The organism is Gordonia hydrophobica NBRC 16057, assembly GCF_001592365.1.
GTDB lineage: Bacteria > Actinomycetota > Actinomycetes > Mycobacteriales > Mycobacteriaceae > Gordonia > Gordonia hydrophobica.
Genome location: NZ_BCWU01000010.1, coordinates 57,672 through 157,897, shown reverse-complemented (window position 1 = coordinate 157,897; position 100,226 = coordinate 57,672). Strand labels below are relative to the sequence as shown.

General features: G+C 65.0%; 97 protein-coding genes and 2 pseudogenes (1 of these 99 only partly in view). 39 read left to right on the top strand and 60 right to left on the bottom strand.

The genetic code is table 11. The features are described 5' to 3' along the window. The 6 genes from GH2_RS16760 to GH2_RS16735 form a co-directional block, all read left to right on the top strand. Positions 1-908 (top strand): ResA-like WAxxUGC motif-containing protein (locus GH2_RS16760; protein ID WP_066170554.1); only part of this gene is annotated, 908 nt, incomplete at its 5' end. A gap of 205 nt (positions 909-1,113) precedes the next feature. After that, on the top strand, positions 1,114-2,184 hold the full coding sequence (locus GH2_RS16755) for a phosphotransferase family protein (RefSeq protein ID WP_084247577.1): 1,071 nt from the start codon (positions 1,114-1,116) through the stop codon (positions 2,182-2,184). A gap of 1 nt (position 2,185) precedes the next feature. After that, the gene (locus GH2_RS16750) at positions 2,186-2,947 is read left to right on the top strand and encodes an SDR family NAD(P)-dependent oxidoreductase (protein WP_066170552.1); all 762 of its coding nucleotides are present in this window, start codon (positions 2,186-2,188) and stop codon (positions 2,945-2,947) included. A 22-nt stretch (positions 2,948-2,969) separates the two neighbouring features. Beyond that, positions 2,970-4,289, top strand: a complete 1,320-nt coding sequence (locus GH2_RS16745; RefSeq protein ID WP_066170549.1) for an acyl-CoA dehydrogenase family protein — start codon at positions 2,970-2,972, stop codon at positions 4,287-4,289. 43 nt (positions 4,290-4,332) lie between these two features. Beyond that, the gene (locus tag GH2_RS16740; protein WP_066170621.1) at positions 4,333-4,944 is read left to right on the top strand and encodes a TetR/AcrR family transcriptional regulator; all 612 of its coding nucleotides are present in this window, start codon (positions 4,333-4,335) and stop codon (positions 4,942-4,944) included. 9 nt (positions 4,945-4,953) lie between these two features. Next, positions 4,954-5,922 carry an NADPH:quinone oxidoreductase family protein gene (locus GH2_RS16735; protein WP_066170546.1) on the top strand — a complete coding sequence of 323 codons (969 nt, stop codon included), beginning with the start codon at positions 4,954-4,956 and terminating at the stop codon, positions 5,920-5,922. Positions 5,923-5,930: 8 nt separating this feature from the next. Here GH2_RS16735 and GH2_RS16730 read toward each other — a convergent pair whose 3' ends face one another. Genes GH2_RS16730 through GH2_RS16710 form a run of 5 tightly spaced genes read right to left on the bottom strand, consistent with a single transcriptional unit; the run spans position 5,931 to position 10,261 of the window. Next, the gene (locus GH2_RS16730) at positions 5,931-6,746 is read right to left on the bottom strand and encodes an enoyl-CoA hydratase/isomerase family protein (protein WP_066170543.1); all 816 of its coding nucleotides are present in this window, start codon (positions 6,744-6,746) and stop codon (positions 5,931-5,933) included. Between the two features lie 7 nt (positions 6,747-6,753). Further along, positions 6,754-7,677: an SDR family NAD(P)-dependent oxidoreductase gene (locus GH2_RS16725; protein WP_066170540.1), complete on the bottom strand. Its 924-nt coding sequence runs from the start codon at positions 7,675-7,677 to the stop codon at positions 6,754-6,756. A 54-nt stretch (positions 7,678-7,731) separates the two neighbouring features. Then, entirely contained in the window at positions 7,732-8,172 is a 441-nt protein-coding gene (locus GH2_RS16720) for a Zn-ribbon domain-containing OB-fold protein (protein WP_157086127.1), read from the bottom strand. 2 nt (positions 8,173-8,174) lie between these two features. Next, the gene (locus GH2_RS16715; protein WP_066170618.1) at positions 8,175-8,981 is read right to left on the bottom strand and encodes an enoyl-CoA hydratase/isomerase family protein; all 807 of its coding nucleotides are present in this window, start codon (positions 8,979-8,981) and stop codon (positions 8,175-8,177) included. Between the two features lie 14 nt (positions 8,982-8,995). Next, positions 8,996-10,261 carry a cytochrome P450 gene (locus tag GH2_RS16710; protein WP_066170534.1) on the bottom strand — a complete coding sequence of 422 codons (1,266 nt, stop codon included), beginning with the start codon at positions 10,259-10,261 and terminating at the stop codon, positions 8,996-8,998. A gap of 148 nt (positions 10,262-10,409) precedes the next feature. Here GH2_RS16710 and GH2_RS16705 point away from each other — a divergent pair, with 148 nt between their 5' ends. Beyond that, positions 10,410-11,012 carry a cysteine hydrolase family protein gene (locus GH2_RS16705; protein WP_066170531.1) on the top strand — a complete coding sequence of 201 codons (603 nt, stop codon included), beginning with the start codon at positions 10,410-10,412 and terminating at the stop codon, positions 11,010-11,012. A gap of 15 nt (positions 11,013-11,027) precedes the next feature. Here the strand turns inward: GH2_RS16705 and GH2_RS16700 are convergent, their stop codons facing one another. Genes GH2_RS16700 through GH2_RS16690 form a run of 3 tightly spaced genes read right to left on the bottom strand, consistent with a single transcriptional unit; the run spans position 11,028 to position 13,275 of the window. After that, complete coding sequence (locus tag GH2_RS16700; protein ID WP_066170528.1) at positions 11,028-11,828, bottom strand: SDR family NAD(P)-dependent oxidoreductase; 801 nt, start codon at positions 11,826-11,828, stop codon at positions 11,028-11,030. Beyond that, the gene (locus tag GH2_RS16695; RefSeq protein ID WP_066170525.1) at positions 11,825-12,031 is read right to left on the bottom strand and encodes a hypothetical protein; all 207 of its coding nucleotides are present in this window, start codon (positions 12,029-12,031) and stop codon (positions 11,825-11,827) included. Before GH2_RS16695 ends, GH2_RS16700 begins: the two co-directional genes overlap by 4 nt. A gap of 11 nt (positions 12,032-12,042) precedes the next feature. Continuing rightward, positions 12,043-13,275, bottom strand: a complete 1,233-nt coding sequence (locus GH2_RS16690) for an amidohydrolase family protein (protein ID WP_066170522.1) — start codon at positions 13,273-13,275, stop codon at positions 12,043-12,045. A 215-nt stretch (positions 13,276-13,490) separates the two neighbouring features. Between GH2_RS16690 and GH2_RS16685 the strand changes: the two genes are divergently transcribed. Then, positions 13,491-14,282 carry an SDR family oxidoreductase gene (locus tag GH2_RS16685; protein ID WP_084247576.1) on the top strand — a complete coding sequence of 264 codons (792 nt, stop codon included), beginning with the start codon at positions 13,491-13,493 and terminating at the stop codon, positions 14,280-14,282. A gap of 111 nt (positions 14,283-14,393) precedes the next feature. Here the strand turns inward: GH2_RS16685 and GH2_RS16680 are convergent, their stop codons facing one another. The 5 genes from GH2_RS16680 to GH2_RS16660 form a co-directional block, all read right to left on the bottom strand. Next, positions 14,394-15,578, bottom strand: a complete 1,185-nt coding sequence (locus GH2_RS16680; protein WP_066170519.1) for a thiolase family protein — start codon at positions 15,576-15,578, stop codon at positions 14,394-14,396. Then, complete coding sequence (locus tag GH2_RS16675; protein ID WP_066170515.1) at positions 15,575-15,988, bottom strand: Zn-ribbon domain-containing OB-fold protein; 414 nt, start codon at positions 15,986-15,988, stop codon at positions 15,575-15,577. Before GH2_RS16675 ends, GH2_RS16680 begins: the two co-directional genes overlap by 4 nt. A 303-nt stretch (positions 15,989-16,291) precedes the next feature. After that, on the bottom strand, positions 16,292-17,455 hold the full coding sequence (locus GH2_RS16670) for an NDMA-dependent alcohol dehydrogenase (protein WP_066170512.1): 1,164 nt from the start codon (positions 17,453-17,455) through the stop codon (positions 16,292-16,294). 37 nt (positions 17,456-17,492) lie between these two features. Then, complete coding sequence (locus tag GH2_RS16665; protein ID WP_066170613.1) at positions 17,493-18,929, bottom strand: aldehyde dehydrogenase; 1,437 nt, start codon at positions 18,927-18,929, stop codon at positions 17,493-17,495. A 117-nt stretch (positions 18,930-19,046) separates the two neighbouring features. After that, a complete protein-coding gene (locus tag GH2_RS16660; protein ID WP_084247575.1) occupies positions 19,047-20,129 on the bottom strand; it encodes a TIGR03857 family LLM class F420-dependent oxidoreductase in 1,083 nt (360 codons plus the stop codon). A gap of 91 nt (positions 20,130-20,220) precedes the next feature. On the opposite strand from GH2_RS16660, the gene GH2_RS16655 reads away from it, so the two are divergent. The 5 genes from GH2_RS16655 (at position 20,221) to GH2_RS22140 (ending at position 24,237) form a co-directional block, all read left to right on the top strand. Continuing rightward, the gene (locus GH2_RS16655; protein ID WP_066170509.1) at positions 20,221-21,324 is read left to right on the top strand and encodes a phosphotransferase family protein; all 1,104 of its coding nucleotides are present in this window, start codon (positions 20,221-20,223) and stop codon (positions 21,322-21,324) included. Beyond that, positions 21,321-21,773 (top strand): FAS1-like dehydratase domain-containing protein, encoded by a 453-nt coding sequence (locus GH2_RS16650; RefSeq protein WP_084247574.1) that lies wholly within the window; start codon positions 21,321-21,323, stop codon positions 21,771-21,773. Before GH2_RS16655 ends, GH2_RS16650 begins: the two co-directional genes overlap by 4 nt. Continuing rightward, positions 21,770-22,201: a MaoC/PaaZ C-terminal domain-containing protein gene (locus GH2_RS16645; protein ID WP_066170506.1), complete on the top strand. Its 432-nt coding sequence runs from the start codon at positions 21,770-21,772 to the stop codon at positions 22,199-22,201. Before GH2_RS16650 ends, GH2_RS16645 begins: the two co-directional genes overlap by 4 nt. A 127-nt stretch (positions 22,202-22,328) precedes the next feature. Then, complete coding sequence (locus tag GH2_RS16640; RefSeq protein ID WP_174545360.1) at positions 22,329-23,606, top strand: TetR/AcrR family transcriptional regulator; 1,278 nt, start codon at positions 22,329-22,331, stop codon at positions 23,604-23,606. 46 nt (positions 23,607-23,652) lie between these two features. Next, complete coding sequence (locus GH2_RS22140; protein WP_066170502.1) at positions 23,653-24,237, top strand: TetR/AcrR family transcriptional regulator; 585 nt, start codon at positions 23,653-23,655, stop codon at positions 24,235-24,237. Between the two features lie 12 nt (positions 24,238-24,249). Here the strand turns inward: GH2_RS22140 and GH2_RS16630 are convergent, their stop codons facing one another. The 15 genes from GH2_RS16630 to GH2_RS16560 form a co-directional block, all read right to left on the bottom strand. Further along, on the bottom strand, positions 24,250-24,441 hold the full coding sequence (locus GH2_RS16630; RefSeq protein WP_066170500.1) for a ferredoxin: 192 nt from the start codon (positions 24,439-24,441) through the stop codon (positions 24,250-24,252). Then, a complete protein-coding gene (locus GH2_RS16625; protein ID WP_066170494.1) occupies positions 24,441-25,610 on the bottom strand; it encodes a cytochrome P450 in 1,170 nt (389 codons plus the stop codon). The genes GH2_RS16630 and GH2_RS16625 overlap by 1 nt, the downstream gene beginning before the upstream one ends. 110 nt (positions 25,611-25,720) lie before the next feature. After that, positions 25,721-26,635 carry an MlaD family protein gene (locus GH2_RS16620; RefSeq protein ID WP_169802473.1) on the bottom strand — a complete coding sequence of 305 codons (915 nt, stop codon included), beginning with the start codon at positions 26,633-26,635 and terminating at the stop codon, positions 25,721-25,723. Between the two features lie 29 nt (positions 26,636-26,664). Then, positions 26,665-27,645 carry an MlaD family protein gene (locus tag GH2_RS16615; RefSeq protein WP_169802472.1) on the bottom strand — a complete coding sequence of 327 codons (981 nt, stop codon included), beginning with the start codon at positions 27,643-27,645 and terminating at the stop codon, positions 26,665-26,667. A 38-nt stretch (positions 27,646-27,683) separates the two neighbouring features. After that, positions 27,684-28,760, bottom strand: coding sequence for an MlaD family protein (locus GH2_RS16610; protein ID WP_066170486.1), 1,077 nt, complete (start codon positions 28,758-28,760; stop codon positions 27,684-27,686). Between the two features lie 24 nt (positions 28,761-28,784). After that, the gene (locus GH2_RS16605; RefSeq protein WP_084247571.1) at positions 28,785-29,882 is read right to left on the bottom strand and encodes an MlaD family protein; all 1,098 of its coding nucleotides are present in this window, start codon (positions 29,880-29,882) and stop codon (positions 28,785-28,787) included. Next, positions 29,798-30,829 (bottom strand): MlaD family protein, encoded by a 1,032-nt coding sequence (locus GH2_RS16600; RefSeq protein WP_084247570.1) that lies wholly within the window; start codon positions 30,827-30,829, stop codon positions 29,798-29,800. The genes GH2_RS16605 and GH2_RS16600 overlap by 85 nt, the downstream gene beginning before the upstream one ends. After that, complete coding sequence (locus GH2_RS16595) at positions 30,826-31,842, bottom strand: MlaD family protein (protein WP_239589085.1); 1,017 nt, start codon at positions 31,840-31,842, stop codon at positions 30,826-30,828. The genes GH2_RS16600 and GH2_RS16595 overlap by 4 nt, the downstream gene beginning before the upstream one ends. 54 nt (positions 31,843-31,896) lie before the next feature. Then, a complete protein-coding gene (locus tag GH2_RS16590) occupies positions 31,897-32,781 on the bottom strand; it encodes an MlaE family ABC transporter permease (RefSeq protein ID WP_084247569.1) in 885 nt (294 codons plus the stop codon). A gap of 3 nt (positions 32,782-32,784) precedes the next feature. Beyond that, positions 32,785-33,663 (bottom strand): MlaE family ABC transporter permease, encoded by an 879-nt coding sequence (locus GH2_RS16585; protein ID WP_066170474.1) that lies wholly within the window; start codon positions 33,661-33,663, stop codon positions 32,785-32,787. 196 nt (positions 33,664-33,859) lie between these two features. Next, complete coding sequence (locus GH2_RS16580) at positions 33,860-34,579, bottom strand: hypothetical protein (protein WP_157086126.1); 720 nt, start codon at positions 34,577-34,579, stop codon at positions 33,860-33,862. 781 nt (positions 34,580-35,360) lie between these two features. Continuing rightward, on the bottom strand, positions 35,361-36,125 hold the full coding sequence (locus tag GH2_RS16575; RefSeq protein WP_084247568.1) for an ABC transporter ATP-binding protein: 765 nt from the start codon (positions 36,123-36,125) through the stop codon (positions 35,361-35,363). Then, on the bottom strand, positions 36,118-38,883 hold the full coding sequence (locus tag GH2_RS16570) for a branched-chain amino acid ABC transporter permease/ATP-binding protein (protein WP_066170469.1): 2,766 nt from the start codon (positions 38,881-38,883) through the stop codon (positions 36,118-36,120). Before GH2_RS16570 ends, GH2_RS16575 begins: the two co-directional genes overlap by 8 nt. 426 nt (positions 38,884-39,309) lie before the next feature. Next, positions 39,310-39,633, bottom strand: coding sequence for a nuclear transport factor 2 family protein (locus GH2_RS16565; RefSeq protein ID WP_239589073.1), 324 nt, complete (start codon positions 39,631-39,633; stop codon positions 39,310-39,312). Between the two features lie 4 nt (positions 39,634-39,637). Then, entirely contained in the window at positions 39,638-40,270 is a 633-nt protein-coding gene (locus GH2_RS16560) for a TetR/AcrR family transcriptional regulator (protein ID WP_244885417.1), read from the bottom strand. Between the two features lie 90 nt (positions 40,271-40,360). On the opposite strand from GH2_RS16560, the gene GH2_RS16555 reads away from it, so the two are divergent. Beyond that, the gene (locus GH2_RS16555) at positions 40,361-41,593 is read left to right on the top strand and encodes an FAD-dependent oxidoreductase (protein WP_066170464.1); all 1,233 of its coding nucleotides are present in this window, start codon (positions 40,361-40,363) and stop codon (positions 41,591-41,593) included. Positions 41,594-41,702: 109 nt separating this feature from the next. Here the strand turns inward: GH2_RS16555 and GH2_RS16550 are convergent, their stop codons facing one another. From GH2_RS16550 to GH2_RS16505, 10 genes are all read right to left on the bottom strand, one after another. Continuing rightward, complete coding sequence (locus GH2_RS16550) at positions 41,703-42,935, bottom strand: CaiB/BaiF CoA transferase family protein (protein ID WP_066170461.1); 1,233 nt, start codon at positions 42,933-42,935, stop codon at positions 41,703-41,705. A 298-nt stretch (positions 42,936-43,233) separates the two neighbouring features. Next, positions 43,234-44,145 (bottom strand): LLM class flavin-dependent oxidoreductase, encoded by a 912-nt coding sequence (locus GH2_RS16545; protein WP_066170458.1) that lies wholly within the window; start codon positions 44,143-44,145, stop codon positions 43,234-43,236. Next, positions 44,135-44,998, bottom strand: coding sequence for an acyl-CoA thioesterase (locus GH2_RS16540; RefSeq protein ID WP_084247567.1), 864 nt, complete (start codon positions 44,996-44,998; stop codon positions 44,135-44,137). Before GH2_RS16540 ends, GH2_RS16545 begins: the two co-directional genes overlap by 11 nt. Continuing rightward, a complete protein-coding gene (locus GH2_RS16535) occupies positions 44,995-45,561 on the bottom strand; it encodes a TetR/AcrR family transcriptional regulator (RefSeq protein ID WP_066170454.1) in 567 nt (188 codons plus the stop codon). Before GH2_RS16535 ends, GH2_RS16540 begins: the two co-directional genes overlap by 4 nt. Next, a complete protein-coding gene (locus GH2_RS16530; protein WP_066170601.1) occupies positions 45,558-46,322 on the bottom strand; it encodes an SDR family NAD(P)-dependent oxidoreductase in 765 nt (254 codons plus the stop codon). Before GH2_RS16530 ends, GH2_RS16535 begins: the two co-directional genes overlap by 4 nt. 111 nt (positions 46,323-46,433) lie before the next feature. Next, positions 46,434-47,294: an alpha/beta hydrolase gene (locus tag GH2_RS16525; RefSeq protein WP_244885415.1), complete on the bottom strand. Its 861-nt coding sequence runs from the start codon at positions 47,292-47,294 to the stop codon at positions 46,434-46,436. 39 nt (positions 47,295-47,333) lie between these two features. Next, on the bottom strand, positions 47,334-47,648 hold the full coding sequence (locus tag GH2_RS16520; RefSeq protein WP_066170449.1) for an acyl-CoA thioesterase: 315 nt from the start codon (positions 47,646-47,648) through the stop codon (positions 47,334-47,336). 219 nt (positions 47,649-47,867) lie between these two features. Continuing rightward, a complete protein-coding gene (locus GH2_RS16515; protein WP_066170447.1) occupies positions 47,868-48,701 on the bottom strand; it encodes an acyl-CoA thioesterase in 834 nt (277 codons plus the stop codon). A 345-nt stretch (positions 48,702-49,046) separates the two neighbouring features. Next, entirely contained in the window at positions 49,047-50,309 is a 1,263-nt protein-coding gene (locus tag GH2_RS16510; RefSeq protein WP_066170446.1) for an ABC transporter substrate-binding protein, read from the bottom strand. Between the two features lie 368 nt (positions 50,310-50,677). Then, positions 50,678-52,357, bottom strand: coding sequence for a 4Fe-4S binding protein (locus GH2_RS16505; protein WP_066170598.1), 1,680 nt, complete (start codon positions 52,355-52,357; stop codon positions 50,678-50,680). Between the two features lie 175 nt (positions 52,358-52,532). On the opposite strand from GH2_RS16505, the gene GH2_RS16500 reads away from it, so the two are divergent. Both GH2_RS16500 and GH2_RS16495 read left to right on the top strand, forming a co-directional pair. Continuing rightward, complete coding sequence (locus GH2_RS16500; RefSeq protein ID WP_174545359.1) at positions 52,533-53,393, top strand: 3-carboxyethylcatechol 2,3-dioxygenase; 861 nt, start codon at positions 52,533-52,535, stop codon at positions 53,391-53,393. Between the two features lie 48 nt (positions 53,394-53,441). After that, the gene (locus GH2_RS16495; protein ID WP_066170443.1) at positions 53,442-54,029 is read left to right on the top strand and encodes a nuclear transport factor 2 family protein; all 588 of its coding nucleotides are present in this window, start codon (positions 53,442-53,444) and stop codon (positions 54,027-54,029) included. A 70-nt stretch (positions 54,030-54,099) separates the two neighbouring features. On the opposite strand, the gene GH2_RS16490 is transcribed toward GH2_RS16495, so the two are convergent. The 4 genes from GH2_RS16490 to GH2_RS16475 are packed head-to-tail and all read right to left on the bottom strand — an operon-like array spanning position 54,100 to position 57,910. Beyond that, positions 54,100-54,942 carry a crotonase/enoyl-CoA hydratase family protein gene (locus GH2_RS16490; protein WP_174545358.1) on the bottom strand — a complete coding sequence of 281 codons (843 nt, stop codon included), beginning with the start codon at positions 54,940-54,942 and terminating at the stop codon, positions 54,100-54,102. Next, positions 54,939-56,048, bottom strand: coding sequence for a CaiB/BaiF CoA transferase family protein (locus tag GH2_RS16485; RefSeq protein WP_066170436.1), 1,110 nt, complete (start codon positions 56,046-56,048; stop codon positions 54,939-54,941). The genes GH2_RS16490 and GH2_RS16485 overlap by 4 nt, the downstream gene beginning before the upstream one ends. Then, positions 56,041-56,346 carry a hypothetical protein gene (locus GH2_RS16480; RefSeq protein ID WP_066170434.1) on the bottom strand — a complete coding sequence of 102 codons (306 nt, stop codon included), beginning with the start codon at positions 56,344-56,346 and terminating at the stop codon, positions 56,041-56,043. Before GH2_RS16480 ends, GH2_RS16485 begins: the two co-directional genes overlap by 8 nt. Positions 56,347-56,398: 52 nt before the next feature. Continuing rightward, positions 56,399-57,910, bottom strand: coding sequence for a class I adenylate-forming enzyme family protein (locus tag GH2_RS16475; RefSeq protein ID WP_066170430.1), 1,512 nt, complete (start codon positions 57,908-57,910; stop codon positions 56,399-56,401). 277 nt (positions 57,911-58,187) lie between these two features. On the opposite strand from GH2_RS16475, the gene GH2_RS16470 reads away from it, so the two are divergent. Next, on the top strand, positions 58,188-60,332 hold the full coding sequence (locus GH2_RS16470) for an acyl-CoA dehydrogenase family protein (RefSeq protein WP_066170427.1): 2,145 nt from the start codon (positions 58,188-58,190) through the stop codon (positions 60,330-60,332). Positions 60,333-60,597: 265 nt separating this feature from the next. On the opposite strand, the gene GH2_RS16465 is transcribed toward GH2_RS16470, so the two are convergent. Beyond that, positions 60,598-61,359 carry a GntR family transcriptional regulator gene (locus tag GH2_RS16465; protein ID WP_066170592.1) on the bottom strand — a complete coding sequence of 254 codons (762 nt, stop codon included), beginning with the start codon at positions 61,357-61,359 and terminating at the stop codon, positions 60,598-60,600. A gap of 105 nt (positions 61,360-61,464) precedes the next feature. Next, on the bottom strand, positions 61,465-62,616 hold the full coding sequence (locus GH2_RS16460; RefSeq protein WP_066170424.1) for an acyl-CoA dehydrogenase family protein: 1,152 nt from the start codon (positions 62,614-62,616) through the stop codon (positions 61,465-61,467). A 156-nt stretch (positions 62,617-62,772) separates the two neighbouring features. On the opposite strand from GH2_RS16460, the gene GH2_RS16455 reads away from it, so the two are divergent. After that, entirely contained in the window at positions 62,773-63,615 is an 843-nt protein-coding gene (locus GH2_RS16455) for an HpcH/HpaI aldolase/citrate lyase family protein (RefSeq protein ID WP_066170421.1), read from the top strand. Then, positions 63,608-64,600, top strand: coding sequence for a hotdog family protein (locus GH2_RS16450; protein WP_066170417.1), 993 nt, complete (start codon positions 63,608-63,610; stop codon positions 64,598-64,600). The genes GH2_RS16455 and GH2_RS16450 overlap by 8 nt, the downstream gene beginning before the upstream one ends. 47 nt (positions 64,601-64,647) lie before the next feature. Here the strand turns inward: GH2_RS16450 and GH2_RS16445 are convergent. Both GH2_RS16445 and GH2_RS21390 read right to left on the bottom strand, forming a co-directional pair. Further along, positions 64,648-65,911, bottom strand: a pseudogene (locus GH2_RS16445) (acetolactate synthase large subunit). Positions 65,912-65,929: 18 nt separating this feature from the next. After that, positions 65,930-66,284, bottom strand: a pseudogene (locus GH2_RS21390) (FAD-binding oxidoreductase); the annotation flags it as partial. Between the two features lie 156 nt (positions 66,285-66,440). Here GH2_RS21390 and GH2_RS16440 point away from each other — a divergent pair. Both GH2_RS16440 and GH2_RS21385 read left to right on the top strand, forming a co-directional pair. Next, positions 66,441-66,785 carry a hypothetical protein gene (locus GH2_RS16440; RefSeq protein ID WP_066170414.1) on the top strand — a complete coding sequence of 115 codons (345 nt, stop codon included), beginning with the start codon at positions 66,441-66,443 and terminating at the stop codon, positions 66,783-66,785. A 266-nt stretch (positions 66,786-67,051) separates the two neighbouring features. Next, positions 67,052-67,933, top strand: coding sequence for a helix-turn-helix domain-containing protein (locus tag GH2_RS21385; protein ID WP_157086125.1), 882 nt, complete (start codon positions 67,052-67,054; stop codon positions 67,931-67,933). Here the strand turns inward: GH2_RS21385 and GH2_RS16430 are convergent. Further along, positions 67,828-69,081, bottom strand: coding sequence for an IS256 family transposase (locus GH2_RS16430; protein ID WP_066170407.1), 1,254 nt, complete (start codon positions 69,079-69,081; stop codon positions 67,828-67,830). The genes GH2_RS21385 and GH2_RS16430 overlap by 106 nt on opposite strands. 270 nt (positions 69,082-69,351) lie before the next feature. On the opposite strand from GH2_RS16430, the gene GH2_RS16425 reads away from it, so the two are divergent. Next, positions 69,352-69,837, top strand: a complete 486-nt coding sequence (locus GH2_RS16425; protein WP_066170405.1) for a MarR family winged helix-turn-helix transcriptional regulator — start codon at positions 69,352-69,354, stop codon at positions 69,835-69,837. A gap of 263 nt (positions 69,838-70,100) precedes the next feature. Here GH2_RS16425 and GH2_RS16420 read toward each other — a convergent pair. Continuing rightward, a protein-coding gene (locus GH2_RS16420) for an IS3 family transposase (RefSeq protein WP_372434595.1) occupies positions 70,101-71,278 on the bottom strand; the annotation gives its coding sequence in 2 pieces (ribosomal slippage) (positions 70,101-71,009 and positions 71,012-71,278; 1,176 coding nt in all). A gap of 224 nt (positions 71,279-71,502) precedes the next feature. Continuing rightward, positions 71,503-71,856: an Rv2640c family ArsR-like transcriptional regulator gene (locus GH2_RS16410; RefSeq protein ID WP_066170397.1), complete on the bottom strand. Its 354-nt coding sequence runs from the start codon at positions 71,854-71,856 to the stop codon at positions 71,503-71,505. 98 nt (positions 71,857-71,954) lie between these two features. Here GH2_RS16410 and GH2_RS16405 point away from each other — a divergent pair, with 98 nt between their 5' ends. From GH2_RS16405 to GH2_RS16390, 4 genes are all read left to right on the top strand, one after another. After that, on the top strand, positions 71,955-72,428 hold the full coding sequence (locus GH2_RS16405; protein WP_066170393.1) for an ArsI/CadI family heavy metal resistance metalloenzyme: 474 nt from the start codon (positions 71,955-71,957) through the stop codon (positions 72,426-72,428). A gap of 92 nt (positions 72,429-72,520) precedes the next feature. Continuing rightward, entirely contained in the window at positions 72,521-72,883 is a 363-nt protein-coding gene (locus GH2_RS16400) for an ArsR/SmtB family transcription factor (RefSeq protein ID WP_066170390.1), read from the top strand. Next, a complete protein-coding gene (arsB, locus tag GH2_RS16395) occupies positions 72,880-73,971 on the top strand; it encodes an ACR3 family arsenite efflux transporter (RefSeq protein WP_066170388.1) in 1,092 nt (363 codons plus the stop codon). The genes GH2_RS16400 and arsB overlap by 4 nt, the downstream gene beginning before the upstream one ends. Then, on the top strand, positions 73,968-74,369 hold the full coding sequence (locus tag GH2_RS16390; RefSeq protein WP_066170385.1) for an arsenate-mycothiol transferase ArsC: 402 nt from the start codon (positions 73,968-73,970) through the stop codon (positions 74,367-74,369). The genes arsB and GH2_RS16390 overlap by 4 nt, the downstream gene beginning before the upstream one ends. 48 nt (positions 74,370-74,417) lie before the next feature. On the opposite strand, the gene GH2_RS16385 is transcribed toward GH2_RS16390, so the two are convergent. Beyond that, on the bottom strand, positions 74,418-74,714 hold the full coding sequence (locus GH2_RS16385) for an ArsR/SmtB family transcription factor (RefSeq protein WP_280513290.1): 297 nt from the start codon (positions 74,712-74,714) through the stop codon (positions 74,418-74,420). Positions 74,715-74,833: 119 nt separating this feature from the next. On the opposite strand from GH2_RS16385, the gene GH2_RS16380 reads away from it, so the two are divergent. Continuing rightward, complete coding sequence (locus tag GH2_RS16380; RefSeq protein WP_084247563.1) at positions 74,834-76,081, top strand: MFS transporter; 1,248 nt, start codon at positions 74,834-74,836, stop codon at positions 76,079-76,081. On the opposite strand, the gene GH2_RS16375 is transcribed toward GH2_RS16380, so the two are convergent. Further along, positions 76,059-76,415 carry a hypothetical protein gene (locus GH2_RS16375; protein WP_066170379.1) on the bottom strand — a complete coding sequence of 119 codons (357 nt, stop codon included), beginning with the start codon at positions 76,413-76,415 and terminating at the stop codon, positions 76,059-76,061. The two genes, GH2_RS16380 and GH2_RS16375, sit on opposite strands and share 23 nt — an antisense overlap. Positions 76,416-76,632: 217 nt before the next feature. On the opposite strand from GH2_RS16375, the gene GH2_RS16370 reads away from it, so the two are divergent. Further along, a complete protein-coding gene (locus GH2_RS16370; protein WP_066170374.1) occupies positions 76,633-77,106 on the top strand; it encodes an SRPBCC family protein in 474 nt (157 codons plus the stop codon). Positions 77,107-77,480: 374 nt separating this feature from the next. Here GH2_RS16370 and GH2_RS16365 read toward each other — a convergent pair whose 3' ends face one another. Both GH2_RS16365 and GH2_RS16360 read right to left on the bottom strand, forming a co-directional pair. Next, positions 77,481-78,254, bottom strand: coding sequence for a hypothetical protein (locus tag GH2_RS16365; protein WP_066170371.1), 774 nt, complete (start codon positions 78,252-78,254; stop codon positions 77,481-77,483). A gap of 79 nt (positions 78,255-78,333) precedes the next feature. Beyond that, positions 78,334-80,274, bottom strand: coding sequence for a heavy metal translocating P-type ATPase (locus tag GH2_RS16360; RefSeq protein WP_066170588.1), 1,941 nt, complete (start codon positions 80,272-80,274; stop codon positions 78,334-78,336). A gap of 95 nt (positions 80,275-80,369) precedes the next feature. On the opposite strand from GH2_RS16360, the gene GH2_RS16355 reads away from it, so the two are divergent. Together GH2_RS16355 and GH2_RS16350 are read left to right on the top strand one after the other, a co-directional pair. Further along, entirely contained in the window at positions 80,370-80,753 is a 384-nt protein-coding gene (locus tag GH2_RS16355) for an ArsR/SmtB family transcription factor (RefSeq protein ID WP_066170368.1), read from the top strand. Between the two features lie 66 nt (positions 80,754-80,819). Beyond that, a complete protein-coding gene (locus tag GH2_RS16350; protein WP_066170364.1) occupies positions 80,820-81,047 on the top strand; it encodes a dodecin in 228 nt (75 codons plus the stop codon). A gap of 13 nt (positions 81,048-81,060) precedes the next feature. On the opposite strand, the gene GH2_RS16345 is transcribed toward GH2_RS16350, so the two are convergent. From GH2_RS16345 to GH2_RS16335, 3 genes are read right to left on the bottom strand one after another with little or no spacing between them, the layout of a single operon-like run. Next, positions 81,061-82,083 (bottom strand): Atu2307/SP_0267 family LLM class monooxygenase, encoded by a 1,023-nt coding sequence (locus tag GH2_RS16345; protein WP_066170360.1) that lies wholly within the window; start codon positions 82,081-82,083, stop codon positions 81,061-81,063. Positions 82,084-82,132: 49 nt separating this feature from the next. Continuing rightward, entirely contained in the window at positions 82,133-82,951 is an 819-nt protein-coding gene (locus GH2_RS16340) for an ABC-2 family transporter permease (protein ID WP_066170358.1), read from the bottom strand. Further along, positions 82,948-83,892, bottom strand: coding sequence for an ABC transporter ATP-binding protein (locus tag GH2_RS16335; protein ID WP_066170354.1), 945 nt, complete (start codon positions 83,890-83,892; stop codon positions 82,948-82,950). Before GH2_RS16335 ends, GH2_RS16340 begins: the two co-directional genes overlap by 4 nt. A 191-nt stretch (positions 83,893-84,083) precedes the next feature. On the opposite strand from GH2_RS16335, the gene GH2_RS16330 reads away from it, so the two are divergent. The 4 genes from GH2_RS16330 to GH2_RS16315 all read left to right on the top strand — a co-directional run bounded on the left by GH2_RS16330 (position 84,084) and on the right by GH2_RS16315 (position 92,376). After that, a complete protein-coding gene (locus GH2_RS16330; RefSeq protein ID WP_066170352.1) occupies positions 84,084-84,548 on the top strand; it encodes a carboxymuconolactone decarboxylase family protein in 465 nt (154 codons plus the stop codon). A 73-nt stretch (positions 84,549-84,621) separates the two neighbouring features. Then, on the top strand, positions 84,622-87,882 hold the full coding sequence (locus GH2_RS16325; RefSeq protein WP_066170349.1) for an arabinosyltransferase domain-containing protein: 3,261 nt from the start codon (positions 84,622-84,624) through the stop codon (positions 87,880-87,882). After that, positions 87,875-91,243 (top strand): arabinosyltransferase domain-containing protein, encoded by a 3,369-nt coding sequence (locus GH2_RS16320; protein ID WP_066170347.1) that lies wholly within the window; start codon positions 87,875-87,877, stop codon positions 91,241-91,243. The genes GH2_RS16325 and GH2_RS16320 overlap by 8 nt, the downstream gene beginning before the upstream one ends. A gap of 56 nt (positions 91,244-91,299) precedes the next feature. Then, on the top strand, positions 91,300-92,376 hold the full coding sequence (locus GH2_RS16315; protein ID WP_066170586.1) for an NADH:flavin oxidoreductase: 1,077 nt from the start codon (positions 91,300-91,302) through the stop codon (positions 92,374-92,376). Here the strand turns inward: GH2_RS16315 and GH2_RS16310 are convergent. Continuing rightward, on the bottom strand, positions 92,337-94,445 hold the full coding sequence (locus GH2_RS16310) for a heavy metal translocating P-type ATPase (protein WP_239589076.1): 2,109 nt from the start codon (positions 94,443-94,445) through the stop codon (positions 92,337-92,339). The genes GH2_RS16315 and GH2_RS16310 overlap by 40 nt on opposite strands. A 96-nt stretch (positions 94,446-94,541) precedes the next feature. Here GH2_RS16310 and GH2_RS16305 point away from each other — a divergent pair, with 96 nt between their 5' ends. From GH2_RS16305 to GH2_RS16290, 4 genes are all read left to right on the top strand, one after another. Further along, the gene (locus GH2_RS16305; RefSeq protein WP_066170341.1) at positions 94,542-95,189 is read left to right on the top strand and encodes a DUF1345 domain-containing protein; all 648 of its coding nucleotides are present in this window, start codon (positions 94,542-94,544) and stop codon (positions 95,187-95,189) included. Next, a complete protein-coding gene (locus GH2_RS16300) occupies positions 95,140-95,424 on the top strand; it encodes a LysE family translocator (RefSeq protein WP_084247561.1) in 285 nt (94 codons plus the stop codon). The genes GH2_RS16305 and GH2_RS16300 overlap by 50 nt, the downstream gene beginning before the upstream one ends. 79 nt (positions 95,425-95,503) lie before the next feature. Further along, on the top strand, positions 95,504-96,010 hold the full coding sequence (locus tag GH2_RS16295; protein WP_066170336.1) for a hypothetical protein: 507 nt from the start codon (positions 95,504-95,506) through the stop codon (positions 96,008-96,010). A gap of 54 nt (positions 96,011-96,064) precedes the next feature. After that, positions 96,065-97,342 (top strand): flotillin family protein, encoded by a 1,278-nt coding sequence (locus tag GH2_RS16290; protein WP_066170333.1) that lies wholly within the window; start codon positions 96,065-96,067, stop codon positions 97,340-97,342. 75 nt (positions 97,343-97,417) lie between these two features. On the opposite strand, the gene GH2_RS16285 is transcribed toward GH2_RS16290, so the two are convergent. From GH2_RS16285 to GH2_RS16275, 3 genes are read right to left on the bottom strand one after another with little or no spacing between them, the layout of a single operon-like run. Continuing rightward, positions 97,418-97,747: a GNAT family N-acetyltransferase gene (locus GH2_RS16285; protein WP_066170330.1), complete on the bottom strand. Its 330-nt coding sequence runs from the start codon at positions 97,745-97,747 to the stop codon at positions 97,418-97,420. 19 nt (positions 97,748-97,766) lie between these two features. Further along, the gene (locus GH2_RS16280) at positions 97,767-98,747 is read right to left on the bottom strand and encodes a pirin family protein (protein ID WP_066170327.1); all 981 of its coding nucleotides are present in this window, start codon (positions 98,745-98,747) and stop codon (positions 97,767-97,769) included. A gap of 3 nt (positions 98,748-98,750) precedes the next feature. After that, complete coding sequence (locus tag GH2_RS16275) at positions 98,751-99,386, bottom strand: LON peptidase substrate-binding domain-containing protein (RefSeq protein ID WP_239589077.1); 636 nt, start codon at positions 99,384-99,386, stop codon at positions 98,751-98,753. Between the two features lie 201 nt (positions 99,387-99,587). Here GH2_RS16275 and sfnG point away from each other — a divergent pair, with 201 nt between their 5' ends. Continuing rightward, positions 99,588-100,226 carry the 5' portion of a dimethylsulfone monooxygenase SfnG gene (gene sfnG / locus GH2_RS16270; protein WP_066170323.1) on the top strand. Its footprint extends 534 nt past the window's final position, so 639 of the gene's 1,173 nt are visible here — the first part of the coding sequence; it begins with the start codon at positions 99,588-99,590; its stop codon lies beyond the right edge, outside the window.

Sequence of the window (100,226 nt, the reverse complement as noted above, 5' to 3'; positions counted from 1 at the left end):
AGATGCTCACCACCGCCCAAGCACCCGAGATAGAATTGCCGACGTTCGACGGCGGCACCTTCGCGTTGTCGAGTCTGCTGGGCACCCGGGTCATTCTCGTGGCCTGGGCGTCGTGGTGCGGGTGCGCGCATGATCTTCCGCTATGGCAGGAACTGCGCGAGCGCATTCGCCCGCTTGGCGTTGAGATCGTGACTGTCGCGATGGATACGGCGGGCCCGGAGGCCGGCCGACAGTTCGTCGAGAGGGCCGCCCCTCGACATCCGGCACTGATCGATGTGGCTCACATCCTCGGCGAACGACTCGGAGTGACCAATGTGCCCAGTGGTATCTGGATCGACGAAGACGGGATGATCGTGCGGCCTCCCGAAACCGCGTTTCCGGGACGTGCGGTGGTCTTCGAAGAACTACGACAGGCCGACCTCGAACGGGAAACCAACGAAACCGGCAACTCCCTGACGCTGACCCGTGAAGTACTCAAGAGCGACGAGGAGGGGTTGACGCCCGAGGTACTCGAACGCCTCGAGATGACCAGAGGAATCGCTGCCGCCGCGGAACCCGAGCTCTACCTCGAGATGGTGCTCGACTGGGCACACGCAGGACGATCCAGCAAGTACGTCCTATCGGCCGAAGACGTTGTCGAACGCTCCAGTCCCAGAACACTCGATGTTGCCACTGCAGCAGCACATTTCGAGATCGGACAGCATCTGCAGAACGCCGGCGACCACGCCGGTGCGGTCGCACACTGGCGGCGGGCCCACGAACTTCAGCCACTCAACTGGACATACAAGCGCCAGGCTTGGCGGTACGAGTACGGAGAGGACGGAGACCCGTCGCTCTACGACGGCAGCATGGAGAAGGACCTTCGCGAAGTCGGACCCGGGAACTACTTTCACAAACTTCGACCGTGACAGCCCGCCGATCTGGTGACCGTCTACATCGATAGGTTGTGACGTCGCGGATCCGGCGGAGGCTTACTGCGGAGGACGGGCGGCGACGATCTCGCGGGACGCGGCCATACCCGCATCGGCAACGACCTTCCTCGCGGGGCGCGACCCGGTGTTGCTCTTGCTGCGCCGCGATGGATTGACGATAGTGCACTCGTTGACCTCCTAAATGGAGAATGTTATTCTCCATTTTGAATCGTTGCCGATCCGGGAGGTACCTGTGGAGGACCCAGAAGACCACACCGCACTGGCGAGGTGGCTCGACGATGTCGGAGCACCGGGCAATGGCGAGACTCCGGTGATCGAGCGCCTGACCGGCGGCTCACAGAATGAACTGTTCCGGGTGACTCGTGAGGGCATCGACGGTGTACTGCGGATGCCCCCGGCAAGTGCCGATTCCGCTCGACTCGACGGTCTGCGGCGCGAACTGCGATTGCTGTCCGCACTCAAAGGTTCTGACGTCCCACATGCCGAACTCATCGCCGGCGAGCCGACCGGAGACGTGCTCGGGTCGCCGTTCTATCTGATGAAAGCCATCGATGGATGGAGCCCGACTGCGCGGTGGGCCCCACCGTTCGACACCGATCTCGAAGCCCGCAGCGAGCTGGCATTCGAACTCGTCGGTGGAATCGCGCAGCTCTCCAAGGTCGATTGGCGCAATCGCGGGCTGACCGGGTTCGGTCATCCGGAGAACTTCCACGACCGGCAGGTCGACCGGTGGCTCGCCTTCCTCGGCGAGTACCGGTTCCGCGAGCTGCCCGGCCTCGACACCGCAGCAGAGTGGCTACGGAACAATCGACCGACGACATGGTCGCCGGGAATCATGCACGGGGACTACCAATTCGCCAACGTCATGTTCGCACATGGGGCCCCCGCAGAACTGGCAGCGATCATCGACTGGGAGATGACCACCATTGGAGACCCGCTCCTGGACCTGGCCTGGGCACTTCTGGGCTGGGACGGTGAAACACCCAGAACCGACTTCTACGTCGACCTCGAAGGAATGCCGAAACGCTCGGCACTGACCGCCCACTACGAGAAGATCAGCGGACGCTCCACCGCCGACCTGCACTACTACCTGGTGCTGGCCAACTGGAAACTCGGTGTAGTACTCGAGAAGAGCTACGCGGCACTTGTCAAGGGCGATCGTGCGGACGACAAAATCGAGACTTTCGGACCGCTGATTCTCGACCTGATCGCGACCGCGGCCGACCTGACCACCCAGAAGGAGAGTGCGTGAGATGGGATATGCAGACACCCTGTTCGACTTGACAGACCGAGTCGTCGTCATCACCGGCGGCAGCCGGGGACTCGGGCGCCAGATGGCCTTCGGCGCAGCGCAATGCGGCGCAGACGTGGTCATCGCCAGTCGCGACTTCGAGTCCTGTGCTGCGACCGCCGAAGAGATCGAGAACGCCACCGGCCGTACTGCGCTGCCCTACGGTGTGCATGTGGGCCGGTGGGACCAGCTCGACGGGCTCACCGATGCCGTCTACGACCGATTCGGTCGTGCCGACGTCCTTGTCAACAACGCGGGAATGTCACCGCTCTACGCGTCGTTGGCCGACGTAAACGAGAAGATGTTCGATTCGGTCGTCAACCTGAATCTCAAAGGACCGTTCCGTCTCTCGGTTCTCTTCGGAGAGCGGATGCAGAAGGCAGGCAGCGGTTCCATCATCAATGTGAGTTCAACCGGATCCATCCGGCCCACGCCCCCCATCATCCCTTACGCTGCGGCAAAAGCCGGCCTCAATGCGCTCACCGAAGGACTCGCCCTGAGCTTGGGGCCCGCGGTCCGTGTCAACACCTTGATGTCAGGGCCGTTCTACACCGACGTCAGCAAGCACTGGGACCTCGAAGCCACCAAGGAGGCGAGTAAGGCCCATGCACTGCAGCGGGCCGGCGACCCGCCCGAGATCATCGGCGCTGCCCTGTATTTGATGTCAGACGCCGCTAGCTACACCAGCGGATCGACCCTTCGCGTCGACGGCGGCATCCCGTGAACACGACGAAGGAGCTTTGACCATGGCCTGGGACTTTTCCACCGATCCGGACTTTCAGCGCAAGCTCGACTGGATCAAGACCTTCGTCGAACAGGAGGTCGAGCCCCTCGACGTACTCTTCCCCGGATGCGAGTATCTTCCGCTCAACGACGAACGCCGCGCCATCGTCGACCCGCTGAAACAACGGGTCCGCGATCAGGGGCTGTGGGCCGCGCACCTCGGGCCCGAACTCGGCGGTCAGGGTTTCGGCGCCGTCAAGCTGACACTCATCAACGAGATTCTGGGACGGACCGACTGGGGGCCCATCGTCTTCGGTACTCAGGCACCCGATACCGGCAACGCGGAGATCCTCGCCAGATTCGGGACAGCTGCCCAACGCGAACGCTATCTCGCCCCGCTGCTGGCCGGCGAGATATTCTCGTGCTTCTCGATGACCGAACCCCAAGGCGGCGCCGATCCCGGCGTCTTCACCACCAGGGCCGAACGTGACGGCGACGGCTGGGTGATCACCGGTAGCAAGTACTGGTCGTCGAACGCCGCGGTCGCCTCGTTCTTCATCGTCGTGGCGATCACCGACCCCGACGTGCCTGTCCACCGTGGTGCGACCACGTTCCTGGTACCCGCCGACACCGAGGGGCTGAGCATCGAGGACAGCCACCACCTGTTCGGCGCCCACCGGCATGAACCTGGGCATTCGCTCGTCCGCTACGACGCGGTCCGGGTCGGCGGTGATGCATTGCTCGGCACCGAAGGCGCCGGATTCGAAGTCGCCCAATCACGTCTCGCCGGCGGCCGGCTGCACCATGCTATGCGATCCATCGGAGTCGCGCAGAAGGCCATCGACATGATGGCCGAACGGGCACTGAGCCGTACGACCAAAGGCTCTCTGCTCGCGGACAAGCAGCTGGTGCAGGCAGCCATCGCCGACTCGTACACCGAACTCATGCCCTTCCGGCTCGCCGTCTTACATGCGGCCTGGCTGATCGATGAAAGGGGCGAGCACGCCGTACGCACCGACATCGCTGCTCTCAAGGTGCTCACCCCCAAAGTGCTCCAGTCGATCACCTTGCGGGCAATCCAGATTCACGGGGGTCTCGGAGCCACCGAGCAGCTTCCTTTGGTGGACATGCTGATGACCGGTATCGCACTGGGACTGGCTGACGGACCCACCGATGTCCACAAGCTGAACCTGGCCCGCGGTCTGCTCAAGAGCTACACCGCCGACGACCCACAATGGCCGTCCGAGTTCCTCGGCCGTAAGATCGAGGCGGCCAGAATCAAGTACGGTGACCTGGTCGGCGACGTACCGACGGTCCCAGCCGGACCTCCAACCGGACCGTGACCCCGCGTCCTTCTCGGCGCTTGTAGTCGTCACTAGGAGCAACATGAGTTCACGCGCGAGTGCGGCGGTCGACCGCGCTCTGGACAAGCGACAGCGTCAGGCGGCCGCCGACGTCGAACGGATCCTGGTCGCGGCGGCCACCGTAATGGAACGCACGTCCCCTGCCGCGCCCCGGGTCGCCGACATCGTCGCGGAAGCCGGTACGTCGAACAAGACCTTTTATCGGTACTTCACCGGTAAAGACGACGTCATCCTGGCGGTCATGGAACGTGGTGTGGGCATCGTGATGTCGTACCTTGAGCACCAGATGTCTAAGGAGCCCTCGCCTGTCGCGCAAATCGATCGATGGATACGAGGTGTGCTCGCGCAAGTAGGCGATCCAAAGCTGGCCAGTATCAGTCGTGCGGTCACCAGGCAGCTCACCTCCACGCCGTACTCGGGCCAGGAAGACCTACAACTCACCCAACCGCTCCGCGACCTGCTCTACGGCCCCGTGTGTGAGTCCGGCGTCGACGACCCCGCGCGCGGCACCGACAGCGTGTACACCGCGACCCTGGGGTTGATGCGCAGGCAGTTGTCCCTAGACGAGCCCGCCGACGCGGCCGACGTCGAGTACTTCGTTTCATTTTGCCTGAAAGGGCTTTCAGCAGGATAGGTCATCTCAATGCTCGCAGCGATTTGCCGGAGATACGGTCCGCCGGAGACGGTGGAGGTCGGCGACTATCCCGACCCCGTCGCCGCGCCGGGAGACGTGCTGGTGGCAGTCCGGTCGGCGGCAGTCAACTATCCTGATGTGCTCTCGCTGGCCGACGCCTATCAGCGGTCCACACCGCTGCCTTACGTGCCGGGAAGCGAGTTCGCCGGCGTGGTGGTCTCCGGCGGCGACGGCGTCGGCCTCGGCCCGGGCGAGCGGGTGTACGGGACCGTTCCCAACGGCGCGTTCGCCGAGTACGTCGCCTTGCCCGTCGACCGCGTCCAGCGCATCCCCGACGGCGTGGGCTTCGATGCCGCGGCGGGTTTCGGTGTCGCCTACACGACGGGGTACCACGCATTGTCGACTGCGTATCGAGTGCAACCGGGCGACTGGGTCGTCGTGCTCGGTGCGGCCGGCGGCGTCGGTCTCGCAACCCTCGATCTCGCACGCCATCTCGGTGCCCGGGTCATCGCCGCCGCGGCGGGCGAGGACAAGCTCGCGCTGTGCCGTGAGCGGGGTGCTGCCGCGACCATCGACTACCGAACCGAAGACCTGCGACAGCGGATCAAGGACTTCACCGGCGACGGCGCGCACGCTGTGATCGACCCGGTCGGCGGTCCGTCATCAGAACCTGCCCTGCGTGCCCTGCGCCGCGGCGGAACCTTCGTCACCGTCGGCTACGCCTCAGGCGAGATCCCCGCGATCCCACTCAACCTCGTACTGCTGAAGGGGATCACAATCACGAGCATCGACATCGGCACGATGTCCGTCCACCAGCCCGCCGCCGACGCAGAGGGACGTGCAGCGCTCCACGAGATGTTCGCCGGCGGTGCGCTCGAACCCTACGTGCAGCAGGTCTACTCCCTGAGCGAGTGCGCGGCCGCCCTTCGCCATGTCGCCGACCGCAAGGCTCTCGGGAAGGTGATCGTCCGCCCCTGATTCTCAGGTCAGAGACGGCCTTCGGCGCGCAGGTCCTCCGGTACCCAGGATGGTGAGCGCCGTTCTTTGAACGCTCGGTACCCCTCGACTGCCTCGTCGCCGACCAGACTCTGCCCCATCGCCATCCGGTCGAACAATCCTAGATAGGCGTCGAGACTCTTCTTGATGTCGAGCCTCGCGACCGGCGCCGTCTGACAGACGCCCGCCAGCACCTCGGTCGCGGACTCCATCAGTTCGTCGTGCGGCACCACACGTGTCACCAGGCCCCAGTCCAGCGCTTCAGCGGCCGTCAGCACCCGTCCGGTGAACATCAGGTCGCGAGTGCGGACCGGCCCGATCGTGCGGGCCAGGATCTGCGCATAGTAGGTATCGCTGATGCCGCGGAAGAGTTCAGGCACGCGGAAGGTGGCGTTCTCGCTGACGACGGAGACGTCGCTGCAGAGTGTGATCATGAAACCACCGCCCTGGCAGATGCCGTTCACAGCCGCGACCACCGGTAGCGGCGTGACGCGCAGCGAGTCGAACGGGGTGACGTCCATCCCCAGATGGCGTAGGTCCATCCAGTTGTCGACGCCGGTCTGGCCGAGGTCGCCACCGGGGATGAAGACGTCGCCGGTACCGGTCAGGATCAATCCGTGGATATCCGGATCGGCCTCGCAGTGAGCGATCGCGTACCGCAGACCGAAGTACATCGCCGGGCTCAGTGCATTCCGGGCATCCGGACGATCGACCGTTACGACGGCGAAAGGACCGCGACGCTCCAGCTTCAGGTACGGCGTGCCCAGCCAGTCCCCTTCGGGCGGCCGCGGCGACGGTGACGACATATGACTACTACCCTCCTAGCCGCAGGCCCGACGCCCGCGTAGCGAACACATCGACGCCCATGATAGTGCCGAGTTTGTTCGCGTCCCAGCGTTTTCCGCCGTTGGACACCGTGCTGATCGGCGTCCAGCCTTTGAGCCACTGGATGTTCTCGCCGAGCGCCTTGATCACCTGTCCGCTTACGTGGCCGGCCTCGGGGCTCGCAAGCCAGGCGACAACCGGTGAACCGAGCGATGGATCCTTGGCGTCGAACTCATCCTCGCCGCGCTCGTCGGGTTCGATCGGCGCTGCGGCGCCCGCCATGGTTGCCGACATCCGGGTACGTCCACCCGGGCTGATGGCATTGACCGTTGCACCGGTCGAGGCCAGCTCGAGACTCAACGTCTGCGTGAGGCCCACGATCGCTGCTTTGGCAGCACTGTAGTTGGTCTGGCCGAAGTGCCCTTGCAGGCCGGCACCGGAGGTGGTGTTGATGATGCGGCCGTACACCTTCTCGCCGGTGCTCTTGGATTCCTCACGCCACTTGCGCGCGACGGCACGGCTGGTCAGCCAGCTTCCGCGCACGTGCACTCGCAGTACGAGATCGAAATCGTCGACACTCATGTTCCAGATGGCTTTGTCGCGGACGATGCCGGCGTTGTTCACGACGATGTCGAGACGCCCCAGCTCCGAGTATGCGCGCTCGACCAGCCGGTCCACCGACTCCTCGTCACCGACATCGCTGAAGTCCGAGATCGCCTTACCACCGCGGTCCTCGATGATCTTGACGACATCGTCGGCCACCTTGCCGGTGCCCTCGCCGTCGAGGGACGTGCCCAGGTCGTTGACGATGACCGTCGCGCCGTGCTTGGCCAACTCCAGCGCATGGCCACGACCGATGCCATGTCCGGCGCCAGTGACCAGTGCAACCTTGCCGTCGAGCAACTTGCTCATAGGGTGATACTCCTTCGAAGAGATTTGGTGTGAGTGCGCTTGAATGCACGCGGCCTAGGCAGGCCGGAAGATGGTAGCCGTCAACTCGTCGGTGATCGACCGGAATCCGACTGTCACCGGCATTCCGACCTCGAGATCGGCGGTTTCGCATCCCTCGATATTGGTCATCAACCGCGGGCCCTCATCGAGTTCGACGATGGCGGCGACATAGGGCAGTCGCTCTTTGAACGGATGCAGATCATTCATGTACACGGTCGAGTACGTGTAGAGGGTCCCGTGGCCGGTGGATTCGAAGCTGGTCACGTTCTCGCTCCAGCACGATGGACAGAACGGTCGCGGGTAGTGGTGAACCTTGCCGCAATCCTCACACTTCGCGATGAGCAGCCTGCCCTCGGCAGCCGCATCCCAGTACGGTTTAGTCGCTGCTTCAACCGTCGGAATGTCGGCACGAGGCTTGGCCGGCTTGACCTCGTCCGGCTTAACTTTGTCAGTCATCGTCACCATCCCACGAACTCTGTCGGTCGCTTCTCCACAAAGGCCTGCACGCCCTCGCGGGAATCCAACGAATACGATTGGATCTCCTGGGCCATTGCCTCGGTAGTGAACGCTCCCGCTCGATCGACATCGGGCGACTCGTTGAACAGCCGCTTGGTCAGGCCGATCGCACTGGTCGGCGCCGCAGCCAGTCGCTGCACGTAGTCGTTGACGGCCTCGTCGAGATCCTCGGGTGCCACCACCTTGTTCACCAGGCCGAGGCCGAGTGCCTCCTGCGCTGAGAGCTTCTCGCCGAAAAAGACCATCTCCTTGGCCTTCTGCATCCCGATTCGCCGTGGCAGGAGGTAGGCGCCGCCGCCGTCCACGACCAGGCCCCGCTTGACGAAGGACTCGGCGAAGTATGCGTTGTCCGTCGCGACGACGAGGTCCGAAGCGTAGGCGAGGTGCGCACCGATGCCGGCCGCACCTCCCTGGACTACCGCCACCACCGGCTTACTGCAGTCCAGCACCGACGCGACGAGCCGCTGCGCACCGCCCATGATGGTCTTCATCGGGCCGGTGGTCCGCTTCGCGTTCTTGGCGCGTCCGTCGGCGAGCTTCATCACATCCGCGCCGGCGCAGAAGAGCTTGCCGTGGGCCCGGAGGACGACGACGCGCACCTCGTGGTCGGTACTCGCCTCCTGGAACAACTCGATCAGGGCGTTGCGGTCATCGGGCCGGATGGCATTCGCCGCCTTCGGACGATTCAAGTGGATCGTCAGGACACCGTCGACCTTTTCGCTCTGCGGCGTTTCCTCATCGACTGACACGTCCGGGGCCGCCGTCACTTCGCCACCGGGGTGTACTCGACGCGAAGGTGCTTGATCCCGTTCAGGAAGTTCGACCGCAGACGCACCGGCTCCCCCACCGTCTTGATGTCGGGGTACCGCTCGAAGAGCATCCGGAAGGCGACGTCGAGCTCCAGCCGGGCGAGATGTGCACCCAGGCAGAAGTGGGTGCCCGCACCGCCGAATGCCACATGCGGGTTCGGATCCCGGGTGATGTCGAACTTCTCCGGATCGTCGAAGATCGTCTCGTCGCGATTCGCCGACGTGTACCACATCACGACCTTGTCGCCCTCGAACAACTCGAGGTCGCCGAGCATGACGCCGTCTCGGGTGACCGTACGCCGGAAGTGGATGACGGGTGTCGCCCAGCGAAGCATCTCCTCGATGGCCGTGGTCGCATACTCCTCATAATCCGACAGCCACAGGTCGCGCTGATCCGGGTGCTGCGTCAGAACGTGCAAGCCGTGCGAAATGACGTTGCGCGTGGTTTCATTGCCTGCGCCGACCAACAGGATGAAGAACTTGGCCATCTCTGCCGGCGTCAGGTTCTCGTCGTCTGCGGCAACGAGTTGACTGATCAGATCGTCCTGCGGATCGGCGATCCGATCCTTGGCAAGATCATTGAGTAGCGCGATGAGCGCCTCACTTGCGGCGGTGACCGCCTTGTTGATGCCGGCGGCCGACTGGTCGGCGATGTACTCCGAGTCCGAAGCACCGAGAATCGTATTGGTGGCCTCGAGGATGAACTGTTCGTGCTCACGAGGGATGCCGAGCAGGTTATCGATGATGCGCAGTGGCAGCAGCGCCGCGAACTCCTCGACGAAGTCAGCCTCGCCGGTCTCCGACATCTGGTCGAGGATCTCGCTGACGGTGTCCTCGATCTCGTCACGCAGCCCCGAAAGGTTGCGGGCGGTGAACCCCCGCGACACGATCTTGCGAAGCCGGGCATGCTCCGGATTGTCCATGTCGATGATGGACCCGCGATACTCCCGGAGTTCAGCCGGCTGGTCGAAGATCTGTGTCCCACCGAGGCCCGAAGAGAAGTCCTCAGGCCGCCTGCTCACCTCGAGGATGTCCTCATAGGTGGTCACCGCCCAGAATCCCTTGGCGCGCCCACCTTCCTCAGCCGGCCCCATGGGGACGAACATCCGCGGGCGATCGCGGCGCAGGGCAGCGAACTCCGCGTCTCGTTCGGCTGGCGACCGCTGCCACCAGGAAAGGTCATGCAAGGGAGTCGACGCGATCTCGTCTGTTTTAGTCATGGGCACCGCCTTTGATAGATATGCTGGGTTCATTCTGGCATTACCGTCACGTTTTGGCAACCACGATGAACTGCATGTTCAGCTGGTTCCAGCCAAGAAATGTAACCGCTAACTGGCTACCACGTCACTTGAGCCGCCCGGAGGAAGTATGCCGAAATTCGCCGCCCCCGCCCTCGTCATCAGCGAGTGCCAACAGGGGCTGCTCCACCCGCCTGCGGGAGCGTTCTCCGCACTCTCCACCCAGGCCGCCGACCGCGACATCGTCGGACGTACAGCGCAACTCGCCCGCACCTTTCGAGCGCGCTCGTTGCCCGTCGTCCATTGCGTCATCGCCCACCGGCCCGACCAGATGGGCATGCTACCGAACTCATACCTCGGAAAGCTGGCCATCCGTGACCACCTGATGATCGAGGGAAGTCCCGATGTCGCCATCCCGGCCGAGCTTGGTCCGGAACCGACGGATCTGGTCAGCACACGAGCGACCGGGCTGACAGCGTTCTACGGCACCAATCTCGATGCCATGCTGCGGCTGCAGCGCGTGCAGACACTCGTGCTTGCCGGAATCTCCACCGATGTCGCACTGCCCGGACTGGCACTCGAGGCCGTGAACCGCGGATACGACGTAGTCCTCGCCGAGGACTGCACCGCCGGGAGCAGCGCCGGGGGACATGACTTCATGGTCAAGAACATGCTGGGGATGCTGACACGAGTAATGCCGGCAGCCGAGGTAATCCCTCGGCTGCCGGCATGAGGACGCACCCGAACCTCAGTCGGCGGTCGGCGCCGCTTCCGCGTCGGACACCGCGTCACCGTTGATGGAGAATCCGCCATCGACCGTGACCATCGAGCCGGTCGCGAAGGCCGCCTCATCAGAGGCCAGATACGTCGCCGCGTAGGCGATATCCATTGGGTTCCCGATCCGGGTGAGCCGACCGCCGCCGGTGTGATGCCCGGAATCACCGCGCCCCGAGACCACCCGGCCCACGAGGATGCAATTCGCCCGGATCCCGTCCGGACTGCCTTCGACGGCCAATGACCGCGTCATACTCGTCACTGCGGCCTTCGCCGCTCCGTAGGCTCCGAAGCCCTTGAAGCCGGCGATCGCCTGGCCCGACGAGATGTTGAGGATCGACGCCCCATCGGCCTGCACGAGGTGGGGCCACGCGTACTTCGACGCCCAGAACACATTGCCGGTCAGGGTCCCTGTCATGATCGAGTCCCACTCCGCAGTGGAGTACTCGTGCAACGGCTTCACCGTCGAGGCGACCACATCGGTCGGGGCGGCGTTGTTGACGAGTGTCGAGAGTGCGCCGAAACGCGAGACCACCGCCTCGATCGTGCTCTGCACGCTGTCCTCGGAGGTGACGTCGAGCGGAAAGAACTCTGCCTCACCACCGGCGTCGCGAATGAACTTCACCACCTTGTTCCCACGCTCGACAGTTCGCCCGGTGACAGCGACCTTTGCGCCTTCTGCCGCGAAGTGCTGAGCGATGGAGCGTCCTATGCCCCTGGTAGAGCCCGAGATCAGAGCGACCTTGCCGGACAGCCGCGAACCCTGCGCGCTCATAGCGAAGCTCGCAGATTCTCCATGGCTACCAACCTGCGTTTCGTCAGATCGAGCGAAGCCTGGTTGCCCGCAGCGGATTCGAGCTCCTTCAGCTTCTTCCGCTCGAACTCGATCTCCTCGTCGAGACGGTCCCTGGACTCCTCTTTCGTGAGCAGATCCTGATCGACCCAGTCCGCTGCGTCGATGTCTTTGCCGTGTGCCATGTCCGGGATCCTTACGGCGCTGTCGCCTCGACGCGCGGGAAGTTGTACAGCTTTCGCGCATTGAGTTCGACGATCTTGTGGGCTTCGTCATCAGGCACCTCGGCGAGGAGCTTCTCGGTGTACCGCCGACTGTTGGGCCAGTTGGAATCCGAGTGCGGGTAATCGCATTCCCAGGTGATGTTGTCGATGCCGACCTTGTGGCGACGGGCAACACCCTCGAAATCGTCGATGAAGCAGCCGTAGATGTTGGAACGGAACAGATCCGAGGGACGCACCTCTTTGTTCACGTTCTGGTACCAGCGATGCTTCTCCCAGGTCAGGTCGATCCGCTCCAGCAGGTACGGCATCCAGCCGATTCCGCCCTCGGACAGTGCGACCTTCAGGTCGGGGAACTTGTAGAAGACCGGCGAGAACAACAGGTCAGCAGTCGCGTACATCGAGTTGGTGCCGAACAGCGCGATCATGACCGCCATCGGCGCCTCGGGCGAGGTCATCGGAGCCTTGCCGGAAGACCCGAAATGCATGCACAGCGGCAGCTTGGTCTCCTCGGCCGCACGGAACACCGGATCCCAGTGGTCCGTGTAGAACGACGGAAGGCCCAGCGTCACCGTGTTCTCCGGGAACGCGATGGCCTTCGCCCCCTTGGCGGCGCAGCGGTAGATCTCGGCCGCGGCGGCCTCCGGATCCCACAGCGGGAGGATGATCAACGGGATGATTCGATCGGGGGCCGAAGCAGCCCACTCGTCGATGTGGAAGTCGTTCCACGCCTTCACAGACAGCAGAGCAAGTTCCTTGTCCTTGCCCTCCAGGAACACCGTGCCCGCGAAACGCGGGAACGATGGGAAGCACAGAGCAGCCTGGACGCCGTCGATGTCCATGTCGGCGACACGGGCCTTGGCGTCGTAGCAGCCCGGCAGCATGTCCGAGTAGCGAGTCGGGTCCATGCCGTACTCCTGCGGCTTCTTACCGGCGACCGCGTTCAGTCCGATGTTCGGATAGATGCGGCCCTCATACGTCCACACCTCGGCCAACTTCTTCTCCGCGGCACGGCCACCTTCGCCGCGTGCGGCATCGAGCAGCGCCGCGGAGAGGCCCTCATCGCCCTGCTGCTCACTCATGTCCATCTCGACGATCCGCGGCCCCTCATCGAGGAATCTCCGGGGAAGTCGGTTGGTCCAGACGTCGGGCGGCTCAATCAAGTGATCATCGACTGAAATCAACTGCATGTAATCCTGGAGCGGCATGGTGCCTCCTGCTACGTGTGACTGTCAAAGAAGCGGGGCATCTTCGATCCGGCCCGTTTCCCTGTATCTGACAGTCCGTCACGCTAGTGATCACCCTCACAGCTGTCAACTCACCTGTGTAATCGGCTGTAGATCGCATCTACCCACGAATCTTCGGCCCGCTCTAGTACCGTGTCTGTCTGACATAAATGTCACTAAAGGAAGGTGGTCGATCAATGGATCTGGGGATACGGGACAAGCGCTACGTGCTGGTAGGCGGCACTGCAGGAATGGGGTCCGCTACGGCCCAGGCACTCGCGGGCGACGGAGCTTCGGTGGTTCTCGTCGGCCGCGACGCGGACCGGGCCCAGGCCGCTGCCCGCGCCGCCGAGGAAGCCGGCGCCGCAAAAGCGATCGGGATCAGTCACGATGTGAGCGCCCCCGGCGGCGCTCAGTCCGCCATCGATGAGGCCGCCGAGCTGCTCGGCGGGATCGACGGGTTGGCCGTCACGATGGGTACTGAAGGTATGGTCCCGGTCGAATCCTCGGACGACGTCTGGGTGTCGGCGTTCCGCGACGTGCTTCTCGCCACGACACGATCGGTCGAGGCCGCTCTGCCGCACCTGATCGAGACACGCGGAACCATCGTCACGACTGCCGCCTACTCGATCCGATCTCCGGAGATCGCCAGGCTTCCCTACGCCTCTCTCAAAGGCGGCGTCGCAGTCTTCACCAAGGGAATCGCCAAGACCTACGGCAAGGACGGTATCCGGGCGAACTGCGTCTGCCCGGGAGCCGTGGAGACCGCGCCCCTCGCGGCGCTGCGCCTTCAGCTCGCCGAGCAGCGCGGCTATCCGGTGGAGACGGCCCTCGAGCGGGTCATGGTCGAGGAATGGGGCTTCGACGCCGCCCTGGGCCGGCCCGGCAAGCCCGAGGAGGTAGGCGAACTGATCGCATTCCTGCTCTCGCCGCGCGCCGGATACCTGACAGGATCGCTCATCAACATCGATGGCGGTACGAACTTCTAACCGACGCGAGGAGAGTCCGTCCTCGTCAGAGCTGCACTCGCCCAAACGGATTCGTGGTGTCCGTCCGCCGTTGCGGACGGACACCACGAGCGAATGGTTCGTGACCTTCGGTCAGTCGCCGATACGCAGGAGCATGGACCCGGCCTCGGGCCCGCCGCCGATCCCGACGGCGGCCACTGACACATCCTTCTTGATCTGACGGTCACCGGCTTGCCGCCACAGTTGCGTACAGGCTTCGTGGAGGAACCCGTAGCCGTGCAGCCGACCGGCCGACAGCTGTCCACCGTGCGGGTTGATCGGCAGCGTGCCGTCGAGCGCGTAGTAGCCCTCGTCGTCGAGGAAGTCGCCGACCTTCCCGTGGTCGGCGAATCCGAGCGCTTCGATCCACTGGGAGCACAGGTAGCTGAATCCGTCATAGAGCGTGGCGAAGTCGACGTCGGCCGGCGTCAGGTCGGTGCCGTCCCACATCGAAGCGGCCGCATCGTGCGCCGCCATGGTGGTGAAGTCGGTCCGCTGATCCCACGTGTGCCGCTCGTACAGTGCCGAACCCGCCGCCTCGATGGTGATCGGTACCTGTTTCAAACCACCGGTTTCTTCTCGCCGTGACAAGATTATCGCGGTCGCGCCGTCACACGGTACGTCGCAGTCGTAGAGACCCATCGGAGTCGAGATCATTCGCGCATTCAGATAGTCGTCCATCGACATCGGCTGGCTGTAGATCGCATTGGGATTCAACGCCGCGTTGTTGCGGGCATTGATGACCAGCTTCCCGAGATGCTCACGCGTCAAACCGAATTCATACATATAGCGTTGGGCGTACATGCCGATCCAGTTGGCGGGCGATGCAGCTCCGAACGGCATCCGGAACTCGGCGTGACCCGAGGCCCGCACGGCCGCTCCGGCCAGCGCCTGCGCACGACCCGAAGCCTGCGCGGTGGCCTCCCATACCGAACGGAAGCACAAGACATGGGTGGCCCGGCCGGACGAGATCGCTGCGGCCGCATCGAGCAGTGTGCCGATCTGCCCGGAGGTCTCCACTCCGCTGACATGCCACTTGGTTTTGAGCCCGAATGCGTCGCGTACGTCATGCGTGGTCGCGCCGACGAACCCACCCTCAGCCTGGACCGGGCCGGGGTAACTCGCCACTCCGTCGATATCGTCGTAGGTCAAGCCGGCGTGCGCCACGGCCCGCTCGGCGGCTTCGAGTGCCAGATCGATCCCGGAACGGCCGATACGCCGCCCGATCTGGGACTGGCCGATGCCACTGATGACTGCTTTATCGTCTACGAAGCTCATGCCGCCACCGGCCTGAAGAAGGGCAGGGACACGTCATCGTGCGCTTCGAAGACGACCTCGACAGGCATCCCGATCTCGACCGCGTCGGGGTCGATCTCGACAATGCATGTCGTCAGACGCACGTCCGGCTGGTCGTCGAGTTCGACGACCGCGATCACATACGGCGGCGGGAAAGCGGGGAGCCATGGGTGGTGGTTGATGGTGAACGAGGCGATCCGCGCTCGCCCGGAGGCCGCCTCGGGACCAACGTTCCGGCTTCGGCAGCGCCAGCATGCCCCTACCGGAGGATGAATCCAGCCACGGCAATCCTGGCAGCGGTAGATGCGGAGTTCACCCTCGAATCCACCGGTCCAGAAGGCCGTGGATTCCAGAGTCACCTCCGGAAGCATCCGTCCTGTCTCCGTTGACATTGTGCAGCTCCTTCCGAATGCCACCGGTCTCCCCGGTGGCGTAGGTGGTGCCGGTCGTGACGCCGGTCACGAGAAGTCAGGCTACCACTTGTGATCACACCGTCAGATTGCCTTCACGGGATGTAGTCCACGCCGCGTCCCGGCGAGCATAGGCACCCCCCTGGATCAGTATTTTTGCCCACATGTCGACAGCGACCCGCAACGCACTCTGCGCATACTTGTATGTACAACCAGTCAGATAGCCGCTCACCAAGTCACGGCGGCCAGCAGCCGAGGCGCCGGCGAACAGATCAGACCGGGACTTCAGGCCCCTGCGGGAGCGGCTTCGCGAGCCTGCGCATCCGCCGCCTCAGCAGCCGGGTAGCGAAGGATGCCCCGGACATTCCGGCCCGCGCGCATGTCGTCGTAGCCGTCGTTGACAGCCTCGAGCGGGTAACTGCGAGTCACCATGGATTCGAGGTCGACGAGGCCACCACTCCACAGTTCCAGGATCTTCGGGATATCGGCACGGGGATTCGCCGAACCGTACAGGCTGCCGACGATCTGCTTTTCCTGCAGGGTGAGGTCCATGAGGTTGACCGAGACGTCCCGCTCGAGCATCGGGTGGATGTTGGTGACGATGAGCCGGCCTCGCTTGGCCGTCATCGCCAGAGCCTTGGCGATCAAACGCCCTTCACCGACGCCCATGGAGCAGATGAACTTGTCGGCGCCCCGGTGCCAGGTCGCCTCGGCGACCACGCCCTCGGCTTCCTCCCACGACTCCGCGACGTGCGTCGCGCCCATGGACAGCGCGATCTCGCGCTTGTACTCCGAGGGGTCGATGACGGTGATCGTCCGTGCACCGGAAAGCTTTGCGCCCTGCACTGCGGCTGCGCCGATGCCACCGACACCTGCGATGACCACGTTCTCTCCCGGCTGAACGTCGGCCGTGTAGACCGACGAACCCCATCCGGTGATGAAGCCGCAACCGAGCAGGCACGCCCGGTCGAGGGGGTGGTGCGGTTCGATCTTGATGCAGGTGGCCTCGTTGACCACGGTGTGATAGGCGAAGGAACCGACGCCGCAGGCGAGCGCGAGATCCTCGCCCTTCGTATGGTGGCGCGACGTATCGTCCTGGATCTGATTGCCACCATAGATCTTGGCGCCCAGGTCGCACAGATTCTGGTGCCCGTTGGAACACGACGGGCACCGTCCGCATGACGGTATGAATCCGAACACCACATGGTCACCCGGCTCGAGCCAAGACACGTGTGAGCCGACCTGCTTCACCACTCCCGCGCCCTCGTGTCCGCCGATGCAGGGCAACCGGAACGGCATGTCGCCGGTCACGATGTGCTCATCGGAGTGACACATCCCCGAAGCATGCAGCTCGACGAGCACCTCCTGCTCCTTGGGAGCATCGAGCTCGATGGTTTCGATCTGCCAGGGGGTATTACGCTCCCACAGGACCGCTGCCTTGGTCTCCATCTGATTTATCCTTCCGCATTGCGTTTCTGATGAAACGTCAGAGAATGATCGATTGTGCTTCGAGGTAGTCCGCAATGCCCTCTGGACCGCCCTCGCGTCCGATACCTGATTTCTTGAAGCCGCCGAAGGGACTTCCGAAGTCCATCGGCGCCGGCGAATTGATCGACACCGAACCGGTTTCCATGCGGGAGGCGACGCGCGTCGCCCGCGCAGGATCCGCCGACCAGACCGCGCCCGCCAGTCCGTACTCGGAATCATTGGCCAGGGCAACCGCTTCGTCGTCGTCATCGAAGGCGATCACCACCGCAACCGGACCGAACAGTTCGTTGCGTGCAATCGTCATGTCGTTGCGCACGTCCGCGAGCACTGTCGGGCTGACGTACGATCCGCTGTCCAATCCTTCGGGCCGTGTTCCACCGGTGACCACCCGAGCGCCTTCTGCAACCGCATGGGCGACCGCAGCCTCGATCCGGTCCCGGGCGATCTCATTGATGACCGGCCCGACCTCGGTGTCACGTTCGGCCGGGTCTCCGATCTTCATCGCCGAGACGGCCGCAGTAAATGGTTCGAGGATCTCATCGTAGCGACTTCTCGGCACCAGAATTCGAGTCTGAGCAGCGCAAATCTGACCGTTGTTGGCCATCACGCCAGTGACCAGACCGTCGATGAGTTTCGAATCGACCACGATATCGTCGAGGACGACAGCAGCCGACTTACCCCCGAGTTCGAGGGTCACCCGACGGATGTCCGCAGCGCACGCGGCACCGATCTGCTTACCTGCACCGGTCGATCCGGTGAAGCTGATCTTGTCCACGCCCGGGTGCGCCACCAGCGCCTCTCCAGTCGCGACAGCACCGGAGACAATGTTGATCACCCCCGCCGGGATGCCGGCCTCCTCGATGCATTCGGCCAACATCGAGACCGCAAGCGGTGCGTCCGGCGACGGCTTCAGGACGATGGTGCATCCAGCGGCGAGCGCCGGTGCCATCTTCAGCGCAGTGGTGAACAGTGGCGCGTTCCACGGCACGATCGCGCCGACGACGCCGACGGGAACCTGATTGACCAGGACTTCACCACCCATCACCGAGGGCCGCCTCGCCTGGAACTCGAAGTCGGGAACGATGGCGGCGCAGGCACGGAAGACGCCCAGCGTGGTGGCCAACTGACCGAACGTCGCCCACTTGCGCGGCGAACCGACCTCGGCGGAGACCACGTCGGCAAGCAGCTTGGTCCGGGATTCGATCGCGTCGGCCAGCGCAGTAATCGCCGCGGCACGCTCGGCGGGCGTACTGCTCTGCCACGGTCCGCTGTCGAGTGCGGTGCGCGCTGACTTGACGGCGGCATCGACATCGTCGGCACTTGCCTCGCTGACCCGGCCGAGCAGTTCTCCGTCCGCCGGAGAACGGACCTCGATCGTCGGCCCAGACGTCGGGATCCATTCGCCCGACACGTACATGCCTTCGTATTCGTACACGTGCAACCTCTCAGTCTTCGCCGCCGGCGTCGGAGCCGGCATGCGGCCGCCGCTCACCGAATGCGTTCGATTCTGGCAGTAACGTCACTCTAAGGCAAAAACGCCGCCCTGTTCGTCTCAGTCGAAAAGCGGAGCCAGTTGATCGGGAGTGCTGCCGTGCAGAACCAGTTCGTCGGCACCGGCCTCCCGGTACCGCTCGAACGCCGCCCAGCAGTCACTCGGCGAACCCACCGCCGACGCCGACCGGATCCATTCCTCGGGCAAGGACTCCGCCACCTCGGTGAGCTGCTCGCGCGTCCGGACCGAATCCACCGCTCCGCGGACGCCGGCCAGGTGCGGATGCGCACGGAGCGCGGTGAGGCCGTCGAACGACCAGCCGTTGGCCCTCGCCAGCTGTTCTCCTAGGCCGGGGATCTGGTAATACGTCACTGCTCGCCCGCCGACGACCGCCATCTCCTCGGCGGGATCGAGACCCGATGCGACGACCACGGTCGCATAGATCTTCACGGACCCGGACGGGCGGCCCGCCTCTTTCTCCGCCTCGCGTACGAGTTGCACGGACCGACCGACCGCGGACGGCGTCAAGAACGGATGCAGCAGCACTCCATCGAAATGGCGGCCCGCGATTCCGAGGCCTTTCGGACCGATCGCGGCGAACACGACCGGCGGGATCGGCTGGTCCGGGACATCAGTCAGGCGCAGGGACGGGTACTTGCCTGCAGGTCCGTCGTATTTGACCTTCTCGCCACTGCAGAGCCTCCGGAAGATCTCGAGCGAGTCGATGATCGAGGCGTTCGTCGACGGAGGCAGCCCTACGGCCTTCCACATCGCGTCGACCGAGCGCCCGATCCCGATGATGATCCGCCCGTTCGACATGGCCTGGGCCGTCATCGCCATCGAAGCGAGGATGGCCGGGTGTCGGGACTGAAAGTGGGTTATCCCGGCTGCGATCTTGATCGTGTCCGTCGCCTGGCCGATCGCCCCGGACAGCACACCGAAATCCTTAGTGCCCCAGCGCTCACTCAGCCACAGCGTGCTCAATCCCAAGCGCTCTGCTTCGATCGCCTGCCCGATCGCCGGCCGGGGATCGGGAACTCGGCCGGGCAGTGTGTAGGCGCCGAGGGCCGGCGCTTCCGGCGGCACCGTCTTCCGGGCCGGGCCCTGCGCGTTTTCGGCAATGCTGGATTTTCCGTCGCTCATACCCCTATTCTGACAGTGTTGGTCACTTTAGGGAAGGCCGTTCGTCGCCGAGTTGCTCCGCGGGCGTTCGACCCACTGGAAGGGTAGTCGCATGACGTACACACCGAGCCGAGGCGATCTCGGGGACGGCGCACACGAGGTCCTGAACTCCTGGCTCCCCGAGCACATCGCCCCGGGTAGCTCCGACTTCGAGATCTCGGACTTCTCGGCGCCGGACGCCGGATATTCGGGCAAGACGGTGTTTCTCACTGCAACGTGGACCGACGCCACCGGAACCCGGCAGGAGGCGGACCTGGTGCTCCGCATGCAGGCGGCGGATCACCAGCTGTTCACGACACCGGACGCACCCCGGCAAGCCGAGATCATGCAGCGCCTGGGCGGAATGGCCGGCATCGCGGTCCCGGAGATCATGTGGATCGAACACGACCCGTCGGTCCTTGGCGCCCCGTTCTACCTGATGCGTCGAGTCACCGGCCGCACGCCATCCGACGTACCCAGCTGGCACAAGCGCGGCTGGACCACCGAACTCTCGCCGGAGCAGCGAGGGCTGCTGTACGACAATGCGATTCAGTCATTGGTCGCCCTCCACCGAATCGACGATCCGGACGTGCTGGAGTTCTTGCGCGCCGATCCCGCGACCGGAGCGACAGCACTCGACCGCTACCTCGACAACCTCAGAAAGTGGTTCGAGTGGGCCCGTGCCGATCTGGTGGTCGGGCCGGAGACGCTGGCGAGGGCCTTCGACGTCATCCTGACCGAGGCGCCTGCCACCGCGAGGGAAGCAGTGGTGTGGGGCGATGCCCGCGTGGGCAACATGTCGTTCGCCGACGACATGTCAGTCGCCGCTCTCTTCGACTGGGAGACCGCGACTACCGGACCGCCGGAGATCGATCTCGGCTGGTGGCTGATGTTCGAGGAATTCCTGTGCGAAGCGATGGGTTTCAGCCGCCCTCCCGGCGTTCTCGACAGTGATGAGACCGCTCGCCGGTACGTCGAGCTCGGCGGTCGGGTCGACGGCGACATCACCTATTACAAACTCGTGGCGGCATTCGTCTTGTCGCTCATCAACAACCGGCTGGCCGTTCTTCTCGCCAGAGACGGTCTCGATGTCGAGGTGGCCCACAGCTACCCCACCACCGTCGTCGGACTCGTCGACCGGTATCTCACCGAACTGAACCCAGGAGGAAGTAGATGACCGACCCCACCCCGCCTGAACCGTCACCGGTCGGTACCACCGGCCAGCCGTGGGAGATGGTGATCGAGCAAGGAAAGATCCGCGAGTTCGCGGCAGCCATGCAGTCGGACAACCCCGCATATCAGGGGCCCGATGCGATCATTCCACCGACCTTCCTCGTCACCGCCGCACAGTGGGCACCGGCCGGCGTCCGGGTCAACGTCGGTTTCGAGCGCAAGCGACTGCTGCACGGCGAGCAAGAGTACTCGTTCACGGGACCCCCCCCTAAGGTCGGCGACGTCCTGGTGGCACAGGAGCGCATCGTCGATCGGTACGAGAAGCCGGGCAAACGCGGGGGCCAGATGCGGTTCGCCGTGGTGCTCACGGAATACCGGGACCGCGCCGGAAACCTGGTCGCCCAGGCCAAGGCAACCTTCATCGAACGCGCTAAGCGAGGAGCATCCGAATGAGCAGCACCCGATCCACCCTCGCCGTCGGAGACACCGCCGAGCCACGCGATTTCGGACCGCTGACCCGTCAGATGTTCGTCCGGTACTCGGGGGCATCCGGAGACCTGAACCCGATGCACTACGACGACGCAATGGCTCGGAGCGCCGGAAATCCGTCCGTGTTCTCACAGGGCATGCACCAGTCGGCGTTGCTCGCGACCTTCGCCACGGACTGGCTCGGTGCCGGCAACGTGCGGCGTTTCGGTGTCAGGTTCCGTGAGCAGGTGTGGCCCGACGACGTCTTGACCTGTACCGGGACCGTCACCGCACTCGCCGAGGGAGCCGACGGCGAGGTCGTGGCCACCGTAGAGTTGGTCTGCAGTCGGCAGAACGGTGCTGTGGCGATCGCCGGATCGGGTGACTTCGTCGTCACACCGGCGACGATGTGACAAGTATGACCCCGCCGGTTCCGACCTCCGCATCGCTGAAAGCTGCACTGACCAGTTAGGGTTACCCCCAGTGCCAGATACGACGCCGATTACCCGGAGAGCAAGCTACGGCCCGTCTAGCCCAGATGTGGGCAGCCGGGGCGCGAAGACGCGTGCCGCGATCGTCGACGTGTCCCTTGACCTGTTCGGTCGGACGGGATTCTTCAACACCTCTGTCGACGCCATCGCCAAGGAAGCCGACATCTCCAGAGCCACGCTGTATCAGTACTTTCCCGGCAAGGACGAGATCTTCTTCGAGCTTCTGGAGGTGTGCGGACGGGCGCTGTTCCGGGTCACCCGGCGTATCGGCCCCCTCGGCCCCACCCGGATGGGATTCGACAACCTCAACTGGTGGCTCGGCGAGTGGAGTTGGGTCTTCGATCGCTATTCCACGATGTTCGTGCAGTGGACGAGCGTGGCCGTGGTCGACACCGCCGTTCGTCCACAGATCGACAGATTCATGTCCGGCTACATCGATCTGGTTACCGCACGACTAGAGAAGTCAGGAGTGGAAGGCCTCGAGCCGCGGACCGCCGCGATGGCCCTGGTCGCCATCGTGCATCGGGTCAATCTGTTCATCGCCACCGACCGAACCTACGGCCGGGGCACCCAGGCGGTGGTCGACTCACTGTCTGTTTACCTGCAGTTGCTCCTGTTCCCGGAGACACCCTCGTCGGTGCTCAACAGCCTGTCGTTGGAGGTTCCGCCGGAGGATCCGGTCATCGAGATGCCACCGATGCCGTCGACCGCCGGTCTCTCGACAGAGGACCGGACCGCTACGCTGAGCAAGCGGGCGGTTGCTACCGTGCGCGCTCTGGTCGACGCCGGTTCCAAGCAGTTTCAGATCAAGGGCTACCACCGCACGAGCGTCGACGACATCGTCGAAGAGGCCGGCCTCGCTCGCGGAACATTCTACAAATACTTCAGCGAGAAGCAGGATCTGCTGATCGCCATCAGCATCGAATGCGCCGAGGAGACGGTCGCACAGGCCGAGCGCCTCCGCACGATCGATCTCACTGATCCCGACACCACCGAGTTGCGTGCCTGGATCGCCGGCTTCAATTCCTTCATGAGGCGCTACTCGGGATCGATCGGCGCGTGGGCCGAGAGTTCGGCCGACGACGACCTAGTGAGCCGGCTCGGCCGCTACGGGCAGGCGGCCCTCGATTCAGCCATGGTGGCCGGTCTCACCGCCACTCAGCGCGACTACCCGTTCGACCCCGTTGTCGGCGCAATCATCTTCCGATCGTTGGTCGCGAGACTTCCGGAAGCTGCGGAGGAGTTCTCACCTCCCCTGCAGGAAGATGCGAGCACCGACCTCCTGATCCAGTGCATCCGCCGAGGGTTCTTCACCCATCTGGCGTGAGCGATAGTGGACAGACTTGTCAGCGATTCGACTTTAGACTTTGCGTATGGCTGCGGCGAGAAGTTCTGATCCACGGGTCTCCCGGACCCAGTCGGCAGTTCGGGCTTCGGCTCGGTCTCTGTTCGAGGCGGAGGGGGCTGCGGCTCTCACCCATCAGCGAATCGCGCAACACTCTGGCGTCGGGCGCGCCACCGTCTATCGGCACTGGCCTGAGACTATCGACTTGTTGTCGGAAGCACTCCAAACGATCGACGAGCCTCTTCTACGCCCTGGGCGTGGTCCGCTACGTGCGTGGCTGCGTCGAGAATTGACGCGCCTGGCGATGAACCTAGCTGAGCCGACTGCAAAACAGTTCCTAGCAGCGATCATTACCAGCGCGGATACCGATCCGCGGATCGCGAGTCTTCGCGACGACCTGATGCGACGGACCGTTGACACCTTGGCATCGATGCTCGACAGGGTCGGAGGATCCGAAACCGCCGAGTGTGACCCGGAGCTGTTGCTGACCCAGCTGGTCGGTCCGCTGATCGTTCAAGTATCGATCATGCGGAATCCAGTCGACCGCGGGTTCATTGACCGGGTCATCGATTCAACCCTGGAGGGCCGGGTGGCGGCGAAGCGCCCGACTTAGCGGATCTCGACGCTACTCGTCGACGAGAGTCAGGGCACGTTCAGGGCATGCTTTCACCCCGGCCATTGCCTGCTTACGCGCGTCGTCGGCTACCTCGAACATCGGCGGTATACAGTATCCGTCGTCGTCGAGATCGTAGACATCGGGGGCCGCGACGTTGCACAAGGCATGACCGACGCAGCCATTCAATTCGATTCTCGCCATCATTCAACGCTGAACTCGAGTGGCAGTGAGTCGAGGTGCAACGTTCCACTGGGGAACACGACCTGCGGTGTGAAACCGTCAGGTACCCGATAGTCGGTGATGCGCGCGTGGAACTCTTCGATGGTCAGCCGGAGCTCCCGTCGGGCGAGATGCGAACCGAGGCAACGGTGCACACCGCCACCGAAGGACAGGTGACTGACAGGGTCCGCGAGGTCGATGGTGTCCGGGTGGTCGGTGTTCTCGCGATTGGCCGTTGCCAGTACCAGCATGACGCGCGAATCGGCCGGGATGGTGAGACCATCGACTTCGACCTCCTCGGTGGTGACGCGAGGCGTCAACGGCGCCGGCAGTTCCAGTCGCACCGACTCTTCGATGAACGGTCCGATGAGGTCGGGATCTTCGATGATCGCTCGCCGCAGTTCCTCGTTCTCCGCGAGAGTCATCATCGTGAAGCCGATGGTCGCTGTCACTGTGTCCAGGCCGGCGAGCACGAAGAGGAAGCCGAGTCCCAGGACCTCCGCGTCGTCCCAGGCGTCGTCGCCGCTGAGGGACAGGATGTCGCTGAGCATGTCATCGCCCGGGTTCGCGCGTTTACGTTCGATGTGCTCTTGGAGGTACCCGAACAGACCGAGCGCGGCCGTCATTTGCTGCTCGCTCGGTTCTGCCAGTTCCGTGACGGCTCCACCGATCAGAGCGTCGACCCAGTCGAGAAACTGCGGCAGGTCCTCGCCGGGCAACCCGAAGAGGGTCAGGACCGCTTGAGTAGGGAACTTGAGTGCGATATCGCGGACGATGTCGCACTCCCCGCTGGCGGCGAAGGCGTCGATCAGTTCGCGGACCTGTTCGCGCAGGCGGTCTTCGATCCGGTCGATCATCTTGGGCGCAAGCATCGGGTCCAAGATCCGGCGGTACCGCTTGTGCTCCGGCGGGTCGACGGCGAGCGGGATCAATTTGACGACTGCGCTGATTGCGTCGAACGCTTTGGCTGAAGAGAAGATCTCTGGGTTGCGCTGTGCGTACCGCACCGCTTCGTAGCTCGTGAGGTAGTACGTGTCGCCGGCTCGATACGCCGAGCCCGGACTCCGCATGTAATTCCAGCCGGCCGTGCGACTCTCGGCCATCGGCGCCGAGTCGTAGTAACCCTGTTGCAGCTCACTGCTTACCGTCATGACAGCACGCTCCTCAAGCGTCTCCGCGATTCATCCTCGTTCTATGAGACATGATGACTCATAGATATTGACTCCGTCAACGGTTTCCGCGATCTGGACGCGGGTCCCCGTCACTTCACGCCGAGGACCAGTCCGTCACCCCTTCCGGCCGTCCGCAAAGCTGTCTGCATGAGCTCGCTCAGGTCGACCATCTTCAACTTGTCGGTAGCCGCGATGACCGCGGGCAGAGTCGCATCTCCAAGGATCTTGAGGTCGGGACTCGCCTTCGCCAGGAAGGCTTCGAGGTTCTTCAGGAAGTCCCCGATCTGATGGTCCAGCGTTTCCGGCAGACCAGTGACGACGACCACCTTCCCGAAGCCGCCGAGAACCTCGGCGAAGTTCGAGCCGAACGGCCGCGCAGGCGGACCGGCAGCCCGTAGCGCTGCGCTCACCGTGCTGCCGTCCTTGAACAGCACCTGCATCTTGTCCAGCACCGTCTCGAAGTCCGGTCGCGTCGACAGAAATGTGTTCTGCAGCAGCCGGCTCCCCCTGGCCAGGTTCGTAATCGTGGTGCCGTCGGGCGCCAGACCCGTATTCACTTCATCGATCAGACCCGAAACGGCGGCTACGTCGACCTGGTTCATCAGTCTGGTGACCCGCTCGGAGAGCTCATCGACGGTCGTCGGGACGGCCACCTGAGTCGTATCCAGCACCGACCCGTCACTCAGCCAAGGACCCCTGTCCACCTCGGGGAACACACCCAGGTAGGTCTCCCCCAATGCTGACAGGTTGTCCACACGGTATGTGGACTCGCGGGGAATCTTGTAGTCCTTCTTGAAGTTCCACGTCACCTCGACGCCGTCGAGAGAGGGTTTGACGTCGGTCACGTAGCCGACCTCGATTCCGCGCAGCAATACCCGCGAACCATCCTGCAGGCCATTGGTTTTGGGAATGTTCATGACGATCGAGTTGGTGTTCGCCGATTTGGTCACCGAGAGCCCGATCGTGAACATGTACCAGACCGACAAGATCATCACGACGACCATCGCCAGAAACGAGATGAGATAGCGGACCATCAGTTCACTGCTCCCAACATCCGGAGGATATCCACCGAACTCTTCAACACGTCCTGCCCTTGGGGGGTATTCGCTGAGATCACCTTGAATTGCGGCTTGCTCAGGAACGGGAACAGCTTGTCGGTGAGGAACGCCTCGATCCGATTCGAGTTCTGGCCGACCGCGTCTATGCCGTCACGAACGGTGTACACCGAGCCATTCAGCTCCTGGAGCATGGGGACAAGCCAGAAACCGCCCTCGAATACGCTGCCGACACTGGGAATGAGCACACCTAGGCCACCGAAGATGTCTGAGACCTGATTCCAGTAGTGCATGCCCACCGGGCTGAACATCTCCTCGATCTTCCCGACCCGGGGCAGCATGGCCCCGTTCAGCGCGTCGAATGCGCTGAGGGTGTCGTCGATCGTGTCGAGGGAGGCGGAAAGATCCCGCAGATCGAGTCCTGCGATCCGTGCTACCCGCTGGGTCTGCTTGCGGTCGGGGAAGGCGGAGTTCATCTCGCGGATGGTGTCTTCCAATCGCGAAATGCTGCCACCGTTCACGAAGGTGGAAAGCACCGCCAGGGTGTTCTCCAACGGTGGCGGTGACGCGGTCTGCCCCACCGGAATCTCTGCGCCATCGGTCAGTGCGGACGCCGATCCAGCGCCCGCTTCCGGTGCCGTCATCGCAACATACGCGTCACCGAGCACCGTATCTGACCGAATCTCCACCCTTGCGTCAGCCGGCACCGGCGTATCCCGATCGATTCGCACAGTGACCACCACGTCGTGAGCCTGCAGGCTCATCCCAGAGACCGTCCCCACCTTTGCGCCTTCGTAGGTGACGTTGGTCCCAGGCGGCAAGTTGAGGACCGAATCGAAGTGAATGCGCACCGAGACGCCGGATCCGGACTGAATGCTCGGTGTGATGTCTTCAGGGCCGTACGAACAACCCGCCAGCACCATACTTGCCGCAGTGACCAGGGCGAGGAGGCCGCCCACGCTTCGGCGCACCCCGCAGGTGCGACGTCGAATAACCTTCATCTGCCCGCTCCCGCCAAGCTGAACAGTCCGTCCACACCGATCCGTGCCGCCCTCGGGTCGCCCGACGCCGGAACACAGCTCGTATAACTGCCGATCTCCTTGCAAAGGGCCGCTGCCGACGGGGTACGCACCAGTGCAGTGGCTCCGCGTACCGTGACCTGGGCTCCGCCACGGTTCTGCCGCCACGCCACGCTGACCTTGTCCGCCAGCCCGGGCAACACCTGGATGGCCTTCTCGATCTCGCCGACATGCAAGCTTGCGATGTGCAGCCCGTCGGCGACCCTGTCCAGCGCTGGCCAGAGGTCGTCGGAGTAACGGTTCTGCAGATCGGTGAGCAGTTGCAGCACCGGAGTGATGCCAGCAACGATGTTCTTCGCCCCCGGCCACAGCACCGTGCCGGCGGATTCCAGCGAATCGGCGAGTTTCAAAGAGATCGACTCGATCTGAGGCCAATGCTGCACAGCCGACACCGACAGCGGCGCAATCGAATTGATGATCGTTCCCAGATCGGAGACCGCCTGATCCGGGCTCTGCGCCGCGCGCCCGGCCGTCGTCAACACCGAGGCGATGTCCGTCCCGGTGCCATCAATCGCATCCGACAACCCCATCAGCGCACCCTGCAGCGCCTCGGTATCACCGTTGGGTGCGATCTGGTCGATCAGGTCGCCCGCCGATCCGGTGATCTCAGAAATGCTCTTGGGGGTGTACGCCTTGGTGACACACACACCCGGCTTCAACCGCGGGCCCGAGCTGTAGTTGCCGATCAGTTCGAGAGAACGATCGGCCAGCACTGACTTCGATCTCGTCACCGCGGCGACATCTGCCGGAAGGGGTCGTGACGTGAGCGCACTGAACTCCACCCGAACTGCCGTACCAACCGACTCGATGGACTCAACCTTGCCGATCCTGTAGCCCATCTGCGTCACCGGGTTCCCCTTGTAGAGGCCGATGGAGTCAGGCATCACCGCACAGTACGTCGTCGAACTCTCATCGTCGTCGCGGCTGAGGGCGAACGCCGTGCCGGCCGCCGCAACGGCCACCACGAGAACGACGCCGACAACGGTGAAGAACACACGTTTGGTAGCTCGACTCACGGATCAACACGTCCTTCCACCGACGGGAATGCAGACATTCGACATGTCCAGTACGAAACCGGATCGAGCGTCTCCTGTGCTCGCCAGCGGTACGGCCGCTGCGTTGAGTTGCTTGACCACCGGCTCGAGTTGGTCGATGAGTCCGGACATGCCGTCGCTCATCTGCTTCGCAGCACTCTGCATCTGACGGACCGCGGCATATACCTCGTCCTTGTGATTCAGATAGTAGGTAGACAGAACCGCCAGCTGTCTGATCACCAGACCCATCTGACGGTAGGCCTCGGAGAATCCGTCCCGGTAGACGTAAAAGGAACTCAGCACAGTGTTCACCTTGTCGACGGTCTGGAAGAGGAGCTGGCGCGATGCGGCGAAGGTAGCGCTGTACTCGGAGACCATCCCCAGTATGGAGCGCACCTGTGTCCGTTGCTGATCAAGGATCGTGGTGACTGATTGCGCTCCCGAGAGCAACTTGCGAATGGACTGGCTCTGGGCCTGGAAACCAGTGGACACCTGATCGAGCACCTCGTTGATCGGAGCGCCCTGTACGTTTTCGGTGACCCGCGGGAGCGCCTGCAGGGTGTCCGCCACCGTGTAGGGGACGGTCACCCGAGCGACCGGAATCGGCTCGCTTCCGATGTTTCCTTCGCCGGCCGGGATCAGATTTACCGAGTATCCGCCGACTGCCGTCAGCAACCGGACCTCGACTCGGCTCGCGTCACCGAGACGGATCGAATCCTCGATCTTCGCGGTCACCTCGACGGCGTCCTTCTTCAACGCGACTCGCGAGACTTTGCCGACTGAGATACCTGCCACGCGCACGTTCTCACCTTTAGAGATGGAGACGGAGTCCCGGGCGAAGAAACGAATCTCCTTGGTGCCGGGCGGCGAGATGTATACGTACGCCGCTATCGCTCCGAGGATCACCACGAGCAGCAATGCTCCTAGCCCGAGACCGATCTGCGGGAGGTCACTCTCTGGATGACGGGCTCGAGCCCGCAACCCCGACCACCAACTGCTCACTGCGTTCGGCACAGGACCACCTCCGTACCACCGAGAAGCACGGTTCCCCAGGCAGGCAGCTGGTAACTGCCATGTTGGCATCGACTGCCGGAAGCGGGCATCGCGCGCGCGTTGGCCACCTGTCCGGCGATCGTCGGCAGCACGCCAAGCGCGCGACCGAGATTCGCCACTGTGGGGAATGCCTGTTTCAGCACTTGATCGATATCGGTATCGGTTTCTATCCCTAGTCCGTACAGCAGCCTATTCACTTCGCCCATAAACGCCGGGCCGTAGGCATCGCCCTTCTTGAATTCCCCGAGAACGGTCAACACGCTGTCAATCGGCTTCTGGAGATAGCCGATGAACTCGATGAGCTTCGGTGCGGTTCCTCCCACGCCCTCGGCGATGCCCGACATGTTCTTCACGATCGTCGCAATCACCGCCTGGCGGTCAGTGGCGTATTGGGCAACACTCTCGATGCTCTCGAGCATGTCGTCGAGTCCCGAACCGTCACCGAGCATGAGAGTCGTGGCATTGTTGCTGAATTTATTCACTTCGGCGGGACTGAGTGTCTCCAGCACCGGCTGCAACCCGTTGAACAGCTCAGTGACGTCGAACGAGGGAACAGTCTGGTCGGAGGAGATCTCGGTGACGCTGGTACCCGCACCTGTTTCCACCGAGGTGGCATCGATGTATCGGACGCCGGTGAGACTCGCATACTTCACGGCCAGCCGCGTCTCCCGCGTGACACGGTACTTCTTGTCGAGAGTGAAGCTCACCTGCGCGTGGGTCGCCTGTCCTTCCTCCTTCAGGTCGATGGACGTCACCTTTCCGACCTTGATTCCGCGCACGCGGATATCAGCATTGGGACTGAGTCCCGATGCGTCGGTGAACACCGCCCGATAGTCACGCGTCTCGATCGCGACCGGACTTCGTATCCCGTTCACCACGAAGATCGCGATCACTACGGCGACCGCCGCCGCGACGACAAGTTTGATGAACGGCCGCACTGCACTCTGCCGCTTCCGACCACGACTGAATCTACTCATCGGGGACCTCCCTCCCGGGCCGACGGCGCACCGGCGAACGGGACGTCGAGCCCGGGCAGATACTTGAGGTTTGCGCGTATCTTGAGAATCTGACTTCCCCCCGGCCCGTCGGCGAATGCACCACTGAGTTTTGTAAGCAGAGTCTTCAACGTCTCCGTCGTCACCACTCCCTGACCGATCGTCGGCAACACCGAGCCTGCCGCCCGAAGCTCATCGACCACCGGCAACAGGTCGGTCTGATGACTGCCGAGCACCTGGCCGATCAGGTCGAAGAAATTGACGGCGACGGACTCGATGCCGGCATCCAACCGAGACCGTACGGAGTCGTCGAAGTCGGTCCGCAACTTGCTGTTGTATATCGAGAACAATGCGTCGGTACCACCGCCGAGCAACGAAGGTAGAGCGGACACCACCTTGTTGACGTAGATCAGGTTCTCCCGCGGGAGTGCCCGCTGAGTCTGCTCCACGGTGTCCGCCACTATGGCACCCGCATTGAGCAGCGGACTCAATGCATCGGTGTACGTCAGCGCCTTCTCGACTGCCTCGGTCATCCCGTCCGTCAATGTCCCGGAGACGATGATCGAACCCTTTGCGATCATCGTCGACATCGTGTAATCGGTACCGGAGGCAAGCGCGAGATCATCCCCGTCTCGCACGTATCCCGCCTTCGCCGTGTTGCCGGCATCGGCGATGTTCACAGCTGTGACACCGAAATAGCTCGAGGGGCGGTAGTCGAGGGTCATATCTCTGGCAAGACCTTTGACCCTGTCCTTATCGAGCCACAGCGTCACCTTGATGTCGTCACCGCTGATGCCGACCGAGGTCACCTTCCCGATCTTCGCACCGTGAAGGATGACCGGACTCCCGTCTTCGAGGCCTGGGCCCACAGCCGGGGTATGCACGGTCAGCGACACCCGATCACCGTCGGCCGGTACCAGTCGGGGCACCACGAAGACGCCAAGAACGATCGCGGCGATCAGTATTACCACCGTATAGCGCGCGACTTTGCGCATCCGCTGAGCACGCGACTGATCCGATCCCACCATGAATCCCGAATACGTCATCGCTCATCCCTTGAAGACAATGGTCGGACGCAGGCCCCAGAGCACGATCGTCATAGCGAGGTTCAGCACCACCACCGCGACCAGGCTTACTCGGATCGCCCGGCCACTGGCGCGTCCGACCCCCTCCGGCCCGCCGCTGGCGAAGTAGCCGTAGTAGCAGTGGACGATGGTAATGACGACGCAGAATACGATGGCCTTCACCAGCGACAGCGCTATGTCTATCGGGTCCAGGAACTGACTGAAATAGTGGTAATAGGTTCCTGAGGGCGCGTCATTCAAGGTAGTCACGAATAGTGCCGCCGTACCGAAGGCGATAGCCAGCGACAGCAGATATCCGGGGATCACACAGATCAGTCCGCCGACCACCCGCGTGCCGACCACGTACGCGATGGACCGGATGCCCAGCGCCTCCGTCGCGTCGATCTCCTCGGAGATCCGCATCGATCCGATCTCGGCCGTCATCCGGCAACCCACTTGCGCGGCGAATCCGACCCCGAGCATGATCGGCGCCATCTCCCGAATATTGAAGAATGCTCCGATGACTCCGGAGAGCGCACCGAACCCAATCAGATTCAAGGTGTTATAGGCCTCGATCGCGATGGCGACACCTATGGCGACACCGAGCACGAACAGCAGGGAGATCACCCCACCGTCGATGATGATCGACCCACGCCCCCACGCCATGCTGTTCATTGTGCGCAGCGTCTGTTTGCGGTAGCGACGCACCGTCAACGGCAGGTAATAGAGGGTCTGTACGGTGAAGATCACCCACCGGCCTATGCCCTCCTCAGCCGTTCGAATCCTCTGTGCAGCCCGATTGATTGTCCGCCGCGGAAAAGGTGCATACGTACTCGGCTGCCAGGATTCGTACCTACCTGAATCGACCATCCCTCAACCCACCTGAGTCGGAAAGAACATTGCCTGAACTTGGGTGATCAAGACATTCGTGATGAACACCGAGATAAACCCGAGGACGACGGAGGCGTTGACCGCATCCGCTACTCCGCGCGGTCCCCCCTTGGCCTCCAGCCCGCGAAGGCTGGAGATGAGAACAATCTCCATTCCGAAGAGAACGGTCTTGCCGATGGCGAAGTAGAAGTCAGTGGGGCTTGCGAACGCACCGAAAGACTGCCAGAAGCTGCCAGGGATCACGCCGTTGATCATGACGCCGAGCGAGAAACCAGAGACTACCGCGGCACCGATGATGATCACGCACAGAATCGGCGAGATGAGGATGATTGCGAGGAATCGTGGCAGGACCAGTCGACGAATCGGATCAACCCCCATCACCTTCATCGCGTCGATCTCCTCGCGAATGGCCCGAGAACCGAGATCGGCGGCGATCGCCGAGGAGGCGGCACCACCCATCAACAGGCCGGCCGCGATCGGTGCGCCCTGCGAGATGACACCGATACCGCTGGCGGCACCGGCAAGTGACTTCGCGCCCACTTCGTTGACGATGGCCCCGACCTGAATGGCGATCTCTGTGCCGAACGGCAAGGCGATCAACAGCGCGGGCAGCATGGTGACGGTCAGCAGATACCAGGCTTGATTGAGCGTCTCTGCTATCGAAACGCGCCCGGTCGGCAGATCGGTGATCACATAGCGGACCACCTGCCCGGACATCGATGCAGCCCTTCCCAACGTCGCGAGCGAAGCGCGAGGAACGGTTGCCAGGTAGCGCCCGATCTTGCCGAGTACCTGACCCAGCGGTGAAGCGACTCGCTCCCGCGGAACGACCGACGCGCCGGCCACCTGCGCAGTACTCATCGGTCCCCTCCTCTCGCAGTTTCGGCTGTCGATGCTGTGCGGATCCGGCCGGTCCACCCGCCATGGGGCATGGATCCCCTACGACCGGCCGCCGGCTTCCGGCGGTTGAACAACGGTTGTGATCCGGATCTCACGGCGAAATAGTAAACTATATATAGATACCTAGGGCGAGCATCTGCTCGCAGTCCTACTCGTCTCACTTGGGACCGGTGACATCGGCGTCGATACCCGCGACATCAGTGATCTTCCAGTCCTGTTTCTTATCGATGATCACGTTGTACGTCGCCGTCGACTGGACGCCGTCGGGCGCTTGGGCATTCTTGGTCAAGACACCGACGAATGCCGCCACGGTGTAGACACCGTCATCCTCGGACAGCACTTTCGCTGCGATCGGACGGGACGTCGAGACCCACTGCAGCGGCGTGATCACCTGCTCCATCGCAGTGGACGCCTCCGTCAACTTGTCCGCCATCTGCGGCGAGGTGCCGTTTGTCAGCCGCTCGTGCCACGCACTCAACTCCCGGAAGTCCATTTCGGCCGCACCGGCCGCGTAGTCGAGGGCGATCTCCTCCGCACGGTTCCGATCCGCAGCCGCAGCCTCGTTGTCGCTGACTGTGCCGCTTTCCGCCGCAAAGAGATAGGACAGGACACCGATCACCACCGCCATCGCGACGGCGAGCACGACCAACGCGATGATGACGGTGTGCGGGTCTCGCCACCGAGACTCCGCCGGCACACGTGCAACCGACCGCGGACGGCTCTTGGGTTCGCGTTTCGGCATGTCGGTCGACTCGTCAACGCCGGTTGCCCCTTCCTTATCCCCCGCCGAATCCTCGTCCTTCTCTACAACCAGGTCCTCGTCAATCGCCGAATCGTTCCCGGTCTCCGAGTCGATGGTCTTCTCGGTTCTCACCACGATCTGCAACTCCTTCGAGTGTCGAATGTTGGTCCGTCACGGACGCCCATCACCGATGGCCGGCTGCAACATATCCGGTAACCATATAACCCGTTACTGGAATCGTCACCGTTTTGGCACGAGGACGGCGGTTAGCAGCTCGTTGGTTGGTACGTGTCGTCGACCCGGACCCGGTATGCCGGCTCTGGGTACCGCTGGCACTTCCACCCGGCTGTGCGGCTTTCTACCATCGGCGCCGAGTCGCAGTAGCCCGGTTGCAGTTCCCTGCTTATCGTCATGACAGCACGCTCCTGAGCGTCTCGGCGATCGATCCTATGAGGCATGTTGCCTCATACAGTGCGCCTTCGTCAGAGATTTCCGAGATCAGGACTGATTCGTAGTCAGCCGCAGATGGGAGTGTCCCCAGGGTTCCCGTGAAGCGGCGGTGATCGCCGGGGTTCGGTAGAGCTCGTGGTGGGTGATCATGGCGTAGATGCCGGCGCAGCATCGTCGGGGTCAGGCAGATCAGTGCGGCACCTACACTTCTTGCCTTCGGTCACGTGGGAGCAGCGACCTCGGCGTCGACACCGACGCCCATCAACGGTGGCCGGCTGCCGCACATCCGCTAAAGATATAACCGGTTACTGGAATCGTCACCGCTTCGGCACGAGGACGGACGCCACCTCGCCGCACTCCATCCGTGGAGCCGAAGTGCCCGGCAGAAGCCCGGTCAACGACCGTAGGGGCGCACAAACCGGCCGCCTCCGCAGCGCGGAGGCGGCCGGTCAGGCGATCATGAGTGTCAGACGGCATCACCGAGGTAGGCCTGCTCCAGCAGCTCGGGATTCTTCGCCAGCTCGTCTGCGGGGCCGCTGAGCCGGACCCCGCCGTGCACGATCACCAGGGCCTCGTCAGCGACCTCGAGAGCAAGTTGAACGTGTTGTTCCACCAGCACTACAACGGCGTCGGTCTCATCGGCGATGCGCCGGACTATCGGTAGCAACTCCTCGACGATGACCGGAGCGAGCCCCATGCTCATCTCGTCGATCAGCAGCACTCGCGGGTTCTGTACCAGTGCTCGGGCGACCGCGAGCATCTGCTGCTCACCACCCGACAGCGCGCCGGCGTTCACTTTGATGCGTTTGCCCAGTGCCGGGAACATGTCGATCGCACCGTCCAGGCTGAGTCCGCCGGATCGTTTCGCGATCGACAAGTTCTCCCGCACAGTCATCGATGTGAACAGGGCACGGTCGTCGGGAACCAGAATCAGTCCATGCCGGTTGGCTTCCGCTGGACGACCATTCCGCAACGACTTGCCCTCCACGACGACATGGCCACCCTTGCGCGGCAAGAGCCCGGCGAGGGTATTCATCAAGGTGGATTTGCCGGCACCGTTCGGGCCGAGGACCGCAAGGACGGAACCCGCCTGGAGCGCGAAGTTGACGTCGCGCACCACTCGGACCGGTCCATAACCGGCAGATAGGTTCTGGCAGTCCAGAATCGGGACTGCTGCAGACCCGGGGGCGGTCGAATGGTCGGCTGTGTCAGCCAGTGTCGAGTCAGCCATTGGTCTGAGCCTCTCTTCCTAGGTATGCGGTGGCTACGGTGCGGTTGGACCGGATCTCCGCTGGAGTGCCGGATGCGATGAGTTCACCGAAGTTCAGCACGTGGACCCGGTCGCAAACGCTCAGTACCAGATCCATATCGTGATCGACCATGACGATGGTGGTCCCACTGTCCCGAACCTTGAGCAGCCGTTCTCCCAGCCAGCGACTCTCGGTACTATCGAGGCCTCCTGCCGGCTCGTCGAGGAGGAGCAGATTCGGCGAACCGGCCAGCGCACGCGCGATCGATACCAGCTGGCGCTGCCCCTGTGACAGTTCTCCTGCCGGACGCTCCGCGATGTCGGCGATATCGAGTAGGTCGAAGACCTGGGACAGGTGCCCGAGGTCACTGTGCTCGGCCTTTGACTTCGGACGTCGGACCGCCGCAGTGCGCCCGACTTTGACGTTCTCCGTCACACTGAGGTCATCGTAGAGCTCGATGGCTTGGAAAGTACGCCCGAGACCGGCCCGGACACGGCTGTACGGCGCGAGGCCACCCATCGACGTACCGGACAAGGCCACGTCGCCGGTGTAGTCGACAAACCCGGTGATCGCGTCCATCAACGTCGTCTTGCCCGCCCCGTTCGGCCCGATGAGGCCGACCAAAGCGCCCTTGGGGATCTGCAGCGACACATCTTTCAGTGCCACCGCGCCGCCGTACCTGACCGAGACATCGGTCAGGGTGAGCTCAGGCTGCGCCGAACTGTCGAACACCTTCGGTCCCCTCGACACCTTCTCAGCCGGGGCTTCGCGGCTCACGTCCAGATCCGGCGCCGAGTCGCTCTTCGCCTTCAACGCTGCAGCGCGGCGGGCCGACAACACGGTATGGGCCGGTCCGACGATGCCCTCGGGATTGAGGATGACGGTGAAGATCAGCAACACACTGGAGACGACGACGTACCAGCCACTCGCCGACCACATCTCATCGACGAAGATGAAGACCAGCCCGTTGGCGGCCAGCAGGCCGGCAAGGACGCCACCGGAGACCGAGGTGATACCCGCCAGGTACACGGTGGCGAACAGGGCGACACCGGCCATCGCTGCGTAGTAGTCGAAGGTCACCGTCTGTTGCTGGTACGCCAGCAGGGATCCACCGAGACCGGCGATGAACGCACCGATCCCAAAAGCGAAGATCTTCACCCGGACCACACTGACACCGGCTGCCGCAGCGGATCGTTCGTTCGCACGTACGGCCAGCATCTCGGTTCCGAGTCCACTGCGCCGAAGGTAAGCGACGAACACGGCGACCGCGACGAGGACCAGCAGCACCAGGATGCCGAATGTCACTCGCGGGTAGTCCAGACCCTGTCCGATGCTCAGATCCCAACCGAACAGGCTGGGTTTCGGCGCCTTGATACCTTCCCCTCCGACCACATCGATATTGCGGAACCAGACCGCTTCGAGAACGTATGCCATCGTCAGCGTCACCACCGCGACGGTGAGTCCGCGAATCCGCAAGGCGGGCAACCCGATCAGGACACCGATCACAGCCGCACACAACGCGGCCACAATGGGGGCGATCGGGAACGGTAGGTGAAGATTGTTCGCGATCGGACCGAGCAGGAAGGCCGCAACACCGGCGATCGTCAGCTGAGCAAGAGAGACCTGACCGGCGAAGCCGGTCACGACAACCGACGACAGCGCGATGATGGCCATGATGAGGCTGATGATCAGTCCACTGCGCATGCGGTCGTCAAGAAATACCAATGCCAGGACCCCAACGATCGTCATGACGACTGCAGTGGGTGCCACGTGGTGCGGCCTCGGTGCCCTACCCAGGGTCTGCAGGATGGTCTCACCACGGGACGGCAAAGGCTTGGCACGGATCAGCAGCACCACGAGGATCAGGATCAGCGGCACCAGCTCAGGCAGACCCGAGGACGGCAGCCAGTCGTACGTTGCTGCCAGATTCTGTGCTTCCGACTGGAGCATGCCGATGGCCACGCCGGCGAACACCGCGACTATCACCATATCGAAGCGGGCGAGGATCGCGGCAGCGAGCGCTGGGATGATGAAGAGTGTGTACGCGACCGGCACCAGCGGAACGATGGGTGCGATCAGAATGCCCGCAAGACCTGCAACAGCGGAACTGAGCATCCAGTTGTAGGCGGCAATCCGATCGGGCGAGATGCCGCTGACGTAGGCACCACGCTCGCTCTCGGCCGACGCACGCGTCGCGAGCCCGAACTTCGTGAAGCGGAAGACCACCGCCAGTGCGATCGCCAGCAGCACGATCGTCAGCGCGAAATAGAAGCGGTCAGCGGACAGTTGCAGGTCCCCCGACTGCCAGATGTCGGTCGGGAAGATCGGGTCAACCGACACGGGGTCGGTGCCGAGCTTCTCCGCCACCAGTCCCGCGACCAGCAGCGAAACACCCAGGGCGGCGACCGCACGTGCGACCAGAGGCGATGTTCGCAGTGGCCGGAAGATCAACAGGTACAGGATCAGACCGAGGACAGCGGCGATGACGAGAGAGATCAGTATGGCAGGCCACATCCCCATCGGCCCGCCGAGGTCGATCGAGTCGGGTAGACCCGGGATGAGAATGAGGAGCTCACCCTCCCGCAGGTACGCATACGTGTACGCGGTGTAGAGCGCTATGGCTCCCGTCGCGAAGTTGACCACGCCCGAGCTTCGATACGTCAGGACGATGGCCAGGGCAAGCGCGCCGAAGACCGCGCCGTTCCCTAGGCCTAGGAGCAAGAACACCAGGTGCTGCATTGTGAGGGGATTCCTTATCGGAGATTTCAAAAGATGACGCTGATGTTAGATCATGCTGCGACCTAGGTCACCTTGTTTCTCAGTACTGCTACAGATCACACACTGCACCGGCACGGAAGCGGCGCGCCGCCGACGATTACACGGTGTCAGTCATGAGACGGACCTCCTGAGTCCGACTCAGGATCCGCCGTGACGGCACGGGCCGGTCACAGCGTCGCGGACTGTGCGCCAGGGCGTTCTTCTCCCGGCGCTGGCTGGGAGGTGAAGACGCTGCACACAGTGAGGCCTCGCGCGGCGCCTCGGTCATCGCCACCGCGACCGCCGGGAGGTCAGGACCTCGTCACTCGACGATTCCGGCGCCCTGATCACCCGACGCCGCGGCGATCATCCTCGCCCTCAAGCCAGGCACTCGAGGTCGGGCGTGGGTCATTCTTTCGCCGGAGCCGCGTTCCAGTAGTCGCGGTTCGTCGCAACCTTGCCGTCGCGCAGCGTGCCGACCGAGGACCCACGCAGCCCTGCCGGATGCATGACCCACTCGACGGCGAAGTACTCCCCGGCGACCAGACCGCTCACGACCTCATAGGTCGCATCGGGCACCAGCTTGATGGCTCCCTCGACGAAGGCCCGCGCCTCCGCCTTACCTCGCGCAACGTGCCCTGACGGAACGTCTTCCACGACCACGTCGTCGGCAAACCAATCAGTGATCGCATCCACGTCCGCCGCGTCCCACGCTGCGTAGTACTTCGTCATCCAGTCAGTGTTCTCGGTGTTCATCTCTTCCTCTTTCCTTGTTGTTGCCATCTCTGGTCCCGGCGAACAGTCGTCGCAGCGCAGATTCGAGTGCGTCGACGCCGTCGTTCCCCGTGGTCTCACCTCCGGCTGCGGCGAGTGCCGGGTGCGTCATCCCACTCTGCGACCGCCCGCGCGTCGCCAGCCATCCGACGAACATGAGGTAGGTCGCGGTGAAGATCTCCCGGGCTTCCGACTCGTCGAACCCGCCACGGCGCAGGATCCCCAGCGCCGTGGTCGTCAGCCGTGCCGCCGCGGCCGACGGGCCATCGGCGGCGAGAGCCCGCATTCCGGTGCCCGGGTACCGAAGAAAGTCGCGGTCCATCGCCCTGACGAGACCGATGTACTGGTCCTCCCACGAGTCGTCGGGATCGATCACGATCCGGATCCTGTCGGCCACAGCCTCTACCACCCGGTCGGCGAGGGCGGGCTTTCCACGCAGGTGGTAGTGGATGGCCGGGGCGGTGACACCGCATTCGTTCGCGACCGCGCGGACAGTCAGGTCCTCCAGCGACGAACGCTCCACCACCCGCAGTGCCGCCTCGAGGACATCGGCCTGTGAGATCGGCGACGGCTGGGTCCCTCCGCGATTGCGCACCACTTCGACCAACCTTTCGCTCGCGCTCCGTGATTATGTCATAGTAAATGAGTTCCATTGACAGTGTGTAAATAACCTTAGGAGACCTGGATGAAAGCGGACGTCGTAATCATCGGCGGCGGCATCGGAGGGTGCGCTCTGGCCGCGCGATTGGCGACAGCCGGTCTCGCCGTCACCGTTCTCGAACGGGAGCCCACCTATCGGGACATGGTGCGGGGGGAAGCCATGGTGCCGTGGGGCTTCGTCGAAGCCGTCGAACTCGGCGTCGCCGATTCGGTGTTGGAAGCCGAGAGCGCATCGGTCATCACTCGCATGATCCCCTACGACGAGACACTGACTGTAGAGCAGGCACAGCAACGCTCCAGCGATCTGTCGAAGGCCGTGCCGGGCTCCCCCGGGGTGATCGGTGTCGGGCATCCTGAACTCCGCGAAGCGCTGGCGACCGCCGCTGTCAAAGCCGGTGCCACCGTCATTCGCGGAGTTCGCCGATCAGCAGTCGTTCCGGGTGACTCTCCACAGGTGACCTTCGAGCTCGACGATCAGGAGCAGACGATCGAGTGTCGCCTGATCGTCGGAGCCGATGGCAAGTTCTCGACAACGCGCTCCGCACTGGGCATTTCGATGTTCACCAACGAAGCACGCGTCAAACTGACCGGGATGCTCGTCGACGACGGTGGCACCTGGGATCGTCGTGTCACCTCGATCGCGATCGACGGCCGCAACCAGTACATCGTCATCCCTCGCGCCGACAACAAGCTGCGTCTCTACGTCGGACGGCGTGTCGACGATCCGGAACCGCTCAAGGGGCCGGCGTCCATCCCCGATTTTCTCGAGTCGTACCGGACCCCGATCTTCCCCGATCACCATGAGTTGGCCGCATCCACACCGATCGGGCCCTGCGCGACCTTCCCGATGAACGATGCGTGGACCGAGACTCCAGTCATCCCCGGGGCGGCGCTGATCGGCGATGCCGCCGGCTGGAGCAATCCGGTCACCGCGCAAGGTCTCAGCATCACCCTTCGCGACGCGCGAGTGCTGTCGGAAGCCTTGCTGGACAACGCTGAATGGACTCCGGAAACGCTATCGGGGTACACCACGGAGCGGAACGCGCGGATGGCTCGCCTGCGCTTCGCCAGCGCGCTCACCGATCTGATCGGCGGCTTCGGAATGACCGACCGCGCTACGCGGCGCCCGCGCATCTTGAGGATGCTCGGCCAACGGCCCGAACTCGCCGCGGCACTCACGGCAGTTCACTCCGGGCCATGGCATCTCGAGGCGGACGCCTTCTCCCCCGACAAACTCACCACGCTCTCGTTGGCGTAGCCGATTCGGGCGCCGCCGCAGCCGTCGGTGGCGGCGTCCAGCATGCAGTCGGATGTCTCCCCGGCGAGCCGGCTCGCCGACGGGACCGAGCCGGACTCAGCTGGTCAGCTCACTCGCTCGTCGTCCCGTCGGCGCCGTCGTCTCCCGCGGCATACAGCGTCCCATCCCCCAGCATCCGGTCGATCGCCTCAGCGTCGAAGCCGAATTCCGCTGCGACGGCGGCACTGTGTTCGCCCAGGGCCGGGACCGCATCCATTCGTGCCTCGGCTCGGCCGAACTGAAGCGGCGGCAGCAGCGCTCGAACGGCACCTGCCTCGGTGTCGACCGACCGCCACCTGTCTCGTTCGGCCAAGACGGGATGGTCGAGAAACTCGCTCACGGTGTTGACGCCGGCGAATGCGATACGCGCCGACGTGAGTCGCTCGGTCAGTTCATCGGTCGTCAACGCGGCGAAGTGCTGTGCGACCCGCTCGTTGAGCGGCAGACGGTTCTGGACCCGCAAAGTGTTCGACACGAACCGGGAGTCAACGGCCAGATCTGGATCCTCGAAGACGATCTCACACAACCGCTTCCATTCCGGTTCGTTCTGAACAGCCAGGAGAACCACGTGCCCGTCGGCCGCACTGTACGGGCCGTACGGCGCTATGGTCGCGTGCTGGGCGCCGAAACGTCCCGGCTGTGCACCTGTACCCGCCGTGAAATGTGCTGGCTGGCCCAGCCATTCGGCCAGAGCTTCGAACAGTGAGACCTCGAGAGCGGCTCCTTCGCCCGTCACTGCACGCTGGTAGAGCGCGGCCAGAACACCGGAGAAGCCGTACATCCCAGCGGCGATGTCGGCCACCGAGATACCCACCTTCGCGACGTCGTCCGCAGTACCCGTGAGAGAAACGAGTCCGGTTTCGCACTGCACCAGCAGGTCGTATGCCTTGCGGTCTGCCCACGGACCGGTGCTCCCCCAGCCCGTGATCGACAGAACGATCTTGCGCGGGTCTTGCGCCCGGAGCTCGTCACTGCCCAGTCCGAGTCGTTTGGCAGCGCCAGGCCCGAGGTTCTGCACCACGACGTCGGCACTGCTGGCGAGGCGGCGCAGCAACTCCCTCCCATCCTCGCTCTTGACGTCGATCGAGACCGACTCCTTGGAGCGGTTCAACCAGACGAAGTAGCTCGCCTGACCGTTGACCGTCTCGTCGTACTGCCGCGCGAAGTCGCCTGATCCGGTTCTCTCGACCTTGATGACCCGCGCCCCGAGGTCTGCCAACTGGCGCGTGGCAAAGGGAGCGGCCACCGCGTGTTCCAGCGACAGCACGGTCACACCGGCGAGCGGAAGCTTGGGGAAATCCACGGAATCCCCTAGATGTCCATGTCGCACGTCAGCGAACCGACCTGCTCGTTGAAGGACCGGGCAACGGTGCAGGCGGCTGCCTGTTCGCTTGATGACAGTGAGATCACAGGTCACCTTCCATCGATACTGAAAACTACTCGAACGGTCTCTCGTGCAGCCCACGAGCGCAAGAGCCGGTGGAGGCTGAGTCTTTGCCCACTACGCTACCCCGCGCCGCTGGACACGGGTACGCTCCCCGCGCCTCGACGCGCGGAGAGTGGCGGAGCTCCTGCTTCCCGGCAGCGACGGGCCGGTGCGGTCATCCGCCGCTCAGTGGAGCGATGACCTCACGCCCGAACCTGTCAAGCGTGTCGGGATCGGCGCGGTCGTGGAACCGTACTATCGCGAGCTCCACCCCTCGCTCGGCCTCCGACTCGAACTTCTCCGCCAGCTCGTCCAGTGTGCCGATCAGTGGCTCACCCCAGCCCGATTCGGGCATCCGTCGGGCCGTTCGTTCAGCCACCTTTGAACGAGAGGATTCATCAACGACCACCCCCACCGGATACTGCACCGAGATCCTGGCTGCTCCACGCAGCGGAGCGAGCTCGTCGAATCGTGATCGCGCCGAGGCGACACAGTTCCACCATTGCGCATGTTCCGCGACGAGCGGCATCGTCAGTTGTTTGCCGGCACCACCGATGTGAATCGGAATCGTCCCTCGAACCGGTGTCGGCCGGCCGTAGGCACCGGAGAGTCGAAAGTGCGTACCGGTGTAATCGAACGGCTCTCCAGTGAACATCTTCCGGAGGATCTCGATCGTCTCACCGAGTTGCTCGGCGCGTTCTCTCCGGGTTCCGACCTCGAACCCGAAGATCCCGAACTCCTCTTCCACCGATCCCCATCCCAGCCCGAGGTCCAGACGGCCCCCGGATAGCTGATCTACGGTGGCGGCCATCTTGGCGAGCAGCGACGGATGACGGAAAGGATTACATCCCACCAGATGCCCGAGGCGGATCGACGAGGTCGATGCCGCTATCGCGGACAGCAACGTCCAGCTTTCCAGAGTGTCGAACTGCGGCGCGCCGGGTGCGTACAGATGATCCATGATCCACAGGGAATCGAAACCGGCCTTTTCCGCATTTCGGGCGGCGGCGATCATCTCCGTTGCGGAGCAACCGATCTGTGGCATGAAGAGACCGAACCGTAGGGCCGGGCTGCTGCTATCGGTCATGCGCTACTCGCACCAACCCTTCTTGTGTCGACTGTGCGATCACGTGTCCCGCCGGGTCGTAGAGTCGCCCACTGCACAGCGCCCGATCCGCCGCCCCCCACAGGGCCGTCGTCTCGTGCAGGAGCCACTCTCCGGCTGCGGGGACGGTGTGGAACCACAACGCGTGATCAAGGCTGGCAGCTCGGACCCGAGGATCGCCCATCACCACCCCTTTCGGTCCTAGAGAACTTGCGAGCAGGAACATATCGGAGACGTACGCAAGTGCGCCGCAGCAGATCAGAGCGTCGTCCGGGAGCCGATCCAGAGGCCTTACCAGGAATCGCTGCTCGCCAGGAGCAGAGCCGGTCCGCAACGTGCGCGCGCGCATCGGCTCATCGAAGAAGCGGACCTCGAGTCGCAACATCTGGCCGAGCTTGCGCAGCCAGGCTTCGATCGTCTCCACCATGTCCGCATCCGACGCACGGCCGTCCCAGGAAGCCTGCGCGGCCTCGAAAGGCGGACGCACTTTCTCGAGCGCACCATCGCGCGCCGCGTGAAAAGACATCTCTGCAGTGAGTACGCGATCCTCGCCCTGCGTTGCCACCACACGGCGACGCGCGCTCGACCGGCCGTCGCGCTCGATATGCACCGTGTAGTCGATCGGACGGGCCCAGTCACCGGGACGTTCGAAGTACGCATGCAACGAATGTGGAAGCTGCTCCGCGGAAACGGTACGCCCGGCGCTGACCACTGCCTGCCCGAGCATCTGTCCACCGAAGACGCCCCCAGGCAGCGTCGGTCGTGATCTGGCGCGGAAGACATTGCCTCCCAACGGTTCAGGATCCAGGATGTCGGCCAGATTGTCGACGATCATCGTAGGCCTTCCAGATGGTCACGGATGAAACGATTCACAAGCACATCACCTACTCGTTTGTCAGCGCTCAAACCCGCTATGACACAGAGGAACACGTGCAGATCATCCAAGGTGAAATCGGAGCGCATCGCTCCAGTCTCTTGCGCCCGGGCGATCAACGCCCCACCTCGGCTACGAATATCGCGCCGCCGAGCGGCCAAGCCCGGGGTGCTCTCGGGATCCGCGAGAACGATGTCAGCGAGCCCGCGGCCACCCGCTCCGGCCAATCCCCGTACGTACTCTCCGAGCGCCTCCACACCCGGTTCCATCGTCTCGACGGCATCGAGTTCGGCTTCCACTTCCGTCAGGAAGTCCGCCAGCACAGCCTCGATCAGGGCGTCGCGGTTCGCAAAGTGACGATACAGCGTCCCGATCCCCACACCGGCGTCTGCAGCGACCGCAGCGGCCGAGAACTCGAATCCTTTGTCCCACAAGTGCTCTCGTGCAAGCACCAACAATCTCTCACGATTTCGCAGAGCGTCCGTGCGAGGCTGCCGCCGCGTGCTCACGACGGGGCCAGTCATCGTACCTTCAGCGTGCCACCGTCGATCGCGATCGTTTGTCCGGTCACGAATCCGGCACCCTCGGATGCGTAGAAGGCCATCACCGGGACAAAGTCGTTGGTGATATCTCCGAGCCGACCGCCGATCGGAATCTGCTGGGCCATGATCGCATCGTGCCGAACCAACTGCTCCTCCGACATCTCGGAACGGGTCTTGTCGTACATCGGAGTCCATATCGCAGGCGCGATCGCATTGACGGTGATCCCGTATCGGCCCCACTCCGCGGCGACGGTACGGGTCCAGGCAAGCACCGCTCCCTTGCTTGCCGAGTAGGCGGCCTTCCCCGGCAACCCGTCCAGGCCGGCCGCCGACGCAAAGTTCAGGATGGCTCCACCATCGGCCTGGAGATACCGGAAAGCGGCCTGGTTGGTGAGCATCGTTCCGGTTGCATTGATCGCCATGACCGTGTTCCACAGGTCCAACGGGGTCGACTCCGACGGAGCGAACGGAGCAATCCCGGCTGCATGGACCAAGACGTCCAGTCCGCCGAGAGTGTCGACTGCTGCTGCTATCGCTCGATCCACGGAATACTGATCCGACACGTCGACCTGCTGAAATGATGCGCCCGCATCGTCGGCGATACTGCGACCCGCCTCCTCCGCGAGATCCAGCGACACCACCTCGGCCCCGTAACCGGGGAAGGCCCGCACGAGTCCCTCCCCCATACCGCTCGCACCACCGGTCACGATGATGCGACGACCGCTGAGGTTCTGGACACCCATGAATTTGCCTTCCATCGCCCTCAATCGGAGCCACGGGCTCCGATTATCCCGAGGCTAGTGCCGTGATGCGCTCCCCGCAAGGACCTGTACGACCCCCGGATCGCGCTGCGGTCAACCGATGCGGTCGAGGAAACCAGCCAGACCCTCTGTGAACACGTCATTGTCGTCACCGACCACCATGTGGCCCGCGTTCCGTACGTCGATGACCTCGGTCTGGGGGATCAACTCCTGCATCTCGGCGACTCCGGCATCCGAGACGACGTCCGACATCCGCCCCCGCACCAGCAGGAACGGGCAGTCCACATGGCGGGCGGCCATCCGCGAGCGTTCGTAGACGGCAGCACTGTTCGGGTGTTCCGGACTGTCCGCAGAATGCTCGACCTCGAGACTGCGCGGATCCCAGTGCCAATGCCATCGGCCGTCACGCAGCCTCAAGTTCTTCTTCAGTCCCTCGAGGCTGCCACTTCGGCGCCGATGTGGGTTGTAGTTCGCGATCGCCTCCGACGCCTGTTCCAGGCTCTCGAATCCGTTGGGTGCGCTCATCATGAAGTCGCGAACCCGCGCGCTACCGTTCTCTTCAATTCTCGCTGCCACGTCGACGAGGACCAGTGCCTGCGCAAGTCCCTTGTTCTCGCCGACAGCAATCAACGAGATGACACCCCCCAAGGACGCTCCTACCAGCGACAGCGGTAGCCCGGGTTCGCGGCGGCGAATCTCGGCGGTCAACGCCAGTAGGTCGCCGAGGTGACTCGACAGGCCGTAGTCGGCATCGGACGCCCACTCGCTGTCGCCGTGACCCCGAAGGTCGACGGCATACGTGACCCAACCGAGCCTCGCCAACTGCTGGCCGGTCGTACGCCAGGAATGCCGGGTCTGCCCACCGCCATGCAACAGGACGACTACTCCGCGTGCATCGGGGCCGGCGGCCCAGCGGTCGGCCGCCAGCTCGAGTCCCGCCCCTGGAAGTGTCACCCTGTCAGTCGAAATCTTCTCGGTAGCCACAGTATCCCTTCACTTCTCGAGAATCGTCTCCAGCGCCGCACGCTGTTCGGGGCTCAACGGAGTTGACCGGGTACGGCCATCAGCAAGACGTGCCAACACGATCGTGATGTCGGCGCCTGCCATCTCCTCCTGGTATATCACCACCCGGAAGCTCACACTGCTCACCCCTAGCCGAATCAGACTCGCCTCCGCCCGAACATCGCCGACGAAGAGCTCTCTGGTGAACTGCGCCGACACATCGACCACGCCGAGGTCGCCGGCCGACAGCAGATCGCCACACGTGCTGACGAGCAATGAGTTCCAGGCTTCGACGGAGCACTCCATCGCACGGTAAAACGGTACGTGCGGATTCGCGGGGATGGAACCGTCCCGCCCGGGCCGGTGAGAGATATGTAGATTGTACGATTTCATCCACCCATTATCGAGCCGGCGGCCACTTCGCACAAAGCCGGAATGAACCCCGGCGCAAGGCCTTCGGCCGGGTACACGGCAGTCCGGGATCGGGCGGCCAGCGGCCTCACCTCACCGCCGCGACCACCGCATTCACGCCTTGTCGCGGGGCCCGCGAATCAGCGCCTCCTGCGCGACGCTTGCGACCGTCGCACCGTCACCGGTGAATACCGAGCCGAAGACCAGCCCGCGTGCATTGACCGTGGCGACCGATCTCTGCTCCACCAAGAGCCATTCGTCGAGCGGCACCGGCCGATGGAACCAGATCGAATGGTCGAGTGAGACGTGCTGGAGTTCGCCGGTCGGGTCGAGCCCGATCGATTCCACAGCGGGCAACATCGCCCAGAAGTCCGTCAACACGGTGAACAGGCATGCCCGCAGTGCGGGATCGTCGGGGACAGCCCCGACCGGCCGAGTCCAGTAACGTCGGACGACGGCTCCGTCGATCGTCTCCAATCGCCCCCGGTGCTCGAACGCCGTCTGGGGACCCCAATCCGCATCCAGCGGGTCAGACCATCCCTCGGCATCAGGACCAGGAACGACGGGCATCAACGCTTCGTGGATCACGCCTGGTTCCTCGACATGGAATGACGCTGTCAGCGTGCAGATCACCTGATCCGACTGAATCACCGTGACTGTGCGAGAGGCGAATGAGCGGCCATCGCGGGACCGGTGCACGACCAGCGTGAGCGGAACATCGGGGGGACCCGTCCGCAGGAATGCCGTGTGCAGCGAGTGCACTTGATACTCGGACGGAACGGTGCGCTGCGCGGCATGCAGCGCTTGCGCGGCGATCAGACCACCGAACAGTCGATACGGAGTCAGCGACGAGTCGTTGACCGCACGGAACCGGTCCACGTCCAGCGGCTCGAGTTCGAGCAGCTCGATCAACCGAGCGAGGTTCTCCGCTCCACTATCCGTCTTCACGGGTTGGCCCGATCCACCATCAGGCTGTTTCACTGCCATTTGTTCGGCTCCAATATTCGTTGCCGCGAAGCTGTTCACCAACCGGGCGACCGGCAGAGAGAACAACGGTCGCTGTTTACGACGCTATACCACCGGTGCTGCGCGATTGCAGGTGGGTAAGTCCCGTGCGGTGGGGGTTTGGGGACAGCGGACGGGCTGCCGGATCCCTGGTCAAGGCGATGGGCGTACACGTGGTGAGCTCGGACGCGCACGCCGGCGAGGGCCGGCCAGTGGCCATATCCTCGCGACGAAAGAACTGGCCGCCAAACCCTTCGGTTTGGCGGCCAGTATCGTCGATCTATTCGATCAGGGCTTCGGTGCCGCGTACAGCGCCGGGTCGATAGCCACCTGCTTGAAGTCGGTCAGTTCGCCGTTCTTCTTCGCCGTGGCGCGAATGCCGTCTGCACTGCAGATGTTGGGCGAGAGCGGGATCTGCTTACCGTCGCACTGGAACATGATTCCGTTGGTCAGCGGGTACTCGGTAGCCGGCGCCGTCTTCATGGCCGCCATGATGGTCTCCTGCGTAGGGTCGGTGACCTTTGCCGCATTGAGTGCCTTGACCATGGCGAGCATCGGCGCATACCCGGCCGACGAGAGCGCACCGAACTTCGCGCCGTCACCGTACTTCGCGAGAACTGCCGAGTAGAGCTTCGAGTCGGGTTCCTCTGGGTCCAAGTTGAGCGTCGTGCTGACGTCGATGCCCTCGTAACCGTTAGGAATGGAGTTGCCGCCGCCGACGGTGATGCACCGGTCGATGGCGAAGATCGGCACGTTCTGCTTGGCCGTCCGAATCGCCTTGAACGCACTAGTGCAGAAGCTGTCGTTCCCGATGACGAAGAAGTTGTCGGCGTCCGCACTGGCTGCGGTGATCTGCGGAGTCATGTCCGCGGTGCCCGGTGCAATGCCGACGACCTTGAAGTCGACACCGGAGTTACCAAAGGTCAAAGCACCGAGCTGACGTGTCGGTCCCTCGGCCGCAGGGACGCCGATCGAGATGGCCGTGGTGTTCTTGAGATTCTCTTCCTTGGCCTGCATCGCCGCGATCGCGAAGTAGGCGGTACCGTTCGTCAGCGAGAAGACACCCGGCGCCGTGAGTCCCTTCTGCGTCACACCGGACTGGACGACGAGCGGAACCTTCGCAGGCGAGAGCACGTCCACGATGTTGTCGAGCTCGCCCGGCTGCGGCCCGACCACTGCTCCTACCTTGGCCTGCACCATCTGGTTCGCGCAGTCCGTGGCAATGGCCGGCTGCGCCTGTGCGTGGCACGCCTTGACCTCGATCGGATGGCCGCCGATGCCGCCGAGGTACTCGTTGGCGTACTTGGCGGCGGCCTCGGCGCCACGGATCTCATCGGAGACGTCAATCGTCTGCGACTTCCCCTCGCTGATGAAACCGATGGTCACCGGCGATCCGGTGGCCTTGTTCGGTGTGCCGAGTACCGATTCATCGGCCGTGGGATTGGCCGCGGAGTCGTCGTCATCCGAGCTACAGGCGACCATGCCTGCGGTGAGTGCGGCCGAGAGAACGGCCGTGGCGAGCAGCCGCCGACCTCTCTTGATTTTCTGCATGTTGGGCTCCTGAGGTCGGGACAAAAAGCTGTGTCCCGCACATGGGTAGTTGCGCGGAACGTCGCATCAGACTCTGCCGAACCGAGCCGGGACCAAGTCGCTAGAGACGCGGTGTCAGATGGACTTCTCTATCCTGAACTATGACTGGCGTCACTCCTTGCGGTTTGGTCGTAGCGTTACCGAACCGTTACTCGGATCGTGTCATAGGGCCAGCAAAACCCTATGTCTCAGAGTTGCACTACGGGCGGTGAGCCGCGATCGGCCCACCGCCCGTAGGCACGGCTTGTAGCGTACGACCTGCACTGAAGGTGCCCATCAGGGTCAGAAGATGCCCATCAGGGTCAGATCGGTCGTCGTCTGTGGCGCAGTCACTCGCCGCGGACCACCGCCATCATGGAATCCGGATCGACGAACTTCACCCGCGGTCGTTTACGGGGCTTGCCCGCCGCCTTCTCCGCCTTATCGATCAAGGTCCAGCCCGAGAAATCGACGACTTCCGGCACCCTCTGAGAGATGAGATCCGCGAAGGACTCCTCGTCCTGCGGCGGATCCGCGAGAGCATCGGCAACGTAGTCTTGAAGGAGCAGGTCAACGGTGTCGGCCGCGCACTTCTTGTTCGTTCCGATGACACCGGACGGACCACGCTTGACCCACCCCGTGGCGTAGACACCCTGAAGGGGCTCGCGGCTGTCCAGCGTGACGACCCGGCCTTCATCATTCGCGATGACTCCGCGAGTATCGTCAAATGGCACGCCCGGAACCGGGACGCCGCGGTACCCGACAGCGCGCAGAATCAGGCCCGTCTCGATGCTCTCGGTGGCGTCGGTCGGAACGGCGACGATCCCGCCCCCCTCAGTCGCTTTCAGTTCATTGCGCGTGATGGTGACAGCCTCGACCCGGTCCGACCCGGAGATCTCGGTAGGGGAGGTGAGGTAGCGCAGCACCAGACGTTTCGGAGCACTCGTATCGCCCTCTTCGGCAACCTTGCGGGCCAGGGAGATCTTGGCTTTGACCGATGACTCGGTCTCCGGCGAATCAAGGATGCCCTGCGTGACCCCATCGATCTCAACGTCGTCCGGGTCGATCACCAAGTCGACATCCGGCAGATGCCGCAGGGCCATCATCTCGGGATTGGTGTAGCCGGCCTGTGCGACACCACGACGGCCGAGAACCACTACCTCCCGGATATTGCTGGTACGCAGCACCTCGAGCGCGTGGTCTGCGATGTCCGTGCGGTCGAGGGTGTCCGGATCGGTGAGGAGGATACGGGCGACGTCGAGTGCCACGTTGCCGTTGCCGACGATCACGGCCCGCTCGCCGCTGAGATCAAAGGTCCGGTCCTTGTAATCGGGATGGCCGTTGTACCAGCCGACGAACTCGGTGGCCGTGTGGCTGCCGGGCAGATCTTCACCGTCGATGCCGAGGCGTCGATCTGATGATGCGCCGACGGCATAGATGACAGCATGATTGTGGGCGAGCAGTTCGTCATGGGTCAGATCCTCACCGATCTCGACCCCGAGGTGCAGCCTGAAGTTCTTGCGTCGCTCCAGTGTGCGGAAGATGTCGGCGACCGCCTTCGTGCCGGGGTGGTCTGGTGCGACACCGAAGCGCACCAGCCCGTACGGGGTGAGCAGGCGCTCGAACATATCGACCTGCACGCCCTTGAGTGCGATCAGCTCTGAGGCCGCGTAGAACGCAGCCGGCCCCGAGCCGACGATCGCCACCCGCATCCCGGAGAAGTCGGCTTTCCGCCAGAGCGGTTTCGGAACGTCGAGCTGACCGGTTTCCACTGGGTGCTGTTCGAAGTAGTCGGCGTTGAGCTCGATGAACGGCAGTTCCGGATCGTCCAACTCGTCTTCGGCCTTGATCGCCTCGACCGGACAGGCCTCCACGCACGCCCCGCAATCTATACAACTCTGCGGATCGATGTGCAGCATCTCCGTACGCATGAAGTCTGGTTCATCGGGTGTGGGATGAATGGCGTTGACCGGGCATACGTCGACGCATGAGGCCTCGTTGCAACAGGCTTGCAGGATAACAAAAGTCACGAGGATCGCCTCCAATATCTGACAGTCACGTCTACTGTGAGGCCTAATATAGTGGTGTGTCAACCAAGTGAGACCTGACTCTCGACTACCACGAACGATTCATCTAACGTCGATGTCACTGTCGGTGCGTTCGTCACGCGAGTCGAGCGGCCGACGCGCACCATGAAGGAGTGTCATGACCGAGAAGAAGCGCATGGTGGTGTGTGCGAGTCACAGTCCAGGGATGGAGCGCGACACCGACCACGTCTTCGGTGCCGAGTTCCGGGCCGGTCTGGCCGATGCACGCGCCCAGGTAGCCGAGTTCGACCCCGATTTCGTCGTCTTGTTCGGCGGCGACCACCGCCGTGCTTTCCGGCACATCGTCCCCACTTTCGCGGTCGCCCTGTCGGCCGCACTACTTCCCGAGGGAGGGCACGCCGAAGGAACGCTGGATATCCCGGCCGACATCGCCAACGACCTCGCCGACCATCTGCTGGATTCTGACTTCGACATCTCGGTCTGCCGGGATGTGAGTCTAGACCACGCCTTCGCGCAGCCTCTGAGAGACCTGGCGGGCGATCCCAACGCGTATCCGGTGATTCCGGTGCCCATAAACTGCGCCACCGGGCCACTGCCCTCCGCGGCCCGAGTCCTATCGTTCGGTGAGGCGGTTGGGCGATTCCTCGACACCTGCGACGCCCGCGTGCTCGTCATTGGGACCGGAGGGTTGTCGCACTCGCCACCGAGCCTCGAACTCGATGCTTATGACATCAGTGACGAGGAGCGACGCCGCGTCATCGCCGACGGTGCTGCTGCCGCACGCAAGAAGATCAAGCCGCAGTGGGACAAGGCCTTTCTGGGGGCACTGGCCGAGTGGGACACGGCGGAACTCACCGCGCTCACTGACGATGCGCGTGCCCAGGCAGGCGTCGGCGCTCATGAGGTACGGACCTGGCTCGCTGCAGGAGCCGCCGGCGGAGGTACACCGCTCGACACACTCGTCTACCAACCGGTCGAGGAGTGGATCACCGGGATGGGCGTCGCCGTGTCGCGGTGAGTCGCGCAGTCGGACAGGACAACTGATCGCAAGGAAAGGTAGATCGCGATGGTGGATTTCGACAGGGAAGAGGTTGAGGCCGCTTTCCGGCACTATTTCATGGTCGGCCAGGTAGCCGAGGACTGGGAAGCGTGGGCGCGTCTGTTCACCGACGACGCCACGTACACCGACCATTTCTACGGCACCTTCACCGGACCGAGTGAGATCACCCGGTTCATCGAAGGCACGATGGGCGCCGCGCCACAGGTGTACAACCCACTGGTCTGGTACCTGATCGACGGAAGTCGAGTGGTGTACAAGGTCCTCAACCGCGCCGACAACCCCGAACCCGGTGCCCCGCCGATCGACTTTCCCTCCATGCAGATCATCCAATACGCGGGTGACGGGAAGTGGCGGTCCGAAGAAGACGTATGGGTGATGGGTGAGATGAAGAACTTCGCCAAGGAGTATGCCCAGGCATCCGCGCGGTGGCCGCAGACGCTCGATGAGAAGCTCAGTCGTAAGGATTGGGGCACGTGGGTGGATTGGGCACGACCCGAGCCCGGACACGTCGCGCGGCCGTCCTGGGTCGATCGCGAGGACTTCACGCCGTTCGCCAGTATCCACGAGATCGATTTCGGCATTCGTTCGCATTGAGCAACACCAGAGACTGCTGCCCCGGAGTCGTCACTTCGGGGCAGCAGTCTCTGAGTTGATCAAGTCAGAATCAACGACCCTGCCAGACTGGGGCGCGCTTCTCTGCGAAAGCCCGCGGTCCCTCCTTGGCGTCTTCAGAATAGGCAACCGTCTCGAGCGCAGCACTGGTCATTTCCCAACCGATGCTTTCTGCAGGTCGGTCTCCGCTCTCTGTCTGCGCCAGTGCGATTCGCTTGGTTGCGGCCACTGCGAGAGGCGCATTGGCCGCAATCTTCGCAGCGAGTTCCAGCGCAACGTCGACGACATCGACGGCAGGAACCACACGGTTGATCAGATGAAGCTCGAGGGCCTGGGCCGCCGTGATCGGTTCGCCGGTCAGAAGCAGCTCCATGGCGACGGCCTGCGGGAGTTTAGCGGCGAGTCGGAACGCACCACCGGCGCCGGCGATCAGACCCCGCGCCACCTCGGGCAGACCGAATACCGCAGTATCCGCGGCAACGACAAGATCGCTGGCGAGCACCAGTTCGGTTCCCCCGCCCAGCGCCGGTCCGTTGACGGCCGCGATAGTGGGTTTGCTGATCGCTTGTCCGACATAGCCTGCCAGGCCCCACTTCTCGCGCCCGGGCGGGATCACGGCCTCTCCACGCGTGATGGCCTTGAGATCAGCGCCGGCGCAGAAGGCCTTGTCTCCGGCACCGGTGAGTACCACTGCGCGAACATCAGGGTCTTTATCAGCTTCCGCCAAGGCATCTCCCACCAGAATGCACATATCGGCATTGACGGCGTTGCGCGCCTGCGGACGGTTCAAGGTGATGAGCATGACGTGGCCCCGGCGCTCGATCAGTGCGGGAGCTTCTGGTGTGTTGGTCAAGGAATTCCTCCAAACAATTGCGGAACAATGGACAAGGGTCATGCCCAGACGTCTGCGATGTCGACCGCGCGCCGAGGCGGGGGCGTCGGCGTGGCGGTTGACGTGCGTGAGAACGACGGAGCAGGAGCAGGCTGGGTGACGCCGTCGATCGTAGTGAACACCTCGCGATCGACGTTGTGCGGATCACTCTCGGCCTCGGCGAAAGTCAGCACCGGAGTGACACACGCATCCACACCCGCGAACAGGGCGGCCCACTCATCACGCGAGCGCGAGGCGAAACGCTCTGTGAAGATCTTGCGCATGCGCGGATAGTTGGCAGGATCACGCTGGGCGCCGATCTCGTCCGCATCGATCTCGAGCGTCTTCAACATCGTTGCGAAGAACTGCGGTTCAAGAGCGCCGACCGCGACGTACTTTCCGTCCGAGCATTCGTAAGTGTCGTAGAACGGAGCGGAGCCATCGAAAACGTTCTCGCCCCGATCATCTGACCAACGGCCGGTTCCGCGCATCGCCCACAGGAGATGCCCGAGTGCAGCCGTTCCATTCACGATCGCGGCGTCGACCACCTGCCCGCGCCCAGATGACTGACGTTCGACGAGTGCAGAGATCAACCCGACTACCAGGAACATCGAACCGCCGCCGAAATCTCCGAAGAGATTCAGCGGCGGAACGGGGCGTTCACCCGCCCGTCCCACAGCGTGGAGCAATCCGGTCGTCGAGATGTAGTTCAGGTCGTGACCGGCTTCCGTAGCCCTCGGCCCGGTTTGTCCCCATCCGGTCATTCGACCGTAGATCAACCGGGGATTGAGGACAGCTACGTCATCGGGGCCGAGGCCGACCCGCTCGGTCACCCCCGGCCGGAAGCCCTCGATCAGGATGTCGGCCTCTTGCACGAGGCGTTTGATATCGACAAGGTCTTCGGGATCCTTCAGGTCGGCTTCCACGATCGTGCGATTGCGAAGTCCTGCACTCGCTGGTTGTCCCTCCGCTGGGAGACCGCCGGGACGCTGTACGCGTACAACGTCGGCACCGAGGTCGCCGAGAACCATCGCCGCATGGGGACCGGGTCCCACCCCAGCGAGTTCGAGAACTCGGATACCCGCAAGCGGGCCTACTCCTGGCGTCACCTCGCTTGAGCGGTCAGTCACTGGACGGCAGCGGCTTGGCGCTCTTGATGTCCAGCGCCGTCCCGTCCAGTGAGAGGCTTCCCACGCCGGGCTTGGTGACCAGAACCTCAACGGTGTCCTCGGCGTCGACGTACCGCTTACCGATCTGTGTACCGCCGTCAAGACCGGTAGCTGGGGTCAAGCCCGCCGCCGGCGACTCCGTCACGTCGATCATCGGCTGGCCACCGCAGGCAAGCTCTACATCGCCTGCGGGTGCCTTGATGATGATGACCTGTGCGTCACAGACCTGGCTTTGCAGACGACTTCCGGTTTTCAACACGGTTTCTCCTCTATCTCATGTTGCTGATTCGACTGGTTTGCGGATCAGCGACTTATGCGCCAGTCGCTGCGGAGGGTTCCGCGATGTCCGCGATGATGTTCTTGCGCAAGATCTTGCCCGTCGCAGTGACCGGAAGGGCATCGAGAAAGATGACCTGGTCCGGCGTTCGGGACCCACGCAGACGTTCCCGGACGTACGCGCGCAGTTCCTCGGCGTCGGGGGACGTCCCCGATTCGACGACCACGGCTGCCACGATGGCTTCGCCCCAATGATCGTCCGGCACCCCGACGACCACCACCGAACGTACTGCCGGATGGTGTACCAACACGTCCTCGATCTCGGCGGGCGCGATGTTCTCCCCGCCGCGGATGATCGTGTCATCGTTGCGGCCGACGATGAACAGGAAGCCTTCGGAGTCCGTGTACGCGAGATCCTTCGTGGGGAACCAGCCTTCGTCATCGAGAACCGATCCAGCCCCCATGTACTCACCCGAGACCTGCGGTCCGCGTACCCACAACTCACCTTGTTCGCCATCGGCCACCGGAACGCCGTCGGCGTCACGGAGTTGGATCTCGATGCCGGGTACCGGCCGGCCGATAGATCCTAGACGTGCCTGCACATCCGGGTCATCGCTCTCCACCGCGGCACGGTGATCGTCGGGACCCAGCAATGCGATGGTCGAACTGGTTTCGGTGAGCCCGTACGCATTGACGAAACCGACTCCGGGGAACGCCCGCACCGCGGCTTCAAGAGTGGGCCGTGGCATCCGGGCACCGCCGTACGATAGCGACGCGAGCGTGGGAACGTCAGCTGGTTCACCGGCAAGATCATCGACGATCCGCTCCAGCATCGTCGGAACAACCATGGCCGAGGTGGCGCCCTCACTCCGCACCAGGTCCAGCCACCCGCCTGCATCGAACTGGGGAAGGTAGATCAAGCGCCGACCCGCATAGATGTTCGTCAGGATCGTGCCCATACCAGCGACGTGGTAGGGCGGAACGCTGATCAGCGCGCCGTCCGTCGCGGCCGCGGACCCGTACTCGACCGTGCCCATGACATAGCTGAGCAGGTGACTGTGCCGGAGGATCACACCCTTCGGTGCCGATGTCGTCCCGCTGGTGAACAGGATGATCGCGGGATCGTCCGGGTCGACGTCCGCAGCAGGAATGGGGTCCGCCGAGGCAGCCCGCGCGGCGGCGGCGAAGTCATCGGTGGTCATTACATTGGGGATCGACGACAGCTCCGATGCGTACCGCGTATCCGCGATCACCAACGGGGAATCGGTGCGGGCGATCAACTGCTCCAGTTGCGCGGTGGCCAAACGGTAGTTGACCGGTACGAATGGAACGCCGGCATGGGCGGAGGCGAACAGCAGGACCGGCAGTTCCAGCCCGGAGTTGCCTAGGAAGACGACGTTCTTGGCCTCGGACCGCGCGATGACGGTGGCCGCGCCGGCGACCAGTTCGCCGAACTCGGCGTAAGTCAGTGAGGTTCCGTCGACCGTGATGGCCGATTGGTCGGGATTGCCCGACGTCGCCATGTCCAAGATCAGCGAGATGCTCATAGAAACTTCCAAATCTCTCGTGCGAATGACGTAGGTCACTCCTGGCTCAGACCATAGTAGATCATCTGACGCTATGTCCATGCTGGGGGTTGATGAATTCCAATGCGGGCAGGTGCGACATACGTGCAGTTCAAAAACCACAGCGCAGCGCGAGGACTACGGGGGATAGCGCCATCCGTTCAACTGGTAGTGGGTCTTGAGTATCGATGATCTGACATCTAGGGTCAGGTGCGTATGCCGTACGGCGCAATGAGTTCCCAATCGAAAGGCAGCCGAGATGGCGCTTGCCATATCTTCCGAACACATCGACCTGGCCGAAGCCGCGGCCGGCCATCTAGCGAGGCAGGCTGTTCGCCAGGCCGCCCGAGACTCCCTCGACGGTCCCGTCGACCTCGGAAAGTTCTGGTCGGACACGGCAGACCTCGGTTGGCTGGGATTGCACCTGCCCGAAGAATACGGAGGCTCGGGCTTCGGTATTGCCGAACTGACCGTTGTGCTCGAGGCTTTGGGGCACGAGTTGGCCCCCGGACCGTTCCTGCCCACCGTGATCGCGTCGGCAGTCATCGCGCACGCGGGCAGCAGTGAGCTGTGCGCTGAACTCCTGCCGGGTCTCGCCGACGGGTCGACCGTCGGCGCGGTCGGCCTGGCCGCCGGACTCGCCCGCGACGACGCTGGTTCGATCAGCGGTCAGGTGCGTGCGGTGTTGTCGGCCCCGGAGGCGGATCTGCTGGTCCTCACACTCGGGGACGACCTCGTCGTACTCGACAAGACCGCAGCCGGCGTGGACGTCACGGCAGCCAACGCCCTCGACACGACCCGTGGTCTCGGCACCGTTTCATGCGCCGGTGTCACGGTCCCTGCGAACCGTATCCTGAGCGGCGCAGCCCGCTCCGGTCGCAGTCTCCTGCGTGTTCTGGCGTCAGCCGAGGCCATCGGCGGCGCGCTCGCCTGTCTTGAGATGGCCACCGACTACGCCAAGGTCCGTGAACAGTTCGGCCGAACGATCGGATCGTTTCAGGCAGTCAAGCACCACTGCGCGAACATGCTCGTCGCTACCGAGGCGACGATTGCGGCTACCTGGGATGCCGCACGCGCGAACGACATCGACGGCACTTGGTTCGCATCGGCCGTTGCTGCTTCGTATGCGGGCCCGACCCAGCTGAAGAACGCCCGGATGAACATCCAGCTCCACGGTGGTATCGGGTTCACCTGGGAGCATGACGCGCACCTGTACCTGCGCAGGGCCACCACCGTTGCGGCGATTCTCGCCGACGGTGTCAATCCACTCTCCGACATCGTCGCGGCATACCGCGCGGGCGAGGCTCACGGCGCATCCTTCGAGCTGCCGGAAGAGGCCGACGAGTTTCGAGCGGCCGCGCGGGCCGAGGCCGAAGCCGTTCGATCCCTGCCGGAGGCGCAGCGCCGTGATCACCTCGTCGACAGCGGCTACCTCGTCCCCCACTGGCGCAAGCCGTGGGGCCGCGAAGCCGGCGCGATCGAGCAGTTGGTCATCGAGGAGGAATTCGAAGGCATCGATCTTCCGGATCTGGGGATCACGGGCTGGGTCAACCTGACGATCGCGCAGGTGGGTTCAGATGATCAACGAGCGCGCTGGATCGAGCCGGTACTCCGGGGCCGCGACCAGTGGTGCCAGCTCTTCAGCGAACCCGGAGCGGGTTCCGATGCCGCCGCCGTCCGTACTGTCGGCAAGAAGGTCGACGGCGGCTGGCGGGTCACCGGACAGAAGGTTTGGACTAGTGTCGCGCTCGAGTGCCAGTGGGGTCTGGCGACTGTTCGCACCGACCCCGACGCGTCGAAGCACGCGGGCGTGACCATGATGGCCATCGATCTCTCCTCCGAGGGAGTCCAGATCCGTCCGCTGCGCGAGATCACCGGCGATGCGCTGTTCAACGAGGTGTTCTTCGACGATGTCTTCGTCCCCGACTCCGACGTGGTCGGAGAAGTCGGCGAGGGCTGGAAGGTCGCAAGGGCCACACTGGGGAATGAGCGGGTATCCATCGGTGGTGGCAGTGGTTCCATCGAGTTCGGGCCTGCAGAGTTGGTGAAGGTTCTCGATGAGAGCAGCGCCACCGACGGAGACCTCCGAGTCGGTGAGATGATCGCCGAAGACCACACCCTGCGTCTGCTCAATCTTCGTCAGGCCGCCCGAGCAGTCATCGGCGCGGGACCCGGGCCAGAAGCCAACGTCACGAAGTTGGTGAAAGCCGAACACTCCCAACGTATTACCGAGTTGGGTCTCGACCTGGCAGGAACCGCAGCAGTCGCCGGCGGTACTCCGGAGTTGACATACGCCTATCTCTTCGCACGGTGTCTGACGATCGCCGGCGGCACGTCGGAGATCATGCGCAACACGATCGCCGAGCGCCTGCTGGGCCTTCCGCGAGATCCGCTGGCGCGCTAAGCAGACAGCCCCTCGGGTCGATGGAGAAGTCCGTGACCCGAAGGGCGCAGGCCCGAAGCGGCCGATTCCACGAGGATGGCCCCTGCCGATATCGGCAGGGGCCATCTGGTTCGCGTCTGATCGAACGGTAGTGACACTGCGGACGTCGGCCCCGCCCTCCCCGACGAGCGCTACCGCCGTCCGCCGATCTGATCGACCTATTCGCCCCGTGCTCCAGACCAGAGTGCCCATCGACGAGTTGGCCGGTCGAACCACGATCTGCTGATCAGAGCTGGGTTGGATGCTGACCCGACTGCCGGCGCAAGGTGACCCGATAGGTGTACTGCTCGGGCAGAAAGTGACTCACCGCCAGCTCGACGGCTCTGTCCCGCCTATCGAGGTACAGCCGATCGACCCTCAGCACCGGGTGCCCGACTCGGCAGCCCAGCGCATCGGCGATCTCGTCATCAGCCGCTACCGCCGTGATCGACTGTGAACAGGTCTCGATCGGGCTGACCAGATGCGGCTCGAGCAGTCCGATCATGGTGTGCGGACTGACCGCGCCCTCGACGAGTTCCTGCGCACCCCGCAGAAGTCTGCCGATCTCCTCCGGCCAGAAGACCCGGGTCAGGACGAACGGGGTCACCCCGTGCAAACGTCTCAATTCCAGGCGGCACACCCTGTCGGTATCGACCCGAAGGCGCCCGGCAGCGGCCAGATCCACCATCGTCTCCAGTGGCCGGACGATCTCCATGTCGGTGTCGTCCGAGAGAGCCATCAAGTCTTCGATGGAACCGAGCTGGCGCAGATAGCGCCCGTGTTCCCGGGCGACGAAGGTTCCCTTCCCTGGAACCCGGTACACAATGCCCTCGGCAACCAGATCCACGAAGGCCCGCCGCACCGTCTGCCGACTCAGCGCGAATTCCTCGGTCAGGTCGGCCTCTGTGGGCAGTCGCTCACCGACTCGATAGCGCCCCGTCCCGATCCGGGAGCGCAGTTCATTGGCGAGCGCTCGGTACGCCGGCTCCGCCGACCCCGGCGAGCTCATCCTGCCCCACCTGCCACGGTCCGCCACCCGCCCTGATCGACGAGCCTCACCACCAGTCCAGGTCTGTGCCAGTTCCGCATCATCACGATAGGCGATGGACGCGGCTCAGATATCGCCGCGCGCCATCAACTGCGAGGCGATCACATTGCGCTGGATCTCGTTGGTTCCCTCACCGACGATCATCAGCGGCGCATCCCGGAAGTAGCGTTCGGCGTCGTACTCGGTGGAGTACCCGTAGCCGCCGTGGATCCGCACGGCGTTCAGCGCGATCTCCATCGCCACCTCGGAGGCGTACAGCTTGGCCATCCCGGCCTCCATGTCGCACCGGTCGCCGCTCTCGTAGCGCCGCGACGCGTACCAGGTGAGCTGGCGAGCCGCGGTCAGCTTGGTGGCCATCTCCGCCAGGTAGTTGCCGATCGACTGGTGCTTCCAGATCGGCTTGCCGAAGGACTCTCGCTGCGCCGCATAGGCCATCGAATCCTCCAGAGCAGCTGTCGCCACCCCGAGGGCCCGCGAGGCCACCTGGATCCGACCGGTCTCCAGGCCCTTCATCATCTGTCCGAATCCCTTACCCGGTTCGCCGCCGAGGACCGCCGACGCAGGCACCCGGTACCCGTCGAACGAGAGCTCACATGTTTCGACTCCCTTGTAGCCGAGCTTCGGCAGGTCACGGGAGACGGTCAACCCGGGTCCGTGCTCGCAGAGCACCACCGAGATCCCCTTGTGCCGCGGCTCCGCGGCCGGGTCGGTCTTGCACAGCAGCGCGATCAGGCCGGACCGGCGGGCATTGGAGATCCACGTCTTGGACCCGGAGATCACCAGGTCGTCGCCGTCGGCCTTCGCCACCGTCGAGATGCTCTGCAGGTCCGATCCGCCGCTCGGCTCGGTGAGCGCCATCGTCGCCCGCAGTTCCCCGGTCGCCATCTTCGGCAGGTACTGCTGTTTCTGCTCCTCGGTGCCGAACAGCACCAGCAGCTTGGCGACGACGGTGTGGCCACCCATCGCACCGGCCAGGCTCATCCAACCGCGCGCCAGTTCCTGAGTCACCTGCGCATAGCAGGTCATCGAGACCGGTGACCCGCCGTACTCCTCCGGAACGGCCAGACCGTAGATCCCGATGGCCTTCATCTGCTCGATCCACTTCTCGGGATACTCGTTGGCGTGTTCGACCTCCTGAACCGTCGGCTTCACCTCGCGGTCGATGAAGGCTCGGACGGTTTGGACGAGGTATTCCTCTTCCGAATTGAGTTCGCTCATGGTTCCCACACTGTGTTTCGATTGACGGGTCGTATTTGTACGGCCAAACTATGCCTTAGCGAGCTCCGAGGTCAAGTGATCTTTCACTGATCACCCGTCGGTGGTAAGACTGCACGTTGAGAGTTTTGGCCGGATGTTTGTTTGGAGAGGTAGCACATGAGTAGCCCTTGCCGGGTGGCGCTGGTCGCGCCAGCTTCGGATGACCGTAAAGCACGCAAAGCTCTGGCATCAGATGCGGACGTGGTGGTCCTCGACCTCGAAGACGCGGTGCTGCCGGCCGATAAGGACTCGGCACGCGAGGCGGCCGCGGCACTGATTCGCGAGTTCGGCGGCGACCGACCGGTATCGGTGCGGATCAACGCGCTCGGAACGGCCTGGGCCGACGACGATCTCGCGACCTGCGCTGCGCTCGACACCCTGCAGAGCATCGTCTTGCCGAAGGCTGAGACTCCTGCACAGATCGTCGCCGTCGACCGGGCGCTGGGCGACTCCGCCGCCACCATCAGCGCATTGATCGAAACTGCGATCGGCGTGCGAGACGTCGACACCATCGCAGCTGCAGCGCCGCGACTGGAGTCGCTGATCATCGGGTACGCCGACCTGGCAGCGGATCTCGGCCGCTCGGCCACGATCTCTCGCTCGGCGTGGGAACCCATCCAGGACCGGGTGCTGATCGCCGCCCGCGCTGCAGGACTCACTGTCACCGACGGCCCGCACCTGACGATCGCCGACGACGACGATTACCGCACCACGAAGATCCGCGTCCGCGATCTCGGTTTCGACGGCACCTGGGTGATCCATCCGCAGCAGATCGCCTCCGCTCTCGCGATCTTCACCCCGGACGATGACGCCATCCGCGACGCGGAACGGGTCCTCGAAGCGCTGGAGCAAGCGGCCGACACCGGTGCCGGCGCGGCCTCGCTGGATGGCCGCATGCTCGACGAAGCCCTGGCCGTGGCCGCACGCCGAACCCTGAGGAAAGCAGGAAAAGATGTCTGACGCCGTTCGAGTCGGTGGGCCCTACTTCAACGACCTGCACCGTGGTCAGGTCTTCGACACCGCCCCGTCTGTCACCCTCACCGAGGGCATGGCGACCACTCATCAGGCAATCCTCGGCGATCGGCTGCGGCTGCCGCTCGATCGGATGCTGTCCGAGCAGGTGACCGGACGGCCCGGGCTGGCCCATGCGGCGTTGGTGACCGATCTAGCCATTGGGCAGTCGACGCTGGTCACCCACTACGTCAAAGCAAACCTGTTCTATCGGGGACTCCGGTTGCTCCATCACCCGCATATCGGCGACACCCTGACCACCCGCACCACGGTCGCCGGGCTGCGCCGCAATTCTCTGCGCGAGGGCCGGGCACCGACCGGCCTGGTCGCACTGCATATGCAGACGACCGATCAAACCGGGCGGCCGGTGCTCGACTTTCACCGCTGTGCCATGCTTCCGCTGTCACCGCACGCCGATCCGGAGAGTTGCCATCACACGGACGATCTGTCCGCCGTCGGCAACGACGACCTCCTCCCCCCGCCCTCGCCGGAATGGGATCTGACCGCCTTCCGGGCGGCCGTCGGCGGCGAACACTTCTCTCCCGACCTCGCCGGCCGAAGCTTCTTGAGCAGTGGCGACGTGGTCTCCAGCGCACCGGAACTGGCTCGGCTGACCTTGAATGTGGCAGCGACCCATCACGACGATAGGGCCACCGGCTCACGTCTGGTCTACGGCGGTCACACCATCGGCATCGCGATGGCCCAAGCATCCCGGGCGTTGCCGAATCTGGTGACCCTGCTGTCCTGGGATGCCTGTGACCACACCGGCCCCGTACACGAGGGAGATACGCTCACCAGTGAGCTGACGGTGCTCGCCGCTGAGCCTCGCGATTCCGGCGGCGCTGTTCGACTGCGGTCGATCGTCCACGCCCACAGCGGCTCGGCGGAGCGTCGACCGGTCCTGGACTGGCACTTCTGGGCCCTCATGGCCTGACCCCACCACCCGTTGCGGCTCCAGCGATCCGGACTACGGTCGTGACCTCACAGCAGCGGCGGGATCCGCGCGTCGATCAGATGCGGCCCCTCGTCCACGACGGCGGCCGCGAACTGTTCCGCCAGTTCCCCGCAGGTGGTGGCGACGGTTGCCGGCACCCCGAATCCCTCGGCGATCTTGGCGAAGTCCATAACAGGGTTGGCCAGATCCAGCAGTCCCTTGGCCTTGGGTCCGCCCTCTCCCGCCCCGGTGCGGGAGAGTTCCAGCCGCAGGATCGCGTAGCGTGGTTGTTGAGCAGCACCACGGTCACGTTCAGGTTCTCCCGCGCCATCGTCCACAGCGCCGAGATGGTGTAGGCGGCGCTGCCGTCGGCCTGCAGGGCGACGATAGCGGCCGGTCCGGTTCGGCGACGGCCGCACCGACCGCCACCGGCAGACCCTGGCCGATGGCGCCACCGGTCAATGTCAGGATATCGTGCCGGGGTGAGCCGGCCGTCGCCGCGGGCAGCAGCAGCCCCGAGGTGTTGGTCTCGTCGGAGATGACGGCGTTCTCCGGGAGCAGCGCACCGATCACCTGCACCCAGTTCGCCACGTCCAGCGGACCCGACGGCAGCTCCGGGCCGGCCGCGGGCGCCGGGGCGGGGCTCGGTGTCCGGGGCGACGAGGTCGGCGAGAGTGTGCACCTGGACGCCCTCGGGGACCACGCTGCTTGGCTTGCCCGGGTAGGCGAAGAACGAGACCGGTGCACCTGTGCCGGCGACAATGAGATGCTTGGCCCCTTCGAGCTGGGCCTGCGCGGCCTCGGCGAGATAGCCGAGCTTGTCCATGACCGGCACTCCCTCACCGCGAGTGTGCCGCGACGGGAAAGTCTCGACGAGCGGGGTGGCACCGGTAGCGGCGGCGATGGTGGCGCCGCCGGAGATCCGCCGGGTGAAGCCGTGGATCCAGTCGGCCAGCGGCTCGATGTCGGATTCAAGTGGGGCGTCGTACTGCTTGTGGTAGGTCTCGTGGTCGCCGATCACATTGACCAGCGGGGTGTGGCCGCGGCGGGCGTTGTGCAGGTTGGCCAGCCCGTTACCCATGCCGGGACCGAGGTGCAGCAGGGTGGCGGCGGGCTTCCCGGCCATCCGGGCGTAGCCTTCGGCGGCACCAGTCACCACGCCCTCGAACAGGCACAGCACCCCGAGCATCTCGGGGACTTCGTCGAGGGCGGCGACGAAGTGCATCTCGGAGGTTCCGGGGTTGGCGAAGCACACCTGTACGCCCGCGCACCGAGCAGGGTGGTCATCAGCGCCTGGGCACCAGTGGTCATCGTCGTGCGTCCCTTTCAGTGGTCGATGTATTCGAGCAGGTCCGGATCCACACCGGTGCGCAGCACCGCGGGTACGGCATCGGTCACGGCCTTCAGGTCGGCGAACGGAACTAGCAGAGTGGCCGAGTGCGCGAGCCGCGGATACAGCCGCACAGTCACCTCGGTGGCCAACGCGAAGGCGCCCTCGGAGCCGATGATGAGCTGGGTGAGGTCGTAGCCGCTGGAGAGTTTGGTGATCTTGCCGCCGGGTGCGGATCAGTTTCCCGGCGGGCAACGCGGCCTGCAGTCCGAGGACGTTGTGCCGCGTGACCCCGTATTTGACTGCCCGCATGCCGCTGGCGTTGGTGCCGACATTGCCGCCGGGAGCAGTAGACCGTGGCAACCTACGTTCTCGACAGCAGCGAGACGGCGCGTCTGCCCCGGGGCCCGCTCGCCGTGAGCCTGACGACGTCCGACGCTGGCATCCCGCGCGCATCACCACCAGATCCGACAGCGGCGCCCCGGTGCGAACAGTCCGAGCGGACTTCAGATGGTGATCCTGCCCGCGATCAGCGAGCCGACGACGATCGGCGCGGTGCCCGAGGCAGGCCTCGACCGGTTCGCACCGGGGACTGTGCTCCACCTGTCACTGACTCCGGAGGGTTCGCTCGCCACCGGTGGCGACACCGCAGCCCTCGCGCCGCGCGACGTCTCCGGGCTGGCATTTGTGAATCTGGCGACCGTCGCGCCGCAACCGGACGGACAGTTGCAGATCACGACCCTGCTCGCCGTACGGGACACCGCGCTGCCTCCCGTCGCGCACGCCGCACGGATCGCGGCTCGCGGAGTACTCGGCGTCGACCACATCCGATCAAGCAGCGAGTTGGACGTCTGAACCGCCCCGGTGAGTCCGGAGACTTTCTAGTTGTTCCAAGAGGAAGGCGGCCACGAAGATCGCGCCGATCAGGCATACCGCTGGTTAGCTAGCAGCCGACGACTGCACATGCTGCTTCACGACGACCAAGGAAGGAATGCGGGCTCTTCGCAGTTAACCGGGCAATGCCGGGTCAGGCGGTTGGCGTGTCGTTGACGTGAGCGGCCCCTGGCCTCGGTGATTCTGGATGTTGTCAAGACAGTCAGAGCACCGGAGGAACAGGGGCCGTGGATCATGGTACGTCGTTGTTGTTGGGGTTGGAAGGCGTCGAGGTCGTCGGGGTCAGTGTCGGCGGGCCGGACGGGCGAACGCGGGTCGTCGATGTCGGTACCTGTGATCCGGCGGCCTCGTGCTGCCCGGGGTGCGGTGTCCGGTCGACGTCGGTGAAGGAGCGGGTCGTCTGCACGCCCCGCGACATCGGCTACGGGGATGCTCCGATCATGGTGCGGTGGAACAAGATTCGGTGGCGGTGCGTGAACTCAGAGTGCGCGCGTGGGTCGTTCACCGAAGCGATCGGGCAGGTCCCGCGTCGTCGGCGGACCACGACCCGGTTGCGGGAGACGATCGGGCGGGCGATCGGCGATGCCGCTCGGTCGGTCGCCGAGGTCGCTGCCGGGCACGGCGTGTCGTGGCATACCGCGCACGGCGCGTTCGTCGACATCGCCGCCACGGCGTTGACCGATCCGGCCCCGACGTCGGTGCTGGGGATCGACGAGACTCGCCGTGGGAAACCGAGGTGGGTCCGCGGCGGTGATGGTCGGTGGGTGCGGATCGATCCGTGGGATACCGGGTTCGTCGATCTGGCGGGCGATCAGGGACTGTTGGGGCAGGTCACCGGCCGTACCAGTGCGGTGGTGATCGACTGGCTGGCCGCGCAGCCGGCCCCGTTTCGGGATGCGATCGAGTACGTGGCGATCGATCCGGCCGCGTCGTATGCCGCGGCCGTCGCGGTCGGTCAAGTCCCCGATAGTGGTGTAACTGGTTTGTGGTCCTTCGTTGGTGGTCAGGCGGGTAGTTCTATCAACGGGTCGGTACTCACCTCCGTCTGCGAGTCGGTGTCGGTGGTCATGGTTAGTCGGCATCGGTTGAGGACTTCCAGGCCGAGGTAGCGGCGGCCTTCGGCCCATTCGTCGGTCTGCTCAGCTAAGACGGCGCCGATGAGCCGGATGATGGCGTCCCTGTTGGGGAAGATACCCACGACGTCGGTGCGCCGCCGGATCTCGCGGTTGAGTCGCTCGGTGGGGTTGTTGGACCAGATCTGTCGCCACACGTCGTCGGGGAACGCGGTGAACGCGAGTAGGTCTTCGCGAGCATCGCCGAGGTGCTCGGCCACATCGGGGAGCCGGTCTTCGGTGTACTCCAGAAGCCGGTCGAACTGGGCGTTGACTGCACCTGCGGTGGGTTGGTCATACACGCTGTGCAGCATCGCTTTCACGGCCGGCCACATGGACTTGGGGCACACGGCCATCAGGTTCGCGGCGTAGTGGGTGCGGCAGCGCTGCCACGCCGCTCCCGGCAGGTTGGCCGCGATCGCGTCGATGAGGCCGGCGTGCGCGTCGGAGGTCACCAGCCGGACTCCGCCCAGGCCGCGGGCCACCAGGTCGGCGAGGAACGTGTTCCACGAGGCTTTGCTCTCGCTGGTGGCCACCTGCATACCCAGGACTTCGCGGTGGCCGTCACCGTTGACGCCGGTGGCCAACAGTACGACGGCTTTGACGACCTGCTTGTTCTCGCGGACCTTGATCGTCAACGCATCGGCGGTGACGAATGTGAACGGGCCGGCCTCGTCGAGCCGGCGGTGGCGGAATGCAGCAACGTGTTCGTCGAGGTCTTCGGCCATCCGGGAGACCTGCGACTTCGACAACGAATCGATACCCAAGGTCTTGACCAACTTGTCCATCCGGCGGGTCGAGACTCCGGCCAGATAACAGTCCGCGACCACGGTTATCAGCGCGGACTCGGCGCGTTTGCGGCGCTCGAGCAGCCATTCGGGAAAGTAGGATCCCGAGCGTAGTTTCGGCACGGCCACCTCGACGGTTCCTACGCGGGTATCGAGGGGTCGGTGTCGGTAGCCGTTGCGGTAGTTGGTGCGCTCGGCCGAGCGGGCGTTCCATTCGGCACCGCAGACGGCGTCGGCGTCGGCCGATAGGAGGGCGTTGATCATCGTCTGCAGTAACTCGCGCATCAAATCAGGTGATGCATCGGCGAGGGCTTGGCTTAACAGGCCGGCAGGATCGACAATGTGGGGTGCGGTCATCGTGATGACTCCATTCGAGAGTGCTGTGAGAGGTTCACTCGAAGGATCACACGGTGACCGCTTCCATGCTGACAGCCACACGCTGCCGGCCACGGCCCTGGTCACCGAGTTACACCACTCTATGGGGCACTACTGGTGCGAGTTCGTGCGGTGTTGATGATGGTGGATCTCGTGGAACTCGGCCACTGTTCCATCAATCGATCGACTGCCGCCTGGAAGGCATCGGAAGCACCACTCTCCATTTGGTTCATTCATTGATATTATCAGTCAATGAACTATCTCGACAGCGACCAGTGGAGCGAGACTGAGCCAGATGACCCGGCCAGCCAGATCATCCACCTGCTACGGCGCATCGCCTTCGCGTACGCAGATCACGTTTCACTGGCCGCGACGCAGCTCGACCTACACCCCACTGACCTCCGAACGCTCGCAGCGATCCTGGACGCGACGCGGGAGGGCGCCATTCTGACGACCGGCAACCTCGCCGGACAATTGCCGATCAACCAGCCAGCGGTGACCGCCGTCGTAGACCGGCTGGTTACCAAAGGACTAGTTGAGCGTGTGCGCGTCCCCGGCGACCGACGAAAGATCGGACTCGTGGTGACTGTCAAGGGCCGAACGAAGGGATGGGAAGCATTCGCGCCACTGATCGAAGACCTTCACGGGAACCTTGCGGTCGCGCCGCCATCGGAACTCGCAACCGCCCGAAACGTTCTTCAACGGGCGCTTGACACGCTGAGCGACGGAGCAAGGTAGCCATACGAACTCAGCAGTACGCATCGCAGTAATACGCAGGGTATCCTCTACAGTTCTGCGTATTGCAGCACAGCAGAACGAACGTGTCTCCGCACCAGCAGCAACGACAACCCCTGGCTATTCCCCGGAACTCACGCGGGCGACCACCTGCATCCCGACACAATCATGCACCGCCTACGCCAGATCGGGCTGAGCAATCTCGGCGCCCGCAAACAGCGCTCTGGACGATCGGGCGTGAGGAACGAACCGGTGACAGTTTCGGTTTAGGCCGCGAGTGTGAGCGGCTCGGTTAGTTTTGCTTCGAACTCGATGGGCGTCAACCCGCCGAGGGCGTCTTGGGCTCGTTGACGGTGATACTTCCGCTCGATCCAGACGACGATGGCCAGTCGCAGCTCCTGGCGCGTGGACCATCGTTGCTGGTTGAGGACGTTCGTCTGCAAGAGCGACCAGAAGCTCTCCATCGCGGCGTTATCGCCAGCAGCGCCGACTCTGCCCATCGATCCGACCATGTCGTGGCGGCGCAGTTCCCGGGCCATGGCACGGCTTCGGAACTGGCTGCCTCTGTCGGCATGCAGGATGCACCCGGCGACCTCGGTCCGGCGGGTCACGGCGTTGCGGACGGCGTCGACGGCGAGCTTCGCGGTCATGCGATCCGAGATCGAGTAGCCGACGATGCGATTCGAGAACACGTCCTTGATCGCGCAGCAGTAAAGCTTGCCCTCACTCGTCCAATGCTCCGTGATATCTGTCAGCCAGAGCCTGTTCGGGGCATCGGCACGAAACACGCGCTGCACGTGATCGTCGAACACCGGCGGACCCGCCTTCTTCCCCTTCCCGCGCCGGCGGCGCTGCGCGGAGGACAGGATCCCCGCCTGCGAGCACAGCTTCCACGCGGTGCGTCTACTCATCCGCCACCCGGCCCGGCGAGCCTCGTCGGCCAGGTATCGATATCCGAACGTCGGGTCATCGTGGTGCGCGTCATGCAGGGCATTGATCCGGTGCGCGCGGAGGACGTCGGCGTCCCGGATCGGAGCGTTGCGCCACCGGTAATAGGGCTGTCTTGCGAGCTTGAGGACCCGGCACGACACCGTCACGGGGATCCCCGCGTCGGCGAGCTCAGATACGAGCGGGTATGTCATTTTGGGGAGCCCCCGAGTTTCAGGTTCGCCTGCGACAGATACGCCGCAGCCCTCCTGAGCACCTCGTTTTCCTGTTCGAGCAGGCGGATCCGCTTCTTCAACTCACGAGCTTCCGCCGCGTCCGCCGCGGTCTGACCGGGACGGTTGCCCTCTTCGACGTCGGCCTGGCGGAGCCAGTTCTGCAGAGTCGCTTCACTGATACCGAAATCCGTGGCGATCTGTTTGATGGTGACGCCGCTCTCACGGCTGCGAGCGACCGCGACAACATCCTCGCGGAACTCTCTGGGATAAGGACCAGGCATGATGACATCCTCCCCGCCAGCGCCTCCCAGCGCTAACGATCAGTTGTCACCGGTTCGTTCCTCACGCCCATCTGGTCGTCGAACGCCCACCACCGGTCGTCGCTGACGCCCTGGGCTACAGCCACCAGGTCGCGTTCAACCATGCCGAACGCTCAGCCGAAACGTGGGCACGCTACACGGGTTGACGGATCCGATAACACCTCGCCCAAACGAGAACTGATCGTTCAGCAGCAGGTGTTGAGCACCCCGCGAAGCGCTTCGATATTGCCAGGTTCAGCCCGGTAGAAATTGTTCACTCCGCGACGTTGCGAGGTGACCAAGCCTGCGCCGCGGAGCTGGTTGAGGTGATGTGTCGCGGTACCGCCGGAGACGTTGACCGCGGAGGCGAGGTCAGTGGCGGTCATCTCGCGGGTCGGATCTGCCATCAGCAGAGACATCATTCGGATTCGAGTCGGGTCGGCGAGAGCTTTGAGCCGCAGCGCGAGCTCGACCGCATTCTCTGTCGACATCGGCCCCGCCGCCAGAGGTGCGCAGCAGATCGGAGCGCTGACATCGATCACAGGCAATGGCTTGGGCATGGCTCCAATCTACCGAATACTTTGACATACATCAAATGTTATGGGTTACAACGGAACAGTCGAATACTTCGACATTCATCAAAGCCTTGGAGGTTCTCATGTCCCGCGTTCAACTCGCTCTCAACGTCGACGACCTGGAAGCGTCGATCGCGTTCTACAGCAAGCTGTTCAACGCCGCCCCCTCGAAGGTCAAGCCTGGCTATGCGAACTTCGCGATCGATGAACCCGCACTGAAGCTGGTCCTGCTGGAGAACCGCGGCGAGGGTGGCACCATCAACCACCTCGGCGTCGAAGTCGACTCCAGTGAGACCGTGCACGGCGAGATCGCCCGCCTGGCCGGCGAAGGACTGTTCACCGAGGAGCAGATCAACACCACGTGCTGTTTCGCCACGCAGGACAAGGTGTGGGTCGGCGCTCCCGACGGTGAACGCTGGGAGGTCTACACCGTCCTGGCCGACTCGGACACTTTCGGTGAGGCACCCGCTCTCGCCGCGGAGGGCTCCGACCTGGGCCTGACGCAGGCTTCGCAGGGCGCGTCGACGTGCTGCACGCCAGCCTCCACGAGTTGCTGAAGCTACGTTGATCCCCAGTCGAGGAAGGGCGTCACCCTCTGGGTGGTGCCCTTCGCGTTGCACCCTATATCGACCAGTGTCAATATCGATGCATGTCGAAATCACTTGGGATCGAGGTCTCGCCGGTGCGGTGTTCGCCGCTGGTGCGTGAGCCGTTGACGCCCGAGCAGTCGGTGCAGGCGGCCGCGGTATTCAAGGCGCTCGCCGATCCGGTGCGGTTGCAGTTGTTCAGCTTGATCGCCAGCCACGACGGCGGTCAGGCGTGCGTGTGCGACATCTCCCCTGCGGTCGATGTCTCGCAGCCGACGGTCTCCCACCACCTGAAGGTCCTGAGGACCGCCGGGCTCCTGGAGTCCGAACGCCGCGGATCCTGGGTGCACTACCGCGTCGTGCCGACCGCCCTCGATATCGTCGCCGGCATCGTGGCACCGCTGACCGGGAAGGCCATGGCATGAGCGTCCAGACGCCGAGCCGCAGCGTCGCCGGGAAGTTGTCGACGCTGGACCGGTTCCTTCCGGTGTGGATCGGGTTGGCGATGGTCGCCGGGCTGCTGCTCGGTCGCCTCATCCCGGGCCTGAACACCGTCATCGACAAGATTCAGGTCGACGGGATCTCCCTGCCGATCGCACTCGGACTCCTGATCATGATGTACCCGGTGCTGGCCAAGGTCCGCTACGACCGCCTCGACACCGTCACCGGCGACCGCCGTCTGCTGGTGGGCTCACTGGTGCTCAATTGGGTCGTCGGCCCGGCGTTGATGTTCACCCTCGCATGGCTGTTACTGCCGGACCTGCCCGAGTACCGCACCGGCCTGATCATCGTCGGCCTCGCCCGCTGCATCGCGATGGTCATCGTCTGGAACGACCTCGCCTGCGGAGACCGGGAGGCCGCCGCCGTGCTGGTCGCGATCAACTCGGTGTTCCAGGTCCTGATGTTCGCCGTGCTGGGCTGGTTCTATCTGTCGGTCCTCCCCGGCTGGCTCGGTCTGGAACAGACAACCATCGACACCTCACCCTGGCAGATCGCCAAATCAGTGCTGATCTTCCTCGGCATCCCCCTGCTCGCCGGATACCTCAGCCGCAGAATCGGCGAACGCCGCCGCGGACGCGACTGGTACGAACAGACCTTCCTGCCTCGCATCGGGCCGTGGGCCCTCTACGGACTGCTGTTCACGATCGTGCTGCTGTTCAGTCTGCAAGGCGACCAGATCACCTCCCGCCCCGGCGACGTCGCACGCATCGCACTGCCACTGCTCGCCTACTTCGCAATCATGTGGGGCGGCGGATACACCCTCGGCAGGCTCCTGGGGATGGCCTACGAGCGGACGACCACACTCGCGTTCACCGCAGCGGGCAACAATTTCGAACTGGCGATCGCGGTCGCGATCGGCACCTACGGCGCCACCTCGGGCCAAGCCTTGGCCGGCGTCGTCGGACCACTCATCGAGGTGCCGGTCCTCGTCGCCCTGGTCTACGTCTCCCTCGCACTCCGAAAACGCTTCACCTCCACCAGTTCTCAACCCACCGGAAGCGACTTGCCATGACACCGTCCGTGTTGTTCGTATGCGTCAAGAACGGCGGTAAGTCTGTGATGGCCGCTGGCCTTCTGCGCCAGGTCGCCGGAGACACGATCGAGGTGTACTCTGCCGGCACCCACCCCGGCGCCGCCGTCAACACCCTCTCCGCCCAAGCCCTCGCCGAAGTCGGCGTCGACATCACCGGCCACATCCCCATCGGTATCGACCCGGCTTTGCTCGCCCGCGCCGACAAAGTCATCACCCTCGGCCGGGAAGCCGTCGTCGACGTCCCCGGCGTCACCGTCATCAACTGGGACACCGACGAGCCCTCCGAACGCGGCATCGACGGTATCGAACGCATGCGACTGGTCCGCGACGACATCGCTGACCGCGTCCGCAAGCTCAGCGCTGAACTCGCGCAGTAGCGCACCAAGCAGCGCAGTACCGACACTCGGCGATCTTGCCGCTCGCGACTATTCGTGATCAGGCAACCCAGCGATCTGATGATCAGCGGCGCTGAACACCTCGATCAACAGCGTTCGCACGTGCACCCCTCGAACGCTGTACAGGCTGCGACGACCGCTCTTGCGGGACTGGACGAGACCAGCGAGTTTCAGCTTCGCCAGGTGCTGCGACACCGCCGGTCGAGCCCCGCCCACCTGCTCGGTCAACTCCGTCACATCGCTCTCGCGCACACTCAGCGTCCACAGGATCCGCATCCGCGTCGGATCGGAGAGCATCCGCAGTAGGGTCGACGCCGCGTCGACGATCGCCGACGGAGGTCCTCCTGCACCCCATCCTTGATTTTCTTCATGTGCATACATGCGCACTAATATGACATATTGAGGCGGGGCCGTGCAGGACAAGACCGAGAATCGAGCGAACACCGATGACCGCGACACTGTTTCGAATCCGCGACTACCGGCATCTGTTCGGCGCGCAACTCGTTGCGCTCGCAGGCAACGGCCTCACCACCGTGGCGTTGGGCCTCCTCGCTTTCGCCCTCGCCGGCGACAACGCCGCGGCGGTCCTCGGCACCGCCTTGGCGATCAAGATGATCACCTATGTGACGATTGCGCCGATCGCCGGAGCGTACGCGACTCGATTCAATCGACGGCGCCTGCTGGTGATGCTCGACCTCGTGCGCGCCGGCGGCGTCGTCGCCTTGCCGTTCGCTGATCAGATCTGGCATGTGTACCTGCTCGTGGCCCTGATGCAATCGGCGTCAGCAGCGTTCACGCCGACGTTCCAGGCGACGCTGCCGGACATCCTTCCGAAGGAGGAGCACTACACCCGAGCCCTCTCGTACTCCCAACTGGCCTCGACGCTGGAAACCCTGCTCAGTCCCCTACTCGCCGCGGTCCTGATCAGCTTCATCGACTTCCATTGGCTGTTCGCTGCAACCGCGGTCGGCTTCCTGGCATCGGCGGTGCTGGTCGTCTCCAGCAGCATCCCCGACGCGGCGACCGGCGACGAGGACGACCTCGTCGACCGTATCCTTTCCGGCGTCCGAATCTTCGCCGCCACTCCCCGCCTGCGCGGATTGTTGGGACTGAACCTGACCGTCGCCGCGGTCGGGTCGATCGTCATGGTCAACACCGTCAATCTGGTGCAGCAGGATCTCGGACGTCCCGCAGCGGACGTCGCCTGGCTGCTGACAGCGAATGGGGCAGGTGTCCTCGTGGTCGCGCTCGCGATGCCGCACCTGCTCCGCCGAAGCACGGAGCGCACGATGATGATCACCGGCGCAACCATCATGACCGGCGCCGCCATCGCGCTTACCGCCTTCACGGTCGGCGTCGGCGACCGGTGGCCATGGCCGATCCTCATCGGCATCTGGACCGTCATCGGTCTCGGCAGCGGAGCCGTCCTCACCCCCGCCGGCAATGTGATCCGCCGATCGAGCGCACCCCACGAGCGGCCGGCGCTGTTCGCCGCTCAGTTCTCCCTGTCCCACGCCTGCTGGCTGCTGGCCTATCCCATCGCAGGCTGGGTCGCCACCGGTTTCGGGTACACCATCACCTGGACCATCCTGACCGTCCTCGCCGTACTCGGAACGACGGCGGCCCGATTCGCGTGGCGGGCCGACGAGGTGCTGCCGCGAACCTCCGCGGTCAGCGTCGCGGAGTCAAGGTGAACGATCCGATCACCGATCCACCGAGGTAGGCCGGGCCGCGGTAACCGCCGTGGCCGTCGCTGTTCATGAAGACCCGATGACCGGGGAAGAAGTCGACGTACCCGCCCCGAGGCGTCCGATGAATCGGGTAGCGACCGATGAGGACCAGGTCGCCACCCTGCACGCGGGCGGTGCGCTGCAGCAGAACGGTGCCGCCCGACCACGTGGTCGACGTGTACGTTCCCGCCTTGACGTCGGCGGATGCTTGGCCTGGAACAGCCAGGACGGTCGTGGCGCTGACGGCGGCCAGGATCGCGGCGGTTCGGGTGACGATCGGGCGGACATGTGTGAACATCGTCGACTCCTGTCAGATCGGGAGTTCGATCGTACGTCCCAGAAACCAACGTAATCTAGTACCGCACAAGCCGTTTACCACTCCATGACCTGCGAATAGGTGCAGTCGAGGCATCTCCGGCACGCGGTCGAGCGCGCATCGCCGACCGACGTGGTCCTGATGGTGCTCGAGTCCGGCATAGTGTTCATACCGAGACTCGAAGGAGAGCCGAGAAGCGATGACCGATGCCGCCGCCCGCGACTTCGCTGACGAAGTCGAGATCCTTGCCGACGCCGATCGGGTCTGGGCCCTGCTCAGCGATCCGGCCACCATGCCCAAGGCGAGTCCCGAACTGTTCTCCGTCACCCGGCTCTCCCGCCATCGCGGTCCCTTTCGCGTCGGTGAGCGCTTCGTCGGGTGGAATCGACGCAAGGCTGTCGTCTGGCCGACAGTGAGCCGCATCGTCACCGTCGAACCCGGACGAGAACTGTCGTGGCATACGACGACCAGCGGCGCCGTCTGGACATACACCCTCACCCCGACGGGCGAGACCACGATTCTGCGGGAGACGCGTCAGATGCCCGACGGCGCGCCACGGTTCGCCACGTGGTTCGGCAACACCCTGCTCGGCGGGATGGCGAATCACGCCGACGAACTCGAGACCCAGGTGTCGGCGACGCTCGCCTGGATCAAGGAACACGCCGAGCGCTGATGGGGACCCCTCATCGGACCACGCGACTGTTCGTGGTCGCTGCGGCGCTGATCGTCGCCGTCGTGCTGGCCGTGGTCGTACTCGTCAAAAACTCTACGGACACATCGCGGTGCGATCCACAGCGGACGACGGAGCGGGGTGGCGTCCGGCGTCACCGGAGATCTCTGTTGGCGCGTCGATCCCGCCGTCGACTCGTCCACTCCCCTTCGCCTGCTCGGCGGGGACGTCGTGGCGGTGATAACCGACCGCACCGGGACGTCGACCGACCCCGTGGATTGGCAGATCCGCGATGCCGACTCCGGCGAGATCCTCTCGTGCCGCCCCTGCGAGCCTCGCTCGACACGACGGTCGGTGCACCGTATGAATTCGCCCAGTCAGGCCACCCGCCCGTCGACGATCTGCTGCTTGATCTCGCGGTAGCCCGCGACCCGCGCCAGCACGTGGTCGGCAGCGGAATCGGCCGGTTCGGTCGACGCTGCTTCGACTCCGTACAGCATGGTGTTCAACTTGCGCTGCAGCTCGTCGCGCTGTGTTTGCGTCTGCGCTCGCTCGTCTTCCCTACGGAGCGAGTCGTCGATGAGTTCGGCTTCGTCGGCGCATCTGGAGATCAACTCGACCCGGCCTTGTCCGGTCTGGTCGAGAGCCCGCGCGGTGGCGACAGCGTCGTCGAGCAGTGCGCGGTCGGCCGGAGCCGGATCCGGTAGGGCACGCAGTTGGTCGGCAACGCCACGCAGTTCCTGAGCTCTGCCGAACGTCTGCTCGATACCGCGAATGTCGGCCGAGAAGTCGATGTCACCGAGCCAACCCTCTCGCGCGGCCCGGGACTCCCCGATCCGGTCGGCAGCGGCGATCGCCACCTCCACCAGCCCGGCATTGGTCTTCCCGAACAGCTCGACGCGCTGAGCCTTCGTCGCCGCGATCTGGGCGCGCCGCGTCTTCTCCGCCGCTGCCTCCCGCTTCTTTCGAGCCGTGGCGACGGCTTCGGCGACCAGCGCTCCGATCCATACGAGAACACCGAGACCGACGACGACGCCGATGCCGATCCACACTGGTTTCGGAATCTTCGTCAGCAGTCCGATCACCATCAGCAGGACGAAGATCCCCACCACTCCGACGCATCCGTCGTTGGTGTTCTTCCCCTTAGCCATGGCGTCTCTCCGATCGTCGCAGACTCGCATCCGGTGCGAGCATTCGCAACGTACAAGACGCCTCCGACAATTCCGGCGATCACCGCACGGCAGCCCGTGGCCACGCCGACCGGTGGAGCAGTCTGAGCCCGTTGAGGCCGACGATGACCGTCGAGCCCTCGTGACCTGCGACGCCGAGTGGCAGCGGCAGAGTGCCGACCAGATTCCAGATCACCAGAACCCCGATGAACGTCGCCGCGATGACGAGATTGGCGACCACGACACGGCGGGCGCGGCGCGCGAACGCCAGCGTCGCCGGTACCGCCGACAACTGGTCGCGAACGATGACCACATCGGCGGCCTGCAGCGCGAGGTCGGACCCCACACCACCCAGCGCGATGCCTGCGGTCGACGCCGCGAGCGCCGGCGCATCGTTGACGCCGTCACCGACCATGGCGACAGACCTGCCGCCGCCCTGCAGCGCCACCACCGCGGCGGTCTTGTCCTGCGGCAACAAGTCGGCCCGCACGTCAGCGATCCCGACCTCCGTCGCGACGCGTCGAGCACTCTGGGCGTTGTCTCCGGTTAGCAATACCGTCGAGGCGCCCAGTGCGGTCAGCGACACGACGGTGTCGGCGGCCTCCACACGGACAGCATCGGTGAAGCCGAGGAGCCCGATCGCGACCTCGTCCATGCCGACCACCACCACGGTCATCCCGTCGGCCTGCATCCGGTCGATCGCGTCGCGCGCCTCCGGGGCCAAGATCCCGCGGTGCCCGCGCGGTGCCATCACGGTCACCCGTCGGCCTGCGACGCGACCGCTGACGCCGGCCCCGGCGTGGGCGGCGAACTCGGTGGCCGCCGTCACCGCGAGCCCACGTCGGTCGGCTTCGGCGACCACCGCGGCTGCCAACGGATGCTCGCTGACCCGTTCGAGCGCGGCGGCCGACGCCACCACCTGGTCCGGATCGCCGTCGACGCTCCACACCTCGTTCACCACGGGACGACCGGTGGTGAGTGTTCCGGTCTTGTCGAACGCCACCGCGTCGACGGCCGCGAGGCGCTCCATCACCACCGCGGATTTCACCAGCACGCCGCGTCGGCCCGCATGCGCAATGGCCGCGAGCAGCGGCGGCATCGTCGCGAGCACCACCGCGCACGGCGAGGCGACGATCATGAACGTCATCGCCCGCAGCAGCGACGACTGCAGGTCGGCGCCGACGGCGAGCGGCACCGCGAACACCGCGAGCGTGCAGACCACCATGCCGAGCGAATACCGCTGCTCCACCTTCTCGACGAACAACTGTGCGCCCGCCTTGGTCTGCGAGGCCTGGGCCACCATGTCGGCGATGCGCGCGACCACCGAGTCGCCTGCCAGCCGCTCCACCCGGACGGTCAGCGTCCCCGACCCGTTGAGCGTCCCGGCGAACACGTCGTCACCGACCCGTTTGTCGATCGGCAGCGGCTCCCCGGTGATGGTGGCCTGGTCCACGTCGCTGACCCCGGAGACGACCGTGCCGTCAGCTGCGATGCGATCGCCCGGCCGAACCAGAATGCGGTCGCCGATCTGGAGCTCTGCGGCGTCAACGTCGCGCTCCCCATCGGGGCCGAGCACCGTGGCGGTGTCCGGCGCGAGGTGGAGCAGTCCACGGACGGAGTCCTCGGTCCGTGCCGTCGCGAACGCCTCGAGTGCGCCGGAGGTGGCGAAGATGACGATGAGCAGCGCGCCGTCGAAGACCTGCCCGATCACGGCGGCGCCGATCGCCGCGACGACCATCAGCAGGTCCACGTCGAGCGTCTTCTCGCGCAGCGCCTGGAGCCCGGCCAGACCGGGTTCCCATCCCCCGGCGGCATAGCAGGCGAGGTACAGCGTCCACCAGGTCCAGTCCGGCAGCCCCGTGAGGGACGCGGCCAGCCCCGCGAGAAACAGTGCCGACGCGAGCGTCGCCCACCGGACCTCGGCGAGGTCCCACAGGCGCGTCCGGTGCGCGGCGCCGGCGCGTCGGCGCAGCGCGTTCGGCACGGCGTGATCCGTGATCATGCTGGTCATCGGCGCTCCTTGTCGACATGTGTCACTGACGACCCCAGCATATATGAACAGCTATTCATATGAATGATCGGCGGTAGGCTGTCGCCATGGGACATCGGATGACCGGCGGCGATTCGAGCAGTTCACCCCTCGACGCCGCGACGGCCGAGCGCGTCGCCACCACGCTGCAGGCACTCGCCACGCCGAGTCGGCTGCTGATCCTGTCTCATCTGAACGCCCGGTCGATGGCGGTGGGCGAACTCGCCGACGCCGTCGAGATGGAGCCGTCCGCGGTCTCCCACCAACTCCGCCTGCTTCGCAACCTCGGGCTGGTGGTCGGCACGCGTGAGGGACGCAGCATCGTCTACCGGCTGTACGACGTGCACGTCGCCCAACTCCTCGACGAAGCCGTCTACCACAGCGAGCACCTCCGGATGGGCATCGCCGACACGCCCGTGTCGGCGGCCACCGGCGTGGCCGCCGACGTTTGATTCCGGTCGGGCATCGACCGCACGCGATCGGGCCCGCGCCGACGCCGACCGTGGCAGCATCGGCACATGGGCACAAACACGTATCGAGTCATCGACGTCGTCGGCTCTTCTCCCGAAGGCAGCGACGCCGCCATCCGCAATGCGATCGCTCGAGTCAGCGAGACCACCCGCAATGTCGAGTGGTTCGAGGTCGTCGACACGCGCGGTCACGTGGTCGACGGCGCCGTCGCGCACTTTCAGGTGACGTTGCGCGTCGGCTTCCGCATCGAGCCGGGCGACTCCCCAACCGACTGACGTCCGGCGCACGTCAGGACAGCATGTCCTTGACCATCGGGACCACCGTGTCACCGTAGAGCTCGATCGATCGCAGGTGCGCCCCGTGCGCGACGGGTTGGTCGTACTTGAGGTCGAACCTGTCGACGCCGAGCGTGCGAACGGTGGTCGCGATCTTCGTCGCGACCGTCTCCGGTGATCCGACATAGAGTGCGCCGGAGTCGATCTCGCGCTCGAAGTCGCCCGCCGACGGCGGCGGCCAACCCCGTTCGCGGCCCATCTGGGTCCGCATGGCCAACCAGCCGTCGTGCACCAGATCGCGGGCCTGCGCGTCGGTGTCCGCGACGAGCCCCGGCGAATGCACGGCGACCGGCCGGCGCGGCACCTCGAACTCGTCCTGCGCACGCCCGAAGAGATCGATGTAGGCCGAGAAGCGCTCGGCGGGACCGCCGATGATCGCGAGGAACAGCCCCAGCCCGTGGCGGGCGGTCCGCACCACCGACTCGGGACTGCCGCCCACGCCGACCCAGGCGCGCAAGCCACTCGCGGTGGTCGGGAAGACCCGCTGCTCCTGCAGGGACGCGCGGGTACTCCCCTGCCAGGTGACCGGCTTCTCGGTCAGGAGTTGAACCAGCAGTGCGAGCTTCTCCTCGAAGAGCACGTCGTAATCGGCGAGGTCGTAACCGAAGAGCGGGAACGATTCGATGAACGACCCGCGACCTGCGACGATCTCGGCCCGACCGTTCGACACGGCGTCGAGAGTGGCGAATCGCTCGAAGACGCGGACCGGGTCGTCGGAGCTCAGCACGGTGACCGCGGAGCCGAGGCGGATCCGCTCCGTTCTGCCCGCGACGGCCGCCAGCACCATTTCGGGGCTCGACACCGCGAAGTCGGGGCGGTGATGCTCACCGACCCCGAAGAAGTCCAGTCCCACCTGGTCGGCGACGACCGCGTCCTCGACGATGTCGCGAATCACCTGCGGGTGCGGCAGGTAATCGCCGTCCGCGTCGCGGGTGAGGCCGCCGAAGGTGTCCAGACCGAATTCGATGTCGCTCATGTCCGGAACCAACAGCGGCCGCTCACGGAAGATTCCCCGCCCGCGACGCTCACGCGTCCCGGCGTCGCACCAGCACCCACGCGATCGCCAGCACCACCGCGACCTCAGCGACGAGCACCGCCAACCCCGGCCATGCCGACAGCAGTTCCGGATTGAACGGAACCGGAGAGGAGATCGCCTGACCGGCGTTGCCCGGCATGAGCTTGCCGAGCCAGTCACCGACCGTGCCGGGCACCATCATCACCATGTTTCCGAGGATCAGAATGACGGCGAGGACCAGCGTGATGGTGCCTGCGGTATGGCGGGCGATGAAGCCGACTCCCACGCTGAGCAGTGCGATGCAGGCGAGGAAGAGCCCGCTGCCGTACATAGAGCGGAGAACGTCGCCCGCCAACGGCAGGCCGATGCCTTCGCGGGAGAGGAAGTAGTTCCCGCCGACGTACCCGAGGAGCGCGGTGGCGGTCCCGACGACGAACATGAGCGTCGTGATCAGCACCGACTTCGCGAGCATCACGGTGCCCCTCGACGGGACTGCCGCGAACGTCGCCTGGATCATCCCGGTGCTGTACTCGCTGGTGACGCACAAGGCGCCGAGAACGACGGCGCAGATCTGCGCGATCATCATGCCCCACGTGATGAACGATCCGGGCGACTCGTCAGCGGTACCGCCTGCGAGCCAGGCGGCGTTCGCCGCGCACAGGATCACGGTGAGTCCTGCGCCCAGGATCACGGTGGCACCGAGCGTCCACCAGGTGGACCGCACCGAGGCGAGTTTGATCCATTCGGAGCGCAGGACGTCGACGAGGCCGGGAACGCGCACCGGTGCTCGGTCCGTCTCATGGGTGATGGAAACAGCGGTGGCAGTCATCGGAGCGCTCCTTGGGCGACGAGATCGGATGTCGGTCGAGCAGTGTCGGCGCGGTATTCCACCGACTCTGCGGTCAGTGCCATGAACGCTTCTTCGAGCGACGACTGCACTGCGGTGAGTTCATGAACACGAACGCCTGCGTCGAACAGCAGATCTCCGACGGCCTCGGCGCCGAGTCCACTCACTCGCAGCTCGTCGTCGCCTTCGGTGAGTTCCGCGGCGACGCCGGTCAGCGCGGCGCGCGCCTGCACCCGGTCGCGGGTCCGGATCCGTACGTAGCTCGGCGCGTGACCGGCCATGAACTCGGTCATCGGATCATCGGCCAGGATGCGCCCCTGCCCGATCACCAGCAGGTGATCGGCCATCAACGCCATCTCGGTCATCAGATGCGACGAGACGAAGACGGTCCGCCCCTCGTCGGCGAGCTGTCGGCACAGGTGCCGCACCCACCGAATGCCCTCGGAATCGAGTCCATTGACCGGCTCGTCGAGGATGACGACCGGCGGATCGCCGATCAACGCGGACGCGATCCCGAGTCGCTGGCGCATGCCGAGGGAGAACTTGCCCGCACGTTTGTCGGCCACCTCGGTGAGGCCGACCTGCGCCAGGATCTCGTCGACCCGAGCGTCGGGAATCGCATTGGTCGCCGCGAGCCATCGAAGGTGGTTGCGAGCCGATCGTCCGGGGTGGACCGCGTGGGCCTCCAGCAGTGCGCCCACCTCGCGCAGCGGTGCGACCGAGTCCTCGTGCGGGACACCGTTGACGGTCACAGCGCCGGACGTCGGTCGGTCGAGTCCAAGAATCATGCGCATGGTGGTCGATTTCCCGGCGCCGTTCGGTCCGAGGAAGCCGGTCACCAAGCCCGGTTTCACGGCGAAGTCCAGACCGTCAACCGCGGTCTTGTCGCCGTACTTCTTTGTGAGTTCACGTGCCCTGATCACCGTTGTGCTCCTTCGCCGTCGTTCATGGCTCTGAGCCTCCTCCGGTCGGCGCCGATCCACATCGGGGAGCGCACCCACCTCGTCCCCGGTTGTTTACTCAGGGTTCGTTGTTCTCTCAGGGTTCTCCTGGAGTCACCCCGTCGGGAGCGCTCCAGCAGCGAACCCGCGTCGCCCTGGCTACGGTGAGCACCATGCCAACATCCCGCGTCAGCATCGACAAGCAGACTCCGAGCGCTTACCGAGCCCTGGTCAAGGTCTCCACCGAGATCGCGGCCGCTGCCGAGTCCGCCGGGTTGCCCCGCGCGGTCATGGAACTGGTCAACATGCACTGCTCGCAGCTCAACGGCTGCGCCTTCTGCCTCTCGGTCCACCGCGAGGACGCTGTGGCGGCGGGTCTGTCGGCGCAGCAGTTGGCGGTGCTCCCCGCGTGGCGCGACGCCCCAAATCTCTACACCGACGAGATGCGTGCGGCACTCGAGCTCGCCGAGATCGTCACGACACTGCCCAACCACGACGACGCGAACTGCGCGTACGAGCGTGCCGCCGACATTCTCGACGCCGACCAGATCTCGGTCGTGATCTGGGGTGCGACATCCATCAACGCCTTCAACCGGGTGTCGATTCTGAGTCGATACAACGTGCATCCTCGCCCGTGATCCGCATTGTCGGGTTCGGCGCGCCGAGTGCTCTCAGGTGAAGTTCATCCCGCCTCGCCTATCCTCACTCTCGATGAGTACTTCACAGAGAGACACCGCGCGAAGGTATTCGCTCATTGCCTCCGTCGCCGGTCTGGTTGCGATCCTCGCGGCTCTCGCGACCCCGTTCGTGCCGGTCACGGCCCATGATGCGTCGATCGATTGGCCGAACGGTCAGGAGCTCTCCGCAGACAACGGGTCCGTGGTCGCGCCGCTCGTCTCGCAGACGGCGAACTCGCTGAACATCACGATCGGGTGCGGCATCCTCCGCACCGCGGCAGCCAAGGATGCCGACAGCGTGATCATCGCCACTGCGCCGTCGTCGGCGACCCGTGAAGTCCGTAACACGGCGATGACCATCACCGCGGGCCCCTCGGGCGCCCGGGTGATGTCCGCCAACAAGGTCTTGGCGTCCGCCGATGCGGCGGCGCTGCGTGCCTGCACCGAACTGACGGTGTGGGCCGACGAATCCGCCTTGGGCGCGCAGTTCGTCGGTGTCGGTCCGCCCGCTCGCGGCGATCCGCTCGACCGCCCGACCGTCGCAGGCGTCTTCACCGATCTCACCGGCGATCAGGTGCGCGCGGCGAACGGTGATCTGGCCGTGCACATCGCGATCGACAACGCCTTCGACGTCTCGCGCACCTGGCTCAAGACCGCCGTCATCGTCATCGGCGTCGTCGCCGCCCTCATCGCGTTGCTGGCCCTGGCCAAGCTCGACGCCGTCGCCCGACTCCGCGGCGCCATCGCCGGACGCCGAAAAGCACTCCATCTGGCCGTTCCCAGCGTCACCGACCTGACCGTCACCGCAGCCCTGGTGATCTGGCACTTCTTGGGGGCGGGCACCTCCGACGACGGGTACATCCAGGTGATGGGCCGCAACGCGTCGGAATCCGGCGTCTTCACGACGTACTACCGATTCTTCGGCGTCCCCGAAGCCCCGTTCGACTGGTACTACTCGTTCCTCTCGCACTGGGCGTCGGTCAGTTCCGCAGGCATCTGGATGCGACTTCCCGGGCTGCTGGCGGGACTGTTGTCGTGGTTCATCATCAGCCGTGTCCTCATCCCGCGACTCGGACCCGCGGTCCGGCGATCGCGGTGGGCCGTCCTCAGCGGCGCCGCTGTCTTCGTCGCGTTCTGGATCGCCTTCTGCAGCGGCCTCCGCCCCGAGCCGATCATCGTGCTCGGCACCCTCGTCACCTGGTGGCTCGTGGAGGCGGCCATCGCCACCCGGCGGCTGCTGCCCGCCGCTCTCGCAACGTTCGCCGCGCTGTTGACCCTGGCCACCGGCCCGCAGGGCGTCATCGCCGTCGCCGTGCTGATCGTCGGTTCCCGGCCCATGCTGCGGATCGTGCGATCCCTGCGGCGCGAGTACGGACTGCTCCCCCTGTTCGCGTCACTGGGCGCCGCGGTGTCGCTGATCGTGTTCCTGGTGTTCCGGACACAGACCATCGCGAACATCGTGGAGTCGGTCCAGGTGCGCTACTCCGTGGGTCCCACCCTGTCCTGGTACCAGGAGCTGATGCGGTACTACTTCCTGACCGTCGGCACTCCGGATGCGGCGTTGGCGAAGCGGGTCCCGGTCCTGCTGGTGATCGTGGCATTGGGTGCGACCATCGCGATCATGCTGCGCCGCCGACGCCTCGCCGGCTTCGCTCGCGGGCCGGTCTGGCGACTGCTCGGCACCGTGCTGCTGACCATCGGACTGCTCTCCTTCGTCCCGACCAAATGGACCATTCAGTTCGGCATCTTCGCGGGCGTGGGCGCCGCCCTGGTGACGGTCGCGACCGCCGCGCTCATCACGGTGGCGGGGTCGTCGCCGCGTGCGCTCTGGGCATACCTGACGGTTCTGCTCGGTGCCTGCGCCGTGGCGGCGGCGGGCAACAACGCGTGGGGCTGGGCGTACGACTACGGCATCCCGTGGTTCGACAAGGCTCCGGTCCTGGCAGGCCAACCTTTGTCGACGCTGTGCCTGGTGTTGACCGGCATCTCGTTCCTAATTCTGCTGTGGGTGTGTGTCCGTCCCGACCACCGTCGCAGCGCGACGCCTGAGGCGTCGAAACGTCGACGCGCCATCGCGGCGGTTCCGGTCCTCGTCGTCGCGGCGGGTCTGGTCCTGGCCGAGTTCGCCCTGTTCGGTCGCGCCGCCCTCGACCGTTCGGACACCTACACCGCCGCGAGCGCGAACCTGCGCGCCCTGACCGGAAACACCTGCGGCATGGCCGATCGCGTCCTCGTGGAGCAGGACCCGAACCAGGGCATGCTGCGCCCGGCCGACGGCGGCACCGCGTCGGCGACACTGCGCGGCGAGTCGACCGGCTTCACCCCCGACGGCGTGGCCTTCGATCTCACCCCCGAACCGGTGCGCATGGGTGCGGGCACCATCCACGTGTCCAGCCCCGGACACTCGACCAGCGCGAAGGGCGCGACTCCCGGAACCGAAGGCGGGGTGGGTCCGCGGACCGTCAACGGCTCCACCGCGGCACTCCCCTTCGGGTTGGACCCGGCCACCACGCCGGTCCTGGGCAGCTTCGGTTTCGACAACGGCACCGCCCGACTGACCTCCGGCTGGTACCAGCTGCCCGCGCGTGATGCGTCGCCGCTGATCGCCGTGTCGGCCGCCGGCTCGATCTTCTCGATCGGCCAAGACGGCGCTCCGGTCGCCGGCCGCGAGCTGACCATCGAGTTCGGCACTCGGAACGGCGACGAGTTCACGCCCGTCGGCGCACCGTTCCTGCCGATCGATCCCGGTCCCGACCACGCCAACCGTCCGTGGCGGAACCTGCGCATACCGATGACGGCAGTGCCGGCACAGGCCACCGCGATGCGCATCGTGGCCGTCGACTCCAACTTGAACCCCGACGAATGGCTGGCGATCACGCCGCCGCGCGCGCCGCAGTTGCGGTCGCTGCAGGACGTCGTCGGAAGTGACGATCCGGTGCTCGTGGATCTGTCGGTCGGCAGCCAGTTCCCCTGTCAGGCGCCGATCACCGCCCACGACGGCGTGTTCACCGTCCCGCAGTGGCGCATCACGCCCGATCGTGCCGCGACGTTCACCAAGTCGAAGAGTTGGCAGCGCGCGGGCGCAGGCGGCATCCTCGCCGTGTCGGACTCGGTGACGCGGTCGTCGACCGTCGCGACGTACCTGGAGAACGACTGGTATCGCGACTGGGGCAACCTGCTCAAGCTCAGCCCGCTGGTGCCCGACGCCCCCGCCGCGCACCTCACCACGACCACGTCACGACAGGGCGGCTGGCGCAGTACCAGCACCATCGTGACCGGAGGATCCGATGACTGACCCGACCCCGCGCACCACCGAGCGCTCGGCACGCACCACCGCCGTCGCCAAGACGGTGGCCATCGTGACGGGACTGATCGGCATCCTGCTGGCCCTGGCCGCACCACTGCTGCCCGTCACGTACACGAACGCCGAGATCGTCTGGCCGCAGGCGACGTCCGAAGGCGCCGCACCGACCGTCGAGAACGTGGTCGCGCCCAATGTGTCGTTCAACCCCACGTCCATGGACGTGACGGTTCCGTGTTCACTGGCGGCCGCCCTGCCGGAGAACGGGGGCGTGCTGCTGTCGACCGTGCCGAAGACCGGACTCAACGCGCGCCAAGTCGGCTTGTTCATCACCGCCACGCACGACAACATCCTCGTCACCGAACGCAACTCCGTCCTGCTGACCGTGCCGCGAGCCCAGGCGCAGGGCTCGACCGACTGCCGGATCGTCGTCCACGCCGACACCACCGGCACACGTGGCGGAGTCGAGGGCATCACCGTCGAGCACGGCACGTTCGAGATCGCGAATCCGGACGCCCGACCGCAGATCATCGGCGTCTACACCGATCTGCCGAAGACCACCCCGACGGAGGGGCTGAGCTTCCGATCCACCATCGACACTCGCTTCAGCACCAGCCCCACCGCACTCAAGCGGACGCTCCTGATCGTCGGTGTGCTGGCGACGATCGTCTCGATCATCGCGCTCGCCGTCCTCGACGCCCGCGACGGCCGTCGACTGCGTCGACTGCTGCCACGCGGATGGTGGCGCCCGACCATCGTCGACGCGTTCATCACCGCGGTACTGCTGGTCTGGTTGATGATCGGCGGCAACACCGCCGACGACGGGTACCAGGTGACGGTCGGACGCGTCGCGCCCGGCGCAGGCTATCTCGACAACTACTACCGCTACTTCGGCGTCCCCCAAGACCCGTTCGGCTGGCACTACCAGTACCTCGCGAAATGGATGGAGATCAGCACCGCGGTCCCGTGGCTGCGCCTGCTGCCCTTCTTGTTCGCCTGCGCCACGTGGTTCCTGATCAGCCGCATCGCCATCCCCCGACTGGGGCGGACCATCGCCGGGTCGAAGGTGGCGCTCTGGGCTGCCGCCCTGGCGTTCCTCGCCGTCTGGCTGCCGTTCAACAACGGCCTGCGGGTGGAGCCTGCGATCACCCTCGGCATCCTGCTGACCTGGGTGCTGGTGGAACGCGCCATCGCCACCGGACGCTTCATGCCGTTCGCGCTCGCGATCATCTCCGCTGCCTTCACGCTCACCATTCATCCGGTCGGAGCCATCGCCGCGGTGGCACTGCTCGCCGCACTGCGCCCGATGCTGCGTCGGGCGAAGTACCGCCGTCGCCGCGACGGGCTGGCGCCGATCGTGATCCCGTTGATCGCCTCCGGACTGCTGGTGCTCTACGAGATCTTCGCCGACCAGCCGATCGCGACGATCATCGAGGGCGTCAAGGCCCAGGGCGTCGTCGGCCCCACCAACAAGTGGTGGACCGAGGCCATGCGCTGGTACATCCTGCTCAATCCGACGCCCGACGGCTCCATCGCTCGCCGGGTCGGCATCTTCGTCACCATCCTCTCGGTCCTGCTGGTGGTCCTGGTGCTGGTCCGCAAGCACAACGTGCCGGGCGTCGCGACCGCCGCGCTGTGGCGTCTCATCGCCGTCACCGGCGGATCGGTCGCCGTGCTGGCCTTCGTCCCGACCAAGGCCACCCACCAGATGGGCGTGTTCGCATCCCTGGCAGGTCCGCTCGCCGCGGCGGCGACCGCATTCGTGCAGCCCAGCGTGCTGCGACGGCGATGCAATCGCACGTTCTTCGCCGCAGCCAGCGCCTATGCACTCGCCGTGGCGTTCGCAGGCCGCAATCAGTGGTGGTACGTGGGCAGTTACGGCATCCCCTGGGCGGATGACACCCCGCATGTCGCAGGCATCGGCCTGTTCTGGCCGATCTTCGCCGTCGCCGTCGCACTGACCGCACTCGGTCTCTGGCAGTACTACCGCGACGACGCGTCGCCCCGCACCGACGTCGTCGACACCGTCGACGACGCGAACACGACCACGCCGTATCTGCGCGGTCCGTCGCGCACCCTCGACAAGTTGCCGATGTACTCCCTGGTCATCATCACGGCCGCGATGCTCGCGTTCAACATGATGTCGTTCGCGAAGGCCTATCGTGCGCAGGCCGACTCGTGGTCGTGGGCGAGCTCGAACATCGACACGTTCCGCGGCAAGCCGTGTGCGCTCGCCGAGGCGGTCCTCGTCGAGCCCGATCCGAACGCGGGCGTGCTCTCCCCCGCCACGCTGCCGGGCCGGCCCACACTGAGCGTCGGGCAGGCGCTCGCGGGCGGCCCCGACTCACCGGCCGGTTTCAACCCCGACGGTGTGCCCGAGCATCTCGTGAGCGATGCCGAGAAGAGTTCGGACGACTCCGACAGCGACACCGGCGCTCAGGCGGTCGACGACAGTCAGCGGACCTCCGCGACCGACGACACCGCGGACGAGGGCACCACGTCGGACACCTCGGGCGGCACCACGTCGAGCCGCGGCGTCAACGGGTCGAGCGTCAAGCTGCCCTTCGGCCTCGACCAGAGCAAGGTCCCGGTCCTGGGCACCTACCGGGACAAGTCGGGGACCGGTCAACTGACGTCCGGCTGGTATCAACTGCCGGAGCGGTCTCCCGATCGGCCGCTGATCACGATGGCGGTGGCCGGGCAGGTCGAGAGCATCGACGAGGTCGCCGTGCTGCGCGACGGACAGAGTGTGCGGCTGGAAGCCGGACGCGTGCAACCGGACGGCAGTGTGAAGACCGTCGCCTCGTTGACGCCGTTCGATGCGGGCGGTGCTCCGGAGTGGCGCAACCTGCGATTCCCGATGAGTCAGATCCCGGCCGGCGCGAGCGTCGTCCGCATCGTCGCGACCGACACCTCGCCCAGCGTCGACGCCTGGGTCGCGGTGACGCCGCCGCGCGTGGCCACGATGGAGACGTTGAACGCGCTCGTCGGCAAGGACGATCCGGTGCTGCTGGACTGGGAGGTCGCGTTCGCGTTCCCGTGCCAGCGACCCTCGGGTGTGGTTCACGGCGTTCTCGAGACGCCGAAGTGGCGGATCACCCCGGACGCCGAGGGCGAGCGAGTGAACTCGGCGCGGTGGATGGCCGGCGACTACGGCGGCCCGCTCGGCATCACCGAGAACGAACTGCGTCCCACGGAGATCCCGGCCTACCTCAAGAACGACTGGGCCCGTGACTGGGGTTCGCTGCAGCGGTTCACACCGCTGCTGCCCCAGACCGATGCTGATCTCACGCTGACGCGGGAGAGCCACACCGGACTGTGGACGCCCGGCCCGATGCGCGTGATCAAGAACTGATCGCACGCGATCGGGCGACCGACGGACCGTGCCGCGACATCTCTACACTGAGCGAGGTGACCTCTCCCGCTGCCCCGCTCGACTTCGCGCACGGCCCGTCGTGGCCCAATCGGATCGCGCTCGCCCCGCTGACCAATCTGCAGAGCAACCCCGACGGAACCCTGTCCGACGACGAGTACGCCTGGCTGGTCCGCCGCGCCCAAGGCGGCTTCGGCATGGTGATGACCTGTGCCGCCTGGGTGTCGGAGAAGGGACACACCTTCAGCGGCCAGCTCGGCACGAGCGGTGCGGACCACCTCCCCGGCCTGACTCGACTGGCGACCGGCCTGCGCGCCGCGGGCGCGGTCTCGACCATTCAGTTGCAGCACGGTGGACGACGCGGCGACGGTCAGTTCGACGTGTCGCGCGCCGCACCGTGGAATGATCCGGCCAAAAACGCGACGGCGATGACGACCGCCGAGGTGGAGGCCACCGTGGCCGATTTCGCGGCTGCTGCGGCGCTCGCCGAGTCCGCGGGCTTCGACGGCGCCGAGATCCACGGCGCGCACGGCTACCTGCTCTGCCAGTTCCTGGACGCCCGCAGCAACGACCGCACAGACAAGTACGGCGGCAGCGCCGACAATCGTTTCCGGATCATCCACGAGGCGGTCGACGCTGTTCGTGCGGCGACCGGACCGGACTTCCAAGTGGGACTGCGCCTCTCACCCGAGCGCTACGGCATCCCGCTCGCGGACGGTCGCGAGCTCGCTGCGCAGATGCTGGGTTCGGGGCAACTCGACTATCTCGACATGTCACTGTGGGACGCGTTCAAGCAACCGCACGAGTCCGAGCATCACGGCCGTCGGATGCTCGACCACTTCACCGACCTGCCGCGCGGCACCACCCGTCTCGGTGTCGCGGGCAAGATCCTCGGCGGCGACCACGTGCGCGACTGCCTCCAATCGGGCGTCGACTTCGTCCTGATCGGGACCGGCGGCATCCTGCACCACGATTTCGCGGCGCGGGTGATCGCCGATCCCGACTTCGCCTCGATCCCGCAACCGGTGACCGCCGCGCATATGCGGGCCGAGTCGATCGGTCCGGCGTTCCTCGACTACCTGTCGACCAATTGGGACGACTTCGTCGCAGGCTGACCGGTCCGCACCGTCGCTGCGGATCCACGCAGCACGCGATCCGCACTGGTCTGCGGATCGAGGTCGAGCCGGCGCAGGAGTTGCGAGTTGAGCGCCACGACGATCGTCGACAACGACATCAGAACGGCGCCGACGCTCATCGGCATCAGGAAGCCGACCGGTGCCAGCACGCCCGCAGCCAACGGCACCGCGATCAGGTTGTACCCCGCTGCCCACCACAGGTTCTGCTGCATCTTGCGATATCCGGCACGCGAGAGCTCGATCACCGAGAGCACCGACCGCGGGTCCGAACTCGCCAGCACCACACCGGCCGACGCGATCGCGACATCGGTGCCCGCACCGATCGCGATGCCGACGTCGGCGCCGGCGAGCGCGGGCGCGTCGTTCACTCCGTCACCCACCATGGCGACGGTGCGACCCTCGGCCTGCAGTTCCGCGACCACGCCCGCCTTGTCCTCGGGGCGTACCTGGGCGTAGACGCGGTCGACTCCCACTTCGGCTGCGACGGTGTCGGCGACGGCGCGGGCGTCACCGGTGATCATCACCACCGCGGCGCCGAGCCGATGCAAGGCCTCGATCGCCTCGGCGGACTCCGGACGGATGTCATCGGCCAGCTTCACCGCTCCGACCACCTGACCGTCGACCACCACGTGCAGGATGATGGCGCCCTCCGCTCGCCACCGGTCGGCGACGGGCAGCTCCGCCGCGTCATGGAGTGCGAGCATCCTGGGTCCGCCGACCTCGACGCGCGCGCCGTCGATCGTCGCGGCGACTCCGGTCGCCGGTTCGGAGGTGAAGTCGGCGGCGGCGGGCACCGTGAGGTCGCGGTTCGACGCCGCATCGACGATCGCCGCCGCGAGCGGGTGTTCACTGTCGGTCTCGGCGGACGCGGCGAGCGCGAGGACCTCGTCGGACGTGCGGCCGGCGGTCGCCGCCACCTCGACGACGGTCGGGGTGCCCTTGGTGAGGGTGCCGGTCTTGTCGAACAGGACGGTGTCGACCGACCTCATCTGTTCCAACGCCAACCGGTCCTTCACCAGGACCCCGCCGCGGGCGGCTCGCTCGGTCGCAATCGAGACGACGAGTGGAATCGCGAGTCCGAGTGCGTGGGGGCAGGCGATCACCAGGACCGTGATGACGCGGACGATCGCGGTGTCGGGCATGCCGAGTGCCAGCCAAACGATCGCGGTGAGCGCGGCGGATCCCAGTGCGAACCAGAACAGCCATCCGGCCGCTCGATCGGCCAGGCGCTGCGCCTTCGATGATGATGCCTGCGCGTCGGCGACCAAGCGCCCGATGCCGGCCAGCGTCGTCTCGTCGCCCACTGCGGTCACCTGGACGCGGAGCCCGGAGTCGGTGGCGATGGTGCCCGCGACCACGTGGTCGCCCACGGATCGACGGACCGTGCGGGATTCGCCGGTCACCATCGACTCGTCGACGTCGGCCGATCCGTCGACGACGACGCCGTCGGCCGGCATCGACGCGCCAGGACGGACCAGGACGACGTCGTCGATCCGAAGATCGGCGGGTGCGACGCGGTGGATCGCGTCGTCGACCACCACCTCCGCCTCATCAGGCAGCAACGCCGCCAGTGAATCGAGTGCCGACGTGGTCTGCGCGAGCGACGCCATCTCGATCCAGTGTCCCAGCAGCATGATCACCACCAGGAGTGCGAGCTCCCACCAGAAGCTCAACTCGTGACTGATCACGCCGATGGTCGCTCCCCACGAGGACACGAAGGCGACGGTGATGGCCGTCCCGATCAGCAGCATCATGCCGGGCTTGCGGTCCCGGATCTCGCTGACGGCTCCGGTCAGGAAGGGGCGCCCGCCCCAGAGGTAGATCACGGTGCCGAGGGCCGGTGCGATCCAGCGCGCCCACCCCGGCACCTCGTAACCCAGCAGATCGCCGAACATCGGGTCGAAGGCCACCACCGGCACGGCGAGGACGGTCATGGCCCAGAACAGTCTGCGGAAGACGGCGACATGGTCGGCCCCGTGCCCCGCGTGAGCCCCGTGTTCCGCGTGACCGTCGCCGCCGTGCGTCCCGTGGTCCTGGTGATTCCCCATCGGTTCCATGGTTCGAACATATACCCATAGGGGGTATCGGTCAACCTGAGTGAAGCGCCGGGCAGGACGATTCCGGCACCCCGTAGGCTTCTCCCCATGCACCCGCACCCCGTCGACCGTCCCGCGCGCCTGGCCGGATATGCGGCGACGGCAGCCGATTCGGCGTTGGTCCTCCTGTCGTTTCTCAGCCTGTTCGTCGAGTCGTTCCTCGTGATGCTCGTCTGGGAGGTGCTCGCCGTGACCTACATGGCGGCCGCCTGGCTGGTGAGTCGACGTCTCACGCTCCGCGGTGCCAGCGACAGCCGCACCGGAATCTTCCAATGGCTGTCGTGGCTGATGCCGCTGGCGGCCAGCCTGGCCGGCGTCAACGCCGCCGTCGTGACACTGGTCGGCAAGAACCTCGCCGAGGCCGGCTACGACCCCGGCGGGCTGCGCGTGCTCGGCGTCGCCGGGATCGTCATCGCGTGGGCACTGCTCAACATGAGCTTCGTGAACGTCTACATGACGGTCATCGACCGCGCCGCGCCGCAGCGACCCCCGTTCGCGGTGCCGGGCGAGCCCGATCCGGACTACCCCGAGATGATCTACTTCTCGTTCACCATCGGCACCAGCTTCGCCGCATCCGACGTCGACGTCCTGACCCGACCGGCTCGCCGCGCGGTCCTCGCCCACAGCACCGTCGCGTTCTTCTTCAATGCCGTCGTCGTGGCGGCGGTGTTCCAGGTTCTGCAGCAACTCGTATGACCGCCTGATCGTCACCAACTCTCCGACCACGTTCGCGGTGATCCGCTACGTCGGCGCCGCCTACCTGGTGTACCTCGGTGTTCAACAGATCCGGGCCAAGCCCCACGCCGACGCCGCAGTGGCCGCGGTCCCGACAGCGGCGTGGCCGATGTTCACCCGTGGCGTGTGGGTGAATCTCTTGAAGCCGAAGGCCATCGTCTTCCTCGGCGTCGGGCTGATGGTCGTCTTCCTCTGACCGAGCCGTCCGACGTCCGAATGGTCCACTGCACACGATGTGCCAGACTGGAGACACCACAACTGCTTTGGGGGTACGCGTGCTGAGCATCGTTCTGTTGATCGTCGGCGGCGTGGGACTGGTGTTGACGCTGCTGTCGCTCATCGGCCTCGACTTCGGCGGCGTCGACTTCGACCTCGGCGACGGCGGCGTCGGGCTGCTCTCCATCGTCACGCCGTTCGCCATGGGCTTCGGTCTGCTGGGCGGCGGACTGATGCGGTTCACCGACACCCCGACCTGGCTGTCGTTGGTGGTCGGACTCGCGACCGGCATCGGTCTGTCGCTGGTCACGATCATCGTCCTCGGTTACCTGGTGGGCGCCGAGGAGGAACTCCCCGCCACCGATTACCTCGGGTCGATGGTCCGCGTGGTCGAACCCGTCACGCCGGGCCGGTTCGGATTGGGCGAGGTCGACAGCGCGCTCGGATCACAGCAGTTGACCATCACCTCCGACGAAGCACTCGAACACAACGCCTCCGCGGTCATCGTGGAGAAGATGGACGGTCGCGAGAGCTACATCGTCGTCCGCTTCACCCCGCCCGCCTGATTCGTTTCCCAGCGGCTCGTCGCGAGCCGCTCAACAGAAAGGAACCCATCACCCATGGGAGCCATCCTCGGAGCAGTCGTGGCCATCGTGGTCCTCCTGGTTCTGCTCGTCATCCTCCTCCTGTCGCGCTACCGCGTGCCCGGAGCCGAGGAGGCATTCATCGTCACCGGCACCGGCAAGGGGCACCAGGGCAAGGTGTACCGCGGTACCGGAACCTTCGTCCTGCCCGTCGTCCAACGCGCGACCCGCGTGCAGCTCTCGTCCGTGAAAGCCGACCTCGACACGTCGACGCCGGCGAACGACGGCATCGAGCTGAAGGTCCGTGGCGTCGCGATCGTGAAGGTCGGCGACACCCCCGAGGCCATTCTCAAGGCCGGACCGCGTTTCGGCGACGACCTCATGCGCGTGAAAGCGCTGGTCACCGAGCAACTGTCGGGTGAGCTCCGCTCCATCGTCGGTACGATGACCGCCAAGAGCATCCTGGTCGACCGCCAGCAGCTGGTAGACCAGGTGGCCCAGTCCATCAAGGAGATCCTGGGCAACCAGGGCCTGGTTCTCGACAGCTTCTCGATCAACGACGTCCAGGACTCGGACGGCCAGTACTTCTCCGACCTCGCCGCCCGCGAGCGCTCGGATCAGGCGGCCGTCGCCGCGAAGTCCCGCGCCGAGGCGCATCGCGTCGCCGAAGAGAGCCGTATCGCCAACGAGCAGGCGGTCATCCAGCAGCAGCGTGAACTCGACATCGAACGCGAGGCGGCTCGTCAGGCCACCGACCGCGCCGCGGCGGAAGCCGACGCGGTGCGTCCGTTGGTCGAGGCCGAGCGGCGACGCATTCAGGTCGAGAAGGACAACGAGGTCGCCGAGCAGCGAGCGCGTTTGCGCGACACCGAGCTCGACGCCGAGGTCCGTCGCCCCGCCGAAGCCGAGCTGTACGCCGCCCAGCAGCGCGCCGAAGCCCGGAAGGCCGAGATCATCGCCGAAGCCGCGGCGAAGGCCGAAGGCATCCGGATCACCGGTGAGGCCGAGGCCGACGCGCTGGAGAAACGCGCAGAAGCGCTCGGCAAGCTCGATAACGTCGGTCAGCTGGAACTGGTGCTGAGCAAGCTCCCGCAGATCGTCGAAGCGGCGTCGGCACCGCTCTCGGAGGCGAGCATCACGTTGGTCGGCGACTCGGTGAACCCGATCGCCAAGGGCGCGGGCACCAGCCTGGTCAGCACCATGGAACTGATCAAGGGCTCCACCGGCATCGACATCGCGAGCATGATCGCTGATCTCGGCAAGGGATCGACGGACGTCGACGACTCCGCGAAGGACGACGTCGGCGAGCAGTGACGACGAACGCGACCATGCCCGGGGCGATCGGCGCGATCACCCCGGGCATGGTCGTGTTCGCAGGCGCCGGCAGCGCTACCGGGACTTCAGGAACTCAAGGATCTCCGGCGTGACCGGATCGGCGAGATCGGCCACCTCCTCGTGTTTGCTGATGTAGCGGGCCACCAGCGGGCATACGGCGACGACACGCTGACCTGCGGCGCGGGTGTCCTCGAGCGCCTCGCGGACGAGAATCGAACTGAGCCCGCGACCGGCGAACCGGTCATCGAGCTCGGTGTGCGGGAAGATGCGCTGGGCGTTGCGGTCGACGAACTGGGTGAAGCCTGCGAGTTCGCCGTTCACGATGATGTCGTAGCGGCCCTGCTCGTCGTTCCGGACGACGGAGGTGCGGTCTGCATCGGTCATGGTCTTCCTGTCTCTCGGGTCAGCGTCGCTTCCGCGGCTTGAGGCGACTGTTGGGCAGCGGCGGCGCGGGGATCCAATCCTCGGGCGTCCAGCCGTCCACTGTTCCGAAACGTTCGGCGCGCGCCTGCCATTCCTCGCGGTAGGCGACGATCTCGTCATGGTCGCGTCCGACGAAGTTCCACCACATCACGATGTCCTCACCGAACGGTTCGCCGCCGAGCAGGATCACCCGTGCCGTCGCGTCGGTGGGGTTCACCAGCTCCAGGTGCTCGCACCCCGGGCCCACGTAGGCCATCGACGACCGCCCGATCGCGACGCCCTCGACCTCCAGCGCCGCCGTGTCGAGCAGCACTCCGTGCTCGAAGGCGACGTCGACGTCGAGCACCACTCGCGCGTTCGGCTCGATGATCACCTCGGCACCGAGCAGCGGGGTGGCGGTGACGATGTCGGCGGTCGATCCGCCGAGCGTCCCGGTGAACACCTTCAGGGTGGCGACGGCGACGCCGGACGCGTCGACGACCGGGACCGCGGGCGGTGCGTAGTGCTGAAAGCCGTTGGGTTCATTGCGGACTGCGTCGGGCAGCGCCACCCACAACTGCACACCGTGCAGCATCGTCACCCGCTCGGTCGACATCTCCGAGTGACTGATGCCGTATCCCGCGGACATCAGGTTCATCTCGCCCGGCAGCACCATCGCATGCACGCCACCGCTGTCGCGGTGCTCGATCTCGCCCTCGAACAGCCAGCTCACCGTCTGGAGTCCGGTATGCGGATGCGGGTACACCTGCATGCCTCCCGACTCCGAGACCGGTTCCGGACCGTAGTGGTCGGCGAAGCACCACGCGCCGACCATCGATCGGTCCCTGGTCGGCAGGGTGCGGTTCACCTGCATCGCACGGATGCCGCCGAGCGGCACCGTCCGCGGTTCGATCACCTCGATGCCGTCGGCTGGGCCTGAGCCGCACTGCACCTCAGTGGGTTCGGCTTCCACATTGCTCATGGATCATCCTTTCAGGCGGAATCTCAGGGCTGCGATCAAGTCGTCCACCGCCGCCGCAATCACGTCCACCCGGGCGGCGGCGTCGGGCGCGGTCAGCACGCTGTAGCGGTCGGCGGCGCCGAGCGGCAGTTCCGAAGCCGCTCGGAACGACGCCGCGACCGGGTCGTCGCCGTCGTAGTCCACCGGCTTCGTGAGTTGCGAGGCGATCCACCGCAGTTGCGCGTCCCTGCGGCCGCCCTGCCCGCAGAGCAACTGCAGTTGCGCACGCTTCTCGAGCAACTCGGTCCAGTCGACGGCACCGGCGTCCCCATCGGCGAGGTCGTCGACGAGCGCCCGCGGATACGGGTCGTCGGGCAGCCATTCGGCGACCGTGATCCGCGAGACGCCGCGCGCCACCAGGGAGTAGCGTCCGGGTCCGGACGGGGTGAGTCGGTCGATCTGAGCGAGCGTCGCGACCATCGCTCGGACGTCGCCGCCGCCGACCTCCGAACCGCGTTCGATCAGGACGGTACCGAACCGTCCGCCCGCGGACTGGACGTCGGGAATCATTGCGGCATAACGAGGTTCGAAGATTCGCAGGGGCAGCTGCTCGCCGGGCAGAAGCACCGCTCCCAGCGGAAACATCGGCATCTCCCTCATGCGGATCACAGTACCCGCCGGGTGTTGAGCCCATCTTGATTCGAATGGTTGTCGCGAGCGGCACGCGAACGCACACTTGGTGCGTGCTGATGCAGATGTGTTCGCTCACCCGATGTCACTGACCGACTCAGGTCGCTCGTCTTCGGTCGGTTCCGCCGCCCCTCACCGTCACCCACCACCCTCACCGGAGGTCTCTTCGCCATGCCTACTTCCCGATCAGAACGACAGCTGCATGCCGCCGCTCAACCGCTCCAGTTCGCCTACTGGGTCCCTAACGTCAGCGGCGGACTCGTCGTCTCGAAGATCGAGCAGCGCACCGACTGGGGGTACGACTACAACCGGACGCTCGCCCAGCTGGCCGAGAACAACGGCTTCGACTACGCGCTCACCCAGGTTCGGTACATCGCCTCGTACGGGGCCGCCTACCAGCACGAGTCGACAAGCTTCTCACTCGCTCTCCTGCTGGCGACCGAGCGGTTGAAGGTGATCGCCGCCGTGCATCCCGGGCTGTGGCAGCCGGGCGTCCTGGCGAAATACCTGGCGACCGCCGATCACCTGTCGGGCGGCCGTGCCGCGGTCAACGTGGTGTCCGGATGGTTCAAGGACGAGTTCACCAAGCTCGGCGAGCCGTGGCTGGAGCACGACGAGCGGTACCGCCGCGCCGAGGAGTTCATCACCTACCTCAAGCGGATCTGGACCGACGACCACGCCGAACTGTCCGGCGACTTCTACCGTCTGCACGACTTCGATCTGAAACCCAAGCCGGTCGACGTCCCGGGCCGACCGCACCCGGAGATCTTCCAGGGCGGCAACTCGACCGCCGCACGGGCGATGGCCGGC

Coding starts and splice junctions, on each gene's coding strand:
- GH2_RS16755 (WP_084247577.1), top strand. CDS start 1,114: ATGGAGAATGTTATTCTCCATTTTGAATCGTTGCCGATCCGGGAGGTA.
- GH2_RS16750 (WP_066170552.1), top strand. CDS start 2,186: ATGGGATATGCAGACACCCTGTTCGACTTGACAGACCGAGTCGTCGTC.
- GH2_RS16745 (WP_066170549.1), top strand. CDS start 2,970: ATGGCCTGGGACTTTTCCACCGATCCGGACTTTCAGCGCAAGCTCGAC.
- GH2_RS16740 (WP_066170621.1), top strand. CDS start 4,333: ATGAGTTCACGCGCGAGTGCGGCGGTCGACCGCGCTCTGGACAAGCGA.
- GH2_RS16735 (WP_066170546.1), top strand. CDS start 4,954: ATGCTCGCAGCGATTTGCCGGAGATACGGTCCGCCGGAGACGGTGGAG.
- GH2_RS16730 (WP_066170543.1), bottom strand. CDS start 6,746: ATGTCGTCACCGTCGCCGCGGCCGCCCGAAGGGGACTGGCTGGGCACG.
- GH2_RS16725 (WP_066170540.1), bottom strand. CDS start 7,677: ATGAGCAAGTTGCTCGACGGCAAGGTTGCACTGGTCACTGGCGCCGGA.
- GH2_RS16720 (WP_157086127.1), bottom strand. CDS start 8,172: ATGACTGACAAAGTTAAGCCGGACGAGGTCAAGCCGGCCAAGCCTCGT.
- GH2_RS16710 (WP_066170534.1), bottom strand. CDS start 10,261: ATGACTAAAACAGACGAGATCGCGTCGACTCCCTTGCATGACCTTTCC.
- GH2_RS16705 (WP_066170531.1), top strand. CDS start 10,410: ATGCCGAAATTCGCCGCCCCCGCCCTCGTCATCAGCGAGTGCCAACAG.
- GH2_RS16700 (WP_066170528.1), bottom strand. CDS start 11,828: ATGAGCGCGCAGGGTTCGCGGCTGTCCGGCAAGGTCGCTCTGATCTCG.
- GH2_RS16695 (WP_066170525.1), bottom strand. CDS start 12,031: ATGGCACACGGCAAAGACATCGACGCAGCGGACTGGGTCGATCAGGAT.
- GH2_RS16690 (WP_066170522.1), bottom strand. CDS start 13,275: ATGCCGCTCCAGGATTACATGCAGTTGATTTCAGTCGATGATCACTTG.
- GH2_RS16685 (WP_084247576.1), top strand. CDS start 13,491: ATGGATCTGGGGATACGGGACAAGCGCTACGTGCTGGTAGGCGGCACT.
- GH2_RS16680 (WP_066170519.1), bottom strand. CDS start 15,578: ATGAGCTTCGTAGACGATAAAGCAGTCATCAGTGGCATCGGCCAGTCC.
- GH2_RS16675 (WP_066170515.1), bottom strand. CDS start 15,988: ATGTCAACGGAGACAGGACGGATGCTTCCGGAGGTGACTCTGGAATCC.
- GH2_RS16670 (WP_066170512.1), bottom strand. CDS start 17,455: ATGGAGACCAAGGCAGCGGTCCTGTGGGAGCGTAATACCCCCTGGCAG.
- GH2_RS16660 (WP_084247575.1), bottom strand. CDS start 20,129: ATGAGCGACGGAAAATCCAGCATTGCCGAAAACGCGCAGGGCCCGGCC.
- GH2_RS16655 (WP_066170509.1), top strand. CDS start 20,221: ATGACGTACACACCGAGCCGAGGCGATCTCGGGGACGGCGCACACGAG.
- GH2_RS16650 (WP_084247574.1), top strand. CDS start 21,321: ATGACCGACCCCACCCCGCCTGAACCGTCACCGGTCGGTACCACCGGC.
- GH2_RS16645 (WP_066170506.1), top strand. CDS start 21,770: ATGAGCAGCACCCGATCCACCCTCGCCGTCGGAGACACCGCCGAGCCA.
- GH2_RS22140 (WP_066170502.1), top strand. CDS start 23,653: ATGGCTGCGGCGAGAAGTTCTGATCCACGGGTCTCCCGGACCCAGTCG.
- GH2_RS16630 (WP_066170500.1), bottom strand. CDS start 24,441: ATGGCGAGAATCGAATTGAATGGCTGCGTCGGTCATGCCTTGTGCAAC.
- GH2_RS16625 (WP_066170494.1), bottom strand. CDS start 25,610: ATGACGGTAAGCAGTGAGCTGCAACAGGGTTACTACGACTCGGCGCCG.
- GH2_RS16620 (WP_169802473.1), bottom strand. CDS start 26,635: ATGGTCGTCGTGATGATCTTGTCGGTCTGGTACATGTTCACGATCGGG.
- GH2_RS16605 (WP_084247571.1), bottom strand. CDS start 29,882: ATGCCAACATGGCAGTTACCAGCTGCCTGCCTGGGGAACCGTGCTTCT.
- GH2_RS16600 (WP_084247570.1), bottom strand. CDS start 30,829: ATGAGTAGATTCAGTCGTGGTCGGAAGCGGCAGAGTGCAGTGCGGCCG.
- GH2_RS16595 (WP_239589085.1), bottom strand. CDS start 31,842: ATGCGCAAAGTCGCGCGCTATACGGTGGTAATACTGATCGCCGCGATC.
- GH2_RS16590 (WP_084247569.1), bottom strand. CDS start 32,781: ATGGTCGATTCAGGTAGGTACGAATCCTGGCAGCCGAGTACGTATGCA.
- GH2_RS16585 (WP_066170474.1), bottom strand. CDS start 33,663: ATGAGTACTGCGCAGGTGGCCGGCGCGTCGGTCGTTCCGCGGGAGCGA.
- GH2_RS16575 (WP_084247568.1), bottom strand. CDS start 36,125: ATGGCTGACTCGACACTGGCTGACACAGCCGACCATTCGACCGCCCCC.
- GH2_RS16570 (WP_066170469.1), bottom strand. CDS start 38,883: ATGCAGCACCTGGTGTTCTTGCTCCTAGGCCTAGGGAACGGCGCGGTC.
- GH2_RS16565 (WP_239589073.1), bottom strand. CDS start 39,633: ATGACGAAGTACTACGCAGCGTGGGACGCGGCGGACGTGGATGCGATC.
- GH2_RS16555 (WP_066170464.1), top strand. CDS start 40,361: ATGAAAGCGGACGTCGTAATCATCGGCGGCGGCATCGGAGGGTGCGCT.
- GH2_RS16545 (WP_066170458.1), bottom strand. CDS start 44,145: ATGACCGATAGCAGCAGCCCGGCCCTACGGTTCGGTCTCTTCATGCCA.
- GH2_RS16540 (WP_084247567.1), bottom strand. CDS start 44,998: ATGATCGTCGACAATCTGGCCGACATCCTGGATCCTGAACCGTTGGGA.
- GH2_RS16535 (WP_066170454.1), bottom strand. CDS start 45,561: ATGACTGGCCCCGTCGTGAGCACGCGGCGGCAGCCTCGCACGGACGCT.
- GH2_RS16530 (WP_066170601.1), bottom strand. CDS start 46,322: ATGGGTGTCCAGAACCTCAGCGGTCGTCGCATCATCGTGACCGGTGGT.
- GH2_RS16520 (WP_066170449.1), bottom strand. CDS start 47,648: ATGGAGTGCTCCGTCGAAGCCTGGAACTCATTGCTCGTCAGCACGTGT.
- GH2_RS16510 (WP_066170446.1), bottom strand. CDS start 50,309: ATGCAGAAAATCAAGAGAGGTCGGCGGCTGCTCGCCACGGCCGTTCTC.
- GH2_RS16500 (WP_174545359.1), top strand. CDS start 52,533: ATGACCGAGAAGAAGCGCATGGTGGTGTGTGCGAGTCACAGTCCAGGG.
- GH2_RS16495 (WP_066170443.1), top strand. CDS start 53,442: ATGGTGGATTTCGACAGGGAAGAGGTTGAGGCCGCTTTCCGGCACTAT.
- GH2_RS16490 (WP_174545358.1), bottom strand. CDS start 54,942: ATGACCCTTGTCCATTGTTCCGCAATTGTTTGGAGGAATTCCTTGACC.
- GH2_RS16475 (WP_066170430.1), bottom strand. CDS start 57,910: ATGAGCATCTCGCTGATCTTGGACATGGCGACGTCGGGCAATCCCGAC.
- GH2_RS16470 (WP_066170427.1), top strand. CDS start 58,188: ATGGCGCTTGCCATATCTTCCGAACACATCGACCTGGCCGAAGCCGCG.
- GH2_RS16465 (WP_066170592.1), bottom strand. CDS start 61,359: ATGAGCTCGCCGGGGTCGGCGGAGCCGGCGTACCGAGCGCTCGCCAAT.
- GH2_RS16460 (WP_066170424.1), bottom strand. CDS start 62,616: ATGAGCGAACTCAATTCGGAAGAGGAATACCTCGTCCAAACCGTCCGA.
- GH2_RS16455 (WP_066170421.1), top strand. CDS start 62,773: ATGAGTAGCCCTTGCCGGGTGGCGCTGGTCGCGCCAGCTTCGGATGAC.
- GH2_RS16450 (WP_066170417.1), top strand. CDS start 63,608: ATGTCTGACGCCGTTCGAGTCGGTGGGCCCTACTTCAACGACCTGCAC.
- GH2_RS16440 (WP_066170414.1), top strand. CDS start 66,441: ATGGTGATCCTGCCCGCGATCAGCGAGCCGACGACGATCGGCGCGGTG.
- GH2_RS16430 (WP_066170407.1), bottom strand. CDS start 69,081: ATGACCGCACCCCACATTGTCGATCCTGCCGGCCTGTTAAGCCAAGCC.
- GH2_RS16425 (WP_066170405.1), top strand. CDS start 69,352: ATGAACTATCTCGACAGCGACCAGTGGAGCGAGACTGAGCCAGATGAC.
- GH2_RS16410 (WP_066170397.1), bottom strand. CDS start 71,856: ATGCCCAAGCCATTGCCTGTGATCGATGTCAGCGCTCCGATCTGCTGC.
- GH2_RS16405 (WP_066170393.1), top strand. CDS start 71,955: ATGTCCCGCGTTCAACTCGCTCTCAACGTCGACGACCTGGAAGCGTCG.
- GH2_RS16400 (WP_066170390.1), top strand. CDS start 72,521: ATGTCGAAATCACTTGGGATCGAGGTCTCGCCGGTGCGGTGTTCGCCG.
- arsB (WP_066170388.1), top strand. CDS start 72,880: ATGAGCGTCCAGACGCCGAGCCGCAGCGTCGCCGGGAAGTTGTCGACG.
- GH2_RS16390 (WP_066170385.1), top strand. CDS start 73,968: ATGACACCGTCCGTGTTGTTCGTATGCGTCAAGAACGGCGGTAAGTCT.
- GH2_RS16380 (WP_084247563.1), top strand. CDS start 74,834: ATGACCGCGACACTGTTTCGAATCCGCGACTACCGGCATCTGTTCGGC.
- GH2_RS16375 (WP_066170379.1), bottom strand. CDS start 76,415: ATGTTCACACATGTCCGCCCGATCGTCACCCGAACCGCCGCGATCCTG.
- GH2_RS16370 (WP_066170374.1), top strand. CDS start 76,633: ATGACCGATGCCGCCGCCCGCGACTTCGCTGACGAAGTCGAGATCCTT.
- GH2_RS16365 (WP_066170371.1), bottom strand. CDS start 78,254: ATGGCTAAGGGGAAGAACACCAACGACGGATGCGTCGGAGTGGTGGGG.
- GH2_RS16360 (WP_066170588.1), bottom strand. CDS start 80,274: ATGATCACGGATCACGCCGTGCCGAACGCGCTGCGCCGACGCGCCGGC.
- GH2_RS16355 (WP_066170368.1), top strand. CDS start 80,370: ATGGGACATCGGATGACCGGCGGCGATTCGAGCAGTTCACCCCTCGAC.
- GH2_RS16350 (WP_066170364.1), top strand. CDS start 80,820: ATGGGCACAAACACGTATCGAGTCATCGACGTCGTCGGCTCTTCTCCC.
- GH2_RS16345 (WP_066170360.1), bottom strand. CDS start 82,083: ATGAGCGACATCGAATTCGGTCTGGACACCTTCGGCGGCCTCACCCGC.
- GH2_RS16340 (WP_066170358.1), bottom strand. CDS start 82,951: ATGACTGCCACCGCTGTTTCCATCACCCATGAGACGGACCGAGCACCG.
- GH2_RS16330 (WP_066170352.1), top strand. CDS start 84,084: ATGCCAACATCCCGCGTCAGCATCGACAAGCAGACTCCGAGCGCTTAC.
- GH2_RS16325 (WP_066170349.1), top strand. CDS start 84,622: ATGAGTACTTCACAGAGAGACACCGCGCGAAGGTATTCGCTCATTGCC.
- GH2_RS16320 (WP_066170347.1), top strand. CDS start 87,875: ATGACTGACCCGACCCCGCGCACCACCGAGCGCTCGGCACGCACCACC.
- GH2_RS16310 (WP_239589076.1), bottom strand. CDS start 94,445: ATGGGGAATCACCAGGACCACGGGACGCACGGCGGCGACGGTCACGCG.
- GH2_RS16305 (WP_066170341.1), top strand. CDS start 94,542: ATGCACCCGCACCCCGTCGACCGTCCCGCGCGCCTGGCCGGATATGCG.
- GH2_RS16300 (WP_084247561.1), top strand. CDS start 95,140: ATGCCGTCGTCGTGGCGGCGGTGTTCCAGGTTCTGCAGCAACTCGTAT.
- GH2_RS16290 (WP_066170333.1), top strand. CDS start 96,065: ATGGGAGCCATCCTCGGAGCAGTCGTGGCCATCGTGGTCCTCCTGGTT.
- GH2_RS16285 (WP_066170330.1), bottom strand. CDS start 97,747: ATGACCGATGCAGACCGCACCTCCGTCGTCCGGAACGACGAGCAGGGC.
- GH2_RS16280 (WP_066170327.1), bottom strand. CDS start 98,747: ATGAGCAATGTGGAAGCCGAACCCACTGAGGTGCAGTGCGGCTCAGGC.
- GH2_RS16275 (WP_239589077.1), bottom strand. CDS start 99,386: ATGAGGGAGATGCCGATGTTTCCGCTGGGAGCGGTGCTTCTGCCCGGC.